The 111,473-nt window shown below is 45.9% G+C and carries 107 protein-coding genes, 2 pseudogenes and 1 riboswitch; of the genes and pseudogenes, 32 read left to right on the top strand and 77 right to left on the bottom strand.

Annotation, left to right across the window (positions count from 1 at the left end; translation table 11 throughout):
- Positions 1 to 291: 291 nt before the first annotated feature.
- The 5 genes from ACYCSE_RS13125 to ACYCSE_RS13105 form a co-directional block, all read right to left on the bottom strand.
- On the bottom strand, positions 292 to 1,662 hold the full coding sequence (locus ACYCSE_RS13125; RefSeq protein ID WP_322163533.1) for an NCS2 family permease: 1,371 nt from the start codon (positions 1,660 to 1,662) through the stop codon (positions 292 to 294).
- Positions 1,663 to 2,023: 361 nt separating this feature from the next.
- Positions 2,024 to 2,962 carry an NADP-dependent oxidoreductase gene (locus tag ACYCSE_RS13120; RefSeq protein ID WP_459702443.1) on the bottom strand — a complete coding sequence of 313 codons (939 nt, stop codon included), beginning with the start codon at positions 2,960 to 2,962 and terminating at the stop codon, positions 2,024 to 2,026.
- Between the two features lie 21 nt (positions 2,963 to 2,983).
- Complete coding sequence (locus ACYCSE_RS13115) at positions 2,984 to 3,454, bottom strand: MarR family winged helix-turn-helix transcriptional regulator (protein ID WP_250267461.1); 471 nt, start codon at positions 3,452 to 3,454, stop codon at positions 2,984 to 2,986.
- Positions 3,455 to 3,610: 156 nt separating this feature from the next.
- The gene (locus ACYCSE_RS13110) at positions 3,611 to 4,282 is read right to left on the bottom strand and encodes an SGNH/GDSL hydrolase family protein (protein ID WP_250259406.1); all 672 of its coding nucleotides are present in this window, start codon (positions 4,280 to 4,282) and stop codon (positions 3,611 to 3,613) included.
- Between the two features lie 19 nt (positions 4,283 to 4,301).
- Entirely contained in the window at positions 4,302 to 5,147 is an 846-nt protein-coding gene (locus tag ACYCSE_RS13105) for a LysR family transcriptional regulator (protein ID WP_322163540.1), read from the bottom strand.
- A gap of 131 nt (positions 5,148 to 5,278) precedes the next feature.
- On the opposite strand from ACYCSE_RS13105, the gene ACYCSE_RS13100 reads away from it, so the two are divergent.
- On the top strand, positions 5,279 to 6,409 hold the full coding sequence (locus tag ACYCSE_RS13100) for a Gfo/Idh/MocA family protein (protein WP_322163542.1): 1,131 nt from the start codon (positions 5,279 to 5,281) through the stop codon (positions 6,407 to 6,409).
- 85 nt (positions 6,410 to 6,494) lie between these two features.
- Here the strand turns inward: ACYCSE_RS13100 and ACYCSE_RS13095 are convergent, their stop codons facing one another.
- Together ACYCSE_RS13095 and guaA are read right to left on the bottom strand one after the other, a co-directional pair.
- Positions 6,495 to 7,112 carry a peptidase E gene (locus ACYCSE_RS13095; protein ID WP_061831557.1) on the bottom strand — a complete coding sequence of 206 codons (618 nt, stop codon included), beginning with the start codon at positions 7,110 to 7,112 and terminating at the stop codon, positions 6,495 to 6,497.
- 595 nt (positions 7,113 to 7,707) lie between these two features.
- Complete coding sequence (guaA, locus tag ACYCSE_RS13090; RefSeq protein WP_013308777.1) at positions 7,708 to 9,246, bottom strand: glutamine-hydrolyzing GMP synthase; 1,539 nt, start codon at positions 9,244 to 9,246, stop codon at positions 7,708 to 7,710.
- A 145-nt stretch (positions 9,247 to 9,391) separates the two neighbouring features.
- On the opposite strand from guaA, the gene ACYCSE_RS13085 reads away from it, so the two are divergent.
- Positions 9,392 to 10,048 (top strand): DedA family protein, encoded by a 657-nt coding sequence (locus ACYCSE_RS13085; protein WP_250259413.1) that lies wholly within the window; start codon positions 9,392 to 9,394, stop codon positions 10,046 to 10,048.
- On the opposite strand, the gene ACYCSE_RS13080 is transcribed toward ACYCSE_RS13085, so the two are convergent.
- Positions 10,049 to 11,242 (bottom strand): MFS transporter, encoded by a 1,194-nt coding sequence (locus ACYCSE_RS13080; RefSeq protein WP_250259414.1) that lies wholly within the window; start codon positions 11,240 to 11,242, stop codon positions 10,049 to 10,051. It abuts the gene before it with no gap.
- Positions 11,243 to 11,398: 156 nt separating this feature from the next.
- On the opposite strand from ACYCSE_RS13080, the gene ACYCSE_RS13075 reads away from it, so the two are divergent.
- Genes ACYCSE_RS13075 through ACYCSE_RS13055 form a run of 5 tightly spaced genes read left to right on the top strand, consistent with a single transcriptional unit; the run spans position 11,399 to position 16,657 of the window.
- Positions 11,399 to 12,940: a spore germination protein gene (locus tag ACYCSE_RS13075; RefSeq protein WP_322172331.1), complete on the top strand. Its 1,542-nt coding sequence runs from the start codon at positions 11,399 to 11,401 to the stop codon at positions 12,938 to 12,940.
- Positions 12,937 to 14,145 carry a Ger(x)C family spore germination protein gene (locus ACYCSE_RS13070; protein ID WP_322172333.1) on the top strand — a complete coding sequence of 403 codons (1,209 nt, stop codon included), beginning with the start codon at positions 12,937 to 12,939 and terminating at the stop codon, positions 14,143 to 14,145. Before ACYCSE_RS13075 ends, ACYCSE_RS13070 begins: the two co-directional genes overlap by 4 nt.
- Before the next feature lie 5 nt (positions 14,146 to 14,150).
- The gene (locus ACYCSE_RS13065) at positions 14,151 to 15,260 is read left to right on the top strand and encodes a GerAB/ArcD/ProY family transporter (protein WP_254351203.1); all 1,110 of its coding nucleotides are present in this window, start codon (positions 14,151 to 14,153) and stop codon (positions 15,258 to 15,260) included.
- A 29-nt stretch (positions 15,261 to 15,289) separates the two neighbouring features.
- A complete protein-coding gene (locus tag ACYCSE_RS13060) occupies positions 15,290 to 15,526 on the top strand; it encodes a hypothetical protein (RefSeq protein ID WP_039270687.1) in 237 nt (78 codons plus the stop codon).
- A 15-nt stretch (positions 15,527 to 15,541) separates the two neighbouring features.
- Positions 15,542 to 16,657: a GerAB/ArcD/ProY family transporter gene (locus ACYCSE_RS13055; protein ID WP_254351204.1), complete on the top strand. Its 1,116-nt coding sequence runs from the start codon at positions 15,542 to 15,544 to the stop codon at positions 16,655 to 16,657.
- Positions 16,658 to 16,726: 69 nt separating this feature from the next.
- On the opposite strand, the gene bcp is transcribed toward ACYCSE_RS13055, so the two are convergent.
- The 4 genes from bcp to ACYCSE_RS13035 are packed head-to-tail and all read right to left on the bottom strand — an operon-like array spanning position 16,727 to position 19,865.
- Positions 16,727 to 17,203, bottom strand: coding sequence for a thioredoxin-dependent thiol peroxidase (bcp, locus tag ACYCSE_RS13050; protein ID WP_235307248.1), 477 nt, complete (start codon positions 17,201 to 17,203; stop codon positions 16,727 to 16,729).
- A gap of 41 nt (positions 17,204 to 17,244) precedes the next feature.
- Positions 17,245 to 18,033 carry an ABC transporter permease gene (locus ACYCSE_RS13045; RefSeq protein ID WP_080710685.1) on the bottom strand — a complete coding sequence of 263 codons (789 nt, stop codon included), beginning with the start codon at positions 18,031 to 18,033 and terminating at the stop codon, positions 17,245 to 17,247.
- A gap of 4 nt (positions 18,034 to 18,037) precedes the next feature.
- Entirely contained in the window at positions 18,038 to 18,832 is a 795-nt protein-coding gene (locus ACYCSE_RS13040; RefSeq protein WP_053324641.1) for an ABC transporter permease, read from the bottom strand.
- Positions 18,825 to 19,865 (bottom strand): ABC transporter ATP-binding protein, encoded by a 1,041-nt coding sequence (locus ACYCSE_RS13035; protein WP_028540997.1) that lies wholly within the window; start codon positions 19,863 to 19,865, stop codon positions 18,825 to 18,827. Before ACYCSE_RS13035 ends, ACYCSE_RS13040 begins: the two co-directional genes overlap by 8 nt.
- 103 nt (positions 19,866 to 19,968) lie before the next feature.
- On the opposite strand from ACYCSE_RS13035, the gene ACYCSE_RS13030 reads away from it, so the two are divergent.
- From ACYCSE_RS13030 to ACYCSE_RS13020, 3 genes are all read left to right on the top strand, one after another.
- Complete coding sequence (locus ACYCSE_RS13030) at positions 19,969 to 21,090, top strand: LCP family protein (RefSeq protein WP_459702441.1); 1,122 nt, start codon at positions 19,969 to 19,971, stop codon at positions 21,088 to 21,090.
- An 82-nt stretch (positions 21,091 to 21,172) separates the two neighbouring features.
- Positions 21,173 to 22,489 (top strand): glutamate-1-semialdehyde 2,1-aminomutase, encoded by a 1,317-nt coding sequence (locus ACYCSE_RS13025; protein ID WP_302057436.1) that lies wholly within the window; start codon positions 21,173 to 21,175, stop codon positions 22,487 to 22,489.
- 206 nt (positions 22,490 to 22,695) lie between these two features.
- Positions 22,696 to 23,655, top strand: a complete 960-nt coding sequence (locus ACYCSE_RS13020; protein WP_446674942.1) for a DMT family transporter — start codon at positions 22,696 to 22,698, stop codon at positions 23,653 to 23,655.
- A 94-nt stretch (positions 23,656 to 23,749) separates the two neighbouring features.
- On the opposite strand, the gene ACYCSE_RS13015 is transcribed toward ACYCSE_RS13020, so the two are convergent.
- The 14 genes from ACYCSE_RS13015 to ACYCSE_RS12950 all read right to left on the bottom strand — a co-directional run bounded on the left by ACYCSE_RS13015 (position 23,750) and on the right by ACYCSE_RS12950 (position 38,474).
- Positions 23,750 to 24,151, bottom strand: coding sequence for a sensory rhodopsin transducer (locus ACYCSE_RS13015; protein WP_446674943.1), 402 nt, complete (start codon positions 24,149 to 24,151; stop codon positions 23,750 to 23,752).
- 51 nt (positions 24,152 to 24,202) lie between these two features.
- Entirely contained in the window at positions 24,203 to 25,237 is a 1,035-nt protein-coding gene (locus ACYCSE_RS13010; protein ID WP_452567863.1) for a glycoside hydrolase family 88/105 protein, read from the bottom strand.
- Between the two features lie 72 nt (positions 25,238 to 25,309).
- Positions 25,310 to 26,422: a rhamnogalacturonan acetylesterase gene (locus ACYCSE_RS13005; RefSeq protein ID WP_452567862.1), complete on the bottom strand. Its 1,113-nt coding sequence runs from the start codon at positions 26,420 to 26,422 to the stop codon at positions 25,310 to 25,312.
- A gap of 113 nt (positions 26,423 to 26,535) precedes the next feature.
- Positions 26,536 to 27,375: a carbohydrate ABC transporter permease gene (locus ACYCSE_RS13000; RefSeq protein WP_023987016.1), complete on the bottom strand. Its 840-nt coding sequence runs from the start codon at positions 27,373 to 27,375 to the stop codon at positions 26,536 to 26,538.
- 5 nt (positions 27,376 to 27,380) lie between these two features.
- Complete coding sequence (locus tag ACYCSE_RS12995) at positions 27,381 to 28,289, bottom strand: carbohydrate ABC transporter permease (RefSeq protein WP_023987015.1); 909 nt, start codon at positions 28,287 to 28,289, stop codon at positions 27,381 to 27,383.
- Positions 28,290 to 28,526: 237 nt separating this feature from the next.
- Positions 28,527 to 29,819, bottom strand: a complete 1,293-nt coding sequence (locus ACYCSE_RS12990; protein ID WP_459702440.1) for an ABC transporter substrate-binding protein — start codon at positions 29,817 to 29,819, stop codon at positions 28,527 to 28,529.
- Positions 29,820 to 29,993: 174 nt separating this feature from the next.
- The gene (locus ACYCSE_RS12985; protein WP_254351207.1) at positions 29,994 to 31,556 is read right to left on the bottom strand and encodes a response regulator transcription factor; all 1,563 of its coding nucleotides are present in this window, start codon (positions 31,554 to 31,556) and stop codon (positions 29,994 to 29,996) included.
- Positions 31,534 to 33,264: a sensor histidine kinase gene (locus ACYCSE_RS12980; protein ID WP_459702514.1), complete on the bottom strand. Its 1,731-nt coding sequence runs from the start codon at positions 33,262 to 33,264 to the stop codon at positions 31,534 to 31,536. Before ACYCSE_RS12980 ends, ACYCSE_RS12985 begins: the two co-directional genes overlap by 23 nt.
- Positions 33,265 to 33,430: 166 nt before the next feature.
- Positions 33,431 to 33,673 (bottom strand): hypothetical protein, encoded by a 243-nt coding sequence (locus ACYCSE_RS12975; protein ID WP_029515768.1) that lies wholly within the window; start codon positions 33,671 to 33,673, stop codon positions 33,431 to 33,433.
- Between the two features lie 37 nt (positions 33,674 to 33,710).
- Positions 33,711 to 34,577 (bottom strand): inositol monophosphatase family protein, encoded by an 867-nt coding sequence (locus ACYCSE_RS12970; RefSeq protein WP_459702439.1) that lies wholly within the window; start codon positions 34,575 to 34,577, stop codon positions 33,711 to 33,713.
- Positions 34,578 to 34,751: 174 nt separating this feature from the next.
- Positions 34,752 to 35,753, bottom strand: a complete 1,002-nt coding sequence (uvsE, locus tag ACYCSE_RS12965; protein ID WP_459702438.1) for a UV DNA damage repair endonuclease UvsE — start codon at positions 35,751 to 35,753, stop codon at positions 34,752 to 34,754.
- Positions 35,754 to 35,891: 138 nt separating this feature from the next.
- Positions 35,892 to 36,215 (bottom strand): hypothetical protein, encoded by a 324-nt coding sequence (locus ACYCSE_RS12960; RefSeq protein WP_007428793.1) that lies wholly within the window; start codon positions 36,213 to 36,215, stop codon positions 35,892 to 35,894.
- A 101-nt stretch (positions 36,216 to 36,316) separates the two neighbouring features.
- Positions 36,317 to 37,405, bottom strand: coding sequence for a D-alanine--D-alanine ligase (locus ACYCSE_RS12955; protein WP_039270664.1), 1,089 nt, complete (start codon positions 37,403 to 37,405; stop codon positions 36,317 to 36,319).
- 73 nt (positions 37,406 to 37,478) lie between these two features.
- On the bottom strand, positions 37,479 to 38,474 hold the full coding sequence (locus tag ACYCSE_RS12950; protein WP_235307243.1) for an amidase domain-containing protein: 996 nt from the start codon (positions 38,472 to 38,474) through the stop codon (positions 37,479 to 37,481).
- 420 nt (positions 38,475 to 38,894) lie between these two features.
- On the opposite strand from ACYCSE_RS12950, the gene acnA reads away from it, so the two are divergent.
- Positions 38,895 to 41,606, top strand: coding sequence for an aconitate hydratase AcnA (gene acnA / locus ACYCSE_RS12945; protein ID WP_459702437.1), 2,712 nt, complete (start codon positions 38,895 to 38,897; stop codon positions 41,604 to 41,606).
- 73 nt (positions 41,607 to 41,679) lie between these two features.
- On the opposite strand, the gene ACYCSE_RS12940 is transcribed toward acnA, so the two are convergent.
- From ACYCSE_RS12940 to ACYCSE_RS12930, 3 genes are all read right to left on the bottom strand, one after another.
- Positions 41,680 to 41,940 carry a DUF1648 domain-containing protein gene (locus ACYCSE_RS12940; RefSeq protein ID WP_254329120.1) on the bottom strand — a complete coding sequence of 87 codons (261 nt, stop codon included), beginning with the start codon at positions 41,938 to 41,940 and terminating at the stop codon, positions 41,680 to 41,682.
- 131 nt (positions 41,941 to 42,071) lie between these two features.
- Positions 42,072 to 42,716, bottom strand: coding sequence for an SdpI family protein (locus tag ACYCSE_RS12935; protein ID WP_459702436.1), 645 nt, complete (start codon positions 42,714 to 42,716; stop codon positions 42,072 to 42,074).
- A 160-nt stretch (positions 42,717 to 42,876) separates the two neighbouring features.
- Positions 42,877 to 43,713 carry a YitT family protein gene (locus tag ACYCSE_RS12930; RefSeq protein ID WP_250267444.1) on the bottom strand — a complete coding sequence of 279 codons (837 nt, stop codon included), beginning with the start codon at positions 43,711 to 43,713 and terminating at the stop codon, positions 42,877 to 42,879.
- 506 nt (positions 43,714 to 44,219) lie between these two features.
- Between ACYCSE_RS12930 and ACYCSE_RS12925 the strand changes: the two genes are divergently transcribed.
- Positions 44,220 to 44,372, top strand: coding sequence for a hypothetical protein (locus ACYCSE_RS12925; protein WP_010348453.1), 153 nt, complete (start codon positions 44,220 to 44,222; stop codon positions 44,370 to 44,372).
- A 121-nt stretch (positions 44,373 to 44,493) separates the two neighbouring features.
- Here the strand turns inward: ACYCSE_RS12925 and thiC are convergent, their stop codons facing one another.
- Together thiC and ACYCSE_RS12915 are read right to left on the bottom strand one after the other, a co-directional pair.
- Complete coding sequence (gene thiC / locus ACYCSE_RS12920; protein WP_459702435.1) at positions 44,494 to 46,293, bottom strand: phosphomethylpyrimidine synthase ThiC; 1,800 nt, start codon at positions 46,291 to 46,293, stop codon at positions 44,494 to 44,496.
- Between the two features lie 186 nt (positions 46,294 to 46,479).
- Positions 46,480 to 46,592: riboswitch (TPP riboswitch) on the bottom strand.
- A gap of 155 nt (positions 46,593 to 46,747) precedes the next feature.
- Complete coding sequence (locus ACYCSE_RS12915; protein ID WP_061831535.1) at positions 46,748 to 47,491, bottom strand: IclR family transcriptional regulator; 744 nt, start codon at positions 47,489 to 47,491, stop codon at positions 46,748 to 46,750.
- 298 nt (positions 47,492 to 47,789) lie between these two features.
- Between ACYCSE_RS12915 and ACYCSE_RS12910 the strand changes: the two genes are divergently transcribed.
- The gene (locus ACYCSE_RS12910) at positions 47,790 to 48,827 is read left to right on the top strand and encodes an alpha/beta hydrolase (RefSeq protein WP_104497336.1); all 1,038 of its coding nucleotides are present in this window, start codon (positions 47,790 to 47,792) and stop codon (positions 48,825 to 48,827) included.
- A 258-nt stretch (positions 48,828 to 49,085) separates the two neighbouring features.
- Entirely contained in the window at positions 49,086 to 50,465 is a 1,380-nt protein-coding gene (locus tag ACYCSE_RS12905) for a Fe-Mn family superoxide dismutase (protein ID WP_459702434.1), read from the top strand.
- A gap of 20 nt (positions 50,466 to 50,485) precedes the next feature.
- Here the strand turns inward: ACYCSE_RS12905 and ACYCSE_RS12900 are convergent, their stop codons facing one another.
- From ACYCSE_RS12900 to ACYCSE_RS12870, 7 genes are all read right to left on the bottom strand, one after another.
- Positions 50,486 to 51,331: a lipoate--protein ligase family protein gene (locus ACYCSE_RS12900; protein ID WP_452566238.1), complete on the bottom strand. Its 846-nt coding sequence runs from the start codon at positions 51,329 to 51,331 to the stop codon at positions 50,486 to 50,488.
- Positions 51,332 to 51,495: 164 nt separating this feature from the next.
- On the bottom strand, positions 51,496 to 52,089 hold the full coding sequence (folE, locus tag ACYCSE_RS12895; RefSeq protein WP_250267441.1) for a GTP cyclohydrolase I FolE: 594 nt from the start codon (positions 52,087 to 52,089) through the stop codon (positions 51,496 to 51,498).
- 54 nt (positions 52,090 to 52,143) lie between these two features.
- Complete coding sequence (locus ACYCSE_RS12890) at positions 52,144 to 52,398, bottom strand: YneF family protein (RefSeq protein ID WP_013308742.1); 255 nt, start codon at positions 52,396 to 52,398, stop codon at positions 52,144 to 52,146.
- 105 nt (positions 52,399 to 52,503) lie between these two features.
- Entirely contained in the window at positions 52,504 to 54,252 is a 1,749-nt protein-coding gene (gene queG, locus ACYCSE_RS12885) for a tRNA epoxyqueuosine(34) reductase QueG (RefSeq protein ID WP_459702433.1), read from the bottom strand.
- A 95-nt stretch (positions 54,253 to 54,347) separates the two neighbouring features.
- A complete protein-coding gene (gene rnhA / locus ACYCSE_RS12880; RefSeq protein WP_023986996.1) occupies positions 54,348 to 54,785 on the bottom strand; it encodes a ribonuclease HI in 438 nt (145 codons plus the stop codon).
- 93 nt (positions 54,786 to 54,878) lie between these two features.
- On the bottom strand, positions 54,879 to 55,463 hold the full coding sequence (gene lepB, locus ACYCSE_RS12875; protein ID WP_452566236.1) for a signal peptidase I: 585 nt from the start codon (positions 55,461 to 55,463) through the stop codon (positions 54,879 to 54,881).
- Positions 55,464 to 55,594: 131 nt separating this feature from the next.
- Complete coding sequence (locus tag ACYCSE_RS12870; protein WP_069291098.1) at positions 55,595 to 56,020, bottom strand: GNAT family N-acetyltransferase; 426 nt, start codon at positions 56,018 to 56,020, stop codon at positions 55,595 to 55,597.
- A gap of 521 nt (positions 56,021 to 56,541) precedes the next feature.
- On the opposite strand from ACYCSE_RS12870, the gene ACYCSE_RS12865 reads away from it, so the two are divergent.
- Together ACYCSE_RS12865 and ACYCSE_RS12860 are read left to right on the top strand one after the other, a co-directional pair.
- A complete protein-coding gene (locus ACYCSE_RS12865; protein WP_023986992.1) occupies positions 56,542 to 57,156 on the top strand; it encodes a superoxide dismutase in 615 nt (204 codons plus the stop codon).
- Positions 57,157 to 57,290: 134 nt separating this feature from the next.
- The gene (locus ACYCSE_RS12860; protein ID WP_459702432.1) at positions 57,291 to 57,782 is read left to right on the top strand and encodes a DinB family protein; all 492 of its coding nucleotides are present in this window, start codon (positions 57,291 to 57,293) and stop codon (positions 57,780 to 57,782) included.
- A 195-nt stretch (positions 57,783 to 57,977) separates the two neighbouring features.
- On the opposite strand, the gene ACYCSE_RS12855 is transcribed toward ACYCSE_RS12860, so the two are convergent.
- Both ACYCSE_RS12855 and ACYCSE_RS12850 read right to left on the bottom strand, forming a co-directional pair.
- On the bottom strand, positions 57,978 to 59,411 hold the full coding sequence (locus ACYCSE_RS12855; RefSeq protein ID WP_459702431.1) for a PTS transporter subunit EIIC: 1,434 nt from the start codon (positions 59,409 to 59,411) through the stop codon (positions 57,978 to 57,980).
- A gap of 24 nt (positions 59,412 to 59,435) precedes the next feature.
- Positions 59,436 to 61,628: an alpha-galactosidase gene (locus tag ACYCSE_RS12850; RefSeq protein ID WP_459702430.1), complete on the bottom strand. Its 2,193-nt coding sequence runs from the start codon at positions 61,626 to 61,628 to the stop codon at positions 59,436 to 59,438.
- A gap of 174 nt (positions 61,629 to 61,802) precedes the next feature.
- On the opposite strand from ACYCSE_RS12850, the gene ACYCSE_RS12845 reads away from it, so the two are divergent.
- Positions 61,803 to 62,624 (top strand): AraC family transcriptional regulator, encoded by an 822-nt coding sequence (locus ACYCSE_RS12845; protein ID WP_459702429.1) that lies wholly within the window; start codon positions 61,803 to 61,805, stop codon positions 62,622 to 62,624.
- A gap of 170 nt (positions 62,625 to 62,794) precedes the next feature.
- Here ACYCSE_RS12845 and ACYCSE_RS12840 read toward each other — a convergent pair.
- From ACYCSE_RS12840 to ACYCSE_RS12820, 5 genes and pseudogenes are all read right to left on the bottom strand, one after another.
- Positions 62,795 to 63,022: pseudogene (locus tag ACYCSE_RS12840) on the bottom strand (adenosylhomocysteinase); the annotation flags it as partial.
- 16 nt (positions 63,023 to 63,038) lie between these two features.
- Complete coding sequence (locus tag ACYCSE_RS12835; RefSeq protein ID WP_459702513.1) at positions 63,039 to 63,275, bottom strand: hypothetical protein; 237 nt, start codon at positions 63,273 to 63,275, stop codon at positions 63,039 to 63,041.
- A gap of 80 nt (positions 63,276 to 63,355) precedes the next feature.
- Positions 63,356 to 63,466, bottom strand: a pseudogene (locus tag ACYCSE_RS12830) (NAD(P)-binding protein); the annotation flags it as partial.
- 56 nt (positions 63,467 to 63,522) lie between these two features.
- A complete protein-coding gene (locus tag ACYCSE_RS12825) occupies positions 63,523 to 64,410 on the bottom strand; it encodes an NAD-dependent epimerase/dehydratase family protein (protein WP_165178988.1) in 888 nt (295 codons plus the stop codon).
- A gap of 895 nt (positions 64,411 to 65,305) precedes the next feature.
- Positions 65,306 to 66,193: an NAD(P)H-binding protein gene (locus tag ACYCSE_RS12820; protein WP_459702428.1), complete on the bottom strand. Its 888-nt coding sequence runs from the start codon at positions 66,191 to 66,193 to the stop codon at positions 65,306 to 65,308.
- A gap of 229 nt (positions 66,194 to 66,422) precedes the next feature.
- Between ACYCSE_RS12820 and ACYCSE_RS12815 the strand changes: the two genes are divergently transcribed.
- Positions 66,423 to 67,064, top strand: coding sequence for a TetR/AcrR family transcriptional regulator (locus ACYCSE_RS12815; RefSeq protein ID WP_459702427.1), 642 nt, complete (start codon positions 66,423 to 66,425; stop codon positions 67,062 to 67,064).
- Positions 67,065 to 67,361: 297 nt separating this feature from the next.
- On the opposite strand, the gene ACYCSE_RS12810 is transcribed toward ACYCSE_RS12815, so the two are convergent.
- A complete protein-coding gene (locus tag ACYCSE_RS12810) occupies positions 67,362 to 68,189 on the bottom strand; it encodes an SDR family NAD(P)-dependent oxidoreductase (protein ID WP_459702425.1) in 828 nt (275 codons plus the stop codon).
- Between the two features lie 116 nt (positions 68,190 to 68,305).
- Between ACYCSE_RS12810 and ACYCSE_RS12805 the strand changes: the two genes are divergently transcribed.
- Positions 68,306 to 68,974 carry a TetR/AcrR family transcriptional regulator gene (locus ACYCSE_RS12805; RefSeq protein WP_165178985.1) on the top strand — a complete coding sequence of 223 codons (669 nt, stop codon included), beginning with the start codon at positions 68,306 to 68,308 and terminating at the stop codon, positions 68,972 to 68,974.
- A gap of 651 nt (positions 68,975 to 69,625) precedes the next feature.
- Here the strand turns inward: ACYCSE_RS12805 and ACYCSE_RS12800 are convergent.
- A complete protein-coding gene (locus ACYCSE_RS12800; RefSeq protein ID WP_459702424.1) occupies positions 69,626 to 70,204 on the bottom strand; it encodes a hydrolase in 579 nt (192 codons plus the stop codon).
- Positions 70,205 to 70,329: 125 nt separating this feature from the next.
- Between ACYCSE_RS12800 and ACYCSE_RS12795 the strand changes: the two genes are divergently transcribed.
- Positions 70,330 to 71,223: a TetR/AcrR family transcriptional regulator gene (locus ACYCSE_RS12795; protein WP_029515796.1), complete on the top strand. Its 894-nt coding sequence runs from the start codon at positions 70,330 to 70,332 to the stop codon at positions 71,221 to 71,223.
- Positions 71,224 to 71,473: 250 nt separating this feature from the next.
- Here the strand turns inward: ACYCSE_RS12795 and mutY are convergent, their stop codons facing one another.
- Together mutY and acpS are read right to left on the bottom strand one after the other, a co-directional pair.
- A complete protein-coding gene (gene mutY, locus ACYCSE_RS12790) occupies positions 71,474 to 72,706 on the bottom strand; it encodes an A/G-specific adenine glycosylase (protein ID WP_235307221.1) in 1,233 nt (410 codons plus the stop codon).
- A gap of 4 nt (positions 72,707 to 72,710) precedes the next feature.
- Positions 72,711 to 73,115, bottom strand: a complete 405-nt coding sequence (gene acpS / locus ACYCSE_RS12785) for a holo-ACP synthase (RefSeq protein WP_069291092.1) — start codon at positions 73,113 to 73,115, stop codon at positions 72,711 to 72,713.
- 184 nt (positions 73,116 to 73,299) lie between these two features.
- Between acpS and ACYCSE_RS12780 the strand changes: the two genes are divergently transcribed.
- A complete protein-coding gene (locus ACYCSE_RS12780; protein WP_459702423.1) occupies positions 73,300 to 74,127 on the top strand; it encodes an alpha/beta hydrolase family protein in 828 nt (275 codons plus the stop codon).
- A 91-nt stretch (positions 74,128 to 74,218) separates the two neighbouring features.
- Here the strand turns inward: ACYCSE_RS12780 and nadE are convergent, their stop codons facing one another.
- The 3 genes from nadE to ACYCSE_RS12765 form a co-directional block, all read right to left on the bottom strand.
- A complete protein-coding gene (gene nadE, locus ACYCSE_RS12775) occupies positions 74,219 to 75,028 on the bottom strand; it encodes an ammonia-dependent NAD(+) synthetase (protein ID WP_459702422.1) in 810 nt (269 codons plus the stop codon).
- Positions 75,029 to 75,129: 101 nt separating this feature from the next.
- Positions 75,130 to 75,564 (bottom strand): BrxA/BrxB family bacilliredoxin, encoded by a 435-nt coding sequence (locus ACYCSE_RS12770; RefSeq protein WP_023986978.1) that lies wholly within the window; start codon positions 75,562 to 75,564, stop codon positions 75,130 to 75,132.
- A gap of 141 nt (positions 75,565 to 75,705) precedes the next feature.
- A complete protein-coding gene (locus ACYCSE_RS12765; protein ID WP_459702421.1) occupies positions 75,706 to 77,445 on the bottom strand; it encodes a two-component system sensor histidine kinase NtrB in 1,740 nt (579 codons plus the stop codon).
- A 291-nt stretch (positions 77,446 to 77,736) separates the two neighbouring features.
- On the opposite strand from ACYCSE_RS12765, the gene ACYCSE_RS12760 reads away from it, so the two are divergent.
- Entirely contained in the window at positions 77,737 to 79,002 is a 1,266-nt protein-coding gene (locus ACYCSE_RS12760; RefSeq protein ID WP_459702420.1) for a BaiN/RdsA family NAD(P)/FAD-dependent oxidoreductase, read from the top strand.
- Between the two features lie 216 nt (positions 79,003 to 79,218).
- Here the strand turns inward: ACYCSE_RS12760 and ACYCSE_RS12755 are convergent, their stop codons facing one another.
- The 6 genes from ACYCSE_RS12755 to ACYCSE_RS12730 form a co-directional block, all read right to left on the bottom strand.
- Positions 79,219 to 80,889, bottom strand: coding sequence for a ribonuclease J (locus ACYCSE_RS12755; protein WP_069291088.1), 1,671 nt, complete (start codon positions 80,887 to 80,889; stop codon positions 79,219 to 79,221).
- 112 nt (positions 80,890 to 81,001) lie between these two features.
- On the bottom strand, positions 81,002 to 82,432 hold the full coding sequence (locus tag ACYCSE_RS12750) for a YfcC family protein (protein WP_250267432.1): 1,431 nt from the start codon (positions 82,430 to 82,432) through the stop codon (positions 81,002 to 81,004).
- Between the two features lie 2 nt (positions 82,433 to 82,434).
- A complete protein-coding gene (locus tag ACYCSE_RS12745) occupies positions 82,435 to 84,018 on the bottom strand; it encodes an amidohydrolase (RefSeq protein ID WP_061831976.1) in 1,584 nt (527 codons plus the stop codon).
- 135 nt (positions 84,019 to 84,153) lie between these two features.
- Positions 84,154 to 84,867 (bottom strand): GntR family transcriptional regulator, encoded by a 714-nt coding sequence (locus ACYCSE_RS12740; protein ID WP_061831977.1) that lies wholly within the window; start codon positions 84,865 to 84,867, stop codon positions 84,154 to 84,156.
- 97 nt (positions 84,868 to 84,964) lie between these two features.
- Positions 84,965 to 85,777, bottom strand: a complete 813-nt coding sequence (locus ACYCSE_RS12735) for a PfkB family carbohydrate kinase (protein ID WP_061831978.1) — start codon at positions 85,775 to 85,777, stop codon at positions 84,965 to 84,967.
- Between the two features lie 29 nt (positions 85,778 to 85,806).
- A complete protein-coding gene (locus tag ACYCSE_RS12730) occupies positions 85,807 to 86,775 on the bottom strand; it encodes an SIS domain-containing protein (RefSeq protein WP_061831979.1) in 969 nt (322 codons plus the stop codon).
- Positions 86,776 to 87,096: 321 nt separating this feature from the next.
- Here ACYCSE_RS12730 and ACYCSE_RS12725 point away from each other — a divergent pair, with 321 nt between their 5' ends.
- Positions 87,097 to 87,729 (top strand): LysE family transporter, encoded by a 633-nt coding sequence (locus ACYCSE_RS12725; protein WP_081112522.1) that lies wholly within the window; start codon positions 87,097 to 87,099, stop codon positions 87,727 to 87,729.
- 20 nt (positions 87,730 to 87,749) lie between these two features.
- On the opposite strand, the gene ACYCSE_RS12720 is transcribed toward ACYCSE_RS12725, so the two are convergent.
- The 4 genes from ACYCSE_RS12720 to ACYCSE_RS12705 all read right to left on the bottom strand — a co-directional run bounded on the left by ACYCSE_RS12720 (position 87,750) and on the right by ACYCSE_RS12705 (position 90,491).
- Entirely contained in the window at positions 87,750 to 89,090 is a 1,341-nt protein-coding gene (locus tag ACYCSE_RS12720; protein WP_459702419.1) for an amino acid permease, read from the bottom strand.
- Positions 89,091 to 89,336: 246 nt separating this feature from the next.
- A complete protein-coding gene (locus ACYCSE_RS12715; protein ID WP_250259444.1) occupies positions 89,337 to 89,636 on the bottom strand; it encodes a spore coat protein in 300 nt (99 codons plus the stop codon).
- Positions 89,637 to 89,653: 17 nt separating this feature from the next.
- Positions 89,654 to 89,839, bottom strand: coding sequence for a hypothetical protein (locus ACYCSE_RS12710; protein ID WP_029515813.1), 186 nt, complete (start codon positions 89,837 to 89,839; stop codon positions 89,654 to 89,656).
- A gap of 217 nt (positions 89,840 to 90,056) precedes the next feature.
- Positions 90,057 to 90,491: a hypothetical protein gene (locus ACYCSE_RS12705; protein ID WP_459702418.1), complete on the bottom strand. Its 435-nt coding sequence runs from the start codon at positions 90,489 to 90,491 to the stop codon at positions 90,057 to 90,059.
- Positions 90,492 to 90,781: 290 nt separating this feature from the next.
- Between ACYCSE_RS12705 and ACYCSE_RS12700 the strand changes: the two genes are divergently transcribed.
- Positions 90,782 to 91,246 carry a MarR family winged helix-turn-helix transcriptional regulator gene (locus tag ACYCSE_RS12700; protein WP_013369372.1) on the top strand — a complete coding sequence of 155 codons (465 nt, stop codon included), beginning with the start codon at positions 90,782 to 90,784 and terminating at the stop codon, positions 91,244 to 91,246.
- A gap of 176 nt (positions 91,247 to 91,422) precedes the next feature.
- Here ACYCSE_RS12700 and ACYCSE_RS12695 read toward each other — a convergent pair whose 3' ends face one another.
- The 10 genes from ACYCSE_RS12695 to ACYCSE_RS12650 all read right to left on the bottom strand — a co-directional run bounded on the left by ACYCSE_RS12695 (position 91,423) and on the right by ACYCSE_RS12650 (position 102,346).
- Positions 91,423 to 93,015 carry a glycoside hydrolase family 32 protein gene (locus tag ACYCSE_RS12695; RefSeq protein ID WP_459702417.1) on the bottom strand — a complete coding sequence of 531 codons (1,593 nt, stop codon included), beginning with the start codon at positions 93,013 to 93,015 and terminating at the stop codon, positions 91,423 to 91,425.
- A 106-nt stretch (positions 93,016 to 93,121) separates the two neighbouring features.
- Entirely contained in the window at positions 93,122 to 94,621 is a 1,500-nt protein-coding gene (locus tag ACYCSE_RS12690) for a glycoside hydrolase family 68 protein (RefSeq protein ID WP_322172392.1), read from the bottom strand.
- A 608-nt stretch (positions 94,622 to 95,229) separates the two neighbouring features.
- Positions 95,230 to 96,744, bottom strand: coding sequence for an MDR family MFS transporter (locus ACYCSE_RS12685; protein WP_322162793.1), 1,515 nt, complete (start codon positions 96,742 to 96,744; stop codon positions 95,230 to 95,232).
- A 215-nt stretch (positions 96,745 to 96,959) separates the two neighbouring features.
- On the bottom strand, positions 96,960 to 98,477 hold the full coding sequence (locus ACYCSE_RS12680) for an ABC transporter ATP-binding protein (RefSeq protein WP_459702512.1): 1,518 nt from the start codon (positions 98,475 to 98,477) through the stop codon (positions 96,960 to 96,962).
- Positions 98,478 to 98,533: 56 nt separating this feature from the next.
- Positions 98,534 to 99,121, bottom strand: a complete 588-nt coding sequence (locus tag ACYCSE_RS12675; protein ID WP_235307211.1) for an ECF transporter S component — start codon at positions 99,119 to 99,121, stop codon at positions 98,534 to 98,536.
- 157 nt (positions 99,122 to 99,278) lie between these two features.
- On the bottom strand, positions 99,279 to 100,037 hold the full coding sequence (locus tag ACYCSE_RS12670) for an energy-coupling factor transporter transmembrane component T family protein (RefSeq protein ID WP_459702415.1): 759 nt from the start codon (positions 100,035 to 100,037) through the stop codon (positions 99,279 to 99,281).
- Positions 100,021 to 100,617 carry a GNAT family N-acetyltransferase gene (locus ACYCSE_RS12665; protein ID WP_459702414.1) on the bottom strand — a complete coding sequence of 199 codons (597 nt, stop codon included), beginning with the start codon at positions 100,615 to 100,617 and terminating at the stop codon, positions 100,021 to 100,023. The genes ACYCSE_RS12670 and ACYCSE_RS12665 overlap by 17 nt, the downstream gene beginning before the upstream one ends.
- A gap of 163 nt (positions 100,618 to 100,780) precedes the next feature.
- Positions 100,781 to 101,665 carry an IS3 family transposase gene (locus tag ACYCSE_RS12660; protein WP_459698730.1) on the bottom strand — a complete coding sequence of 295 codons (885 nt, stop codon included), beginning with the start codon at positions 101,663 to 101,665 and terminating at the stop codon, positions 100,781 to 100,783.
- Entirely contained in the window at positions 101,620 to 101,934 is a 315-nt protein-coding gene (locus tag ACYCSE_RS12655; RefSeq protein ID WP_025722639.1) for a helix-turn-helix domain-containing protein, read from the bottom strand. Before ACYCSE_RS12655 ends, ACYCSE_RS12660 begins: the two co-directional genes overlap by 46 nt.
- A 118-nt stretch (positions 101,935 to 102,052) precedes the next feature.
- The gene (locus tag ACYCSE_RS12650; RefSeq protein WP_061831300.1) at positions 102,053 to 102,346 is read right to left on the bottom strand and encodes a hypothetical protein; all 294 of its coding nucleotides are present in this window, start codon (positions 102,344 to 102,346) and stop codon (positions 102,053 to 102,055) included.
- A gap of 339 nt (positions 102,347 to 102,685) precedes the next feature.
- Between ACYCSE_RS12650 and ACYCSE_RS12645 the strand changes: the two genes are divergently transcribed.
- A complete protein-coding gene (locus ACYCSE_RS12645) occupies positions 102,686 to 103,165 on the top strand; it encodes a GAF domain-containing protein (protein WP_025719270.1) in 480 nt (159 codons plus the stop codon).
- Positions 103,166 to 103,255: 90 nt separating this feature from the next.
- Positions 103,256 to 103,729: a hypothetical protein gene (locus tag ACYCSE_RS12640; RefSeq protein WP_069291072.1), complete on the top strand. Its 474-nt coding sequence runs from the start codon at positions 103,256 to 103,258 to the stop codon at positions 103,727 to 103,729.
- A gap of 65 nt (positions 103,730 to 103,794) precedes the next feature.
- Here the strand turns inward: ACYCSE_RS12640 and ACYCSE_RS12635 are convergent, their stop codons facing one another.
- The 3 genes from ACYCSE_RS12635 to ACYCSE_RS12625 all read right to left on the bottom strand — a co-directional run bounded on the left by ACYCSE_RS12635 (position 103,795) and on the right by ACYCSE_RS12625 (position 105,484).
- Positions 103,795 to 104,559: a MerR family transcriptional regulator gene (locus ACYCSE_RS12635; RefSeq protein ID WP_459702413.1), complete on the bottom strand. Its 765-nt coding sequence runs from the start codon at positions 104,557 to 104,559 to the stop codon at positions 103,795 to 103,797.
- A gap of 263 nt (positions 104,560 to 104,822) precedes the next feature.
- Positions 104,823 to 105,194 (bottom strand): MerR family transcriptional regulator, encoded by a 372-nt coding sequence (locus ACYCSE_RS12630; RefSeq protein ID WP_069291070.1) that lies wholly within the window; start codon positions 105,192 to 105,194, stop codon positions 104,823 to 104,825.
- Between the two features lie 44 nt (positions 105,195 to 105,238).
- Positions 105,239 to 105,484 carry a hypothetical protein gene (locus ACYCSE_RS12625; RefSeq protein WP_459702412.1) on the bottom strand — a complete coding sequence of 82 codons (246 nt, stop codon included), beginning with the start codon at positions 105,482 to 105,484 and terminating at the stop codon, positions 105,239 to 105,241.
- A gap of 240 nt (positions 105,485 to 105,724) precedes the next feature.
- On the opposite strand from ACYCSE_RS12625, the gene ACYCSE_RS12620 reads away from it, so the two are divergent.
- Positions 105,725 to 106,189, top strand: coding sequence for an AbrB/MazE/SpoVT family DNA-binding domain-containing protein (locus ACYCSE_RS12620; RefSeq protein WP_061831296.1), 465 nt, complete (start codon positions 105,725 to 105,727; stop codon positions 106,187 to 106,189).
- Positions 106,190 to 106,557: 368 nt separating this feature from the next.
- Positions 106,558 to 107,079, top strand: coding sequence for a hypothetical protein (locus tag ACYCSE_RS12615; RefSeq protein WP_459702411.1), 522 nt, complete (start codon positions 106,558 to 106,560; stop codon positions 107,077 to 107,079).
- Between the two features lie 168 nt (positions 107,080 to 107,247).
- Here ACYCSE_RS12615 and ACYCSE_RS12610 read toward each other — a convergent pair whose 3' ends face one another.
- Positions 107,248 to 107,367: a hypothetical protein gene (locus ACYCSE_RS12610; RefSeq protein ID WP_196765471.1), complete on the bottom strand. Its 120-nt coding sequence runs from the start codon at positions 107,365 to 107,367 to the stop codon at positions 107,248 to 107,250.
- A 504-nt stretch (positions 107,368 to 107,871) separates the two neighbouring features.
- Positions 107,872 to 108,438, bottom strand: a complete 567-nt coding sequence (locus tag ACYCSE_RS12605) for an NAD(P)H-dependent oxidoreductase (protein ID WP_459702410.1) — start codon at positions 108,436 to 108,438, stop codon at positions 107,872 to 107,874.
- 402 nt (positions 108,439 to 108,840) lie between these two features.
- Between ACYCSE_RS12605 and ACYCSE_RS12600 the strand changes: the two genes are divergently transcribed.
- From ACYCSE_RS12600 to ACYCSE_RS12585, 4 genes are all read left to right on the top strand, one after another.
- Positions 108,841 to 109,752, top strand: coding sequence for a helix-turn-helix transcriptional regulator (locus tag ACYCSE_RS12600; RefSeq protein ID WP_165178961.1), 912 nt, complete (start codon positions 108,841 to 108,843; stop codon positions 109,750 to 109,752).
- Positions 109,753 to 109,840: 88 nt separating this feature from the next.
- Positions 109,841 to 110,191, top strand: coding sequence for a nuclear transport factor 2 family protein (locus tag ACYCSE_RS12595; protein WP_061831292.1), 351 nt, complete (start codon positions 109,841 to 109,843; stop codon positions 110,189 to 110,191).
- Positions 110,192 to 110,224: 33 nt separating this feature from the next.
- On the top strand, positions 110,225 to 110,512 hold the full coding sequence (locus ACYCSE_RS12590) for a DUF1330 domain-containing protein (RefSeq protein WP_165178959.1): 288 nt from the start codon (positions 110,225 to 110,227) through the stop codon (positions 110,510 to 110,512).
- An 84-nt stretch (positions 110,513 to 110,596) separates the two neighbouring features.
- Positions 110,597 to 111,391, top strand: a complete 795-nt coding sequence (locus tag ACYCSE_RS12585; RefSeq protein WP_336077976.1) for an SDR family oxidoreductase — start codon at positions 110,597 to 110,599, stop codon at positions 111,389 to 111,391.
- Positions 111,392 to 111,473: the final 82 nt, after the last annotated feature.

Here is a 111,473-nt window from a genome sequence, read left to right as displayed (position 1 = left end):
TCGCCTCATCAACTCTTATATCTTATCATGTCCGAACCAACTTTGCAAGCATTTTTTTGAAATCTTTTTTGTAATACTCGCTCGCAATATTGTATTTCTTGGCCGGAATTAGAATATACCATATACATATCCTTTTTGCAAGCATTTATTAGATAAGGTTTCACAATACTTTATTATTATTCGTTTTCCTTCTATATAATAGCTCCTTTGTATCTATCTGCGTCTAACTACAAAAAAAGAACCTCTTCCCTTAAGCAACAGGAAGAAGGTTCTGTGTTCTATATCTACTGATTATTCGGAGCCCATAAAGGCAAAGCGGACCACTACAATAATAGCAAGCACCCACATGAGCCAGTGAATTTTAACTTTATTGCTGGTAAACAGGTTACTAAACACAGCCAGCACAACGTAAGACAGAATACCAGCAGAGATACCATTCGCGATTCCACCTGTGAAAGGCATCAGCACGATGGTCAAAAATGCAGGAAACGCCAACAGGAAGTTATCCCAGTCGATATTGCGAACCTGACTCATCATTAGGACCCCAACGATAATCAGAGCTGGAGCAGTAGCGGCAGAAGGCACAACCAGAGCCAACGGTGCAATAAACAGGGCCAACAAGAACAGAACACCTGTCGTTACAGCAGTCAATCCGGTACGTCCACCTTCTTCTACCCCTGCGGAGCTTTCTACGAATGCTGTAATCGTACTTGTACCCAATACTGCACCAGTACTTACCCCAACTGCATCAACCAGCATCGCTTTACCGATAATTTTCTCGCCTTTTTTCTTATCTTTCATTATACCCGCGCGTGTAGCCGTACCTACCAAGGTACCGAACGTATCAAACAACTCTACAAATGTGAAAATGAAAATGATATCAAACAGACCGATATGCAAAGCTGCTTTCAAGTCTAACTGACCTACAGCCAAATTACTGAAATCAGGAATCCAGTTGCCTGTTGTCAAGCTACTCAGATTTGTTACTCCCATCGGAATACCGATTAATGTAGTAGCTACGATCCCAATCAGCAATGCACCTTTGACCCGAACGACCATCAGTGCTGCGATAATAAGCAATCCGATTAGCGCCAGCAGTGCATCCTTTTGATGTACCAGACTTCCCAGAATCAAATTAAAAGCATGACCCGGAACCGGTTGACCAACATCTGTCCCTGGAACGATGCTCACCATAACCAGATTACAAAGCTTGAAGCCGACAATCGTAATAAACAAACCGATACCCACTGTAATGGCTGTCTTTAAATTTTCCGGAACTGCAACAAGCAACATCTGTCTTACTCGTGTCACGGTTAAAATCAGAAAGACGATACCGGATATAAATACAGCGCCAAGTGCCGCTTGCCAAGTAATCATGCCATTGGAACTCAGGACTACAGTCATAAAATAAGCATTCAAGCCCATACCCGGCGCCATGCCGATCGGCACATTAACGAATAACCCCATCAGTATGGTAACCAAACCTGCACCTACCGCCGTCGCAAAAAAGACAGCTTCACTGGGCATACCTGCTCCAGTCGGACCTAAAAAGGTATTGTTGACCACCAGAATATAAGCCATGGTCATAAAAGTAGTAATCCCCGCAATAATCTCTGTGCGGACATTCGTGCCATGTTCCTTTAATTTAAAAAAACGCTCCATGAGTCGTAATTCCTCCTACGCAAAGCATACTCGTATTGTTGTCGTTCGTTTGAAGTAATATTCGCATTCATATGCGCTATATTATTACATTCGTTATTTTAGGCTCTCACCTACTGCTTGTCAACAGAAAAAGCGAATGTTACAAATTGAACACATATGTATTGTTCGGAAACAGAAAACCCGCAAGCTATTATGCAGCTGACGGGTTATCATTTAGAGGAATCAGATATTTTTGTACTTATCAAAGGCATTCGCTGAGTCCGGTATATTTTCCAGATAAACGATAGATCATAGTAGTGAAAATAATCTTCTAAAATCTTCATCGTGCAATTCCTTTCATGCTGTATATGTGTATGCGTCCTTATGAGAAGGTTATTGCAATTTTACCAACAGCGTGGTGGGTTTCGCTTAAAGCGTGTGCGTCATACAAACCTTTTTGTGAAAAAGGAAACGTAGCTCCTACTACCGATCTTACTTTCTTTTGCTCCAACAGATCGGCAATTTCCTGTAGTTGCTGTCCGTTGGGCTCCAGCCATATATTTTGGGCTGTTACGTTGTACTCCTTCACCAACTCTTCGTCAAAATTGCTGACAATGGATATGATCCGTCCGGTATCCTTTTTCACTACCTTAAAGCTGTTTTTCTGAACATCCCCACCCATCGTATCGAACACCACGTCCACATCAGATAAAACTTCCTCAAAACGAGTTGTACGATAGTCAATGATTTGGTCGGCTCCCAATGAAGCAAGCAATTCATGATTACGCTCACTGGCTGTAGTAATGACATAGGCTCCGGCTTGTTTGGCAAACTGGATAGCAAACATACCTACGCCACCTGCACCTGCGTGGATTAATACTTTTTCCCCTTTGGTCAGTTGACCATGTGTAAAGAGCGCCTGCCAAGCAGTCAACCCCGCCAAAGGTACAGAAGCGGCTTCCTCCCAAGAAATTGAGGCGGGTTTACGTGCCAGCAGATGATCATCCACCAAGGTATACTCGGCATAAGTACCGAATCGGGTGGTATCCGGGCGTGCAAACACTTCATCTCCCACTTTCCAATCGGTGACCTCGCTGCCTACTTCCGAAATAGTACCGGCTACATCCCAGCCTAAAATAATCGGGAACTCCCAATCCATCATTTGTTTTAAGTAACCTTCACGCAGCTTCCAGTCAATTGGATTGATGGAGGTAGCCGCCACTTTGACTACAACCTGGTGAGCCTGTGGTGTAGGAGTAGGCACTTCTCTTTCTTTCAATTCATCCTTGCTTCCATACTGATCTATAACGATGGCTTTCATATCCATTTCCTCCTCGCACATTTACATATTCTTTACATTGCTAGACATACGTTGTAGCACATCTGTCAAAACCACAATTTCCTCATCTGTAAACTTACATAGCAGCTTTTCCTGAAAGGCTTGTCTTTGCTCTGACAAAACTTGCAGCTCTTGAACCCCTAATTCGGTCAAACGTATATAGGTCACACGCTTGTCCTGCTCTTTTTTACTACGAAAAATCAGACCTTCCTCTTCCAGCCTTCTCAGATGTCGGGTCACTGCTGCACCATCCAGAACGAGCAGATGTTGGAGCTCCAGCTGACTTAGTTCCTGACGATGATCAATATGATACAAAATTTCAACCTTGGTAAAGCTGGTTTTTAACTGTGCTTCAAAGGCGTTATTCATTTCTTTACACAAAAGATGCATGCGATAAAACAACTGGCTTCTTTCAGAGCAATGTTCGATGACAAACCCTCCTTCTAATGCTTGACCCATCAATTGATATATCAAGTATTATACACGCTCACTAAAAATATACAAGTCCTGAGACAAGTCTATATATACAAATCCTACAATCACAAAAAAATGCAAGCTAAACAAATAGCCTGAGCATTCTAGAACTTGTAGTTAGTAGGGTCATTCAATAAAACGATGAAATGGTCCAAATTACAGTGTATTCATAAATCCGATAATACGGGCCGCCATCCGCTCGTGGCCTGCCTGATTCGGGTGCAGGCCGTCAGGAACACCATTTTCCCCTGTAAAGTACATTTGTTTATGTACAGGCAATAGTGGTTGAATTCCGGTGATATTCCACAGATCGCAGCACGGGAAAGAATAAAGTGAGGCCACTTCTCTCACAGCCTGTGCATACGCGCTATAGACTTGACCAGTAATGGCATTAGGCAGATGCTCAGGAACCGTATCACTTGATCCGTGAGGCGGAGTCAAAAAGACGATCAGCTTGTCCGGATAACGGTTAATTAATCCTTCGGCAATATGCTTGAGCGCACCATAAAACGTACGCGTTTCTGTCGATGGCGTATCCAAGCTACCGAACGGTATTTCTCCCATCGAAAAATCGTTTCTTCCCCCCATAAAAAAGATTACGTCCGCGTGAGGGTTCATTTTCTCATAACGCTCACACATCGGTTCAAAACCGCCGCTGGCTACACTGCTGCCGGATATGCCGTGATTCTCAAAGGTTAGGAATCCCAGTGCGCCGCTCACAAGGTGGGGGTAAGGCTTTTCTCCATCACGCAATTCATATCCAAACGTAATGCTATCGCCCAGAAATACAGCATGGCTGCCTTGGTATTTGCCTTGATTGATTGTCATTCGATGTCTCTCCTATCTATTAGATCGTATTGTTGATTTCGATAAATTTATGTTCAATCGCTGTCATTTCGTGATTTGGCCGGGTTATTAAATATGTATCCATGTAGCCGAAGGTTGGGGGAGCGGGCAAATAGGATGTTACTTTGAATTGCCGCGCAAGCCTTTTAGACATAAGGGTGATTCCCATTCCCATCAAGACAAATTCCACCATCGTTTCAAACACACCGACCTCCACAACCTCGCCATGGGTCAATTGCATGTCCTGATACATCTTCTTTAAATGCGTTAGGTACAGGCAGCCATCCGACAATATGATAATAGAAGCTCCTTGCAGCACCTGTTTGAGATCCGAGCCTTCATGTATGCCTTTCCCCACCAGCACCAGCTCTTCACGGCATATTTTTTGATAATGAATATACGGGTTGGTGGGATACCCTGTGACAAAAGCAATATCGAGCTCGCCGTCGAGGATCAATCGCTCCATTTCCGTGGTGGTTCCGGTTTTTAATGTAACCGAGGCCTGCGGGTATAGCTCGTATACCTTCGTAAGCGCCCTTGTTGTTTCCCCCGCAACAATGGACTGCATCGTACCGATGCGCAGCTTTTCCTCCTGCGGTCTCATCTTCATCTCCGTGTCTTGCCACAGCAACAACATTTGCTTGAACTGAGCATATAGGATTTCTCCTGAAGGTGTCAGCTCCATACCACGGGGCTTTCGGTAAAATAACGCTGCGCCGTAATGAGCCTCCAGCTTCTTTATTTTGGCCGTCATATTCGATTGCAGGTGATTCAACTTTTGAGCTGCTTCTGTCAGGCTTCTCAGCTCTGCCACCGAGACAAATGCCTGCATATTTTCAATATCCATCTCTTCACCTCCCATCAAATAAAATGATATCTATATCATAAACAAGCATTATTATTTATGAGTTAAATGTATTATATTGGCCTTGGATGCTATTTTCCACCTTCATTTTAAAAATCAGGAGGTATGGCAACATGATCAAAAAGAAGATTCGTGTAGGTATCGTAGGAGGTTCGATGAATAATAAATGGGCCAGTCAAACGCATATTCCGGCTTTGCTCAAGCACTTAAACTTAGATATCACTGCCGTCGGTACTTCTCGTATGGAGAGTGCGAGACAAAGCGCAGAAGAAGTAGGCGCGGCACTGGCTTTTGATGATGCCAAAAAGCTCGCAACTTCCGAGGATGTGGATATGGTCGTGGTGAGCATAAAAGTTCCCCATCATTACGAGGCGGTGATGGCGGCAATTCAAGAGAGAAAGCATATTTTTTGTGAATGGCCCTTGGGGGCAAACACTGCGGAAGCTGCTAAAATGACCAAGGCGGCGGAATTGGCAGGCATTCATCATACCGTCGGCTTGCAGGCACGACAGGATCTTGAAGTGCAAACGATGAAAAAACTCGTAGAGGGCGGAGAGATTGGTGAAATTATATCCTGTCATATGCAAGTAGCTACTCCCGGCAAAGGAGGACAAGTAGATCAGGACACTGCTTATTTGCTGAATAGAGCCAATGGGGCTAATCTGCTCACGATTAATGGCGGGCATTCCCTAGATGCGCTGCAATACATCGTTGGCGAATTCCGCGAGCTATCGGCCATCACATCATCCCGCTATAACGAAGCCACTATTGAGGAAACGGGTGAAGTCATTTCCAAGAATACAGCCGATCAGATTTTGATTCACGGGCTGTTGGAAAAAGGAGTACCGGTATCCGTTCACATTCAAGGTGGAGTAAATTCTAAGTTTGAGATAGAGATTCAGGGGAAAAAGGGCATTTTGCGTTTGACACAGAATTCTTCGCTTGGGCATGTTCAATTTGGGAATCTAACGCTCGAAAAACTTGTGTACGATCCAAGCAGTACGCAGAGTCATGGTCCTAATGGCGCTTTTGAACAAATAAGTATAACTAGAGAGCCTAATACAAGCCTGGATTTCCCAAAACAAGGGGTAACCCTGAATGTAGCCAAGGCTCATTATGTTTTTGCCGAGGATATTTTGACACACACCCGTCTCGCTCCCGATTTCAACCATGCCTTAAAGCTGCATCAGCTACTGGACCGCATTGAGGAATCGGCTGCAACTGGGAAAAAGATCGTATGGTAAGGTAGAATTATAAAAAAAGAACCTTCAACCCCACGATAGATGTGGAGTTAAAGGTTCTTTATATTGTGCTGCCTTTTTAATGAAGTCATGTGTTCTCCACTTTTATCCTGTCACCTTCAACCAAAATAACTTCCGCGTTGCTGATTGGATATAAATTTAATTGGCTGCCATATTCCTCAATGATGTTCTCCACCGCTTTTTTAAACGGAATGTTGGTATGATGGGGGACTGGATAGAATTCAATGACCCCTAGCGCAGCAAAGGAATCTAAAGCAGGCGCCTCCTGCACATCATCCATAAGTTGAACATATTCGATATTCGGTGATAAAATCAACGAACCTGCAGATTCGCCTATATACAATTTCCCTGCATTAACTTCTTCAGCAATGATTTTGTCAGCCCCAGTTCTTTTTAACTCTTGAAGTAAATAAAATGTGTTGCCTCCGGTAATATAAATATAGTCATTCCCTCTAATTTTACTCGCTATTTCATCCCAGGTTGCTGTGCTTATTTCGATTTCATCCACGACTAATCCTAAACTCTCTAATGCTTTTTTTCCTGATTCCACATAAAACTTAACTTTCTCTGGAATACTTGCGGTTGGGATGAAGGTGACTTTTTTTCCTTCCAAGTTTTCACCGGCGAAATGGACTAACCATGGTGCAACATCCTTAAATGAGGACGACAAAAATAATTTTTTCATCTCTTTATTCTCCTTAGAACAGCATTTAATGAAACGGGATATGTAACACTTTATTCTAGGTATATTATAAAATATATTAGTATCAAAACATGACACCATTGGAGGATAACATAAAAAAGCTTGAAGCTGATAAAGTCATATAAAAAAGGAGACATTATTATTGAATAATATCTCCAGAGTGTCGAGAAAGTCCAGAGGACTTTTCGACACTTCTATTTTTATATGGGGAGACGCATCTTTTAAAACAAAAATCGATTTAAAACGATCTGAGGACCCTAGTTTTTAGACCACTAAGACAGTTTTAAACCCCCTGCAAAAAAACAGGGGGTTTCTCGACAATCTGGAGACATTATTATTGAATAATATCTCCTTTTTTTCAACCTCATATCCGTTGAAAATAACTGGGGTTCCTTGATTTTGACCCATAAAATACTCTCTTCCCCGCTCTCATTTTGGAGTGGGAGCAGATGTTCGACCTTGAATCCGTAAAAAAGACTCCTGCCGCACAGCGATATTTCGGCCGATGCGGAGGAGTCCTGATGTTGTATTGGTGAATCTCAAAAGGTTCGTGATTACAGGGCGGGAGTTCCCGCGTTTATTCCCACTCAATCGTTGCTGGTGGTTTGGAGGTGATATCGTACACGATGCGATTCACGTTGTCCACTTCGTTTACGATACGTACCGAAATTTTCTCCAGCACATCCCAAGGGATACGTGCCCAGTCGGCGGTCATACCGTCGATGGAGGTTACTGCACGAATACCTACAGTGTAAGAATACGTACGAGCATCGCCCATAACGCCAACACTCTTCATATTCGGCAAAGCGGTGAAGTATTGCCAGATTTCCCGGTCCAGACCGGCTTTAGCAATCTCCTCGCGCAAAATGTAATCCGACTCACGAACAATCGTTAGCTTGTCCTCTGTCACTTCACCCAGCACACGAATGGCAAGACCCGGACCTGGGAATGGTTGACGCCATACAATCTCAGCTGGCAGTCCACATTCTTCGCCGACTTTACGCACTTCGTCCTTGAAGAGGGCATTCAACGGCTCGATCAGCTTGAACTTCATGTTCTCTGGCAAACCACCCACATTATGATGGGATTTAATGGTCTGTGCCGTTGCTGTTCCGCTCTCTACAATATCCGTATACAGCGTACCTTGTGCCAGGAAAGTAAAATCGTCAAATTGAGAAGATTCTTCCTCGAACACATAGATAAACTCGTTACCGATGATTTTACGTTTTTGTTCTGGATCATCGACTCCTGCCAGCTTGGACAAGAAGCGCTCACGTGCGTCAATTTTGACAACTTTCATATCAAATTTACCAACGAACGTCTCCATTACACTTTCGGCTTCACCTTTGCGCAGCAATCCATGGTCAATGAACATACACGTCAGTTGGTCACCGATCGCTTTGTGAATGAGCATCGCTACAACGGAAGAATCCACGCCACCGCTTAAGGCACACAATACTTTCTTGTCGCCTACCTGTTGACGAATCTCACGAATCTGATCTTCAATGAACGACTCCATGGTCCAGTTGCCTTCACAACCGCACACTTCATAAAGGAAGTTGCTGATCATCTCGTTACCTTGAACGGAATGACGCACCTCTGGATGAAATTGCACCGCATACAGATTCCGCTCCAGGTTACTCATCGCGGCAATCGGCGCACTCTCTGTTCCTGCATCCAGTGTAAAGCCAGTCGGCAGATCTGTAACGTGATCCCCATGACTCATCCATACGGTTTGACGAGAATCCAATCCTTTAGCCAAGCGGGCATCCTGATTGAATTGCACGTCTGCTTTGCCATACTCACGCTTGCCCGCACGTTCTACCTTACCATCCAGTTGGTGAGCCATCAGTTGCATGCCATAACAAATACCAAAGATAGGGATGCCAAGATCATAAATTGCCCGATCCACCTGAGGAGCATTGTCTGTATATACGCTGGAAGGTCCGCCTGAGAAAACAATCCCTTTTGGCGCCAGCTCTCTCAGCTTCTCCGCAGGCGTATTGTATGGAAGGAGCTCGCTATATACGCCGAGATCCCGAATTCTTCTTGCGATTAACTGGTTGTATTGTCCTCCAAAATCAAGAACTACAACGATTTCATTAGGCTTATTCATTACCGTGCCTCCCTCAATTGTTCGTTTCATTATACGCAACGATAAAACAAGACGTCAAGAAATCAACCGGAGTTGAGTGGGCATGAAAAGATTGTTAAAATGAATTGATTCTAAAATAATCAATCTGTTCGTAGGAGTGTAAACGATGGATGTGCTGAAGTGGATCGCGCAATTGTTCGAAGAATACGGCTACGGCGTCCTTTTTTTCGGCTTGCTGCTTGAGTTTATTGCTTTACCATTTCCCGGGGAAACCACAATGGCTTATGCGGGATATCTCTCCTATGCCGGTACCTTGGATTTCGGTAAACTGGTGCTACTAGCTTTTCTGGGCACAACCCTCGGTATGACTATTACCTACTTTATTGGAAGATGGGCTGGACTCCCCTTTATTCAGAAATACGGTAAATGGGTTTTGTTATCGCCGGACAAGCTTCAGAAAACACAAAAATGGTTCCAACGATATGGATACTGGCTTATCTTCCTTGGATATTTTATCCCCGGTGTCAGGCATTTTACCGGTTATTTTGCCGGGATTATTGCTCTTTCTTTCCGTAAATTTGTCTTGTATGCTTACAGCGGCGCTTTATTCTGGGTCATCCTCTTTCTAAGCATCGGCAAGCTATTTGGTCCCCAATGGGATGCCATTTTCCATTTGGTAGAGCTGTATGCGCTGCGAATTGCGGGAGTCGTCGGGTTCATAATCCTGCTGTATATTATTTACCGGTGGAGAAGCTCCCTGTTTAGCTCGCTACGCAAATCTGAAAAATCGGTGAAAACCAGCAACAAGGATGACTTGAAGTAGTCAAACTCCTGCTGCCTTACGGCTACGAATCCTTGCATAATACATCGAAATCACGATAGATATCACCACAAATCCCGCGCCTCCAACCCAACCCAACATACGCGGCTCCATCATTTCAATCGCCACCCCTGCTCCAAACATAGACAATCCGATGGTACCTTGGCTCCACGCCGTCAGCATGCCCAACAATGGACCCTGTAAATACAATGGGGTCTCCCGCATTAATAATGTATCCAGACAAATGGCCCCTACCCCGCCAGCCAACGAAATTAAGAAGTAAATAGCAACCGCCGCCCATGCGTGATAAATACCGCTTAAACCCATAAGTAAAATCCCCTCCAACAAAAGGCATACCAGTCCTCCCTTCAACAAAGAACCACTGAATAAATATCCTATTGCATAGCTGGCAACCAGACCCGCGCCCAAAGCGGCGTAAAACAATCCGATTCCGGCATCGCCCAGCCTGAATTCCTGCACTGCATATACACTAATCAGAACATTATCAATGCCATTGAGCATGGGAACCAGCAACTCAAATGCAACAACAACTTGGAGAGGAACGGATGCACGAATACAGTCCAACATTCGCGATCTGCTCCGGTTTGGATGATCCTCCCTGCTTATTTTCTCCTTCATGACAGGTGGAAATGCAATATTGCGAACGATCAAACCTGCGGCAAAAAAACTTGCTGCGTTCAATATAAATGCAGCTTGTGGTCCAAAGAGAGCAGATATGATGCCTCCGGCAGCAGCACCAACGACCAGCACCAGCCCGCTCATCACCTGCTCAAGACTGTTCACCTTCAATAATTTGGAGGGACGAACAAGCAGCGGAATGGATGATTTACGAGCAGGAGCATACAAAGCTTCTCCGCAGGCTAGCAGGGTACTGACTCCATAAATGATCCATATGTCCTCAGGACTATGAACACCTAAAAAGGCAAGGGCTGCCAAGCCTCTGAAAAGATCCGTGGTCATCATAAGCATACGCCGGGATATGCGGGTAATAAGCACGCCCGCCGCAGGTGACAGGACTAAAAAAGGAATCACCCGCAATCCCAGCAGGATACCCACACTGAATCCCGAACCGGTAAGCCGATAAATTAAAGCCAACAAAGCGATCTGACAGAATCGGTCTCCCATTCCGTTAATGATACCTGCGGCAAATAACTTCCTGTATTGTCTATCTACCATTTTAATCAACTCCGATACTTAGGGTTCATTCATTATACATAAATCTAATTAGTTATATATCTAATTTATAAAAATCGCTCTATAATCGTCAAGGCATAAATTCATATATTCAGAGCATACTAAGCCAACAAACTCCAATATCGGAGGATTTTACGTATGCCAAATCAGAATAAAAGTTGTCCACTTACTCATGTGTCCTCTAACTTGAGGGATAATGTAAACCATATCGAAAGCTCCTTTGGAAACAGCGGAGATGTAATCATTAAAGAGCTATTATGGATGCAAAAATGGCCAGCAGCTTTGTTTTATATCGATGGTCTGATTAACACTCAATTGCTCCATGATTCCGTTCTACGTTCATTAATGCGGGTAAACGAGCATCATGTACCGGAGGGTGCGGAACCGTTCGACTATTTAAAGGATCAAGTTTTGATTGCAGGTAACTCAGGTAGTGTGGACGAAATGGATGCCTTATTCAACCAGATGCTATCTGGCGGTATTATCATTTTGCTGGACGGATACGCAAAGGGCATATGGATTGATGCGGTCGGTTGGGAGGATCGCAGTGTCAGCGAACCCCAATCCCAAAGTGTCGTACGGGGTCCAATGGAGGCTTTTACCGAAAATTTACGTACCAATACCGCCCTAATTCGTAGGCGAATCCGCGATCCGCGTCTCTGGATGGAAACAAGACAGATTGGTCAAGTGACTCATACCAATGTGGCCGTGATGTATGTCAAAGGGATTGCTGACGAAGGAGTTATTCAGGAGCTGAGAGAACGTCTGGACCGAATTGATATTGACGGGATTTTGGAAGGGGGTTACATCGAGGAGGAAATTCAGGATGAAACCTTCACCCCGTTTCCCACCATTTATAACAGCGAGCGCCCGGATTCGGTCGCTGCCAGCCTACTGGAGGGCCGAATCGCTATCTTGGTGGACGGGACCCCCTTTGTACTGTTGATACCCGCATTGTTCGTTCAATTTTTCCAGTCGGCGGAGGACTATTACCAGCGTGCTGACATCAGCACTTTGCTGCGTTTGCTGCGTTTCTTTTCCTTTTTTATCGCTTTGCTTGCACCAGCAGTTTATATTGCGGTAACTACCTTTCATCAAGAGATGATTCCTACAAACTTATTGGTCAGTCTCGCAGCACAAAGGGAAGGCGTACCGTTTCCAGCCTTTATCGAGGCGATGCTCATGGAAATTACTTATGAAATTTTGCGTGAAGCAGGAGTCAGAATTCCGAGGACAGTCGGACAGGCTGTATCTATTGTAGGCACACTGGTCATTGGGCAAGCAGCCGTGGATGCGGGGGTTGTCTCGGCGGCTATGGTCATTATCGTGTCAATCACCGCCATCTCCAGCTATGTTATTCCAGAAAACGGCCTGTCGATAGCGGTTCGTATTATACGCTTCGCCTTAATGATGCTAGCCGCAGCCTTCGGGCTTCTTGGAATATTGATGGGTTTAATCGTGCTTTTACTGCACTTAACCAGTCTGCGATCGTTTGGAGTATCTTATATGAGCCCGTTTGGTCCCTATGTGGAAAGCGATATGAAAGATACACTGTTTCGCCTACCTTGGCCTCGCATGACGACACGGTCTCAATCCATTTCTATCCAAAATACGATGCGCCAAAAAACGAAAAAAAGACGGATTGGCCATAAATCAAAAACCAGAAGGGATCAACCATGAAGCAGACCATACATTTGTTCTTCGTCTGGGGACTGATTGCATTACTATTAGGTGGTTGCTGGGATCGCAAAGAATTAAACGAGCTGGGCATCGCTATTGGGATCGGAGTGGATATGGAAGGTGACCAGTATCAGGTGACGGCTCAGGTGGTTATTCCTTCGGCAGTAGCTTCCAAATCTTCACCAAGTGCAGGCTCGCCCGTCGTTACTTATGAGGCCACTGCGCCCACAATTCAAGAGGCTATTCAAAAAATGACGGATACAAGCCCGCGAATCATCTATTTATCTCATATTCGTATGCTGATTTTAGGTGAAGAGTATGCGAGAAGAGGAATTTCTGATGCGATTGAAGCCTTGATGCGAGAGCCTTTTACTAGAAGTGACTTTTATATTGCGATAGCCAAAGATAACAAGGCTTCCACGATGCTAAAGATCCCCACTCCACTTGAAAAGTTACCGGCCAATAAAATGTTTGCTTCATTGGATACGTTAACCAAAACATGGGCTCCTGCCACCAAAGTAACCATGGATCAACTGCTGAGCGACTTGGCTAATCCTGACATCCAGTCCACTCTGCCCGCTTTGGAAGCTTTGGGAGATATAGAATCGTCTAATGAAAAAGGTATAGATGACACCAAAAGCATATCTCCTGGAACCATACTGAGGTTCTCCGGTATCGGTGTCTTAAAAAAAGACCGCTTGCTGGGCTGGATCAATGAACAAGACAGCAAAGGGTTTAATTACATTCGGAATACAGTGGAATCAACTACAGGACACGTCGACTGTCAGGGAGGGGGGAATATCGCCTTATTAACCTTGAACAGCGAAACCCAAAAAAAAGTGATCATTCGCGATGGAGAACCTGTTATCTCCATATCCGTTACCAACGACAGCACTGTACGAGAGGTCAATTGTAAGCATATGAAGTTAAGCAGTATGGCTGATATTAAAGAAATTGAGGCCGCAAGCAATGAAAAAATCGTTGAAATTTTGAAGCATTCCGTAGAGACTGTTCGTCGTGAGTTTAAATCAGACATTTTCGGCTTTGGTCAGCTGATCCACCAGTCCAAACCAGAGCTTTGGAAAAGACTAAAAGAAGAAAAAGAAAATCCATTTATGGACTTACAGATTGAATATAAGGCAAAGACGACGATCAAAAAAATTGGTTCTTTGTTTGAATCGTTCCAAAAAGAAATGAAGGAGTGAGCTGGGTGGAGGAGAAAGGGCGTATCAGCATTACAAATATAGCCGTACTCGTATTTTTGAGTATTATCGGAGACTGCGTATTGGTGTATCCCTCCCTCATTACTAGCATATCCAAGCAGGATGCCTGGATCAGCTCATTTCTAAGCATCCCCGCAGGACTAGCTGTACTGCTGCTGCTCCTGCGGGTACACCAGCTATACCCTGAACTTACCTTTATTCAGCTCTGCCAGCGAATTTTGGGTCCGTGGCTAGGCGCCCTCATCTCAATATGGTATTTGTTCCATTTAATGATGAATTCAGCGATTTATTTAAGAGAAGTTGGAGATTTTATGAACAGCCAGACCTATGTGATGACACCTCTTCCCGTTATCAATTTACTCTTAATCCTTGTGCTGATGTGGGGGATGTATATGGGATTGGAGCCTATTGCCCGTACGGCTCAAATCTTATTTCCATTGTGCTTGGCTTTCGCTTTGTTTTTAATCCTGTGCTTGCTTCCCCAATGTGAAAGTCAGCAGCTTAAGCCTATTATGGAGCAAGGTATTCCTAAGATTATGGAAGGCAGCATATTTGCGCTCTCCTACCCCTTCGGAGAATTAGCTTTTTTACTCATGATTTTCCCCTATGTAAGCAAAAAACCGGGTCTAAAAAAATCAGTTTTACTAGCCGGCCTTACTGCCAGCGTTCTGTTAAGCGTACTACTCCTGGTTTCTCTCATGGTTCTGGGCCCTTTTGTAACCGAACACAGCGTGTATACCTCTTATACGCTATCTAAAAAAATTAACATAGGGAACTTCTTACAGAGGGTTGAATCCCTGATGAGCACAGCCTGGATTATCACTACTTTTGTTAAAACCATCTTACACTTTTATGCCTTTACCTTAGGGATGACTCAGCTACTGCGTTTAGACAATGTACGGACTTTTCTGGGCCCTAGCTTCATGATCCTGTTTGGTCTGATTATCGTGTCGGCACCCAACATTACTTATTATCTGGATACGATCGTTCACGCCTGGATTTATTGGGATTTGACTGATTCCGTGGTCCTTCCCTTGCTGCTGCTTGTCGTATACAAGTTTAGATCGAAAGGCCGTCACAGCCTGGGACCTGGTTGACCCTCACCCTTAACGGAAGGAGCCTTAACATGCTGATCACCATTGTCATTATCTGTATCGGTCTAGCCATTGCTGCCAAAGATTTACCAGGCTTGTACCGAAAGCATCGCTTTAAGGATATGTTCGTGTATATCATTATGCTCGGATTAGGCACATGGCTTAGTATTCTTGCTGCAAAATTAGAGGTTACGCCAAGCCCGCTGATTCTGATTGAAACCATCTATAACCCTGTTAACGCTTTTGTGTCAAATATATTTGGTTTTTAGAAAGGAGGCAGCCACATGTTAAAAAAAGCACGTATTAGCGTTCGGCAAGTGACTGTCCTGATGTTCCTGAGTTTAATCGGGGATATGCTCTTAATCTATCCGACTATCATTACACATATTGCTCAGCAGGATGCCTGGATCAGCTCTATATTATCTATCCCGTTGGGCTTAGTTATCATTTATGTACTTATTCGCGTTCATGAGCTCTACCCGAATCTTTCGCTTATTGAAGCCATCCGCAAAATTTTGGGACCTGTGTTCGGATCTATTGTTTCCTGCTGGTATCTGTTTTATTTTTTTATGGGTACCGCCCTTAATGCGAGAGAGGTAGGAGATTTTCTGAGTACACAATTATTTGAAGAAACCCCTTTGAGCGTTCTACTGGCGATGGAAGTTTCACTACTGGTGCTTACTGCGCTAGCGGGAATTGAAGCCTTTAGTCGGGTTAGCGAGATTTTGCTACCTGTGTATGTACTCATCTTCTGTGGTCTGATCTTGGCACTCCTGCCACAAATTCAGCTTTCTAATGTACGGCCTGTTTTGGAAAACGGGCTCGCTCCTGTTGCTAAAGGGATGGTTCCAGGCGCGGGAATGCCTTTTGCCAGCATGTCTATCATGCTCATGGTATTTCCTTTTGTAAACAAAAGAGGCCACTTTAAAAGAGATATGCTGCTGGCGTCGCTCATAGGCGGAGTGCTGATTACCCTCTTTTTACTGCTCTCCCTCCTTATCATTGGGCCCTTTGTGACCAACTACAGTCCATACATTTCTTCTGCACTTACAACAAAAATCAATGAACTGAATTATATTACACGCATTGAGTCGCTTGTCTCATTAACCTGGGCACTGGCCGCTTTTTTCAAGGGAGTCATTTTCTTTTACGCGTTTACCTTCGGAACAACCCAACTATTCCGAATTTCTAATATCCGTCCCTTTGTCATCCCCGCAGGAGGGCTTGTGTTTGGCATGACCATTTCGATAACCCCAAATGTGATTTATTATGTAAGAACTCTGGTTTATCCCATGTCTACTTGGCATTATACCAACGGCTTGATCATTCCGCTTGTTTTATGGGGTGTTTATCTCTGCAAGCAAAAGTGGAAGCATCGACAAAACGCATCTAAAAATTAACAAAAACCTTTTGAAACCGATGCTTAAAAAAGCATAATCCGATTTCAAAAGGTTTTCTTTGTTCTTCACTTACGCCATATCCTGAATGTATGCCAGCGCAGCATCAATATGCCCTTTCACTCTTAAACCACGCCATTCATGAACTAAAATGCCATTTTCATCAATAAGGAACGTAGACCGAACAATACCCATGTACTGCTTGCCGTACATCTGTTTTTGCTGCCATACACCATACGTCTCAGCGACCTGATGCTCTTCATCAGATAACAACTGAAAAGGGAGTCCGTACTTTGCAATAAACTTGTCATGCTGCTTGAGTGGATCTGGGCTTATCCCCAAAATCACCGTGTTCAAGCCTTCAAACTCCGTATGTTTATCCCGAAAATCACAAGCCTGGGTCGAGCAGCTAGAGGTCAAATCCTTGGGATAGAAATACAGCAACACCCTATTGCCTCGATAATCAGACAGCTTGACACGCTTTCCTTCACTCCCAGGCAATTCAAAATCCGGTGCCTCTTGCCCAATAACGGTAGTTATCGTGGACATCTTATCATCTCCTATCTTGTGGGGGGCTTATGTGATCTGACCTACGAGCCTGCCCCTCTGTAGCGGCGAATTCCCCAGTTCCATGCCAGTAAGCCCAAGGTCAGAAAGACAATCCCCATCACAGGAGTTAAGAGAGCCATATGGCGCATGTCCTCTCGGTGGAGGAATAGGGAGGCTGGATATACACCAACAAAAGCAAAAGGTAGTATCCAAGTCAGCACAACCTGAATGGCACGGTTATAGATGGTCACCGGATAACGTCCGTAGCCCTGAATATTGTACATGAGCGGAATAATTCCAGTGGGGGCATCCGAAAAGAATGAAAGAGAAGTCAATATGGTGTAAATGCCTGTATAGATTGCTACGGCACTTAGGCTCAAAACGATCAGCGCTGGTACGAACCACCACTCCATAGCCAAGTCCATCTGTGCCCCGCTGATCCCCATAATAATCAGACCGATCACTGAGCCCACCAACGCTGGCGGGTCCACATTTTCAAGGAAAATCTGGAACAGATTATATGCAGGACGAGTCATTACCCGATCGAGCTCACCTTTCACAATATAACGTTCGCTAAAGTTCCAAAGGTTGACAAAACAGCTGAATAGTCCGTAAGGAACCATGAAAAATCCATAAACGAACACGACTTCATTTTCACTCCAGCCCCCCAAACTGTCTGTATGCATAAAAATAACCAGGATAAAAATAAGATTCGTGGCCTGAAACAGCAGGTCTGAAATCACTTCTACCCAAAAGTCAGCCCGATAGGTGAGCCGTGACTTCATGTAATTTTTCAAATATTCGCTAATGAGACCCAAATAGTACATCATCGGCTTACCCTCCCTGCACGAACAGACGTCTGCGCGCCAGTCGCCAAATGATGATCATCGGCACGAGCAGAACGACCAGCCAAATGATTTGGATACCCAGTACATTCCAGATGCCCACGCCTTTTACACGTCCCGTAAATACAGAACCCGGCAAATAGGTAATCGCCTGAAACGGCATCCATTGGGCGATCGTCGCCAGCCAGCCGGGAAACAAACTGATTGGCAAAATCAACCCAGAAAACAGATCTACAACTACGCGCTTCATACGCATCATGCCCTCATTATTTTCGATAAAAAAGGCCGTTAATCCCGTAATAATATTAATCTGAGTGTTGATCATAAAGCTAAAAAACAGCATGACCAGAAAACCAACCCAGGCTACCGGATCCGTGGGAAGCTTTACCGGAAATAACAGCATCGCAATCGCCATGCCTGGAATCATAAACAGCAGAAAACGGAACATTCCCTCGCCGAGTCCTTGCATAAATTTAACAAGTACATAGTTATAAGGTCGGATCATCTGAATTGCAATGCTTCCATCACGTATATCCGTCGAAATCTCACGATCCAGATTGTTAAAATAAAAGGCTCTCGCCATCCACGATACTGCTACATACGTCGTCATCTGAGCAGCGGTAAAGCCTCCAATGCTACCCGCATCGCCATATATCGCTTTGTATGTGAAATAATACACGCCAATATTCATGCAATAAATAAGGATTCCTGAATAATAGTTCACACGATACGCAAGCATCGTGAGAAATCGGATACGAATAAAATCGGTGTATACGCTAAGCATGAACTTTGGCCTCCACTATCGGATTGCCCTGGCGTTCAGCCGAACCAGACTGATAGATACTGCGGACGATATCATCCGTGTTGGTTTCAATGATTTTGATATCCGTAATGTCCGTGCGACCGACTACGCAAGCGAGCACATCCGATACATTAATATGAAGAGGAATCCAAACTTTGGCAGCCAAATCATTATCCATCGTCCAAGCCAGTGGCATATCAGCAGTCCATGCCTGTAATTGCTCCAATTGGGTCGATGTGCCAAACTGGAACCGTACTTCTCGACCTGTCCCCCAACGCGCCTTCAGATCCTCCAGACCACCATCATAAATGATATTTCCATCATCCAGCATAATGACGCGCGAGCACAGCGCTTCAATATCCTGCAAATCATGGGTCGTCAGCAAAATAGTCGTACCGTGATCCCGGTTCATGTCCTTCAGAAACTCACGAATTTCGGATTTCACCATAATATCAAGCCCAATGGTCGGCTCGTCCAGAAAAACAATAGACGGATTGTGCAGCAAGGCAGCTACCAACTCACAGCGCATCCTTTGCCCGAGACTAAGCTTGCGTACCGGGCGGCTTAGCAGATCCTGCAATTGCAGCCTCTCTACCAGCTCATCCAGCCTGCGTTTGAAGTCCGTAGCCGGAACCTGATATACTTTCCGCAGTAGTTGAAAAGACTCGATCACACCGATGTCCCACCAAAGCTGACTGCGCTGACCGAAAACAACGCCAATGTTGCCTACAAATTTCTCGCGTTCCTCATAAGGGACATAACCGCCCACCTTGAGATGTCCCGATGTCGGCACGAGAATGCCTGTCAGCATCTTAATCGTGGTGGACTTTCCGGCGCCGTTCTCACCGATATAACCGCATATTTCTCCTTGCGGAATACGGAAAGATATATCTTTGACCGCGGCTACCTCGTTGTATTCGCGGGCGAATAAATCAAGGAAGGCACCCTTTAAGCCCTCGCGATTTTTTTGAACCTTAAATGTTTTGCGCAGATCCTGCACATCAATTGCCAGCATGTTATACCTCTCAATCAGGATTTGTAAAATCCATAGTTAAATTGATTGTGCTCCAAAAAGAAATTATAATGTAATGAACTGAAAAGCGAAAGGGAGAGCATCCATGACAAGCAGAACCAAAAGGACGATATGGTCGGTTCTAGCCGTGGTAATCGTCGCGATTGTCGGCTTTGCCGTGTACTATTTTACATCCATTTATAATCAGCTGGATAATCTGCATAAAGAGGGCGCTAACTCCCCCTTCAAAAATGTAAAGCAGGTCGATCAGGTTCGTACGCCAGAACCACCCAAGTGGGAAGGTACCGATATGGTTAACATTTTACTGATGGGTGTCGATGGGCGCGGTATCCAGAAAGGGGAAGTCCCCCGATCAGACAGCATGATGGTTGTATCACTGGACCCCGTTAAGAAAAAAATCCACCTGTTCTCTATTTTGCGTGATACGTACGTGGATATTCCCGGCTACGGAAAAAATCGAATTAACACTGCCATTACTCACGGACCCAACACGGCCATGAAGACGGCTGGCGACCTGTTAGGCATCCCGGTGCAATATTATGTCTACACGGATTTCCAGGGCTTTATCAAACTGGTGGATGCCGTAGGCGGGATTGATTTTGAAGTGGAAAAGGATATGCATTATACAAGTAATGCGGATAAACATCAGTACGATATTGATTTGAAAAAGGGCATGCAGCATCTAGATGGCAACACGGCGCTTCAATATGTGCGGTTCCGCCACGATGCAATGTCCGACTTCTCCCGATCAGGACGGCAACGGGCATTCTTGGAAGCCGTATCCCAGAAAATGCAGACCACGACTTCCATCGCTAACTTGCCGAATATTTTAGAGCAGGTTAACCCGTACATCGACACGAATCTCAGTGTTAACGATATGTGGAAGCTGGCAAATGTGGGGTACCAAAGCAACTTTGCAGGCAGCGAGCAGGTCCCACCGATGAAGATGCTCGGAGAAGAGAATGTGGGCGGCGCGGCAGTTCTTACTGTCCGCGATCCGGAAGAACTGAAAACGTATGTGCAGGATATATTTAATAATCCACCCTCACAAACACAGGAACAAAATAAGGATCAGAACGAAACGAAACAGCCAGACAGTGCATCGTCTACCAAGAAGGATAAAGCTTCTTTTACAGGGGGCAGTAAAACCAGTAATGAGGATGCTTCCACACAATCAACAACAAAGACAGGTCAAAAAGAGCTATAATGATGTATGCAGGGGCAGCCGTGAACGCTGCCCTTTGGCGTGTGTATACCCTATTTTAATGAACGGAAAGGAAGTTTTGATGATGAAACGGGAAAACTCCGAAGCACTATATAAAGAAGCCCTGGAGCATATTGTCGGGGGCGTTAACAGCCCTTCACGCTCCTTTAAAGCTGTAGGCGGCGGCGCTCCAGTATTCATGAAACGCGCCCAAGGCGCTCATTTCTGGGATGCGGATGATAATCGATATATCGACTATTTGGCGGCCTACGGCCCAATTATTACCGGACATGCTCACCCCCATATTACTAAGGCCATCAGCGAAGCGGCAGCGAATGGCGTATTGTATGGAACCTCGACGGCATTGGAAATCAAATTGGCGAAGATGCTAAAAGAGGCCATTCCTTCTATGGACAAGGTCCGGTTTGTGAATTCTGGCACAGAAGCGGTTATGACGACGATTCGTGTGGCACGGGCCTATACTGGGCGGAACAAGATCATCAAATTCGCCGGGTGCTACCACGGTCACTCGGATCTGGTACTTGTAGCCGCAGGCTCAGGCCCTTCTACGCTGGGCATACCTGACAGTGCAGGCATTACGACCAACATTGCGAGCGAGGTTATTACCGTGCCATTCAATGATCTCGACGCGTTGCGCCAAGCCTTGGAGCGTTGGAGCGACGATGTAGCGGCAGTCATGGTCGAGCCGATTGTTGGTAATTTCGGCATGGTCATGCCGCAGCCAGGCTATCTGGAAGGGCTCTGCTCCATGGCGCGTGCGAACGGCTCACTCGTCATTTATGACGAGGTCATTACCGCATTCCGATTCCACTTCGGTTCCACCCAAACGTATGCAGGTTTGGACAACCATGATGCGATTCAGCCAGATTTGACCGCGTTGGGCAAAATCATGGGTGGTGGTCTGCCGATTGGTGCCTACGGCGGCAGCAAGCACATCATGGAGCAGGTTGCCCCACTCGGCCCGGCTTATCAGGCGGGTACGATGGCCGGCAACCCGGCTTCCATCTCGTCAGGCATCGCCTGCCTTGAAGTCCTTCAAGGGGAAGGCGTGTACGAAGAGATGGAACGTCTGGCCGTGAGACTGACGGACGGTATTCAGTCCTCTGCTGAACGCTACGGCGTGCCATTGACGATCAACCGTATTCGTGGAGCGTTCTCGACGCATTTCTGTGATCATCCGATCACGAATTACGCACAGGCGCAGGATACGGATAGCGAAGCATTCGCATCCTTCTTCCGTCACATGCTGGATCGCGGTATTCATCTGGCACCATCCAAGTACGAAGCCTGGTTCCTCACAACAGCGCATACGGACGAAGATGTGGATGCTACGCTGGAAGCGGCGGACGATTCGTTCCGGGCGATGTCACAAGGTAAGTAAACTAAGCAGTAAGTGATAGAATATGAATAGGATAAGAGCTGGAAGTAGTCTTAGGGATGGGTATCCGACCTCTAGGACTTCGTTTCGGCTTTTTTTATTTGACAACTGTACCCGTACAGTTGCAGATTTTATGGATTGTATCAGATGATGCCATCCGGGTATATTGAGAGAACAACAGGTTAAGGTCATGATTACGGAGGTTTATTATGCACAGTCGTTCCAGAAATGGAGCCGCCTATCTGGCAGCTCTCAGCTATGCAGCTATACTTGGATTTTCATTTTTATTTGTAAAATTGACAGTCACTGAAGCGAGCCCGCTGGATGTGATTGCCCATCGCTTTGCGCTGTCATTTATCGCTTTGACCATTCCCGTGTTGCTCGGTTGGATCAAGATCAACATCAAGATGCGTGACATTCTGCGCATTTTACCACTGGCGCTGCTCTCGCCATTAGTGTATTTTCCACTGCAAGCCTTCGGGCTGATGAGCACTTCTTCATCGGAAGGTGGAATTATTCAAGCAACCGTTCCTATTTTTACGTTGCTGTTAGCTTCCTATTTTATTAAAGAGCGTACAACGGTAGTCCAAAAAATTTCCTTACTGCTCTCTGTCTTTGGCGTGGTTTTTATATTTGTGATGAAAAGCGGAGCACCGCTAGCATCCAATAGCTATGGCGGTATTCTTCTGCTCGTGCTTTCTGCGATATGCCTATCCGGCTATAATGTGCTGGCACGACCATTAACACAAAAGTACAACCCCATGGAATTGACCTACGTTACCTCTATTTTGGGATGTATCGTTTTTAACGTGGTGGCACTGGGATATCATGCTATAGACGGCTCCATGAGCGCCTATATCGCTCCACTGGTGAAGCCTGGTTATTGGATGGCACTGATTTATCTGGGCATTCTGTCTACCCTCGTCACCTCGCTGTTATCGAGCTTTGCCTTGAAGTGGATCGAAGCCTCCAAAATGAGTGTGATCGGCAATTTATCCACCCTCATTTCCATGATTGCCGGTGCTTACATTTTGAAGGAGCAGCTCGCCTACTATCACATTGTTGGGGCTGTGATGATCATTATCGGCGTGCTGGGTACCAATTTCGGAGGGCGAAAAAACTTCACGCCGATCAAAACAACTTCGGCAAAATCACAAAAAACGGGCTAAAAATAAACACTACATTGCCTGCAAAAAAAGAAATCTCCCAGCTGCGCAATTCCAGCCGAGAGATTTCTTTTTTCATTTCTTAGTCTTCGTCGGATTAAATCGGGTACGCCATGACACTCATTAACGCCAATTCCGGCTGTGTCGTGTCCAATCTGCTATATTGTACGATGATGGGCACATCGCTGGTGACCGTAATTGCGTAAGGAATACCTACCGGAATCCGTTCGCCGGATTTCTCCAACGAGGCTGTTCGGATATGACGGGTTCGTCTTCCTTCCACCACCTCGATCAATCCCTCTAATGGCTCGCGGTCTTCAAAATAGATGTCTATACTTAGATTTGCCACACGGCTCCCACAATTCAGCACGCATATACTCTCATGACTGAGCAGCTCTCCCCGGCTTTCCGGTGGAATATACCCATCGGGGATGACCCAGAATAGACTGCCTCGCGGCTGATTAGCCACCTTTTCCTGAGAAAGTTCAGCATTTCCCATACTATTGGCCTCCTTTACCCATCATACTTTTTGGCGCTTATGCCCCTTCTTCTAGCCGTACGGATTCTCCTTGGTACGCAACAGTTGAGCCAGAAAAGCAAGCGCCAATCCCTGCCCCCAGCCCTGAAGGCGTTTGTACGGAACGTTTCGATAGCCGTCAATATCGTTCATCACAGCAGTTCCAGCGGATACCCCCGTTACTGTGCCGTCGTCCTTAATGCGGCAAAGAATACCGTCGATCGCCTTTTGGGTGTATTTGTTAAACAATCTTCCTTGCATAAGCAAGGCAGTCGCAATTCCTGCCGAGCCCGAGGTTTCCAGATAAGAGGTATCATCGTTCAGCACCGTATGCCACAGCCCTTCCGGGGATTGCAGCCGCACCAGCGCATTGAGCTGGTCACGCAGCGAGCCGTCGATGATCATATAAGATGGATGCTGCACCTCCACCAATTTCAGCGCTTTTGCCATCGTGAGGGCTGCCCATGAATTGCCGCGCGCCCAATATATTCCTGACATCCGGCTTTGATTCGCATGATCCCATCCGTGATAATACAGATTCGTATCCGGGTCCTGCAAAAATTCTTCATGCCCGTGATATTGACGAACCCCATCCTCCCAATACTCCTTGTTGCCCAACAGATGACCGATACGAAGCAAATAATAACCGGCCATAAACATCGTATCCACCCATGCTTGCTGCGGAAATACATCATGAAGTGAATTCACCGTATGCTGGAAAATGCCGTCGGCAAACCGCTCCGCTTTTTGGGCCAAAAATTCTGCCATCTCGATGGCAATATCAAGGTATTTTTGCTCACCTGTGGCCTGATAAAGCGTCAACAAACAGTGCCCGACAGAAACGCCGTTCACCGAGAGAGATGGAAGTCCATCCTCGATATTTTCGTCAACCCATTCTTTCAGCTTGGTCAGATACTTTTCGTTTCCTGTCGCTTCATACGCTTCGCATACTCCGTAAAAGGCGACTCCACCCGGCCAATCCCAGCTGTAGTGCATTTGAAAGGTGCGTTCTACGACCCGGTCGATCACCTGCTTAACTTGTTCTTCATCAAAAATCAATGCAGGCATTTCCACGTCTCCCCCTTTGGTAAGTTTCACGTGAGTTACCTCCTTGACGCCCGTACATGAAAAGGTCGTCCTTCAACGTAAATACATGCGCAGCGGTTGCAAATCCAGTTCCTTCACAGCATCCACCACCATGTCTGCAATACGAACCGCGCCATTCTCATGAAAATGTGTGTTATCCTCTAAGCCGCCGGAAAAGTTCATGTATTCACCAGGCAGCAGCCACATAAAAAGCTCTTTACTCTCTTCGGGACCCAGCTGCTCATATAACTCCTGCGTGCGAGCAGACAAATCAATCAGCGGTACATTCGCTTCTTCCGCCAGCTCACGAACCGCTATTACATAGTCACCATGTGTGTCAGATAGCGTACCATCTGCGTTAAAATAGCGACGATGTACGGGCGTGACCAGTACCGGGGTGGCCCCATGGCTTTTCGCTCCGTCGATGTAGAGGCGCAGATTCTCCTTGTAGGTTGTAAAAGGCTCCGTAGCCCGCTCTGGATCAGGCTTCTGATCATTATGGCCGAATTGAATGAACAGGAAGTCTCCTGCCTTTATTTCGCCCAAAATAGCGTCCAGCCGTCCCTCGTCCACAAAGCTTTTGGAGCTTCGTCCCGATACGGCATGATTATCCACGCAGACATCATGCTTGAACAGGGCGGGCAAAGCCTGGCCCCAGCCAGTATACGGATAGCCGGATGCGTCCTGATCCGTAACCGTGGAATCTCCGGCTAGGAATAGCCGGAGGGTCTGTGGCGCTGGCGCAATCTCCAGCGCATTGAGCCGTGGCGCGGTGCCTGATACGGTGAGGCGTAGTTTGCCACCCCGGACAGGCACCGTAAATAGGGCTTCAGTGAACTGGCCCGGCAGCGTGTGTACTGGAGGCAGCATATGCTTACCTTCACCAGCCTTGAATCGCGTGAGCGTTTCCGCCTGCGAATCGCCGACCAGTATAGTGACGAGATATATCCCGTCTGGCACATCTGCAACAAATGCAGCGTTCAGTGGAATACAAAAGCTGCTTCGTAGCCGCGTGCGTGCATCCTTGGCTGCACTCTGCCTTTTTCGACCGTACACATGCTCCGTAGCCTCGAAGCCATAGCCCTGTTCAGTTGTATATAAGCAATCCGGAGACACTCCCTTGTAGCCATCCGCAGGCTCTCCCGGACCAAAATCAAACTTCCACAATGTACTCACCTCTCAGCCATCGCCCTCAAATCCCGTCCATTCAATCGTACAAACCCGGATGCCTTCCATTTCCACTCGTAAGCTTCATATCCTCACGTTATGGATTTTGGATCTTACCCCTTCAAACCACTCGTACTCATTCCTTCTACAATTTGCTTCTGGAATGCGAAGAATACAGCGATAACTGGAAGCAGGCTTAGGATAGACATCGCGAACATTCCTCCCCAGTTGGAAGCCGACTCGCTGTCGAGGAACATCTTGAGTGCAATAGATACGGTATATTTCTCCGGCGAATTCAGATACAGTACCGGACCAAGCAAATCCTCCCACTTCCAGTAGAAAGAGAAGATTGCCGCTGTAGCCAACGACGATTTGAGTAAGGGTAAAATAATTCTGAAATACAGCCGGAACTTGCCGCATCCGTCAATCGTCGCCGCTTCATCCAACTCTGCTGGAATCGTCCGTATAAACTGCACCATCAGGAAGATGAAGAACGGCATCCCGAAAAAGGAGGGTACCACCAACGGTAAGATCGTATTGATCCAACCGAGCTTGGTGAAAATAATATATTGCGGTACCAGTACCACATCCCCTGGTAGCATAAGTGTCACCATCATCAAAGCAAACCACAAGTTACGCCCTTTGAATTTCAAGCGTGCAAAGCCAAATGCGATCAAAGAGGAGGAAAGCACAGCTCCAATCGTTGAAATTACCACGATCGTGAGCGAGTTTAGAATGTACGTGCCAAAGTTGTAGCCAGTTGTCCCTTTCCAGCCTGTTACATAGTTTTGCCAGATCCATTCAGTAGGGAAAAGCGAGGATGCCGTGACGAATATCGTCCGACTTTCTTTAAACGAGCTGAACAGCATCCAAAAAACGGGATACAGCATCAGGAGCGCCAGTGCAGCAACCAGTATGTGATAAATTGGCCATTTGACCGTTTTCCATGCCATCGGCATCAGCGCCCCTTTTCCGTTTCATAAAATACCCAGTATCTGGAGGTTATAAATAAAATCGCTGTCAGTATCCCAATCATAATGAGCATGACCCAAGCCATGGCTGCCGCATATCCCATGTTGCTGAACATAAACGCCTGCCGGAACAGATACAGTGAATGCAGCATCGTTCCATCCATCGGGCCTCCTTCACCCTTAGAAATAACATAAGCCGGGACGAAGGTCATAAAAGCGCTGATCGTCTGCATAATCAGATTAAATAGAATAATAGGGCTAAGCAACGGTAGCGTAATACTGAAAAATTTTCGTACTGGCTTAGCGCCATCTACACTGGACGCCTCGTACAATTCAACAGGAATGTTCTTTAAACCTGCCAGAAAAATCAGCATGGAGGAGCCAAATTGCCATACGGACAGGGTGATTAGCATTGTAAGCGAAGCATCCGGATCACCAAACCATTTCACCGGAGTCGCCCCTAAGGTCGAAAGCAGGCTGTTCACTATGCCGTTATTACTGAAAATGTTCCGCCACATAATGGATACCGCAACGCTACCTCCGATAATCGACGGCAGATAGTACATTGTCCGATAGGTGCCGACCATGCGCGATTTGGTATTCAAAATCATAGCCACAAACAACGCGAAAATCAGTCGCAACGGTACACCGACCAGCACATACGTAAACGTGACCCTGATCGAATTCCAGTATTTCGGGTCGCCTGTGAACATTTTTTCGAAGTTACCCAGACCAATCCATTTGGGCGGGGTGAACAGGTTGTAGGTGGTAAAGGACAGATACAGCGAAATAAACATTGGAATTAACGTAAACGCCAGAAAGCCCACAATAAACGGGCTGATAAACGCATATCCGGTCATATTGGCTTTCAAGCTCTGATGATTTCGCAAGCTCATCAAGCCTCCCTTCTGTTGCATTTAAAGAAATAGAAAAACTTTATGTTGTTAATAATTCGTTGTTATATGAATATTATTGTGATGTCTGCAAAGGGTGCTTATGCAGTTGGTTCGTCGAATCAACCGTGCGCAATCATGCTTTGGACTACGCACGGTTAACTTAACGAAACGTTCCTTCGATCTTGTCGTTCTTATGCTAAAACGATGTCAGATACCCTAAAGGTCTCATTGCGCTCATTATTGCTTGTTATTCGCAAGGATAGTATTCGCATCAGCCCGGAACTTGGCCGCTGCGTCTTCAGCCGTCATCTGTCCGAAATTGACCTGCTCAATATAATCGGTCAGAGTCGCAATCACTTCCGGCGATCCGACTGGTGGCGGCGGGCTCATTGGAGAAGCCTTCGGCTCCATGGAAGCTACAAATTCAAACACCTGCTTCGTAGGCTCGCTTAACTCTGGCGCAACAGCCTCCTTGATTTTGGAGGAAATCGGCACGCCCCGTTCGCCTTTAATCAATTTATTCGCTTCTACATCATTCATCCAGAAATCAATAAACTTTGCGGCCTCATCCTTCACCTGTGAACGGGAAGCAACCGTCCAGTACATCGTAGGCTGCATGTATACGCCTTTTTCCATATTCGGCCCAAACATTGGAGCCAGTGCCATTGGGCGGTTAACAACCTGCTGTAAGCCCACATACTGATTGGACCACTGCCAAATACCGATGCCTGTTCCTTTTACAATATCGGATTCCTCAAGAATCCCCTTGGTCTGGTTCATAATTTCAGGAGGCGGGGTCGCTCCCTTTTTAATCAGATTAGCCAATCCGCTGAAGAAGTCAACAAACAGCTTATCATCGTCATACCCCAATCCTGTTCCTTCCGCATTGTAGAGAGTCTTTCCTTGCGTACGCAAATAGTAGTGGAAGAAAATATCAGCCGCCATCGAGCTGTCAAAGTATACTTTGTTGGAACCCGCTTTTAAAGCCAGTTCTTTGTATTGATCCCATGTCCAGTTGTCAGGGATTTTGTCTATACCCGCTTTTTTGAGCAACGCCGGGTCATACTGGAAACCCAGAACATTGACACCGGTTGGAATACCATATTGCTTTCCAGCAATTACGCCGGTTTTGAGTACATTTTCGGTCACATCAGCGACCTGAATTTTTTGATTCAAGTAAGGCGCGAGATCCTCCAGTTGACCATTTTTCGCATATTGGCTAATATACGAAATGTCCATTTGCACGATATCAGGCAACTGATTAGCCGCAGCCTGCGGGGCGAGCTTTTTCCAATAGTCATCAAAAGAGGCATATTCCACATCAATCGTTACATTTGGATTTTTCTGCTTATACAAATCAACGACCTTTTGCGTGTATTCATGACGCGTATCCGATCCCCACCAAGCGATCCGTAATTTTACTTTCCCGTCTGCACTTGTGCCCGAATTGCTGCCGCCGTCCGCTCCGCTACATGCCGTCGTCAAAACGAGCAGCATCGCTATGATCAGAAACCATCCCTTTTTGCCCACCTATCTCTCCCCTTTTCGCTGTTCTAGAAAGGAGCCAAATCACGAGTGACAACGCATTTACGCAATTTTGATAGCGTTTACATTAGCTCCTGTTGTTATTTTCCCAAAAGCAGAGAAACATTGGAATACACAAATCAGGTTTCCTGGGTTTAAAAAACAGTGGGGGCCATCAGCTCATCCCCGTTCATGTGATTTAATATACTCGGAAGGCGTCATACCCGCCCATTTTTTGAACACCTGGCTAAAATATTGCGCGTTCCCACCGAAGCCGAACCATTCGGCCAGCTCAAACACCTTCACGTCTCCGGTCTCTCGAATATGCTCAGCCGCACGTTCGATCCGATAACGATTGACGTAGTGTGAAAAGTTTTCGCCTGTCACTTTTTTGAAAATTTTTCCTAAGTAGTCGGAATTCATATACAGCATTTGACCTGCCACTCCGTTCAGCGACAGATCGGATTTTCTGTAGTTTTGCTCAATAATAGTGATCATTTTATCAACGGTGGAAGATTGGCGATACACATTACTTTTATAATAGATTGCGGTCATTCGTTCGGCAGCTTCCTGTACAAAAGATTTGAGACATGCCAGCGTTTTTTGCTCTGCCAGCACCACCATTCGGCTCGTAAACGCCGCACGCTCTTCTTCAGGGCATATACGGATCATAGCGGCATAGAGCTGAAGCACATAGGAGCGGGTCACGGAGATTTCCAGCTTCATCCGGGACAGAATACCGAACAACCGATCCACTTCCTGTGCAACCTCCACCGTATTTCCAGCCTTGATTAGCAGACCGAACTTCTCCTCGTCCAGTTCCAAATCTGCCATCTCCCGGGTATCCTCAGCCGCTAAATCCTCCTTCGTAATCAAACTGCCCTCCCCGGTGTAAAAACGGTGATTCATACAATGCAGTGTCTCCCGGTACATCCCCCGTGAATGCTGCATACTATCCGACTCACTAACTGCGATTGTTACCTCCAGCTTGTAAAAGCGATGAAATGTCGCACGTACCGCTTCAATCTGTTTCATAAACCGTGACGTGTCATCCTCCTCACTTTCCAGCACGATGAGCAATTGCCCCTGCATGGTCGTACTGAGCAAGACATCATCCATCAAATCTGCCGCTATATTTTGCAATGCAAACAAATGCTCCGGCTCATGGGATTCCTCCACCCGCAGCAGCAGCATTCGAACCTGCTTATCTTGCAATTCAATTCCGAATAACCGCTCATAAAATGCGATATCACGGCTACCGTAAGTTTTATAGGAAATAAACTCCTTCAAAAAGTGTTCCTTCACATGAGGCAGCATACGCTGAAAATCTAGCTTCATCCGGTTTACAAACTGCTTGCGTTCTTCCTGCTCCTCCCGCTCCTGCCCCAACTCGGTCAGAGCCTCATGAATTTGCCGCTCATTGCATGGCTTCAACAAGTAGTGCTTCACCCCGTATTGCATGGCCCGACAGGCATAATCAAAATCTTTGTAACCAGACAACAGAATGAAACGGACGTCTGGAAAATGCTCCGTCGTTTTGGCAACCAGTCCGATACCGTCCAATCCAGGCATAGAGATGTCGCTAATCACAAAATCAGGTGGGCTGGCCTGAATCTGATCATAAGCCTCAATCCCGTTACGTGCCGTACCAACCAATCTCGTTCCCGCTTTCCCCCAATCAACCACCTGTGATATGCCTTCCAAAATCATACGCTCATCATCAACCAGTAGCACCTTGTACACGACCCTGATCCCCTTTCACATATGGAATACAGACATGAATCGACGTTCCTGTTCCTGACTCGCTATGCAGCTCTATCCCCCAAGGTGTACCAAATGTCAGGTTAATCCGTTCCTGAATATTCGTAAGTCCAATGCCCTGCCCACGAGTCATGACCTGCCCGCTCCGCAGCTTTTCCAAGAAATCCGGCGTCATTCCCGGTCCGTCATCTTCAACTCGCAGAAATAGAGCCCCCTCGCTTTCTCTCGCAATAATAGCAATCCGACAGGGTTCAATTCGCGGCTCCAGCGCATAATGAATGGCATTCTCCACCAAGGGCTGAAGCGTTAGCTTCGGAATTTGTGCATCCATCAGTTCTTCCGGGACATCCAGATGGAAAACGAGACGTTCATCAAAACGTGTTTTTTGGATCGTTACGTAGCTCCTTACAATATCCAGTTCTTTTCGAAGCGGAATCAGCTGCTCTTCAAAACTGACCGCACTACGCAATAGAAAAGCAAGTGCTTCCACCATCTCTGAAATCCGATCCTGCTTATTGGCCTTGGCGAGCCAGTTCACGGATTCCAGCGTGTTGTATAAAAAGTGTGGATTAATCTGTGCCTGTAATGCCTTTAGCTCTGTTTCCCGCAGTAATAGCTGCTTGCCAACATTCTCATTAATGAGCTCACGAATGCGGCGAATCATTTTCTTATATGTCCGATGTAACAAGCCTACCTCATCCTGTGTGGAAAGGGGGACCGCGCCAAGTGCTTCTTCTTCCAAACGGTCGAGATCGCCTTTTTCTATTTTACGCATGTTCTGGATTAATTGAACAATCGGTTTGGTAATGCTCCCTGACAACCTAGCCCCCAGTGCCAATGCGATAAGAAGCATAATTACAAAAATAGCGCTTACAACTTCTTTAATGATCGTAATACTGCGAAACATATCATCGAAGGGGGTCATATGCAAATACGTCCACCCCGTATAAGAGGATTTGATTTGAGCAGCGAAAAAGGTTCCTCCTGAGTAGGTCGCAATCCCGTAAGGCTGCTTTCGGCCAAGCTCCGCCTGGATATCACTCTCACTCAAAAGTGGTGTTTCGGGATAAATCATCCGTCTTCCATCTGTAATCATCAGTTGTCCGTCACGGCCGGAGGTCTGCACACGATCCGCTACAATCCGGTCAATTCGCACACGAATCGCAAGCGTTCCGAGCCCATTCAGTGTAAAATTGGAATCGGTAAAGGATTTGAACTGCCGAGCGGCCAGCAAGGAGGAATGACCTGCCGCATACCATGCATTGGAACCATCATGTTCGTCTGCCAGCTCCGACAGGGTGGATCGAAGCTCCTGGGGAATACCTTCGCGGTTGCCCGCGCTCATGACCTGTCCCTCTTTGTCGATTACTATCATAGAATAGACATAGGTCTCAGAGCCGGCAAAGGCGACGAGCCTATTCGTTATTTTTTTACGCAGCACCATTTTGGTATAAGGTGACTTTTCCTTTTCCAATTGCAGCAAATAACGTTGAAGCTGCTCGTCCGTTGTTACCTTGAAAGTAACTTTTTCCACATCCTTCAGCTCATTTTCTATGCCGATTGAAGAAATATTGAGTACTTCGGATGTTTTTTTGTACATTTGATTATCATAAATATGAAATACGTACTTAAGTATGACTGCAACAACTGCAAAATTAACCAGCATAAGCACCGTAATCAGCAGTACCATTTTATGATGGATTCCAGCATTTTTGTAAGCGCTTTTAAAGTAGGTAATCAGTGAATGTCGCCTCCTTCGCTCATCCTGGCCGGTCCAGCCCAAAATGGATAAAACTTTATATATCATACAAAATACCCCATGCCTTGGTCATTCGGCAAGAGGTATTTGTATTTGCTTAGCGTTGATCGGTTGGTTTCGATTTGTCCGCCTTGCTCATATATTCGTCGTATCGGTCATCAAGTTCCCGTGCCATACTTCGGTATTTACGCGTCTCCTCAACAATGGGATCGATATGAGTCTGAACCCGCACCTCATATTTAGGACTGAGTCTTTCCCGCTTCTGGGCCTCATTCTCACGAATTTCGCCTTCCGTCAGCAGTTCACTGAGCTGGCGCTCCAATTCTTCGGATTGGCTCATCGCGATTTCCTCCTTCAGGATGATGTTCTACGTAGAATTATAACCCGGTTGCGTCTGCTTCTTTCAGCACTTGAATAAGTTGAGAATGAATAGCTGTATTCGTCGCTGCAATATGCCGTACACTCAGGTCATAAGGTCTGCCCAATGTATCGGTAATGGTGCCGCCTGATTCCTGTATCAGCAAAGCGCCCGCTGCCACATCCCACGCATTCAAACCAATTTCGCAATAAGCCGACAGCCGTCCTGATGCTACATAAGCCAGATGTAATGCTGCCGAGCCCAGCGCCCGAATGCCGCGTACCTGAGGTGTAAGAACCTGCGTAATTTTCATATTTAGCGGTTGTGCATACGTACGATCCGGCGGGAAGCCGATGCACACCAGACTATCTCCCAGTGTTTCTTCTCTCGATGCTTGCATGCGATTGCCATGTACATAAGCGCCTTTTCCTTTTTCCGCTACAAACATTTCATCACGGGACGGATCATAAATAACCCCGACAATCACCTCTCCACGATGGGCCAATGCAATAGACACACTGTAATACGGCAGACTGTGTACAAAATTGGTAGTCCCATCTACCGGATCAATAATCCATAGATATTCCTCTTCACGGGCAGCCTCTAATGCGCGGGCCGAAGCTTCGGCTCCCGGCTCTACACCCTCTTCACCCAAAATAGCATGATCGGGAAAATGGGTCAGAATCAGTCTGCGAATCATTTGCTCTGCACCTTTATCTACCTCGGTCACTAGATCCGTAGGAGACTGTTTGGTATTCAAATGTTCAACAGTTCCCAGCCTGCTTTTAATCCATTCCCCGGCTTTGGATGCCGCGTTAATAGCCACGGCAGTATAGCTTTTTCCTGATACGATATAGGGAACCTTTTCGTTTTCATTTTCGTTCAACGTGTTCACTCTACTTTCTATATCATTGTTACGTGGTTTACGAAGCTGCTCTACAACACAGTCTCTTAACCATCTCTGTTTCAGTACAAGTTTGCTAGTTTACACATTCTAGTATACACAATAATCTGCATAAAGTTTCTCTAAATGGGAGCATTATCCGCAAAATGCTACTTTCTAAGGCATAATTTCTACGGAAGCTCCATCCAGCACTTTAACCCCATTAGCTTCCTGAAGGCGCAGTTCATTCATCAACCCGAATAACGCTTCATCCTTAAGTTTGGCTTCAAGCATGACATCAATCCGATCCGTATATCCGGCAATATTGCGCAAAAAGGTAAGCAACGGCTCCATTAGAACACCGTCCGCATGACCCCGAGGATCTTTTTCACTTTTGGGGCTGGACGCATGGATTTTGGGCGGCAATGGATGATCCACAGAAGATCCGGCTTGGGCCAATTCCCCTTTCCAGGTATCCAAAATATCCGGCCATAGCTCCCACGGCTTCTCCCCCTCATTATTCACCCATTGATGATGAATATCGAGAACCATCGGTAACCCCGTCAATTTGCAAGCATCCAGCGTTTCCAACGCATTGAACGTTTTATCATCATTTTCCAGCGTTAACCGTTCTCTTAATGAAAGATCCAGAGCACTAACCTGCTCTACAAAACGCTGGCCTGAGGTCACCTTATCTCCGTATGCACCACCAATATGAATGTTGTTCTTGGCTTCGGCACCCAGTCCCATGGCCTCCAGCATCGCTTTGTGGTACTTCAGATCATTAATGGAGCTTTGCAACACCTCAGGACGGGGAGTGCTTAACACTGTAAAATGATCGGGGTGAAACGATACCCTCATCTTATTCGCCCTGACATAGTTCCCAACCTCTGCAAAGTCAGCAGCAAGCGCCTGAAAAGGATCCCAATCCCGCAGATCCTGATGGGTCGCGAGCGGAATCAGCTTGGATGAGAAACGATAGACCTGGATATCACTCGCGCGATTATGGCGCAGCAGCCTCAAAGTATTATGGAGATTTTCGGCTGCTATCCGTTCTAGCTTGCGGATTGCAGCTTCTCGGTCTCCAATCTTGTTAAAGCTGCTCAATGTCATGGTTTTAGAGGGGGATGCATTTTGAACGGTAACCGACATGGCTACATAACCGAACCTTACGATCATAGAGTGTCTTCCTTTCAGCAGTCGCAGTAGATGGTAAGGCCGCTTTCGTTCTGTGACCTAAACCCCTTTTCTACTGATCATACCCGGAAATGCACCTGCTGATTCGGTGTTATCGCACAAATTGCAAGAAGAAAACAGCTAGGATTGCTGCTGTGCTCCAAAAAACATTTCATCCGCCAATGCGGTCTGAATTCTTGATTCCTCTTCATTCAGCTTACGAATGAGGATCATTTCAACTTCGGTCACTTCATCGCCCTGGAAATTAATTTCGGCGATACAGCCCACAATCTGCACGATGGCTACTGCCACGTTGTCCACGCTGTAAGCGATGACCTTCTGGCCTGTCGGAAACACGCGCAGCCCGGATTTAACCATTTTGCCACGTCCGTATTCCAGCAGTTCGTAAAGTTCTTGCTCGCTCTTGAATTTGCACACGGAGTTAAATTCAGTTTGAAAGCCCATGTGTAACCGCCACCTTTCATCATTAAGGGTTTAGTGTAGTGCTCAAAGATATGCCATATATATGAACAAAAAGGAGAGTGATCAGCTCCCCTTTGTTTCGTTTATGAGTTCTCGTAGTGCAGTGCCGACCTGCGCTCATAACGCTCCAGTGCAAGGGCAATCATGCGGTCCAGCAGACTTGCATAGGATACGCCAGTTTCTCTCCACAGCAATGGATACATACTGAACGGTGTAAAACCAGGCATTGTATTCACTTCATTAATAAGGATATGTCCGTCCGAGCGTCTGACGAAGAAATCGGCACGGGAAATCCCGCAGCCTTCCAGAGCGCGGAATGCTTGCAATGCGGCTTCACGAATACGATCTGCCACTTCCTCATCCAACGGTGCCGGAATGAGCATTTCCGATTGACCATCCGTATATTTGGCAGCGTAATCGTAATAATCACTCGACGATACAATTTCACCCGGTACCGAGGCAATCGGCTCATCATTGCCCAGTACACTGACCTCAATCTCACGGGCATCGACGTACTCCTCGACAATCACCTTTAGGTCAAATTGCAAAGCCAGGTCTACAGCCTTTTCCAGCTCTTCACGGTTACTGGCTTTGGAAATACCGACACTTGATCCCAGATTGGCCGGTTTGACAAAGCAAGGATAACCTAGCTCGGTTTCCATGTTACGTACCAGATCATGACTGGTTTGGGCCCACTGTGTACTATTAAAATAACAGTATTTCACTTGCGGCAATCCTGCATGCTCAAACAGCTTCTTCATGACGCCTTTATCCATACCTGCTGCCGAAGCCAGCACTCCTGCCCCGACATAGGGCATATCCGCCATTTCGAACAGACCCTGAATCGTTCCGTCCTCGCCAAAGGTACCGTGCAGCAACGGAAACAGCACATCCAGCGTCTGCTCTCCGTACAGCTTGCCGAACAATGTATCTAATGCCGCCTTGGTGCCGCCCTCTGCGCGTTCCAGCTTCAATTGCTCTACAGAAGCCAGAGGAGCGCTTAATAGCGCCCCTCTACGCCAATCGCCAGCCTTCGTAATATAAAAAGGAATAATCTCGTATTTCTCATAGTTAAAAGCGTTCATTACCGCATACGCCGTTTGCAGCGAAACCTCATGTTCGCCCGATTTGCCACCGTACACTAGCCCTACGGTCAATTTTTGATTTGCCATGCCTATCCTCCGCTTTCCTGCTTTCGTCATTGTGACTGATTTGCATCACTGTACCTGTTATCCATCATCTCATTTAAAAATAGTCGGCGATGTGATAAAAGCGATATACCGTGTTGTCCGTCCACGCATACGAATTTTTATAGTCCCAATAACGATGTCTGGAGCTTACCGTATGTGCATTGACTAGCGGCATGCCGCCCGCATCAAAGGCCGTGACCACCGTGCTGTGCTGGAAGGTTCCGTCACCATCCCAATCGTAAAAAATGACGTCCCCCAACATGAGCTGCTCTGGGCGACTCACCTGCTCAGCGGTCAACCCCCATGAGCTGGAGCCCAAATACCGCTCCAGACTGTTGGAAACTGCCCAACTGTAGCTCCACAGCTCATTTCCGGCGACCCGTCCTTTATACCACCAGCCCGATTCTCTTTTACCAGTATAGTGGATCGGTGCTCCCCCTGCAAAGAGGCATTGCGAGATATAATTGGTGCAATCCACATCAAAACCTTCAAACTCCGGATTGAAGCTATCCCACCACTGATCTGCATAGGCCGCTGCTTCTTCGCGGCGATATCGGCTGGGACGTGCTGATGAGCCGAAGCCCAGCACACCGCGATTCAGCAGCGGCAGATTTCCTCCTTGATTAAACGAAGCCTGTTCAAAAGGAACCTCTCCCCCCGCTGGCTTCCTTTCTGCCGGATCGCGCTCAATTCTCGCTACCTGCCAGGCTTCACCCTCGCGTGTGAACGTCAGACGCTCCCGTTCGATCCGATCCTCCCGGTGAGTCATCCCACCCTTCTCATAAAAGAGTCGGACATGCAGTTGTACATCTACCACAGCCTCATCCGGGGTATCCTGCACCATTCGTAGCGGCTTGGCGCGTGTCTCGCTGCGTAGGGGAACAGCATCCCGTTCGTTGTACCACTGCTCCAATCTGGCCGCACGTGCTGCCCGTTCCATCCGCTGACCCACCTCCAGATACTCATCCGGCTGCGGTACACCATTCACTTCACTGCGATTGTATTGATTCACGTAAGCAAAAAGGGCCTGTTTCCATTCCCGCTCCCCCATCCCAATCCCTCCATATTCGTCCCGCTATCCTTTTCCGGGGATAACCGGAATGATGAATAACTTCCTTTCTTGCCTCTCTGGTCTGAAATGCTCTCTATCTATAAGTATGAATCTCTAAAGCTTGGTATGAACATCGAAACGCGAGGGAGCGGAACGTTTTATTTTCCAATCTGCAACGCATCATTTAGGCCAAAAAAACTTTACGGAACCGTCTGAAAACGGTATACTTAATCCAAAAGCAATCATTTTGAAATCATGTTTCATCTAATGAAACAAATTACATTCATCTCAACCTCTAACACGTTATGAAGCACTGAAGATGTAATTGAGAACGCAACCAATTTAAACCAACTGTGAAAGACGTCGAAAAAACGACATCCCTATTTTCCCCCAAGCATCCACTTCAAGGAGGTAATACTTATGTCAGGAAAAGATCAATTCTCCATCGCCCGTAGTCTGGAAGTTAACGGGAAGCCTTATCGCTACTACAGTCTTAAGGCACTGGAGGAACAAGGAAAAAGCGGTATCGCCAAGCTGCCTTTCTCCATTAAAGTATTGCTGGAAGCCGCTGTTCGACAGTTTGACGGTCGCGCCATTACGGAAGAACATGTGCAACAGCTGACAGGCTGGGCTGAAGATCGGGACACCAACAAGGAGATTCCGTTCATTCCTGCACGCATCGTGCTACAGGATTTTACCGGTGTCCCGGTGGTTGTCGATTTGGCAGCTATGCGTGATACGGTGAAAAAAGCAGGCGGGGACCCGAAGCAAATCAATCCGCTCGTTCCCGTCGATCTCGTTATCGATCACTCGGTCATGGTCGATGCTTTTGGTACCAGTGATGCGCTGGATTACAATATTAATGTAGAGTTTGAACGGAACGAGGAGCGGTACCGTTTTCTGCGTTGGGCGCAAACGGCGTTCAACAACTTCCGGGCCGTTCCGCCATCCACCGGTATCGTCCATCAGGTCAATCTGGAGTATCTCGCCTCCGTTGCCGCTACCAAAACCATTGACGGTGAAACGGTCGTCTTTCCAGATTCCCTCGTAGGAACAGACTCCCATACCACGATGATTAACGGGCTGGGTGTTGTAGGCTGGGGTGTCGGCGGGATTGAAGCAGAGGCGGGTATGCTGGGGCAGCCGCTGTATTTTGTCACTCCCGATGTGATCGGCTTCAAACTGACAGGCAGCCTGTCGGAAGGCTCTACTGCCACCGATCTGGCGCTCACTGTTACGCAAATGCTGCGTAAAAAAGGCGTAGTCGGCAAATTCGTGGAATTTTACGGGCCTGGTCTGGCAAACATCAGCTTGGCTGACCGTGCGACGGTTGCCAACATGGCACCGGAATACGGCGCAACGATTGGCTTCTTCCCGGTCGATGCGGAAACGCTAGCCTACCTGCGCAGCACCGGACGTTCTGATGAGCAAGTAAGCCTCGTAGAGGAATATTACAAAGCCCAAGGCATGTTCCGCACATCCGATACACCGGACCCTGTGTTCAGCGATACGATTGAGCTTGATCTGGCATCGGTAGTACCGAGTCTCGCCGGACCCAAACGTCCGCAGGACCGTGTTGAGCTTAGTCGCATGAAGGAAACGTTTGAAGGCATTATCCGTACCCCGGTGGACAAGGGCGGCTATGGACTGAGCGATGAAAAAATCGCAAAGAAAATTCCGCTGACCCATCCGGACGGCTCCACCAGCGAGTTGGGTACAGGAGCAGTCGTTATTGCGGCGATCACAAGCTGCACGAATACCTCCAATCCAAGCGTTATGCTCGGTGCAGGCTTGCTGGCCAAAAAAGCAGTACAGCGCGGGCTCAAAAAGCCAGGCTATGTTAAAACAAGCTTGACACCAGGCTCCCTCGTCGTGACGGAATACCTGCAAAAAGCCGGATTAATCGGACCGCTCGAAGCCCTCGGTTTCCATGTAGCTGGCTACGGCTGCGCAACCTGTATTGGTAACTCCGGCCCACTTCCTGACGAAGTGAGTCAAGCCATCACAGACCATGATTTGACGGTTGGCGCAGTTATTTCCGGCAACCGGAACTTTGAAGGCCGTGTGCACGCGCAGGTCAAAGCCAACTATCTCGGCTCACCGCCACTGGTTGTCGCTTATGCGCTGGCAGGCACAGTGAACATTGATTTGGTGAATGATCCGCTCGGTTACGATCAGGACAATCAACCAGTCTACCTGAAAGACATCTGGCCTACTTCCGAGGAAATCAAGGAAGCCATCAGCCTGTCTCTCAGCCCGGATATGTTCCGTCGCAAATACGAAAATGTATTTACTGCCAACGAAAAATGGAATTCCATTCCGGTTCCTGAAGGCGAACTGTATGAATGGGATGAAAACTCAACTTATATTCAAAATCCGCCGTTCTTTGAAGGACTTCAGGATGGCGTACAAGATATCAAGGAAATCCGTAATGCCCGTGTGCTTGCCCTGTTGAATGATTCGGTCACGACGGACCATATCTCACCAGCAGGCAACATTGCCCCTGCCAGCCCGGCAGGACTGTATTTGAAGGAGCATGGCGTGGAACGCAAGGACTTCAACTCCTACGGCTCACGTCGCGGTAACCACGAGGTCATGATGCGCGGTACATTCGCCAACATCCGTATCCGCAACAATGTGGCTCCAGGCACCGAGGGCGGCGTGACCAAATACTTGCCAACGGATGAGGAAATGTCCATCTATGATGCATCCATGAAATATCAGGCAGCCGATCAGAACCTGATCGTCATTGCTGGTAAGGAATACGGCACAGGCAGCTCTCGTGACTGGGCGGCCAAAGGTACGCTACTGCTGGGCGTTAAGGCTGTCATTGCCGAAAGCTTCGAGCGGATTCACCGCAGTAACCTAGTCGGCATGGGTGTACTGCCTCTGCAATTCCAGGAGGGCTATGGCTGGTCTAGCCTGGGTCTGAACGGTCGTGAAACGTTTGACATTCTTGGCATCGACAATGACGTGAAGCCTGGTCAAGAGCTTACAGTGGTGGCTAAACGCGAGGATGGCACAAAGTTCGAATTCCCGGTAATTGCCCGTCTAGACAGCACCGTCGATATCGACTACTACCACAACGGTGGTATTCTGCAAACCGTATTGCGTCAGATGATTCAAGAGTAGAGAGCGTATAAATAACGAAATCCCCTCCAAATGCAGTGGAAACTGCGAATTGAGAGGGGATTTTTTATATGCTTTAAGCTTTTAAAAGGAAACATATGCCGAGAACTGAGAACACTAGGGTTATAAGGAGTGTGAAGAGACCAGGCAGGCTTTCCATGATTACAGAGCCTTCTTCGCTCTTGAACTGACGACTGAGATAGGGTTGAAGCATTAGCATAATTATAAAAGATATGAGACTAATTCCACACAACAACCATACCTCAGGGGAGGATTTGTCAACAAAACGGTCAGCCACATCATTGAAATTGTAGTGGATTGCTACATTCCTAGGCATTCTCGGATACATGAAAAGGTAGATAATGAAAGGCAAAACAGAAATAAGAAAAGACAATACATTAGAAAAATTTAACTTACTTCTCATGGAAATCCCCCTAATATGCTAAATCGATCTGCATTATACAGATATCAGCAGTCTATATTTTTATACCTATGACTTAGAAAGAGAGAAGTAATAAAACTAATCATCGTCGGTAAACAAGATGCGAGCACCATATACACATTAACTTCTTGTCCTAATCCTATAGCGATCCCGATTAAGCCAAAGGCTATCCAAATATAAGCAGAGATACGATGCGTCTTCTTCCATCCCATTTCATTCGAAAGTAGCCAAGGGAACTTCAAACCAATTAGACGGTTAGGTGTTATTGTAGCAAAAGACATTCCTACTGCTAAATGCAAAATAGCCGATAAAAATAAAGCTAATTTCAGCGTGCTGAACAGAAATCCGCCCGAATATTTGAACATGAGTGCAAGGAAAATCAAATCAAGTACAATAAATACACTTGCACAAATCTTACGATAGGAAGCTAACATATGCTCAGAAAAGGATTCTCTATGCTTAGAATACCTTGGATTCAATACTACGATTGCTAATGTAATAATCATAGTAACTAATGGAAAATATAACAATGCTATACGATCCTTAGTGGAATGAAGTGAGGAGGAAAATAAAGCAAAATTCATAACATGCAACATGATAAAAAAAATAGACACATGCGTCCACGGCTTCTTGAATTCTTCTTTTACATCATAATTACCCTTATTCTCCATCCCGCCAAACCCTCCATATAACAGGAATTGAGTGACTCCTCTTTATTATGCATATTTTCCAATACCAAAAATGGAAGAAACATCACAAAAACAAAAAGCCGATCCCTCAGGACCGACTTCCAACTATGTTCTCTTATAACCTTACCTTCGCGCATGCGAGTTACTTCGAAATATCCAGAAAACCCTCTCCGAACACGTCTCGCACGTCATGAATGGTGATAAACGCTGCTGTGTCGATGGCTTTCACTATCTTTTTAAGCGCTGACACCTCTTGTTTACTAATGACGATATACAGCACTTCTTTTGGATTTTTAGTGTAATAGCCGTGGCCTGACAGGACGGTAACTCCACGATCCATTTTCGTAATAACCATCTCGGCAATTTTATCTTGGTGCTCCGAAATGATCATGACTGCTTTTTTCGGGTTCAGTCCTTCGATCATGAAGTCCATCACCTTTGTACCAACGTACAAAATAACGATAGTTAGCATCAATTTTTCCGGACCAATAATAAAATAGGAAGAGAATGCGACAATCAAATCAAAAAACAGCAAGCCATAGCTGATATTCCAATCCAGATACTTGTTGGCAATCCGGGCTAAAATGACCGTTCCTGCCGTTGTGCCACCTACCCGTACGATTAAGCCAATGCCGACCCCCACCAAAACTCCGGCAAATACAGCATTAATCGTCGGTTCATGCGAATCAATCCGCCAGTTGACCGTTAAATGTAAAAACAGCGAGTTAAAAGCGACCGCAATTATAGTGTACAGGGTCGTTCTCTTGTCCAAAAATTTATATCCGATAATCAGCAGCAAGCCATTAATCACCAGATTGACGATCGAGGGAGACCACTGAAACAGGTAGTACAGGATGATCGTGACGCCTGTAACGCCCCCCTCGCCAAATTCATTCGGGATCACAAACAGATTAACAGCTAGCGCGAAAAAAAACGCACCCAGAATAATAAATGCAATGTCTGCAATACTTTTTTTCATATATGCTCTAATCCTCTCTCTAACATTTCAAAGGATGAATCGCCAGATGGATTGGCTGACTCTTGTTGTCAAAATACGCTGACAACCAGTTCATGGTATCTACTACCAAACATAAAGTCAATACAACTTTGACACTTTAATTCGCCACCAGACTGCCTCAATCCTGACTTGGATTCCGCAAAATTCTCCTTTTACAAGGTTATTCGACAAAATAACACAATCCCGACTACTAAACTAAGAAAACGGGCCTCTAGCCCTTGTTTTAGACCTAGGCACATTTTCCTCTAAAACGACCATCCTCCTAATCGACATTTTGGACACATATGACCATCTTCCTGTTTTATGTCAAAAGCGTTTTACTTTGAAAAAATGTGGGTATAATGATTGAAACATTACCAAGCAACCTACATAGCATTACGACATCAAGTACATACAAATAGTCCTATACAGACGTCCTAAGCAACTCAATCTGAATTTGACAATATGGAATTGGAGGAATGACCTACATGAATACAATGAACTTAACCGTCCACACCCTGATGCCCTTTCACCACCAATACCAACGTGCCAACGCGGTGAGTATGCAGAAGAAAGAAGATAGCTCGGAAAAGAAGCTCAGCTTTCAGGATATTTTAAATGAAAAAATGGGTAAAAAATAAGGCGCCGTTTATCCGGTTGCATGATCCGCTTTACATAAGCTAAAAAGCCGTAGTTTCCTACATCGACTGTAGAGAACCACGGCTTTTTTAATTCATTTGTCCCTAAACTCCCACGTTCGTTTTACTGACCTCCATCCCGATACTGCTCTGCCTTCTCGCGCATTCCGGCAGCTACTGCTTCTTGAGTGTTCAGCCCCTTATCCGCTGCATAGGCGCGAATGTCCTGAGTGATACGCATACTACAAAATTTAGGGCCGCACATTGAGCAAAAATGTGCTTCCTTGGCGCCCTCTGCGGGTAGCGTTTCATCATGGTAGGATAAGGCACGCTCGGGATCAAGCGACAGATTGAACTGATCCCGCCAGCGGAACTCAAAGCGTGCCTTGGACAAAGCATCATCCCGCTGCTGCGCCCGTGGATGCCCCTTGGCCAGATCGGCAGCATGTGCCGCAATTTTGTAGGTAATGACACCCTCACGGACATCATCCTTATTGGGTAGACCCAAATGCTCCTTAGGCGTAACATAACACAGCATGGACGTCCCGAACCAACCGATCATCGCCGCCCCGATGGCTGAGGTAATATGATCATATCCGGGGGCAATATCCGTCGTGAGCGGTCCCAAGGTATAGAAAGGAGCTTCCTTACAAATCTCCATTTGTAAATCCACATTCTCTTTGATTTTATGCATAGGGACATGTCCCGGCCCTTCAATCATGACCTGAACATCATGCTTCCATGCGATTTGCGTTAGCTCGCCCAACGTTTCCAGCTCTGCAAACTGTGCTTCATCATTCGCATCATAGATACTACCTGGACGTAGACCATCCCCGAGAGAAAAGGCCACATCATAGGCTTTCATAATTTCGCAAATTTCTTCAAAATGTGTATACAAAAAATTCTCCTGATGGTGCGCAAGGCACCAGGCTGCCATGATTGACCCGCCCCGGGACACAATTCCCGTCATTCTATTCGCCGTCATCGGAATATACCGCAGCAATACACCCGCATGAATTGTAAAATAGTCCACTCCCTGCTCCGCCTGCTCAATCAGCGTATCGCGATACAACTCCCATGTCAGCGCCTCTGCTTCACCGTTCACCTTTTCAAGTGCCTGATACAGCGGCACAGTCCCAATCGGTACAGGAGAATTCCGAATGATCCATTCACGTGTTGTATGGATATTACGGCCTGTGGACAGGTCCATAACCGTATCCGAGCCCCAACGCACAGCCCAAGTCATTTTCTCCACTTCCTCCTCGATGGAGGAGGTAACCGCAGAATTACCAATGTTCGCATTGATCTTCACGTGAAAATGACGCCCAATGACCATTGGCTCACTTTCCGGGTGATTGATATTCGAAGGCAAAATGGCTCGTCCAGCCGCCAACTCCTGCCGTACAAACTCAGGCTCCACCCCTTCGCGGATCGCCGCAAATTCCATTTCGGGCGTAATGATCCCTTGCCGCGCATAATGCATTTGCGTCACTGTACGCCCTTGCGAAGCACGAAGCGGACGATTGGTCACGCCGGGAAATTCCACTGTCTCCCGTTTGGAGCCAGGTTTCAGTCCATTATCCTCCGGCTGGACGGCGCGTCCCTCGTAAGCCTCCACATCGCCCCGTTCCAGTGCCCAAGCTCGCCGTAATGGAGGCAGGCCCTGACGGATATCGACCTGATAGGCTTCGTCGGTCATGGGACCGCTTGTATCATATACACGCAATGGCTCATGATGCTCCGTGCCCTGCGGCGTATGTGTAGGATGAAGAGCAATTTCGCGCTCTGGCACGGCAATGTCCGGCCGCGAGCCTTGAATATATACCTTACGGCTTCCTGGAAAGGGCGTTACCCCACTGGCTTGCTCCCCGCTTGTCTTCTCTACCTCAACTTTTTTTGTTCCTTCTGCTTCTGTCGACTTCATTGTCCATTCCTCCCGTTTCGATGAAATGACACACCGATCCGGAACCATTCCCAGGGTGGCGCTGATCTATGCAAAAAAGCCGGTTCCCCAGGGAACCGGCTAATCTAACGAGGCAGCTATCCAGACAATGCGCATATGGAATAATCCATTCCAATGCGCCACTGAAGACAGCAGCCGCGTATACATTTCAATGGCCGATTACTTCCCTACGCTGGTATGATCCAGATCAGGTGCAAAGGGTCCGGAATCTTGCACGATTCCATCTCAGCCCGGCATTACAGGCTCCCCCAGTAACTGTGATACTTCTATTCACATGAGGCGGATATAACAGACATCCCACCTTCCTTACCAGACTACTTCAAATTTATGGCTTTGGCAACCCCTTTAGGTTCCCTTTACCAAGGAGACGTTCCCCATCAAATCACTCTGCTTGCTTCAACTGTGTTCATTCTTGTTACGGGAGCATAAGCCCCATTTCCTTCGCCGCTTCGATCAAAATCGGAGCAAAGTCATGTAGCGTCTCGGGTGCAAGTCGACTGACCGGGCCGGATACAGATAAAGCCGCAGTGACCTGTCCCTTCCGGTTCACAATTGGCGCTGCCACAGCAGCAGCCCCTGGCTCCCGTTCTTCATAGCTGGTCGCATAGCCCTTCTCGCGAATGTCCTGCAGCTGGGCTTTATAGACCTCCGGGTCTACTGAGGGCGGCCATTCATCCCCGCTTAGCAGGGCTTCCAGCTCCTGCGGCGGCATAAAGGCCGCCAGCACCTTGCTGGAGGCCCCTACAGCCAGCGGCATACGCGCACCTACAGGCGCGACCCTGCGGATCGCCTGATTGCTCTGCACGGCTTGTATGCGAATACGCATGCTGCCGTCTCGTAAGTACAAGCTGACCGTCTCCCCCAGACGGTCACGTAGTCCTTCCATTGCAGGTTGTAACAGCACCGCCGGCTCGTCACTTTGGGACAAATGCGTGGATAGCTCCCAAATGCGGAAGCCAAGTCGATATTTTTCCGTTTCGGCATTCCGAACGACAAAGCCCCGATCCTCCAACGTAGTCAACAGCCGATGAACCGTGCTTTTATGTAGACCAATTTTGGAGGCAATCTCCGTCAGGCCAAGATCCGAATTTGCGGTAAAACACAGCAGTATATCAAGTGCACGCTCTACAGCGCGAACGGTTAATTTACGGTCTTCCATCGTGAACCGCTCCTCTTGTATCCATATTCGTTTCACACTATGAAACATGGTTACATAAATTATATAGAATAGTCGCGGCTACTGTAAACCGATGTTTTTGTGACAACCATATTACAGAACGAGAACAAACATCGACAATTCTTTGCATCATTTTTACTTTTCCGGTTCAGGCGTTGACTTTGGATAATCCCCATCATACGATAATAGGTATCTATACGGATCTACACTACTATTTTCAAGTGGAATTATACCTATATTCTATGAAACGAAGATCAATTTTATATAAGGAGGCTCTTACATGATTTCGACATCCCAGCGCAACGCTCAGCTACAGACCGCTGTTCAGGAGCCGTCCACCCCACTCTTTAATCCCCGTCTGCTGCGGTTCAAGCACGTTGTGATTGCTCTGCTGCTGTCGGTCGTCTTTTTTCTGTTGTTTTGTTTTATTGCCTTGCATGCTTACATCGCATGGGTACTTACGAATCCCACCGTTGCACCACTGTACTCTAATCCGATGCAGGCCAAAAGCATGCCTTATGAGGAAGTCAGCTTCCCTGCCAAGGATGGTAGTCGCATGGTACAAGGCTGGTATATCCCGGCGGATCAATCGCGGAAAACGATTATTTTCAGCCATGGTTATGGAGCTAACCGCGAAGAAAGCTGGATTCCCATGTATGATCTGGCACATTATGCCCACAGTTTGAACTTTAATGTGGTCATGTTCGATTATGGATTTGCGTCACAAAACAGCAAAGCAGTCGCAACCGGAGGCAAAGCAGAATCCCAACAGCTCCTCGGAGCAATTCAGCTTGCGAAGCAACGCGGCTCGTCGGAGATTATCGTATGGGGCTTCTCCATGGGGGCAGGAACCGCTCTTCAGGCGGGCTTGCAAACCAAGGATGTGGACGCAATGATTTTGGACAGCACCTTCCTGCTGGAACCGGATACGCTGTACCATAACATTCACAATCAAATTAATCTGCCAAGACATCCGTCTTTGGAAATTCTGGAGTTGTTGTTTCCAGTTTTGAACGGCACCAGCTTGCACCAGATTCCATATCAGGAGGTTAAAAAGGAAAACTACCCGTTCCCGATCATGTTTGTGCATGGTACACAGGATGAAAAAGCTCCTTATCCTATTGCGGAAAAGCTCGCTGCCAATCAAACCAACCCGCTTTCCAGTGTATGGATTGTTAAAAACGGGATACATGAGCTTATTTTCAGAGAGCACCCTCGTGAATATTTGCGACGGGTATCGACGTTTCTAAGCAGTGTACAGGAGCTGGAGGACAAGAAAACCACCGCTGATGCCCACAAACAAACGAATACGAAGTAAAAAATTTTTTTTCGAAGAACTATATTCTATTCTTCCCCTTGAAGAAGCCTGTCTATGGACACTTAACCCGTGCCGTAGCTGGGCTTCTTTTTCGTGTTCCATGGGTATTCATTGTTTTACCTAACAGATATGACCCGATTAAGGGAGTTCATAGACATATTCCTGATGAGACAGTGAATATACTGGGTACGTATGCGTCCAGGGCAGATCTGCCAGATCGGCCGGATAGCCATAGTGGGATACGGGAGGTAAAAAACGATGCTGAGTACTTATGGGTCTTTCCTGCCCTTACGTGTGCTGGAGGAAATTCGGCATTGGAAGCAGCAGGAAAGTTGGCATGTGGAAGTGATTAAATCCGCTACCGAGGGACTAGAGCCTACTTATGTACGGCTGCTGGATGATTGGCGGACTGTATTCGAACAGACGGAACGCACCGCCATAGAGCTGCTTGAAGAGCAACGGAGCGCACTCGATCCGGCAGATCAGGCGTGGCATCAGGAGTGGAAACAGATGTCGGCTGCTCCACAAGCACATACACACGAATTCACTGAACATTCAAAACAGTCAAGAGGATTAGACGCATCATCATCTATAAAGATGCCATTATCAGAGTCAGCCTCAAACTCTCAGCTTAACTCACAAGAATTAAATCGTCGATTAGACGATTTGCTGCAAACCGCAAACCGTCAGTCACAGGAGTATGTACGGCAGCTCGGGCTGCTAAGCGAGCACAGTCATGCATTGCGTCAGCAACCAAAATCCGCCGGAGTTGTATTACACGCGGCACATGAAAGCCAATATTTCCTGATCTCGACAACCCCCTTTCAGGAACCTGGCTCCATCGCAAGGGCTGCTAGGTTGTATCATGTAGCTACAGAGGGTGAGAATTACCCAGAGGAAGAACTTCGAGAACGGCAGGCAGACATAAGGGGAGAAGGCGCATGGACGACTAAAGGCGTCAAGTCCAGCCAGGCGCAACCTTCGGCAACGGAAAAAACCACAATCGGCCGGTCGGTTCCTATTGGGGGACATCGGCTACCGCCGCTCCCTTACCCCTATAATGCGCTTGAACCGTATATTGATGAGAAAACAATGCGTATTCACCATAACAAGCATCATTTGAGCTATGTGAATGACCTGAATAAAGCGGAAAAGAAGCTGGAAGAAGCCCGAAAAACAGGTGATTTTGACCTCGTAAAGCATTGGGAACGGGAACTGGCATTCAACGGCGCAGGCCATTATCTGCATACTCTTTTTTGGACGATCATGAGTCCTCAAGGTGGTGGAAACCCAAGCGGACCGCTGGCTGAACAGATTAAAAAGGATTTTGGCAGCTACGATGCATTCAAAAAGCAATTCAGTTCAGCAGCCGAAAAGGTCGAGGGTGGCGGCTGGGCTATCCTGGTATGGAGTCCACGCGCGGGACGACTTGAAATTTTGCAGGCCGAAAAGCACCAGAATCTGACTCAATGGGAGTCCATTCCGCTGCTAGCGCTAGATGTATGGGAACATGCATATTACTTAAAGCATCAGGCCGAACGCAACAAATACATTGAAGATTGGTGGCATGTCGTTAACTGGCCAGAGGTTGCAGAGCGCTATACCCAAGCCTCCAAACTGAGATGGCAACCCTTCTAAGCTTCTAAGCTAAAGAAAAACTACACCTGCAAATCGTATCGCTCTCTGAGTGCTGCCATTTGTTCGGTCAATCCTTCCGGTTGTACCAGCCAGCCAGCGGCAGGTAAAACGGCTGTCCGGCTCTCAACGACACGGCGCAGAGATGCCGTGTACGCCTCAACAGACGGCACTCCAGCCAGCTCTGCCAGGCTACCCATCGTTGCTGGATTCACCCGGGGGTAATCCTGCTGCTGCACGCCCGCCGGCGTGTCTCCGGCTGCCTCTGTATAAAACTGCTGCACCGCCTGCGCACGCTCTACACCACTGCCCTCAATCATCACGAAGGCTGTGATGATATACGCCTTGGCTTGGCGCCGCTGTGCAATGCCGCAAAACTTGCGGCCTCGGACGCTGACATCGTAATCCCCGGGACAGAAGGACCCGGGGATTTCTCCGGTCTTCGCCTCGCCAGACCACGGAACCAGCGCATCGGCAATTAGCGCTGCCATGAGCCGAAAATCCTCATGCAGGCTGATGGCCCGCTGTGGATTCGGCAGGATCAAGGACAGGTTCAGCACCCCCCTGTCCAGCATGACGGCTGCTCCACCCGAGGGGCGTACGCATACCGAGGTTCCCGCACTGCGCACTCGCTCCATCGCCTGTGGGGCGTAGGGAAGCCTGCGGTCCCGGTGACCGATCACAAGCGCTGACGGATGCCGCCATAGATGCAAAATGGGTGCAGCTCCTTTCCCTACTTGCCGACAGGCCAGCTCCTCCCAAGCCAGCGGAGACAAAACGTCCTCCTGAGTGGCCGCGAGTGGCGCTTCAAACCACTGTAACTCAGGCAAAGCTGTTGTTTTTTCTGTTGATCTATGTACATTCTCCATACGTTATCCCCTATCTATAAAAATAACTGTTATCCATAGGCTATCGTAATTTTAAGGCGGCTATCCCGTCGTCTCTATTTCTGATGTTAACAAAAAAAGGTGGCTACGCCTATGCGTAAACCACCCTTTTTTTGTTCATCACATAAACGTCTTGCGATGTTCGATCAATCCTTGAGCAGCGACAGAAATTCTGCGCGCTGCGCTGCATCATCACGAAACGTACCACGTACCGCAGACGTTACCGTTTTGCTACCAGGCTTTTTGACACCTCTTGCACACATGCACAGGTGCTCGCCTTCCACGACCACCATAACCCCGTGAGCGGAGACTGCTTCATTTAAAATATCAGCGATCTGTGATGTAATACGCTCCTGTACCTGCAATCGGCGGGTCACTGCCTCTACCAGACGTGCAAGCTTGCTCAGTCCTACAATTTTGCCGCTGGGTACATAGCCGATATGCACTTTTCCGAAGAAAGGAGCCATATGGTGCTCACACTGGCTGTAATAAACGATGTCCTTCACGATGACAAGCTCCTCGTGATTCTCGTCAAATGTCACACCCAGCGCATCCCGGGGATCAACCTCATAACCCGCAAATATTTCCTCATACATGCGCGCAACGCGTGCCGGTGTTTCCAACAACCCTTCACGCTTGGGGTCCTCACCGATCAGTTCTAAAATCTGCTCCACATGGTACTCGATTTTATCCCGGTTATCCGCAGCTTTGCGGTTAATATAATCTTTTACGCCAGCCACAGTAATCCTCCTCTATGCAGCAACCTCATGCGGCATCCGTGCTCACGTTGCTCATTATTTCCGACGGCCCTGATTTTTACGCGGACCAGGCTGATTTTTGGAGAACTGTTGGTTCTTCATCATCTGCTGGGCTTTTTGCATTTGTTTCCCATTCAGGTTGTAACCCATCTGTTTGGCCATTTTTTGCAGCGTTTCAGGGTCGTTTTGCATCTTTTCAAGCTGTTTACGAAGATAATAAGCACCGATGAAAAATCCCCCAACCAAACCAGCAATCAGGGTAATAATCGGAATGACAATATTCCACACCACGAAGTCGTCACCTCTGTATATTTATATGAAACATCTTGAATTGCACGAACCTATCATAGCAAAACATGGGACAGCTAGCAAATCACTTTTTGCAAACATATGTCCTTATTGTTTCTCCAAATCCAGCAGCTTCATCTTGACTGGCAAGCCTCCAGCATAACCGACCAAACTTCCGTTTTCACCCGATACCCGATGACATGGAAACAGGATGGGTAACGGATTTTTATTATTTGCTTCCCCAACAGCACGTACCGCCTTGGCTCGGCCGATCGATTCCGCAATATCTTTGTAGGACACACTTTGCCCGTACGGAATATTTTGCAGTGCACGCCATACCTGTTCTTGAAAAGGAGTCCCTCTCAAATCATAGGCTATACTAAATTCCCGTCGTTCTCCCGCAAAATATTCACGCAGTTGATCTGCGGCTTCGCGCAGTTTGTCAGGTTCCTGCACATAGACATATTCCCCAATCCATGTCCGGGCCCATTGCTGAAGCAGTGCTTCCCTCGCATGAAAAACGCCATAGTCTATTCGGCACAGCCCCCGATCTGTAGCGCACAGCGTCAACGTGCCCACAGGTGTCTCCATCTCATCATAATAAATGGTGGTTGGACTCTGCGAATCCCCGGCCGTTACTTCTGATTTTGATAATTCAGACGCCTTTTGCTGTTCTGTCTGCTCTTGTTCCTCTAGTTTGGAATGCGCTTGCGCGATCATTTCGCGTACTTGCTCATGTTGTTCCTTCTCTGATGCTTGCTTGATCGCTGTCATAGCGTTTTCCCCTCCTATTCGACTCAAAGCCCACGCCGCCGTGCCTCGCAGCTCGGGACGCGGATCATCCAATAAAACCTCCGTTAATTTGGGCACCGCACTGATATCCTTGAAATTGCCCAGTCCAATGACCGCATTGCGTTGAATGGGCTTCTTCCCCCGCCAAGCCGCCGCACTTTGACCAAATCGGTCTTTGAATTCACGATTGCTCAAATCCAGTAACGGCAGCAGCAACGGCTTCACAATTTCAGGATCGGGTGTAAGCTCGGGATGGTGATCCCAGTTGAGACCCCGATTTTTGGGGCATACCATTTGGCAGGTATCACATCCGTACAGCCGATTCCCTATCTTCCGCATAAACTCCTCATCCAGAAAGCCCTTCGTTTGCGTCAAAAAGGACACACACCGCTGGGCATTCAGCTGCCCAGGACCCACAAGCGCGCCCGTAGGACAGGCATCCAAACATTTGGTACACTCGCCGCAACCATCCGTTACCGGTTCATCTGGCTGGAAAGGAATGTTCGTCAACAGCTCACCTAGATAAATCCATGATCCCAGCGTCGGTGAAATCATCATCGTATTTTTGCCGCTAAAACCAATCCCTGCGCGCTCCGCAACAGCTCGATCCGACAGTTCTCCGGTATCCACCATGTTTTTCAATATGGCATCAGGCACCCGCTCACTTATAAAAGCCTCAAGCTTTTCCATCGCTTCGCGTAGTACCAGATGATAATCTTTCCCCCAGGCTGAACGCGCCAAAATACCACGGTACTTCCCCTTGTCCGACTTCGGCGGGTCCTTCATTTTAGAAGGGTACGCCACCGCAATAGCAATCAGAGATGCAGGCTGTGAGCCATACAGCTCCGGGTAGATCCGCTTATCAATATCTGGCTCCTCAAAGCCGGATTCATAGCCTTTCGCACGATGCTCTTCCAATATAGCTTTCAGAGACAGAAAGGGGTCGGCGGATGCGAACCCGATGGAGTCGATACCCAGCCCTGGAGCTGCCTCAATAATTTCCTGCTTGAGCGCAGCCCAAGTCGAAGCGGTTCCGGCAGCCGCCTGAGTCAATCCGCGTTGCATCCGATACTCACCTCTCTTCCACTTTTTATCATTACAGATATGAGGATTTGCAAAATTCCCATATCTCAAATTTCAACAGAAAATAGCAGCAGATGCTACCGTAAATTTTTAACAGCACTGGTCGCCAGAAAATCACAGCGATTATTCAGTTCGTTGTCACTGTGCCCTTTAACCTTCACATATTCAACCTCATGCTTACCCATCAGTTCCCACAGTTCTTCCCATAGTTCCTTGTTCTCCACTGGCTGATTTTTACTGTTGCGCCAGCCATTACGAAGCCAATTCTTAATCCAGCCCTGTTTAAAGCAATTGACGACATAGGCAGAGTCACTGTGTACTTTCACATGGCAAGGCTCCTTGAGCAGCTTTAGCGCTTCAATCACGGACTTGATCTCCATACGGTTGTTTGTCGTCATTTTCTCGGCACCTGACAGCTCCTTACGATGCTCCCCATACAGCAAAACGATCCCCCAGCCCCCAGGGCCCGGATTTCCCGAACAAGCACCGTCGGTATATACCATCACTTCTTTCATCATCCTCTTCCTTTCCTCATCGGTAACCGCCTGATCCGTCATGGTCCTGATCGGTTTGGACGTGTTCCGCATTGATTTCAGACTATAGTTGCTCTATAGCCATTTCCACTCAGATATCGGCCAAAATATAAATTCTGCACGTCCCAGTAAATCTTGAGATTTAATGCTGCCAAAATAGCGGCTATCCTTGCTTGCTGCAATATGGCGATTATCCCCCATGACAAAAAAGTGCTCCGGCTCCACCGTAAAAGGACCATAATCACCATCCTCCACGTCAGAGTTGGTGTAAGGTTCATTTAGTAGTTCACCGTTCACATACAATTGATTATGTTCAACTCGGATGACATCTCCGGGAATACCTATGACTCTCTTCACTAAAAATCTTGGGCTCGACAGCTTGGAATCGGGATCTTTTAAAATCACAATGTCCCCCCTGCCCGGATCATGAAAATTATAAATCAGCTTGTTAACGAACAAATGCTGGCTTTCCATTAGCGTCGGCTGCATCGAATGTCCTCTGACCGTGGACAAGTTAAATACGAACAGGTTTAGAAGCAGCAAGACGACCATGGCGATCAGCAGAGTGACTAACCAATCGCGTATGTAACCAGAGCGGCCTGCTTGTTTGGACGTTTCCGGCGAGGGAAGCGGGCCTGACGAAGGAGCCAAAGCGTCCATAATTAAACCTCCTCAACCCTGTTATAAATAGAAAAGCATATCCCGTACCCGATTGCAACGGTTACTCAGATATGCTCTAAATGTAAATATTATACTTAATGTTATTCAATTCTCTTTATTTCGATTCCCGATTAATGAGGCGCCAAAATACTCAGCTTCTGAAAAGCCTGTAAAATCTGGCTTGCTCCATAGCCCATCGCTTCGTACAAAGGCATGGCCGCACTGTTATGCTTGTCCCCTGCTACCCAAATACGGCTAACCTTACGTTGCTGAAAACGCTGCTCCATGGACTCCACAAGCGATTTGCCGATTCCCATCCGACGACGATCCGGGTGAATAGCGATACGATAGTAACAACCATCATTCTGATCCATCGTGCCGATCAAAGCACCAACGATCTCTCCCTCTTCTTCTGCAACGATGATCAAACCGGAATCCCACGAAAGCTGACGGGCAAACGCACTCACCGTCTCTTTGTAGCACTCCTCTGACAAGGCAATTTGCATGAGTTCCGTTACTGAGTTCACATCACTTAATTGAAAGGAACGAACGTGCATAAGTAATATCTCCCTTTTCGTAAGCATAATAAAAAAATTGAGACAGCACCGTCATTTTTACATAAATCCTTAAATTTCTTATCATGGTGTTAATCACAAGGCATTATGATAAAAATGCATACGATCTGCTATATATGAAATGAAGAACAGGAAAAGGGTGTATGCCCTCAAGTTCGTCATGTCATAGACATGACAGATTATAGCAGACGACAAAAAAGCCGAAATTTCTGCTTCCTTGACCATTAAACCATACTTTTTGACGGAATACATCCCTTTTTCTCATGTAAGCGCTGCATATAAAGCGTTTACATTTTAAAGTTCACAATTTACCTCTTATTACCTATGTATTGTGTATTCCAATCGGGTTTTTGGACATGCTAGCTACCAGGCCGTATTGCCCAGTTTGCTATTTTACAAACAAAAATGTTGATAAAATAGGCTGAATGCGGTTTAATATAACTATCGAGGGTATTATTACATAGGAACACTTACCCAACCATATAACCAGGAGGGATTTTACTATGGCATTTCAATTACCAGAACTTCCTTACGCAAAAGACGCACTGGAACCGCACATTGATGCACTGACAGTAGAAATTCACCATGATCGTCACCATAACACATATGTAACGAACTTAAACGCAGCGCTGGAGAGCGCTCCTGAACTGCAAAGCAAAAGCCTTGAGGATCTGATCTCCAATCTGGACAGCGTTCCTGAAAGCATCCGCACTGCGGTTCGCAACAACGGTGGTGGACACCACAACCACAGCCTGTTCTGGGAAGTTATCGGTCCTAACGGCGGCGGACAACCGACTGGTGCTATTGCTGAAGCAATCAGCAACGAGCTGGGCGGCTACGACAAATTTAAAGAAGACTTCACTAAAGCAGCTACAACACGTTTTGGTAGCGGTTGGGCTTGGTTGGTTGTCGGCAAAGACGGCAAACTGGCGATCACTAGCACTCCAAATCAGGATAGCCCGCTGTCTGAAGGTCTGACTCCGGTACTTGGACTGGACGTTTGGGAGCATGCTTACTACCTGAAATATCAAAACAAACGCCCAGACTACATTGCAGCATTCTACAATGTAATCAACTGGGATGAAGTAAACAAACGTTACGCGGCTGCAAAGAAATAAGCCAGTAACAACATCTCTATCCTATAATAAAGGGCTGTCTCAAAAGTAGATTTTCTACGAATGAGACAGCCCTTTTGGCATTCCATGGTAAACTGGTGGAGATGATTCTCAAATACAGCTCTGGAGGTTGATGAATGCAGACTTTTTTTCGTTACAACTGGATGATTCGGGAACAATGGTACCGCTGGTGTGAAGAGGTGTCGCAGGAGGAATTACTGAAACAACGCGTCGGGGGAGTCGGCGGCATTCTAAAGACACTCTTTCATATCGTTGATGTAGAGTGGAGCTGGATTCAAACGATTCAGGGCAAACCCGACTTTCAAGAGGACTTCTCTCTCTATGATACGCTCGACAAAGTCCGTGAGCTGGATTCAAAGTTTCGACTCGATGTCGAGCCGTTCGTGCTCGCCTGGCATGATGGTCTGGAACGGAAAAGGTTCGAAGATCACCTCCCGGACGGCAGGATTGTAATTGATGCGTGGGGCGAGGTGATGCGGCATGTCATTGCCCACCAGATTCATCATATCGGGCAACTGTCCGTATGGTCTCGGGAGCTAGGCAAGCCTCCGGTCTCGGCCAATGTAATCGGCAAAGGGCTGATTGAAAGCGATAGTGGAATCGATTAGCTTTAACGAACATACAAGTATATTCATGTGACTCAGAGCCGTCCCCTGTCATTTTTAACGACTGAGGACGGCACTTTTACTTTTTCATCTATACTCTCTTGTCTATTCCACGAATGTTCTATTATTTTTAACCGTTTTCATAAAAACTTGATGGTACCTTACTAATTTTGTCCAACCTGCTCATATTCTCTTGGTTCAGACTGTTGACCTCTTACTCTTGAAAGCACCGTAAGCCAATGTAAATAATGCTCCACATAACAGGGCAATAAGATGAGCGATCAGATAATTCATATGACCATGGTTCTCTGACGCTGCAATTGCAAAGCCGGGAAGAGCCGTGGTTCCGAATCCTATGGCTGTCAGCTTGCTTAAATATACATATGCTCCCGCAATCATTCCTCCGAGGCATCCAGCAACCAAGGGGAACTTATACTTTAAAGTGACCCCAAAGATCGCTGGTTCCGAGATTCCAAAAAGTACAGACCCGAATGCAGAGTAACCCATTTCTTTAACCTTGGTGTCTTTGCGATTCAAAAGAATATACCCCAAAACGGCGCCCCCTTGAGCCATCAAAGCTACTGATGCCAACGGGTTGATAAAATTTCTGCCTGTATCGGTTAACAGCTGCGCTTCTACCGCACCCATAACATGATGTAAGCCTGTAATAACAATGATCTGCTGAATGCCTGCAAAAAACATAAAACCGAATATCCCAAGGTTTTGCGTCATCCAAAGCAGCGAAACGGTGACCAGACTAGCCAACTCTCGCCCAAGAGGGCCGATAATGGTAAACAATAGCAAGGAAGAAACAAAGACCGTCAGCAACGGAGCCAAAAATAGTTTAATCATGTCTGGAATCTTTTTGTTAAAAAACTGATCCAACTTGGCTACCACATATCCCATCATTAGAGCAATAATAATACCACCCTGAAATCCAACCAACTGTACGGGAAGGCCGAAAAGACTGATCGATTCCGGATTTTGACTTCCTTTAGCTACCTCAAAGGCATCCGCCAGTGCTGGATGAAGCATAATCGCACCCAGCACAAGCCCCAGAATCGGACGACCGCCGTATCTCTTGGTTGCAGAATAAACAACAAGCAGCGGCAGGATGGTGAAAATACCCGTAGAAACGATTTGAACGAAACGATTGATCCCTTGAAAAATTGGATACATCTCCACAATCGATTTAGGACCGAATAACCCCTTCTGACCTAATAGCCCGGTTATCCCCATTAACAATGCGGCGGCAAGAATTCCCGGCATGATCTCAATGAAGACATCTGACAGCGATTTAATGGCTTTTTGAAAAGGATTTTGCCTTTGTGCGGACTTCGTTTTGACATCACTTAATGACATATCTTCCGTTCCGGTCAGTTTGGAAAATACGGCATAGATATTATTGACCAACCCTGCTCCAAAAATGATCTGTAGTTGATCCCCCGCTATGAAAACGCCTTTAACCAGATCAATATCTTCAATCTTTTTTAATTCCGCTTTTTCATTGTCCTCAAGTACAATTCTTAATCTGGTGGCACAATGGGCCACACCGATAATGTTGCCTTCACCACCGATATATTTTAAAATTTCTTGAGAAATTTGCTTATACTGCTTTTCTTTTGCTTCCATCTAGTAAAACCCCCTCTAGCTGAATCAGATGTCTTCTTTAACAAATCTCCAGAACATGCCTAAAAAGTCCTGCTTTACCCTGGCAAGCGTTATGCCGACATGCATTAATTCATCACCGCCGAACAGCTCACCGGTTTCTACATTTCTATAAATGTAGTCTGGATTCAAACCTTTGAATTTTAACGTTTTAATCGCGGCTGCGGGTTGGGATAAAACCTTGAAATAGCTGGCCGCCATTTCCGTTTGATCTTCCGACACAAAGTTCCATGCGGCTTCATTTTCATCAAACGGATTAATTATTCTATAAAACTTCCCAAATTGAATGAGCGATCTAATTTCTTTATATAGAGCTATCTGTTTTTTTACTATTTCTTTTTCCTCAACGGTTAATGTCGTCAGATCCAGCTCATATCCAAAATTCCCGGCCATGGCGACATAACCTCTTGTCTCCAAGGGAGTTATTCTGCCCACTTGATGGTTGGGTACCGTGGAGACGTGTGCCCCCATAGTAATCGGAGGATAGACAAGACTTGTTCCCCATTGAATTTTCAGTCGGCAAATGGCATCTGTATTGTCACTCGTCCAGGTCTGAGGCATGTAATAGAGCATGCCGGCATCAAAACGGCCTCCTCCACTAGAACAGCTCTCGAATAAGACATGGGGAAATCTTGATGTAAGCTCTTCCATAACACTATAGAGTCCCAGTATATAACGATGCGCAGTCTCCCTCTGTCTCTCAGGTGGCAAGGCTGCCGAACCCACATCCGTCATGTGACGATTCATGTCCCATTTTACATAAGTAATTGGAACGTCCGATAAAATATCGGAAACCGACTTAATAATGTACTCACACACTTCCTTCCTCGATAAATCCAACATCAGTTGATTTCTTCCCAACGTATACGGACGATCAGGGACATGGATACACCAATCGGGATGCTTTCTGTATAAATCGCTGTCTATGGATACCATTTCAGGTTCAAACCACAAACCAAACTCCATACCCAGATTTCGTATGCGGTGTGCAAGATCCAGCAATCCATCTGGAAGTTTGCGACGATCCACCACCCAATCGCCTAATGAAGTATTGTCATCATCCCGTTTTCCAAACCACCCATCATCCAATACAAACAGTTCCACTCCTACACTTTGAGCTTCCTTCGCCAACTGCTCAATCTTGTCGGCATCAAAGTTAAAGTAAGTGGCTTCCCAGTTATTAATCAGGATCGGCCGCTCTTTGTCACGATAAGGCCCACGACATAATCTGTTCCTGTATAATTCATGATAAATTCTCGACATGCCGCCCAAGCCGTTTTCGGTGTATACCATGACCACTTCAGGCGTTTGGAACGATTCCTCAGGTTCAAGCAGCCATGTAAAATCAAAAGGATTAATCCCCATCGTGACTCTTGTGTTCCGATAGGAATCTACCTGAGCCTGGGCCGTAAAGTTCCCGCTGTACACCAGATTAAAGGCGTACACTTCACCCTGTTCTTCATCTGTTCCTTCTCTTACAAGTGCCATAAAGGGTGCCTGTTGAGGGCTGCTGGCTCCACGGCAGCTATCTACCATTTGAATTCCAGGTAAAATTTTTCGCCTTGCTATATTTTTTTCATTATTATGCGCACCGTACAAGGTAATTAGTTCATATTCATCATCACGAAAATCCACACTAGCACTTAACGCTTTAAGCAGTTTTAGCTGCTGCCGACCTTCATTATCGAAACGGACTGAACGGGTAATGACATCCCGCTTTTGATAAAGGCTATAGGATAGTACAACCTTTACATTAATTAATGGGTCTTCAAGGACGATTTCCAGAGTTTCTACTTCGCCAGCATCTTCTGCATAAGTAGAAGGAAGCCCTTTCAATTTGGGTTTGCCTTGGTAAACCCGATGTTCTTTATAGCGAAAATCTGTCACTGTAGAACCATTCTCCAATTGAAGCTGATACGCAGGAATCCTGAAATCACTATTTCCAAATGACGGATATTCTTGCGGGATAGTATCCAGTGAAAAGGCTCGATCCGAGCCATCGGGATTGGGTGAAAATCCTCTATCCATAAAGATGATTTTATTGCTTCCCCGATAGTTCTGAATTTTCTTCCCCCAATACAGATGGGCTAAATAACCATCTCGTATAACCTGCATGACATAACTCGTATTGCTGCCTTGTAAATGGAATAAAAGCTTCTCTTTATCGATGTATATAGCCATAGTAACCCCCTTGTAGCGCCAATAGTAATATTTTCAAAAAATATAAATTATGTTGTTTCCTTGTTTCTTACACCCTAATAATAATTGAATAGTTTTAATAATTATATGGAATAATGTAGACTCTATATGAAACGGTGTGATAATATGCAGAGATGAATTAAGGGGTGAAACCAAATGAGTTCGCATTTTTCCAATCATTCCTATAACAACCTGGATCTCAATTTATACACATGTGGCAAAGAAAGCTGTACCAGCAAGCACTCTTATGGTCCAGCCATTCGAAGCGGGTATATGGTGCATTATATTTTAAAAGGAAAAGGGATCTTTAAAGTCAACGATAAAATCTATCATTTGGAGAAAAACGATGCTTTCTTTATTGAGCCGAAGGTTTTAATTTACTACGAAGCGGATGAAATCGACCCATGGGAATATGCCTGGATTGGTTTTAATGGGGTGCAAGCAAAAGAATATCTAAGCCGGACCTGTATCAATAGGGACAATCCCATTTTCCGGTTTGAAGCAGAGGGCAGCCTTGCCCGCTGTATGGAGAGTATCGTCGTTTCTTCTATACTGAAATCCAACAAAGACCTACTGCTTGCATCCAAGCTGTACGAATTTCTGTATCTGATGTTTGAACATTACCCTAATCAGGAAGTCAACCCTGAGGTAAGACAGCAGCGGTATATTAAAGAAGCGCTTCTCTTCATTCAACAAAACTATTCACACTTCATTACCGTAAGCGACATTGCCAAGTACATTTCAATTGACCGTTCGTATTTGCATCGTTTATTTAAACAGCAACTAAATAAGTCACCACAGGAATTTTTATTACATTTGAGGATTGAAAAATCGTGCTCCCTATTAAGAAATACTTCCCTTAAAATCGGGGATATTGCTCGGTCTGTAGGGTATAAGGATGTACTCCTATTCTCCAAAATGTTCAAAACGGTCAACAAGGTGACTCCATCCGAATACCGAAAAAACCCCCAAAAATAACACACTTCGTTCGCAACTAAATTAGGCATATTCATTCCAAAAACAGAAAAATAGCGGCAGCATGGATCAACCTCATGTCCATACTGCCGCTATTGTCAAAAGAAAATAAAGTTCTAGACTGAAAAATAAAGTATTAGACTGACATCCAAAAAAACACATAAACAAGAATGATATTTCAGCGACATAGCCTGAAGTACAAAAGTCATTTTCATAATTTCCGTCGGATGTCGTCGCCTGCTGCTAACGAGGCGGCCTTCCGCCAACATGTATAATTTGCGGCCGTCCACCAATTAATACTCTTTGATGTTGCGGCGCATGGTTCTTTTCGAAGCCGATATCGCTTCTAACTCCAATTTGTTTACTTCCATAACGAAATAACCCGCGTTAGAAAGAAACGTATTCATTTTGAAACTCTCAAATCGATCCAGCCGCATTCCACTCTTCGTCCAATAAATCCAATTGAATAGCAGCAGCTGCTGTTGCACCACTCGATGCGGCTGATATCAATTGGAATGGACTGCCTGATGCATCGCCTGCCAAATATACTCCGGGGACATTCGTCCTTCCCATTGCATCCGTATCCACCTTCATAACGGGGCCATTATCAGACATCCCACACCCCATTATTTCTGGAATATTTGTACTTTGCACCAGGGTTGGAGCAAAGAAAATCCCTTCACATTCAATAGATCGGTCATTGTTAAACGTAATTCGACTCACATATCATTGATGTTTCTTCGCATCTCCTTATCGATTACCAGTACCCGTCTGCGTGAACGAGCCAGCACCAAGGCGGCGTTCAGTCCAGCAGGGCCACCGCCAACAATCGCAACACCATATATTTCGGCCTCAGTCTCCGGTCATCTTCCTTCTACCTCCCTGATCAACATCGCAATCTTCAAAAGCTATTGGCAAGCCAAGTTTGCACGGATTCGGCTTCAGGCTTCCAGCCAAGCAAGTTTCGAGCATGCACAGAGCGAATTCGGCAATTCGTCGCAAGTGTATATTGAGCAAGAAGGCCAAATTCAGCAACCGCTTCTTCCAGAGACCAGCTCATCGTGCGTCCCTCATATCCAAGCGCCTCACTCACGTAACGGCTTAGATCACGGAACGATTCCTCGCCATTTTCTGCGAAAAAGTAAGAGGAGGATGGCGCTTTGTCTAGCGCAAGAAGATACAATTGGGCCAAGTCACGGATATGGACGTTCGACCATCTGTTCAGACCTTTGCTAATATAGACTCCGGCCTTCATTTCTTTCGATTTCTGTACAATCATTGGAAGCTGAATGCTGTCTCTTGGAAGTCCGAGAGACGTTCCATATACCATGGAAGGTACGATGACAATGCCTCGCACTCCTTGATCAACCCCTGCTTTACGCACCAGCTCATTGACTCGAATCGATTCCAAGTCCCTTGTTACAGGTGTTTCTTCGTTATAGATTTGCTCGCTCTGGAATTCGCCCTTGGCATCATCCCCAACGTTGCCTGAACCGGATGTGTGAATCAACGGCTTTCCTGTACCGCGCAAAGCGCTAATAAACGTCTCAATAGCCTTGCGGTGAGCAACGTCAGCTGTATGAATCACTCCATCGCTCCGTTTTGCGTAATCAGCCAGTATTTCCGTATCTCCAAGTGTGCCCACGACAGGCTCCACTCCAAGCTCTTTCAGCTCGTTTATTTGGCTGGTGCTCCGGGTCAGACCATAGATAGAATGCCCTGCATCGAGCAATACTTTAGCCACAGAACTTCCAATATATCCGGTAACGCCTGTCATAAATATTTTCATCGTTCGTCATCTCCCTAATCTAAGTTCTTAAAAGTAAAGTGATACGATCTGTCATTGCCTCCTATACTTAAATTAATAATAAGATATTATAGACCCACTATGTCTATAATGTAGCGAAAAAAAGGTGCGCGATTCAGCTTGCATTCATACAAAGAACCAGCTCCTTTGATCGCATGGACACGAAGTGCATAGTCGAGTTAAGAATAATTCATTTGCGCTCCAATTATCGACTCATCGAGTCCATAATCGACTGACTTAGCTCATTTTAGGGCTACGGATTACATATGTCAAGTACCTGGCTCGCCTAAAAAAACAATTATTCAAAGCTGTTCGCAATTTCTTTGTTAGCTTTATGTCGTTCTCGTGCCAAATGTTTTTAACAACGAGCATCCGGTTTTTCGTTCCGCAATTATCTCAGCTCGGCCGATGAAGCTATCAACATTAGGATATCTTCTGCATATTATTTCAATAAATTGGCTTTTACCACGCCATATTTAATGCCAAAGAGAGCCTATCCCTTTATTAATTGGAAATGATTTAACTCCAAATCAAAGTGATGGGCTTATTTTCTTTCTCCTAAGCACTACACTACATTAGACTGACGCTATTTCATTAAGCTAACGAGCAGATTAGTTTAAAGTCAATCGATATGAACCTTATCACAGGTAAGGTTATTTTTTTGTGCGCATTCATCAATAAAGAACAAAGCTCGCTATCACTTCAGCGAGCTCTGTTCTTTATAGTCAAAACCAAGTCAGAGTAAAACCCTGTTCGAGGTCTGAGATTAGAGCAGGATGAACAGGCTGCCATCTCAAGATTCTCCAGGTCAAGTCATCGAAAGAAATAGCGCACTTAGGCGCGTTCTCATCCGCAGGTTAAACAGTATTCTCGCTGTTTAAACAGATTTAATATACACATCTGCAAAAACTTTTGCAAAGTCTTCGACCTTGACTTTACCGAGGTGGTAGTCGGTTGCACGGAGGCTGGCGTAGAACTCGTCGGCGTTCTCGCAGGCGCGGTTCATTTGGGCAAAGCCGTTGGCAGTGTTTTCGTGGAAGCCGATTTTTTTCATATTCTCAGCAAGAGCTTCAACGGGAATCTGTTGGTATTTGGCTTCGATACCTTTCTCAGCAAGGGCGTTGAGCCAGTCGTTACCTGTGGCCCAGTCACTAACTATGAACTTCGCACTTTTACCCGCTGGGGTGTGAGAAATCATGGCGTAAGCGACATCCGCGATATCAACGGGGCTGACCCAGCCTTGTGGGATGTCAACTGAAATTGGGCTGAAGATGGTCTGCTGGGTTTTGAGGCTTTGCATGTCGGCAAAAAGATTGCTGTAAAAGCCGACAGGGCGGATGTGGACAACGTTCACGTCTTCAAGCGAGTTTAGCGCTTCTTCTGCAAAATGATAGCTGTAGAGAATGCCGGCGTTTGGGTTGTCGGCGCCGACTGAGCTGAGGTTGACGACGTTTTTTACGCCTGATTTTAGCACAGCGGCCTTATAATTTTCAGCAAGACCAATAGCGGTCTGCCACATGTCGGTGCCAGAGGCATAATTGATACCTGAAATCATGAGGTAGACGACGTCGCTACCTGCAAAAGCCTGCGCGAGGAATTCGACGTCGAGGTTTGAGCCGACCGCTGGTTTGGCACCGAGCGCTTTGATGTCGGCGATACGATCTTTGGAGCTTGTGATGACGGTGACATCGTGGCCGTCTGCGATTAGGGATGGCAGGTAGTTGCGGTTGATATTGCCGAGTGAGCCGAGAACTGTGATTTTCATTGTGTTTTCTCCTTTTAATAATGTGATTTCGAGAAATGGATATCGCTTTTGAGACCGTTATCCCTTCCTCGATTGGCTATTCATTACAAGAGAGATTATACAACGACAAATTAACTAAGTAAACTAAATTAACGAAATTAGTTAATTTAATATATTTATTAAATATGGTTTATTGATACCTCTATTTTGATATAATATGATTTGATGAGCATTAGAGGAGGCTTTAATCGTGAGAAAACCCGTGAGCGCAGATCAATATCTCAATAAAATCAAACCTGTAATTAGAAGAACCAGATTCAGCCAACTGAAAATTGACGATATCGCAAAACATATGGATATTAGTAAAGTGACGCTTTACAAGCACTTTTCATCCAAACATGAAATCATCGAACAGGTTGTAGAGTATGGAATTCAGTATTTGCAGCAGGCTGACACCGTTGTATATGATGATTCCGTTTCATATATTGATCGATTTCAAAAAACGTTTCTGGAATCGTTAATAGGTGTTATTTATTTATCCGATTTGTTCCTGCAAGACCTCAAGGAGTTTTATCCACGACTTTTTGAAAATATTTCCGTTGCTCAACAAAATAGAATTAAAAATTTACAATCTTTTTTTCAATCCGGTATGGATAAGAAGATTTTTAACAGAATGCACGTTGCGCTGTCCTTAGTTCAAGATGATGCTACGCTTCGGCGCATTATGGAACCGACCTTTAGTATTCAATGGTATGATCTCACCTTGAAACAAGCCGTTATGGAATTTTATAAGATGAAACAGTATCAAGTGATTAGTCCTGAGTATCTGGATACTGTTGACGATTCCGTTATCGAAAAAGAAATCATTCGTATTTTACAAACCATTTCGTGAACGCATTCGCTTCTCCCGACTTGCTCTTAGTGATGCTGTCGTCCGTTATCTGAGTAATCGTTGTAAAGTTTGTAGCTTATTACGCTAAGAAGGCCATCCTTGTAGATGACCATTAAACTTGCCGGTTAGAGACAGCGCAGTGAACCGTATCACAAGTAGGGCAAAATTTATGGTTATAACAAGGAACCTCTTCGAAAAAGTCGGAGAGGTTCCTTGCTAAAATAGAAAGCCGGTTGGTTATCTGATATATATTCTGCTAAGTGATGTTGACGTCCGCTCCAGTCCAATTGCAACGGCTTATTGCATAGGGTCGCCTTGCGCTGCATTCGAGACAGTCTCCCAGGCTTCCCAGGTAGCTAGACGGTCAGCATAGATGCCGCGTGCCATAGGCAAGACTTCCGAGCCGAGCGCAAATCGTAGTGGGGGTTCCGCTGCGTCCACGATCTTGAGAACGGCTTCTGCAGTCGCTTGAGGGTTGCCGCGTTTTTCGTTTGATAGACGCGTGAACACCTGCTTCCGTACATCGGCATAGACGTCCATTTCCGGTACTCGCTTACCTGAAGCGCCAAACTCGGTCGCATAGGCACCGGGTTCGAGCAGCGTCACCTTAATACCAAAGTCCTTGACCTCTTGCACCAGGCTTTCGTGGAGTCCTTCGACCGCCCATTTGGAGGAGCAATAGAAGCCGATGAGCGGCCTTGCCTCGATCCCAAGGGAGCTTGAAACGCTGAGCAAATGCCCGCTGCCCTGCTTCCTCAGCAATGGCAAGGCGGCTTGGATGACTCGAAGATAACCAAAGTAGTTCGCGTCAAACAGAGCGCGAACATCGGCTTCGCTTGCCTCCTCGACCATTCCGACCAAGGTGTAACCGGCATTATTGAGGACAACGTCCAGCTTGCCGAAATGGGAATGAGCCTGCTGAACGACCTGGCGAACCTGCTCAGCATCCGTTACGTCGAGCGCCATGGGAAGAACGAGATCTCCGAAACGTTCCTTCAAATCGGAAACGTCTTCCAATTTGCGGGCGGTAGCCGCAACCTCATCTCCACGCGCGAGCGCGGCCTCTGTCCATATGCGTCCTAAACCGCGAGAGGCTCCCGTGATGAACCAGACTTTTTTGTCCATGGTATACTCCTCCTTTAAATTCCCTGTCTGTGTGGGATACTTAAATTAAAGCACCCAAATACGGAACTGTCAAGTTCCGGAACTATAAAGTATCGAAAGAAAGGGGGTTAAATTTTATGAATAAGATTAAAAATGAAGAGTCAGTCGGATCCAAATTAGCTGACAAAGTAGCGGAAAAACCAGCGAAAACATTAGGCCGTAAACGAGATCACACGCGGGATGCTAAAATCCTGGAAGCGACAATCGACATCCTCGCCGAAGCCGGTTTTGATGGAATGACAATGGACATGGTCGCAGCTAGAGCGAAGGCCGGGAAGGCGACAATGTATCGCCGCTGGTCCTCCAAGGCAGAGTTAGTCCGAGATGCCTTGACCTGGATGAATCGAAATCATCTTGAGCTTGACCTCTTGCCCGATACGGGAACCTTGCGCAATGATCTGCTCGCGCTATTGAAGCCGCAATCGATCGAAGAAGGTGAACGCAAACTTCGAGTACTCGCAGGCCTGGGCTCCTTTTTTTCGCAGAATCCGGAATCGGTTAACGGAGGGATTTTCGAACCGTGGGCTGTAGTGAATCGTGAGCTCATGCACCGGGCCGTCGGCCGCGGTGAAATCTCCACCCACGCGGACATTGAGATGGCTTGCCAGGTTATTACTTCAATGGCTTCTTATCGCGGACTCGTACAGCGCAAAACATTCGACAAGCATTTCTACACTTCGCTAATCGACGTTGTCCTACTCCCTGCCCTCAAAAATCCGTTAACGTCTCCAAATGAAATGGAATAAGGAAGGCGACCTTTTGCTTGTGGAAAGAAAATCCTCCCACGAATTGGTCATGATGGAAGGGTCATCCCAAAAGGATGGCCTTAAAACTTGCCGTTACAGACAGCACGGTGAACCGTATCACAGTAAGTCATTATGCTAACGGAAAACGATAGCTCATAAAAGACAAGAAGGCAGCCGATCATAGTGATCGGCTGCCTTTGTTTAACTAACGGGCAGGATAGTTTAAAGCTTTCGATAAATCGTATGGCCTTACGAAAGACAATAAAAGCGCAGCTCATGATTGGAAAAGACCGTTTAAAAGAGCACCACCAATTCCACTGGCAATTATGCAAATTTATTAGCATTAGCGCTGCGCCACTAGGCGTACTCGTCCCATTGGGCACTGCGGAACTATGCTGGTTGCTATACAAGAAGCGCGTGCCAATTGCGACGAGCCGTTCGCTCTATATCATTCAGCGGTTACTTTGTATATTGGGTGCAGCAGGTCGTATCCCATGCCTTCAGCCCATATGTGCACCCTGAGAACACATAATCGTCCTTTAAGTATGGCCAGACGAGATTCCCAGCAAACGCAAAGCGAGTTTCAAGCTGTGGCGTTCTTCGTGTATTCGGTCAAATAATACACGGGGAATGGGAAAGTCATTTTTTCAACTATAAACAGTTGCCTGAAAGGGCAGAGAGGATTTCCTGTGTTGTCCGGGTACGCCCGATGCGTGGAAAAATGAAATTTTTTACGTAATCATGCCCGGTTTCGGAAAATCCAGTCATCGCATCAATCGCCAAAATCAGCTGATACCCATGCATAAACGCTTCCCGCGCAGTCGTATCAACGCCCAACTCAGTAGCGATGCCGCATAAGACGATGGTATCAATTCCCCGGCGGCGCAACTGAAGGTCGAGCTCCGTTCCGTAAAAAGCCCCCCATTGCTTCTTCGTGATGATATGGTCTGTCTCGATGACCCGCATTTCCGGGACGATTTGATCCCATCCTTCAGGCAGATTCAGGGGTGGTGCAGGCGAATCCAACTTAGGACGCGGGATATCCTTCAAATCTTTACTAGACACCCGGACCAGTGCAACCATTGAGCCTTGCTCACGGAAAGTATCTGCCAAGGCTGCGGCGTTAGACACTACCTGCTCAGCAGAATAAGGGGCGTATTGATTTCCTATCCACTTTTGCAAGTCAATAACAACCAACGCTGTTTTTTGTGGATCCCATAATCGTTCCATTCTGTATGTTCTCCTCATCTCTTCGATTTGACCGTATGTTTAATTATGTGAACATATAGTCATTTGACTTCATGTTTCGTATTTTGTACTATCATTCATGAATAGTCAAGGGGGAGATTTTTCTTATGAGTGTGACAAGGGAAGAGGTTTTAAAATCGGCGATGAAGCTTTTTAAGGAACATGGGTTTCTTTCGACGACGATACAGGATATTGCCGAGGATTGCGGTATTGCCAAAGGATCAGTCTATAAATATTTCCCTTCCAAGGAAGACCTCTTCAGCGAGGTGTTTGATCAATGCCATAACGCCTATTTTGATCAAGTCGATGAACTGAAACGCTTTCCCGAACTCTCGCCAGAAGAGCAGTTTCTGCAGCAGATCATTCTGCGATTCCGTTATTTTATGGAATACAAGCATATTCTGGTCGAATTCACGGAGCTCCCCATCCAACAGGATCCCAAGTTCCAGCCGCTTAGACACAAGGTTAGAGGGCGGCTCATCCGATGGCATAAAGAGTGCTTGATACAGGTTTATGGCGAAGAAATTTATCCGTTCCTGTGGGATTTGGTTTCCATCTATCGTGCGATTCTGAAGGAGTACTTATTTTGGATCGTTTATGAAGAAAAGTCTCTATCGCTTGAGGAAACGGCAAGGTTCATTTTGGATAAGCTCAATGTGCTCGTTAAGCATATGATGGCCTCTAACCTGAAGCCTCTGCTGAAACAGGCTTCGTTCGAGAGGTATTTAAGCTGGGGGCTCGAGGACCGCCAAGGGGAGAGAGAGCAGTTCCTTACCGAGCTGTTCCGGGAGATGGATTCGGCCCTTAATGTTCTTCCATCCGGCGCAAAACATCGTTCGGAGTTGAAAGAGGTTTACCATTTTATCCAGAACGAAACTCGTAAAGCGGAACCGAACTTCCCGTTGCTGCAAGCTTCGCTCTACTTTTTGGAGAGAGAGAAAGAGCTTAAAAGTCAGGTCATCCAGTTAAGGAATATTATTTATTCAGGTAGGGGTAGGTAGCTTGTTATGTGAAATCAAATCTAACCCCATCGGGGACAAGAGTGAAGACTCTAGGGGTGGAGAGAACAATACGCGAAAAAGGTACGTCTAATGTTGTTACGGTTAGCGATCATTCCGCTAACGGGAAACGTTAGTTCAAGGGAAACAGCGACAGTCTAGGACTTTATTTTCTCGTCCTTGGTTGTCGCTGTTTCCATTTTCTAGGCTCAGTCTAATACTTTATTTTTTGCTGACAGCTATTCAACTAACATCAGTTCTCTTTTTGCTTCGCATAATACTCGGTGATCAGATCGAGGAACACCTTGGGAAACGCCAAGGTGGCCATATCCGCTTCGCTGATCCAGCGGTACCCCGCTGGCAGCGCATTATGCGCGTGCTCCGCCTGCTCAGCCAGCGCAATCAACGCACCCGGCTTTGCTTCGGTGCTGTAGCTGGCCCGCTGTTCGGCAGCCAGCGGATGTCCTCCCGCCTCCCCGGCAGGGACGGCGACCTCTTCACACTGGAACACACGCAGGTTCCAGTGAATGTGGCTGAACGTGTGCTCGGCCTCACGTACAAACCGCACCGGGCGCGCAAGCACGCCCTCTGCCAGCAAATGAGCCGCCAAATGGTCCATGGCGGGCTCATCCGGCACCGGGCCGTTGTAGCCCTCCGGCCCGGCAAGCTCATGCGGCAGCTCCCACATGCGGGCCAACAGGCCCTTGGCCGGGCGCTGCCGTACGAGCAGGCGGCCTGCGTTCGCTCCGCTGCCCTCGATGAGGGCTACGGAACGCGGCTCCAGCCGCGGCGGCTTCGCCTTGGTCTTGACCGGCAGCGTCTCCTCGCGACCTGCCAACCTGCCCGAGCAATGCTCCATGACCGGGCAGGTCAGACAATGAGGCGACTTCGGCGTGCAGACCAGCGCCCCCAGCTCCATCAGAGCCTGATTAAAATCAGAGGCCCTTCCTTCGGGAATCAGCTCCCGTACCAGACTTTCCATATGCGCCCGCGTGCTGCCCTTCATAATATCCTCTTCAATGAGAAAATAACGCGACAGCACACGCATTACATTTCCGTCCACAGCAGGCTCTGGTCGATTGAAAGCAATACTCATAATCGCCCCCGTCGTATACGGGCCTACTCCTTTCAGTGCAGCGACAGCCTGTGTATCATCCGGCACCTGCCCGCCGTGAAGCTCAACTACTTGTTTTGCCGCAGTTTGCAAATTCCGGGCCCGCGAATAATAACCCAGCCCTTCCCACAGCTTAAGCACATCCTCCTCGGGTGCTTCCGCCAACGCTTCAATTGTAGGAAAACGTGCAATAAAGCGATTAAAATACGGAATGACCGTATCGACACGCGTCTGCTGAAGCATAATTTCCGAGATCCAGATATAAAAAGGATTCCGATGGCGGCGCCACGGCAAATCACGTTTGTTACGTGTATACCAATTCAACAGTTCAAAGCTGAAATAACGCTTTTGTTCCAATGTATTTGTAGTCATCACATCACATCTCCTTATATTCGACAATCACAAAAGCAGAGGCAATGTTAGGCTGATGTGTAATACTCAAGTGAATGCTGTAATTCGAGTCACCTGTAGACGGCAATCTCAGTCTATCCCATGCGGATGAAGACAAATAAACGGCTGGCTTCCCCCCAGGTTCCGGTAAAATATCCATATCGCCGAACCCGATGATTTGCCCAATTCCGCAACCGAAGGCTTTCGTTATCGCTTCCTTGGCGGCAAAGCGCCCTGCTACGAACTCCGTTAGTCTACCCTTGCGTTCCACAGCAAGCTCACGTTCTGCCGGGGTCAGCACCCGATTCAAAAACGCATCTGCATATTTACCTGCTAAAATATGAGCCATACGGCTTATTTCCAGCACATCATGTCCAATTCCGTAGATCATTTGGGTATTCCCCGTCCTTTTTACTTTACTGGATCTATTGTAACAGTGCGTCCACACCCTGGCGAGTCATAAAGGCGTAAAAACGACACCAAAATATGTTAAAATGAGAAAGGCTATAGGTGAATGTTTTGAAATTCAGCTCATATGCCCATTTAAAAAAATTCCCGTAGAAAGGAAGGATAGGATGTCAGAAACCATTATTGTTGAAGCAGGTACCGAAGCAGGAACAGATGCGGTGATCCGGGCTTCCTGGTTTCCTGCTAAAAATACAGCCAAAAGCCTGCTCATCATCGCTCACGGCTACAAAGGATTTAAGGATTGGGGCATGTTCCCCTATATAGCAGAAGCATTGAGTAAGGATAACCATGTTGTGACCTTCAACTTTTCACATAATGGCATTGGTGAGGATTTAGAGAATTTTACCGAGCTGGAAAAGTTCGCACGCAACACCTATAGCCGCGAACAAGAGGATTTGGAACTATTGCTGTCCAATCTGAGAGCACGTCATGAGTTCAGAGAATTGCCGTTGTTTCTGTTAGGACATAGCCGAGGCGCGGGAAGCTGCTTTGTATATGCTCTAGATCATCCCGGCGAGATTGCTGGCGTCATTTCATGGAATGGCGTGACAGATCTTGATTTGTTTACTTTACCGCAAAAAGAAGAAATGCGCGCCAAGGGGCGCAGCTATGTGGAGAACGCTAGAACAGGACAACAGCTTCCGCTGGATGCTGTCATTCTGGAAGACCTGGAACAAAATCGCCAGCGTTTTGCCATTGTAGACAGACTTGCCAACAGCCAGCTCCCAGCTGTATTGATCCAGGGAACCGAAGATTCCAAACGTCTACGGGAAGGCTCTGCCCTGCTCACATCCGTTCGTCCCGACATCGAATGGGTACAAATTCAAGGCGGCAATCATACCTTTAATACCGTTCATCCATTCCAGGGAGGTAGCCTTCCACTGGATCAAGCGATTACTGAAACCCGCCGCTTCATTGAGTGGATCACCAATTAAATTATTGCCCCTTCAATACAAACGGCGATCCGCCGGGCGGATCGCCGCATTTATTTACTTCAGGATTTTACAATTCCATAATGATTAATGCTTAAACCCCTGGGATGCTTGTCCGCTTATGCGCTGTACGTGTAAAGAAGCTTTCCAGCTTTTCACGTGCCGCCGGGTCAATTTCCTTACCTTCCAGGTAGTCGCTGTTTGCTTCGTAGGAGATCCCCAGTTCTTTTTCATCCGTCTGGCCTTCCCACAATCCTGCTGTAGGCGCTTTGTCCAAAATGGCCTGCGGAACTCCAAGATAGCTGGCCAGCAAGCGCACCTGACGTTTGTTAAGCGTGCTAAGTGGCGTAATATCAACCGCACCATCGCCCCATTTGGTATAAAAGCCTGTGATAGCTTCTGAAGCGTGATCTGTGCCAACGACGAGCAGATTCAGCTCATTCGCGAGTGCGTACTGCACCACCATACGTGTTCTTGCCTTTACATTCCCTCTCACTTGCGGAGTAATGGAACGCTCCAGACCGATATCCTTTAACGTATGCTCTACTTCCACGGCAACCTTGTCCACGGCTTCCTTAATGTTCGTTTCCCCAGCATATTTCAGGTCGAACGCTTTAGCTACCGCGTAGCTATGCTCGATATCTTCCTGTTGGCCGTATGGCTGGAATACACCCAGCGTTTTGTATTCGTCCCCTTGTTCCAGCGTCAATTCATCTGTAGCCCGCTTGCACAAAGCGGCTGCTACGGCACTATCAATCCCGCCACTGATGGCGATTAACAGCCCTTTGCTTCCCGTTTTCGTTACATACGACTTGAGGAAATCCACACGCTTACGGACCTCCGCCTCTACATTAATCGTAGGCTGTACTCCCAATTCAGCAATAATCTGTTCCTGCAAACTCATCAGATAAGCACCTCTTTTTTAGGAATTTCCTTCACAAGCCAACATGCAAAAGCCCCGGCAAGTTTCGCAGGCGAAAAATGCGGGGCATAGCTTGAGCAGTCTTACCGGCAAAAACGATCAAATGCACTGGTCAAATCAGCAGCGATCTGATCTGCCGAACGATCCTCCACCTGATGACGCTCGATGAAGTGAACCAGTTCGCCGTCTTTCAACAGCGCGATAGAAGGGGATGACGGTGGGTAAGGTGCGAAAAATTCGCGAGCCTTTGCCGTTGCTTCCTTGTCCTGTCCGGCAAAAACCGAATACAGATGATCTGGCGTAAGATCATGCTTCAACGCTTCAGCCACACCCGGGCGGCATTGGCCTGCGGCACAACCACATACCGAGTTCACAACAACCAACACTGTCCCTTTAGCATTAGGAAGCTTGGCCTCCACATCTTCAGAAGTACGCAGTTCCTGAATCCCAAGATTCGTCAGTTCATCGCGCATTGGCTGAACTGAATCTCTCATATATTGATCGAAAGACATAGACATATTCTTTCACTCCTTTTCCAAAAATCATGTATACTACGTTTCTAATTTCATCCTTTGCCGTAGTAAAGGCATGGACATCTAAACTTCATTATACAATCTTTTTCACGTAATTTGCAAAAATCCGGCTATATATTTGCACGATTATTTCTGTATCGAATTTATGACAGAAGGTTCAGCGTGATCCCGGTAAGTCGGGACGGTTCTGCGCAATCGGACTTTAAACTGCGTGCCCATTCCCTCCACCGAGTCTACGGCAATCGTACCGTGATGACGCTCCACTATACTTTGACATAAGGCCAGCCCCAAACCTGTACCTTTCGTTTTGGTGGTGTAAAAAGGTTGGAACAGCTTTTCAAGCTGTTTTTGCGGAATTCCCGGACCTGTGTCCTTTACTTCGAGTTCCACGAAATCCCCTTCCTCATGAGTCGAAATGGTCAACACCCCCTTTTCTCCCATAGCTTCCATCGCATTACGTGATAAATTAAGCAGCAACTGCTTCATTTCCTTAGGGTTCAAATGCAGCATCGTCACATGCTCCTCCAGCTTTAGCTCAATCGTCTGCCCCCTCAGATTCGCATCTGCCCACAATAAAGGCGTCAGTTCGCGAATAATATCATGCAGATGACATTGCTCCTTCTCGACAATCCGATTCTGGGCCAGTGAAAGGAAATCGTTAATAATTCCGTTCGCCCGATCGAGTTCCTCCATCACAATGCGGTAGTAATGGTTGAGAGACTCTGGACTTTTCTCACGCATAAGCTGTAAAAAACCACGCACAACCGCCATCGGATTACGTATTTCATGAGTAATGCCCGCTGCCATCTGTCCGACCAGACTGAGCCTCTCGAAATTGCCTAGCTCACTGCGCAGCGTCTCCAGCTCTGTAATATCTTGCAAGGCGATAATGACGCCTGTCGTTTGGTTTACGTGTTTATCCCGAATAGGAAGGAAACTTGAGAAGAATACTTTGGGAGTAACATTTATAAAATCAGCACCCGCCTCTCCTTGCAACGCTTTTGCAACTCGTTCGTTAACCACAGGCAAAGCGCTAAAACCATATAACGAGGTCAATGGACGGCCTACTACCTCAGGCAGTGTAATGTAGGGATCGAAGTCCTGGTAGAGTTCCAGCATCGTTTTGTTCATATGTATAACTCGTTCTTCGCTGTCCAGAGTAACAAGAGATAACGGCATCAAATCCATAACTTGACGCAGCTTATCCACTTCAATTAAGTATTTGCTCGTAAATTCAGTCACATCACGCCGCAGCGCCAGCTTCTCAAAGGCATTATGCATCAGACTCACGACCGTAAAACTTGCCAGCACACCTGCACCAATATTCCAGAACGTTGTAAGTAAGTCAGGAATGTATACCGAAATATCCTGTTTGCCCCACAGTAGCGGAAATATCGCCTTAAACAGCATATCAGCCACAACATATGCGGAGATTAGGAGTTTTTTGTCCAACAAGGTTCCTCTTTGAAAAAACTTGACATGCAGCAGCATAAAAGGAAAAAGGATAAAACCCGTGCCCACATACATCGGGGACATTTCTGTCGACTGGGCTATAATCAGGACACCCATTAGTGCGGAAGCGGCGAGCACGAAGGCAGTGCGACGTCTACCGTACATGATGCCAACAGCAAGGGGAATAATACCGAGATTGGAAGGTAGACCATACGGAGACTGATATTGAAAGAGTGTACATAGCAATATGGCTGGCAAGCAACACAGATACAGTATTCCTTGATTGGGTCCAGGAAGCAGATTGCCGCCCCAAACCTTTTTCTTATCCCCATAATCCGTTAATATAGAGAAAAAACCCGCCGATATAACGGCAAGGAGAACTTGGAGCACACTTTCCTTCAACGCAATTAACAAGGACTTCTCCCCCTCATCATCTTTCCTTGACGCCGTTAGTTGAATTAAAGCACAGGCTACAATATATTACAATATATGTGTTAAAATCCCGGTGTAGAACGACAAAATCTGCTAAATACCAGATGTATATAAGAGGAACGTTTTTACGCGTTTTAAATTCTTTAAAATTGAAATATATACGTGTTTGCTGTGCTCTAAGGCTATCTAAAGCGACGGTATTACGATATGATGGAAAATCGGTTACATCATTCTGAATTTTTTGAAAATTTGTCGACGAAAAGGAAGAGGTTTATGACTTACGACGTTATTGTAATCGGAGGCGGCTCAGCCGGATTAATGGCTGCTGCCGCTGCCAGCGGTGAGGGCGCCAAGGTGCTTTTGCTTGAAAAAGGAAATAAGCTCGGGCGAAAGCTGGGGATCTCTGGTGGAGGCCGTTGCAATGTCACGAATGCCAAAGAGCTGGACGAACTCATTCGACACATTCCCGGTAATGGCCGTTTTCTGCACAGTGCACTGGCGGCTTTCGGCAATCGGGATATCATCGCCTTTTTTGAACAGCTGGGTATAGCCTTAAAGGAAGAAGACAATGGGCGTATGTTTCCAGTGACGGACAAAGCCAAAACAGTTGTCGATGCTTTGATCAACAAGGTACGCTCTCAAGGAGTCGAGATTCGGACAAGCTGTCCTGTTCAAGAGGTTATTTACAATGAAGGTCATACGGCTGGGGTGCGGCTGCGTTCCGGTGAAATCCTACATAGCCGTAATGTCATTGTAGCCGTTGGCGGCAAATCCGTCCCGCATACAGGCTCGGAAGGTGACGGCTATGCATGGGCAGAACAAGCAGGGCATACGATTACGGAACTGTACCCAACAGAGGTGCCGTTGACCTCAGGCGAGACGTTCATCCAGACGAAAGAGCTTCAGGGACTATCCTTACGCGATATCAGTCTGACCGTATGGAATGCGAAGCAAAAAAAAGTTGTCGTCCATGAAGGAGATATGATTTTTACACATTTCGGTCTATCTGGCCCAACTGCTTTGCGGTGCAGTCAGTTTGTCGTCAAGGGAATGAAAAAGGATAAGGTAAACACGGTGTTGTTGACTCTGGATTTACAGCCTCACAAACATGCCGATGAAGTCTACCGTGAGACGCTGGAATTGGCATCGGTCGATGCTAAAAAAGCGATCAAAAATGTGCTTAAGCCTTATTTACCGGAACGCTTGATTCCATTGTTGCTCCAGCAAGCCGAACTGCGTGAGGATTTGACCTATGATCATATTCCCAAGCAGCAATGGCAAGAACTTGCTCATCACATTAAGGCGTTTCCAATCCGTGTGAACGGTACGCTCTCTCTGAAGGAAGCATTTGTTACCGGGGGCGGTGTGAATTTGAAGGAAATTAATCCGAAAACGATGGAGTCCAAGCTGATGCCTGGATTGTTCTTCTGCGGTGAGATTCTCGATATTCACGGTTACACAGGTGGTTATAATATTACAGCGGCGTTTACGACAGGGCATACAGCAGGAACCCAATCGGCTTTAAACGTGATGCTGTAGGAGTGGGAGGCACTACGCGTAGGCTTTGATCTTACGATCGCTGTCGCTTCTCCAGATTCAAATCCTCCGCTTCGCTAGAAACCGCCATTACAACCGCATTTTTAGGGAAAACAGGAAATCAAAAAGACTTAAATCAGTTGTATTGCTGATTTAAGTCTTTTTTTGAGTAATCGCGTATTGAACAAGCTCTATCTTGTTTTGACATTTGCCGCTATTCTATACCTCAATAATGATAGGTAAAATCATGGGTCTTCTCTTCGTCTGACTGTAAATAAACCGGCCAACATCATCTTTTAACATCTGCTTAATCAGTCCCCACTGACTCATTTCGATTTCGGTTAACTCGTTCACTGTGGACATAATCGTGTCGTGGATCTGACTCATGAGCTCTTCGGAATCCTTAACATATACAAAGCCTCTTGAAATGACCTCTGGCGTTGCGAGCATTTGCTTCTCGTTTTTGCTCAACGTCATCACAATAATCAGCATTCCGTCTGAAGAAAGCTTTTTACGGTCTCGTAGTACAATATTACCTACGTCCCCTGTTACCAACCCGTCTACCAAGCTATTGCCGGCTGATACTTTGGGCCCCAGGGATGCTCTTCCCTCTTCGATTTGAACAGTGTCACCGTTATGGACGATAAATACATTCTCCATCGGAATCCCCACAGACTCCGCTAGCTGACGATGCTGATACAACATCCTGAATTCACCGTGTATGGGAATCAAATACTCAGGTTTCATCAGGGTCATCATTAATTTTAATTCTTCCTGGCTGCCATGACCGGATACGTGCATTCCCGTGGAGCTGCCTGATCCATAAATAACCTGGGCACCCAGCACATACAAATTATCAATGACCTGGGAAAGGTTTCGCTCATTCCCCGGTATGGCTCCCGCAGCAATGATGACCGTATCACCAGGCAAAATTTCGATTTTGGGATGCAGGGAATTGGCTAAACGTGACAATGCGGCCATCGGCTCTCCCTGACTTCCGGTACATAAAACTGCAATTTCTTCTGCGGGGAACCGCTCTGTTTCCCCCGGCTCAATCAACAAATCCTCAGGCATATGCAAGAAGCCCAGCTCCTTCGCCACCGAAACCACATTTACCATACTGCGTCCGAGTAAAACCAGTTTGCGACCTGTTTCCACAGCCGCGTCAATGACTTGTTGAACACGGTTCACATTAGAAGCGAACGTGGAGATAAATACCTGCTGCTTGGCTCTGGCAAATGCATCTAGAATATGCCCGCCAACCAAACGTTCTGAAGGGGTAAATCCCGGTCTTTCCGCATTTGTACTTTCGGAGAGCAGCACTTTTACCCCCTTCTTTCCTATTTCAGCCATTCGATGAAGATCGGGAAAAGGTCCGCTTACGGGAGACATATCGAATTTGAAATCCCCGGTATGGACCACATTGCCTTCCGGTGTCTGAAAAAAGACACCCAGGCAATCCGGGATACTGTGGACCGTGGTGAAAAAAGAGGCCTGAATCGTTCCCGCTTGAACGGTTGAATCTGCATCTATAAGATGAAGCTCAGCATCACGTAAAAGATTGTGCTCCCTTAACTTAATCTTAATTAATTCGATGGTGAGCTTTGTGCCAAAAACGGGCATATTAATCTGTTTCAGCAGATAGGGAATACCTCCGATGTGATCCTCATGCCCATGAGTCACAATGAGCGCTCTGACTTTATCCTGATTTTCCAGCAGATAGGTGACATCGGGCACAATAAGGTCAATACCAGGCAAGTTCTCATCAGGAAACTTGGAGCCACAATCGATAACGACAATATCCTGATCGTATTGGATGAAATACATGTTTTTCCCGATTTCATTAACACCGCCTAGAGCAGCAACGAGTAATCTATTATCAGCATGCATCAATTTTATTTCCTCCTTAGGAAAATGCTATCCATATTATTCATTTTTCACGTAAACTTATGCACAAAAAGAAACCCTTGTCTCTAAAAGACAGGGGCTCTCACTTGATTTATTAGATACCCACTGCAGCCGAAATCGCAGCAAAAATAGCAGCAACTAACCACAGAATGGGGAATAGCTTGAAGATTACCTTCAGCCACTGTCCAAAGCTGATCCGGGCAATGGCCAATCCCGCCAGCAGTACTCCGCCTGTCGGTGAAATGAGATTGGTTAACCCGTTACCGAATTGGTACGCTGTGACTACTGCTTCACGATTGATACCTACAAGATCGCCAAGCGGTGCAAGTACAGGCATTGTTAGTGCTGCTTCCCCCGAAGAAGATGGGACCAGGAAAGTAATAATATTGTGTGCAACCAACATAATGGTGGTGAACAAGTAACTTGGCAATCCTTCCAGAATGCTTGCGAGTGCATTCAATACGGTATCGATGATCATACCCTGCTCGGCGATGATCAGAATTCCCCGGGCGAGACCTATGATCACTGCAGCGTAGATGAATTCTCCACACCCTTTTACAAAATTCTCAGCTATTTCCTTCTGGCTCATTTTAGTAACTACTCCGACAAAAAGACCGAGTGCGAAGAAAAGGGCGCCGATTTCAGTCATATACCAGCCTTTGGCCAAAATTCCCCAGACAATTGCTCCAAGCGTTACAATAAATCCACCTATAATTAATTTGTCCCGAAACGTGAAGACGACGTCCTCACCTGTATTTTCTTTTATAAACTGCTCGCGATTTATAATATCACTCTGAAAAACAATGGATTTCTCCGGATTTCTCTTAACCCGGTGCGCATACCACATCGTAAAGGCAATAGAAATCATAGTAAATACAAGCCATTCGATAAATCTCAGCCAGAGCTGGGGATTCCCCTCCAATCCTGCGATCCCCTGGGCAATCAATACTGAAAATGGATTAACAGTCGAACCAACATAGCCAATTTGCGTTCCCAGAAATAGAATGAGAATAGCAGTCATAGAATCGAAGCCTAGGGCAAACATTAATGGAATAAAAATCGCATAAAGCGGAATAATTTCTTCGCTCATTCCAAAGGTAGAGCCTCCGAGACTGAATATAACCATGGCAATTGGAATAAGCAGAATCCCCTTATTCTTCAGCCGTCTGGCAAGAGCTGTCAGGGCACGGTCAATGGCTCCCGTCTGCAGTATAATCCCGAAGGAGCCGCCCACAATAAGGACAAAAGAGACCACATCGGCGGCATTGATAATCCCCTCAATAGGAGCGCTTAGGATTTGGGGGAGTCCTTGTCTTAAATCACCGTTCTCACCCGTTTTGGGTACAGTGTGATAGGTTCCCGAAACGATCGCGGTTTTGGTCACACCGTTCACTGTCACTTCATGCCGGTCAAATTGTCCGCTGGGTACAATCCATGTCAATGCGGCGACTGTAATAATAATCAAAAATATTAAGGTATAGCTATGGGGCAAGGATAATTTCCATTTCTTTTTCTCGATGTTCATGTTTATCCCTCATTCCAAGAATGGTTATAAGTAACCTTCCCTCCCATAATGGTCAGTATCACTTGGGCATCCCTGATATCACTAGCGGATGCATTAAGAAGGTTGCGGTCAAAAACGGCGATGTCAGCATATTTTCCAGCCTCCAGCGTGCCTGTGACCTCTTCCATATAACAATGTCTGGCTCCATTAATGGTCCATGCTTTTAAAACTTCGGATGGCGGCATCCCATGATCGGGATACCAGCCTCCAGCAGGTGATCCGTCCGGAAATAACCGATGAGAAGCTGAGTACAGTGAATCAGGGACACTTGTGATAAATAAAGGTAGATCAGTCCCAATGGTTATTGGCACGTTAGCCTCCAGCATAGATTTATAATTATAAAATCGGTTCTCATTACCTTTGCCTACCACAACAGGCATATAGGCCTCTTCATAGGTTGGATTCAGTAGCAGGATTTGGGCGTAGACTTCGGCAAAAATTTCGTTTTCGCCCATTCTGATCAAATCATCTGGATGAGGATACTCTAGATCACTGATAGAATGTCTGATAAGGTTATTACCTTGTTGTTCGCGGCATTTTTCAATCATGGATACCGCTTGGCGAATCGCAGCATCACCTTCTGCAGTTAGGCAGCATTTGATACCTTGGCTGTCCGCTTCCAGCACAGAGGCTTCAATTTTTTCGTAATCAACCGTCCTCAAATTCGTGACTTCAGGCATATCTGCGTACGGTTCCAGCATGTCCCCCGTATGATCTGCTACGACGCCGTCAAGCATCAGCTTGTATCCTTGGAAACGAATAAGGTCCCCATTATAAAGTGCTTTATACTTCATACCGGTGCCAATATCCAACGGTTCAACAACGGGTTCAAGTGAGAAATGAAATCGGAGCGGCAGTTCTCCTGTTTCTTTCAATTCTTCTAGAATCGGCAGCAGCTCGCTATGCCGGTCAAAGCCAATATCTTTTATGGAGGTAACTCCTCGTGCAGCTAGTATGCGGCAAAACTCCATAAACTCTTGTTTGACAAGGCTGTGATCCTTCATCATAGCTTGGAGCAGCAAAGCGCGTGCCTCAGCACTGCATTGATCCGGCAAAAATTGATATTTCTCCTGAGCCAGTCGGTTCATCCAGCAGTAGCTTTTATTTAGGTTAATGGCAATCACCGCCCGATCAGGGAACAGCTCGTCCAACAAGCTTTGCTCAGGCAGCTTGCCCCAACCTTCCTCGCTCCAGCCGTAAGCGGTTACATCTTTCCCTGGCGGAAGGTTGTTTGCCGCTTGTAGCATGGATTCCATTGCTTCTTCAATAGAGGCTGCATGAGTCAAATCCACGCCCCGATGCATCGACATATATCCGGTAAAAAATACATGGTTGTCATGAACTCCTGGCATGATAAAAGCATCGCCCAAATCACAGACAACCGTTCCCGCTCCTATCCAAGCTTGTGCCTCCTCGGGACGCCCCACTGCTGCAATACATTCTCCTCGCAGTGCAATAAACCCCGGCGAGGCTTCATTTTCTAAGCCATTAAAAATAGCATTTGACAGTAAAACTTTGTCCGCTAATGTATCATTCTTCCCTTGCACAATTTCACCCCCTCATTATTCATCCGCCTCACTACATAACGTAATATAACGTTATAATATAGCTTCTGCTTCTCTTATAGAGTGGAAGCAGAAGCTGCGCCGTACCTGAATACATTTACATAACAGGCAACGGATTTATATTGAGAATTGATAACGATCTCCAATGATGTACTGTTTACCTACATGAACGGGGCCTCCATGCTGATCATAAATAATCGTGTGCATGTAGAACAACGCCTGTCCGATGGCCGTCTCCAGCAGCTTTGCCTGGTATTCATCCGCCAAAGCGATTTGTAATATCGTCTCTCCCGGTTGGTTAGGATCAATGCTGTATTTATGACGTAACAGTTCGTATACAGAGTCCACCAACTGCTCTTCCATTAGAAAAGAAAATCGGTCATAAGGATAAAAATTATTCTCCAGCATTAGCGGTCGATCACCGGCGTATCTTTTGCGCTGAATATATAACACCTTTTCTCCTTGTTGCAGCTGCAACTGATGTGCAATTTCCTCATCTGCTTCTATGATTTCACGTTCTGTGACCACACTGTGTGAAGATAGGCCGTTGGATTTGCAGGCAGCCGTAAAGCTGATGACATGTTCAATCTTCCGCCCAATTTTGGGTACATTGACAAAGGTACCTTTTCCTTGACGTTTGGTCAGATAACCTTCATGAACCAATTCGGCAATGGCTTTTCTTACGGTAATTCGACTTACATTGTAGGTCTCGCTTAGCTCAGTTTCGGTCGGTATACGGCTTCCCTGCGTAAATGTTCCATTATGAATAGCCGTTTTGACCGCTTTTTGTAATTGAATATATAATGGCTCTGCTTGGTCCGAATTCAACATAATGTGCCCTCACTTGTCATATAACGTTATATTACTCCCACTTAGAGTATCAAATGTTACATATTCTTACAAGTGAAGATATTTGAACATAATTTTTTTAGTAGCGGACGCCGTATCCGAAAGAACCTTCTACCAGACAGCTCTGAGCAGCAACCCTCGAGCCTTCTACCATAGCGTCCTGAATGTTTCCATTTTTCAAAAAGCTCAGTAAAAAGGCGGTTATATAAGAGTCTCCTGCCCCCATCGTATCCACAGCGTCCACGGAATCAGGCATTTGAAAATAGAACTTAGTACCATCATAGGCAATAGATCTATCTCCGCCGCGTGTGGCTACCAGAATTTGCCCCTCTTTTTTTCGATTGGAGCGGATATAGTTCTGTGTCTCTTCATCCGTCATATGGCTACAAGAGAAGAAAGCGAAATCGGCGTACGCAATATATTTCTCCACCTGTGCATCTATGAAATCATCCGAAAAGTCAAAAGAAAGAGGGATTCCCAGCATCTTCAATTCAGGCAGCAAGTGCCCTGTATGACTGTACAAGCCGGTGTGAATAAGGTCGAATCCGCCAACATAGGCCTTGTCATCTTCACTCAGCTTCAGCGGATGGAGACGTGTAACTCCTCCCTCATTGCTGCCCAGAAATACTCTGTCTCCGTCTTCCAGGGTTACACGTGCGCAGCCATTCTCCCCGCTGTGATATCTGCACCGTGAAATGTCGATTTCCAGCTCACGGAGAATGTGTTCTACATGCTGTGCTTCGTTATCATCTCCGAATACTCCGATAAAGGCTGCATCTACTCCCGCTTTTTTGGCAAACACACTGAAATTAAGCGCATTGCCGCCAGGATACATCATGCGCAGATGAACATATTTATCTACCACATTATCGCCAATGCCTAGAACTTTCATGATGGTTTTCCTCCTGTTGGTAAGTGCGCTTAGTAAGCTACTTTGCCCATATAACGACGAGTTTCCAGTGGGTGATTGCGTACATTTGCGAGTGCTTCACGATAAACACATACAATGCTGTAAAATAAAACCGGGTTAAAAAACTCGACGACCTCGTCGGCAATAGTTCCAATTCCAAGCTCCTTTGCATCGATCACTTCCACTTTCTCGGCATATTGATTCAAGAAAGTCTGTGCCCGCTCATCCAATGCCCGTGTGCGTCCTTCGTTGATCATCAGAATAAATGGAGTTTCTTTATCCGTTACTTCAAACGGTCCGTGGAAAAATTCACCCGAATGGATTGAAGCCGCATGAAGCCATTGCATTTCCATTAGAGAGCAGATAGCAAATCCGTACGCATGTCCATAAGAAGCTCCGCTGGTCAGGATATAGAAGAGGTCTTCATTGCGATATTTGTCAGCGAATACACTGGCACGCGGTTCAACTTGTATTTTTGCCCGGTTAATAATTCCATTGATTGCTCCCAAGCCGTTCTGGAAAGCTTGATAATGCACATAGCCTTCAGCGATTTGAAGCAGCTCAACAGTAAGCTCCAAAATAATAGCCATCGGGTTATTTTTGACATCGCTCTCATCTCCCCACTCGTAGAGGAATGAATAATCAGAATAATTGAGCAGTGCCGCTTCACTATTGTGGGTTAAGCCGATGGTGTAAGCGCCTTTCTCTTTGGCTGATTTAGCAGCTGCAACCGATTCCGGCGTGTTTCCTCCATGGGAACACACGATGACTACAGCGTTTTTACCTAATCGTTTTGGCAGTGCGTGCACAAACTCATTCGCCGTATACATCCCTGCTACCAACTTCTTTGCTTCACTATCCAGAAAATATTTCGAAGGATACATATCGACTAGTGAGCCCCCGCAGGCTACTAAATACACCTCAGAAATCTCTCCGCTTGCTTGTTCATAAATCGTCTGAACCGTCTGTTGTACATTCATTTTTATCTCTCCTTTTTATATAACGTTATATAACGTATTGTTTACGAGATAAATATAAGCGCTTTCAATAAAAGTGTCAACCCCAATTATTCGATCAAATAAACTTTTTTTATAACCTGTCATTAAAAAAGCTCTAATCCTTGTGTGAACGGAATTAGAGCTCCTTTTTTAGATTTAATTCATTGATAGGTTGGTTGGCAATAACGAGGCTACTCCTACAATATACGCACAAAAAATATGGTCTTATAAATGGGTTTGTCCGAATAAACTTAAATAGACAAAATACATAACATCCAATAAAAAATCAAGGAGGGAGTCACCATTAATACTTTTATCAGTTATATTTTTCTTGGTCTGTCACTTTCGGCCCCTATTGGACCGATTAATGCCGCACAGTTGGATCGGGGTATCAAGAATGGTTTTTGGCACGCCTGGTTTATTGGGCTTGGTGCAATAACCGCAGACATTATCTATATGCTGCTTGTTTATTTGGGAATGATTCACCTTCTTAATGCTCCGTTTGTCAAAGCTTTTTTATGGCTGTTTGGTTTTTTCGTACTTGTGTATACAGGTATTGAAAGCATCAAAAATGCAGGTGTGATTTCAGAATCCGAATTAAGGGGAAATGGTAATACATTAAGTAACTCATTTATGTCCGGTTTTCTAATGTCATTATTTAATCCTCTCTCCATCCTTTTTTGGCTTGGCATTTACGGATCCATACTCGCAAACGTCGCTAATACATATCCAGTACAACAGCTAATGATCTATAGCGGAGCGATTGTATTAGGCGTGTTACTATGGGATGTGACCATGGCAGCCGCTTCAAGTATTTTCCGGCGGTTCTTAAAAACCGGATTGCTTAAAACCATCTCTTGGATGTCCGGATTATCTCTTATCGGTTTTGGCTTTTATTTTGGCGTACAAGCATTTCAATTACTTTTTTTACGCTAACGCTTAACTCACTGACAACGTTAACGAGATTCCTTGGCGTGCTTTCGGCGAACCCATTGTACAATGAGGTCACATATTGCAATTAACAAGACAAGCAATAAGCTGATGTACACTCCCGGACGGCTAAGTTTATGAAAAAATGATCCGACCACGGCCATAGCTATCAACAATAATCCAATCCAACGTTTAATATTGTTTGATTTGCTCGATTCCAGTAGCTTACCTGAAGACAGCAAAATAAAGCACCAATTATACAACAGCATTAAACCCGCTGCTGTAGTGATATATTCATATACTTTTCCCGGTAGCAGCAACGACATTACGATGGCTGATATTAATCCAACGGAGATCAAACTAAGTGCATAAAGGGGATATTTGCCCTTCCACTTCCGTGAAAATAATTTGGGCGCATCTCCTTCCTGTGCAAGCGTAAGCATCATAGATGTCTCTGCGTATAGGGATGCTGTCATTGTGGAGAACCCTGCAATAATAAGCACTCCATTAAATAAATGAGGCACAAAAACCAGGTGATCACTGCTAAGCGCAAGCACAAAAGGACTTTCTTTCGGGTTAAAGGCACTTAATGGCACCATAGACACAGCCAGACCAATTGAAAGCACATACACTGCAACCAGTGTAATCAGCATTACCTTGCCTGCTTTAGGTGCATCCTCCGGTTTTTGAAGCCGATTAGACATAATTCCGAGCACTTCAATACCTCCGTATGCATAAAAGGCAAAAATAAAAGATGACCACAATCCTATGCCCCCAGTCGGAAAAAATTCTTTGTAACTGATGGGGAACTTCGGATTATATTTTCCTCCTCCGATCCAGCCTGCCAAAAGAGCAACGGCCAAAACCAGAAACATAACAATAGCTGCCATCTTGATGATGGCCAGTACATTTTCAACTCGATCAAAACCCTTATTGCCAAAAAAAACAATCACAAGCCCTAAAATCCCGAAGCCTGCTGCAAATATCCACATCGGTACCTGAGGAAACCAAAAGCGTGAGAATATAGATAGCGCGGTTAGTTGGCTCCCATTGATAAGCAATTCTGAGAACCAATACACCCATCCACTGCCGAATCCTGCCCAACTTCCAAATGCTTTTTGGGCATAGGAACGGAAAGAACCCTGTTCAGGATGATCTGCCGTCATGCGCGAAAGGGCATCAAACACCACATATGTTCCCACTGCTGCAAAAAAGTATGCAATCAGTACGGCTGGACCACCTATGGAGATCGCTAAGCCAGACCCGAGGAAATATCCTGTACCAATGGTACCTGCAACGCCTAATAAACTAAGTTGCCACCATTTTAGTTTTTGATCTTTTTGCTTAACAGCTGAAGACTTGCCCATAATGAAAATCACCCTATTCCTGATATTGAGACCTAGTTCTCCGATATTATGATTGCCTTCTTCACCATATTTCATGTGGACAGCAATTCATTTCGTTATTTGTGATTTCTGGATTAGAAGTGTGACTATTTATGTAATAAAAAAGCACCAGCAAACTCGTTTAAGGTTTGCTGATGCTTTTTCTATATAAAACCAGAGACTTCAGTTGGGACTAAATAGATCTTTTGTTGCGTTAATTATTAATTATCAAAATTTAGACATAGAAAGTGCCTTGTCCGCATTTTGAATATCCATTTGTATTTGCTGATCCGGCTCATAAGCGTTATAGTAACCATTGTTCTTCATATAATTAAAAATTTGTTCATGAAGATTAACAGCTTTGCTCAATTGGTCGCAAAGAACATTGCGAACTTCCGAGCTGGTTGACTCTGTCAGGGCAATTGCATAGCTTTTAATTCCACTTTTAGCCGAAATCAACAGGTCTGAAGCGATCACCTGATCCGTCATTCCGCCCATTCCAGTCATGTTCTGAACAATAGAATTCACGTTAATCCTCCTTTAAATTACACGAGCAGATTTCTAAGCTGTTGAATATCTTGTGTGCCACCGTTAACATCCTGCTGCAAAATGTTTTTTAAATTTGTGTCTGATACTAAAGGAATCATGGTTTGGGCTTTTGTCAGGCAAGTTGTTTTAAACGTAAGTAGCTCATGCAATTCCAATTTTTCGTGAACTCCTAATTTTTGCAAGGTCAAGACCTCCTTTCTGAAATTGTTATTCCCTGCTGTCGTTGCTATTTATGCATATCCTACAGAATTTCAATTCTGGTGAAAGCTCTAACTGAGTTTTTCCCACACAAAAAAAGCTCCTTCAAAGCCACAATAATTAATGGTCTTATAGGAGCTTTATCCTAATATGAGCTGAACAGTGAAGACTCAAATTCTAATCATGACTTTTAGGACAAAATCAGATATGGATGCTTCCAGAAAATCCATCCACTTCGTCTTCAGGTTGTTGATCAGAGCTGACGTTGTGCTCCTCCATCGTATTAGTGTACGTTTGAGAGGAGCCATTTTTATAAGCTTCGCTCCAGTCTTCGTTGATCGTGTGTGCCGGGATAATCCAATCTTCCGGGCTATAACCTGGATGTTGTACACCTGTATTTCCTTGCAAACCGGGATATTGATCCGGTTTAGAGAAAAGAGTCCCTACCTCAATCATGCTTCCTTCATAGGCTTGGCAAATTTCCAATGCAGACAGCACATCCTGGTTCTCAATATGAACACTGAGACCTGTGTCACCATTTGTGCTGGCAGAGTATCCAATTTCCTTTAATGTTTCACAGGCTTGGACGGCTTGCTGCGGATCACGAAATTGAAAACGGAAAGAACCTGTATCCATGTGTTTCATCTCCTCTGAAGTAGCTTATTTGGTTAATTGGGGTTCATCAAGCTAGGTATGTTATTTTTAATATAACCAACCGGAACAGTATTTTTACATTCAAAACCTTTATTTTTCAAAAATTTACTTTAAAGCTTTGAAATTAAATAGTTAAAAAAGCAGCTACTGTGACAAATCGCATGTTTTCGCTACGTAAATCCCTTTATGCTAGTAACAAGGGTATGGTTGCCCGGTCATCCGAGCCGAGCGGTCAAAGGATGCCCAAATCCATACATAAAGGCGGAATGAAGATGATAGATTACCGAACATTGGTGACACAGCAATCCATGCATTTGTATAGCGTGTTTGCCAAGTCATTCAAAAGTGTAAACGAACATGCGGTTGCTGGCATCAAAACGGTGGGCTTCAACCCAACGGCCTTCGCCGTGATGGAAGTTTTATATCACAAGGGCGCACAGCCAATCCAACAAATTGGAGCAAAGTTGCTTCTTCAAAGCGGAAATGTCACTTATGTTATCGACAAACTGGAAAGCCGCGGTTATTTGCACCGTCACCCGTGCGACCAAGATCGTCGGATTATATATGCAGAATTGACGGACGAAGGACAACGTGTCATGGACGAAATTTATCCTGATTATACACGTCAGATTGAACGTGCCTTTAGCGGAATCAGTGAAACCGAAAGAGATCAACTCATCGGCTTGCTCAAAAAATTGGGCCGTAGCGCTGATAACTTGTCACCTTATCACAAATAGAATGAATAGTAATTTTAGCAACTAATCGTTTGTGAATAAACGAACAATCTTATAGCTGTGCTAAAACGAAAATTTAGATTTACACAGAAAAGTCCACCCTTATATTCATGGGTGGACTTTTTATATACCAGAATAGAGCGAAATATGCCTAAGCTTACGAATAGCATAAGTACCTGCTATCGGCTAAAATGTTTGACCACTACATTGTTAAACACTGCCGGACCGCCATCGGAAAAAAGAGTAATTTTCTGATCCTCTAATCGTGGGAATATTAAGGAGGAATAAGCTACTTCTCCACCATCTACAAACACTTCAATGCTGGTTTTATCGACGAGAATGTTCAGGTGGACCTTTTTCTTATTAGCATCAAAAGGCGCCTTGCTCTCTACATATTTTCCACTCTGATCCGGCTGCCCGGTGTTGGCTCTATTTACGTAGGAGTATTGACCGTCCACTGAGACACCCACATCGACATGACGCTTGCCATCCGTCGACTCTCGAAGCCTCAATCCTACATTTTTAATCGTGGACCAAGATACATCCGCCTCTAACTGATAGGCATCGCCTGCTACCGGAAGACGGTGAGCACCCTCTACTTTAATCGTTCCTAATGATTTTTTGGATGTTTGGAATCGCTCCAAATGGGGTACCGGCTGTGAAACCAAACGATATCCAGCATCTGCCGTAACTTTTAGTCGAATTTGGCGAACAATCGAATCCATTCCATTAAAGCCTTCCTTTAGGGTAGGCGTGTTATTGGCATAATCCCAATTATTCATCCAGGCCAGAGCATAACGGTGGCTATATTTATCTTTATCTTTTCCTTCCTCGAACGTAACTGCACCATACCAGTCAAACCCATAATCCAACCACTCAGGTTCACTGTGATTAGGGAGAAATGCTTCTCCATTAAAATCTCCCGTCCAATAGGCATACGTGTTGGGTCCGCCTGTTGATTTGCTATTGGCGCTCACACCCAGAATCCATTGATAGGTTCCATTATCCGCACGCATCCGGTAAAGGTCAGGACATTCCACAAGCCCAATATTTTCCGTTTGAAAGCCGCTCGTATACCGCCAATTCTTTAAATTATCAGACTCATAAAAGCCAATCTTCGTTCCCTCTGCCATGACCATCACCCATTGATTACGTTGAGGATCTCGGATGATTTTGGGATCTCTGAAGTCCTTTGTACCGGGGTTGGACATCACAGGCTTGTTGCGGTAAGAAGTAAACGTCTTGCCTTTGTCCTTACTGTACCACAAAAATTGTTCCTGCTTTCCGCCATCTGCGGAGGGCTGTGTCACAATGGCTACCAGCGTGCCTTTTCCAAAACCTGCGGTATTATTATCATCGATCACGACCGAACCGGACCAAGGATCTCCATTCGGGTTCGTATATTTTGGAATCGCCACCCCTTCATCTTTCCAATGAACCAGATCGGTGGATGTGGCATGTCGCCATTCTGTACCGTTCTTTTTGGGATAATCACGATTATATAAATAGTAATAATGATATTTTCCATCCATATAAATAGGCCGTTGAGGATCATTCTTCCACTTATCCGGAACGGTAAAATGATAGGCTGACCGGTAGGTCGGTGTTGTTTGCTTACTTTGATTCGCTTGATTTTTTGGAGTTGCAGCAGATTTTTGGGGTTTGCCTGCATCCTGTTGGTACATACTCCAACCCATAGCTATAAATATAGTTAAGCCTGTGATGATTACAACGGATCGTATCCAAATATTCTTGGGAGCTTTTTTTCTCATTATGACGATCCTCCTTACCTCTCATTGCATCGTTATGTATCGTCCGATGGACGACAGATCGGGTTGCTACCAAGCTGCCGCCTTCGGACATACTGCTTATACCTACTTATTTCTTGCCATACTCATTTTGGGGTTCTTTTTTGTCCTTTTCTGGATCAATCGTGATTTGCCCTTGTTCCAGAATACCGTTTTTCACAACAGAGGTTTTCGAACCTTTAATATTCAGCAGGAAGCTTGGCGCGAAAGTAGATTTGTGATCCGGGAAAAGCCCTCGATTGGTCATATAACTCGACACAACTACGTTATTGCCTTTGCCTTGCGGGATAGCAAAATGGGCATACGTCCAGGTAATATCATCACGATCCAGATCCTGATGAAGAACGAGACCGGTTCCATTCAACGGTTTATAAGGCCCTGTCAAGGAAGTAGAAACATAACCCAGCATGTAAATATCATCGTCACCGATCGCATCTACAGTCACCTTGGAACCTCTTGTACTCGTAAATAAATACCACAAACCGTTCATTTTAAACACATTCGCCCGTTCAATTTCATCTGTTACCAGATTGGATGCAATCAAAGGAGGCATTACATTTTTCAACGTATAATCATCATTCAATTCAACGATACCCAGTGCGCCGTTCGCCAACTCAGCTCCCTTTTTCTTAGGACTTTGCAGCAGGTTTTGTTGCTCTTCCGTGAAGAATTTCTTATTGCCGCCATAATAAGCTGGGTTTTGAATCGAATCTTCGCCCTGATAGCCTGTTTCTGTCCCTGTGTTGGCTTCAAATATAATATATTTGTGGCCTTGATCCTCGACATAGTGAGGGTCTCTAAAGGTATGATTATCCATATCCACTCCGACGCTTTGCTGTACATTTTGATAGATTTTCCCATCTCCACCGTCATAGATCGATTTCAAATCCTCGACTCCATCTATTTTCAGTGTCTTATCATCAGGCTGAGAGACATTAATTTGAGCTGTGCTCAAGGTTTGCTTGCCGTATAAATTGTTATTCGGATCATATGGCTGTCTGCTGGTATAGAATAAACGTACTTGTCCATCAGAGGTTAAGGTAGCTGAACCTGACCATTCTTCTGACTGATTTTTTAGAATTGGATCGTTGGCAAGCAGTTTATCATTGTCTTTAAATACTCTGCCAGCGTTTTTCCAGCCGCTCAGTGAAGTATTGCCCGCTTTTTGATAGAACAGGTATATGAATGTATCCTCGCCTCTTTTAGGATCGCCTGCCAGTCCAAAAACGATATTGTACCCCTTGTAATTGGCTACTGTGCCATCGGCATTTTGTAAAGGCCAAGAGTCCCAGACATCGAAATCAATCAGCTTGCCAGAGCTGTCGCGACCCATAGCAGAAGGAATATTCTTAATTGTAGACGCATCGAAGGACGGAACCTCATATTTCTCTTTGCCTTGCTGTTTGAAAATATTCAGCATGTCATCACGCGTAATTTGCGTAAATGCATTGTCTGTTTTGAGATCAGATGCATCATTTTCCTCGGCAAAAGCCTGAACGCCGCCTCCTAACAGCAAGGTAGTTGCTACTGTTGCAGTGGCTGCTTTACTGAACCATTTGTTAAACTTCAAGTACTCCATCTCCCTTAATCTAATTATGCTTCTAGACTTGAAACCCAACTTTTTGGTTGGTAGGGCCATTTTATATGGTATGTCAAACGATTGATATAGACTAAAAAGCCCTATTATGTGAGGTGAGAAAACAGGTTTCTCTATGAATTTCATCCTCATATTTTCCTAGTAATTTTCTGAAAATTCCTTTTTTTTCATTCCTATTACATTCAGAAATATTTGCTACTTGATTTTTTTCCGTGACCCATTTTGCTAGGTTGGTTGCTTCATTCACATGCAAAATCGTTCTAAAATAAATCATACAAAGCCCGATTTGTAAGCGGGTTCAAAAAAATGGTTCCTTAGTACCCTACAGCTCAATGCAGAAACATATTTTTTGTTACAATTTCTTAAGACTTTTTTACCATTTTGTAACCTATACCTATGAATATGTAGCAACTCTAGGGGGTTTTTATCTCCTTTTTGTATACTGGGGAATTTATCGGTCCTATACGAGGTGGCTATTTTGCTGAATCAGTAGGAGGAGAGACCATTGCATAAAGAGACAGCCCGGACCCTTATTTGGTGTACCGGACTGTCTCTTTATCATGAAAGATTTATATTATTTTTTATGCGTGTTCTCTTTGTGGTGTCTTTACGCGCTGATCTGCCTCTTCTTCCGTACCTGGTGGACGGTTCCGCAGTCCGAGGACGACAAACCAGCTAATAACTGCAATAACGACCATGATAACGAACAGGGAATGCAGACTGTTTTCCAGTACAGAACGAAGTAATCCGGCAACCTTGTCACTTAGACTCTGTGAAGCATGCGGGGCCAGCAGACCATTAATATCCTCCTGCGTAACCCCTTGCTGAGTTAGCTGTCCATCGGCTGTCTGGGCAGCGATGCGATAGTTCAGCCATGAACCGAAGGCTGCAACCCCAATCGTTTGCCCCAACGTGCGCAGGAATGTATTCAAAGCTGTAGAGGCGCCACGCAGCTGGAACCCGACCGAGGACTGGGCAATAATCGTAAACACAGTTATCGAAAAGCCAAATCCCAGTCCATACAACAATGTAGACAGGAACAGCAGCCAGATCGGAGCCGTTTGGCCCATCAAGGTCATGACGAAGGCACCCAATACAATCAGGGTCAGCCCGATCAAAGAGGTTCGACGCGAGCCCAGGGTCAGCAAAATGCGTCCTCCGATCATGGAGCCAAATAGCCAACCTACGGACATTGGAGCCAAGGCGAGACCAGATGAAGCGGCATCTCCACCGTGTATACCTTGAATCCATAGTGGAAGATAGCTAGTCAGGCCGATCAATAGAGTGCTGACTAACAGGGCTGCGGCACAGGAAAAAGCAATATCCCGTATCCGAAATAGCTTTAGTGGCACCATCGGTTCCTGAGCGCGTTTTTCGATAACCAAAAACAGAATCAGGAACAAAATGGCTACGGCAGCCAAGGCCAGCAATTCAGGAGAAGCCCAGCCGATATACTGCCCACCCAGTGCCAATACGAGCAAGAGGGCCGTCATCCCGATGGTAAAGGTAACCGCTCCCGGCACGTCAATACGTGCGGTACGCTTGCTTACCTGTTCACGCAAGTAACGGGCGATGAAGAACATAGCCAGCAATCCAAAGGGGACGTTAAAGCCGAAAATCCACTCCCAGCCAAAATAGGTAACCACATAACCACCCAAGAGAGGCCCGATCAGGGAAGAAATTCCCCATACGGAGCTGATCATGCCTTGGACTTTGCCGCGTTCCTCCATTTTGTATATATCACCGATGATGGTAAAGGTAACGGGAATGACACCACCCGCACCAATCCCTTGTATAGCCCGGTAGATAATAAGCTGCTCCATACTACCAGCCATCATACAAAGCAACGAGCCAAGTACAAACAACGAACAGCCGATTAAAAAAATGGGTTTTCGGCCAAACAAATCGCTAAGCTTGCCGAAAATGGGCGTGGTCACAGCCATCGTCAGCAAATATGCCGTGAAAATCCAACTGAGCAAATTCACGCTACCCAGCTCGCTAACAATCGTCGGTCCCGCTGGACCGATAACCGTTCCTTCAATTGCGGCCAGAAAAGTGGCCAATAGAACACCTGTCAGCACGAGTCCGCGCTTCATGGGTTTATCGTTTCCCAAGCAAATCACAAATCCTTCCCTTATAAAAACTGTGTTGTATCTGTGCGGTTTGCCTTTCCAGAATGGATTATTACCCGCACCGCATAATCGTAAACAGGCGGCCTATATAGGCCGCCTGTTTTGTACGATGTATATATATTATTGTCTACATATCGTTAATTTTTGTCAACTATAATCGTATGATAAATCCCACTATTTTACATTTTATAGAGATGGCCCTCTTCCATGCACAGAACATCGCTGGCAAAGCTTTCAGCTACCTGCATATCGTGGGTGATGACCAGAAAAGCCGCACCTTCGGCAGACTGCTCTGTGCACATACGGAGCAGAATATTCGCTCCTTCGTAATCCGTTCCTGCGGTAGGCTCATCCAAAATGTATAGCTTTTTGGGCAAGATGAACTGTGCTGCAACGCTCAAGAGCCTTTTTTCGCCTCCACTTAGCAGGTACGGGGAGGCATCCAGTCTGTGCTCCAGCCTGGCGGAAGCCAGTAAGCGCTGTGCCCGTTCCACATATGCGGCGGGAACCGGCTCCCCGGTCCGTAAACCAAGCTTGGCGCGCACGCTGTACAAGCATTCCTCCCACACCGTTGCAGCTGCAAACTGATGCTCTGGTTGCTGGAACACATAGCCGATTCCGGCAGCCAGCTGGTGAATTGGCAGCTTCGCCATATCCTGCCCCTCCCACCGCATGCACCCCTTCGGTGCTGGGAGTAGACCCATGAGCAGCTTGCCGAGCGTGGTTTTACCCGAGCCGTTCTCACCCAGCAGCACGGCTCGTTCACCGGGCGCAAGAGCTAGGCTCACGCCCTTTAGCGCTGCCCGTTGGCTGCCAGGATAGGTGAAGGTCAATCCCTTCACCTCCAACAACGGCTGCCCAGCGCGGTCCGCTGCTGAGCCGGGATTCACCCCCGGCTCACGCGGCATGTCTCCCCTCCCTGCGGGAGAGGGGAGCAGCCCCAAGGCGGTCAGCTGCGCACCATGTTCGCGCAGCAGCGTTTCGGGCGGACCCTGCATCTGCACAGTCCCGCCCTTCAAGACGATGACGCGCTGTGCTGCCCGCGCGCCATCGTCTATGCGGCCGGACGCGGTAACTACCGTCCGGCCCTCGGCATGGAGCCGCCGACATAGCAGGGCAAAGTCGCGTACAGCCGGCGGGTCCAACTGCGCCGCTGCGTCGTCGAACACGACCAGCGGCGTTTCCAACGCCAGTACCGCAGCAATCGCGGTGCGTTGGCGCTGGCCTCCCGAGAGGCGCCGCACGAAGGAGTCGCGCTCGGGAGCTAGGCCGACGGCCTCCAGCGCAGCGGCAATGCGCTGCGCTATTTCTGCCGGAGGCACGCACAGGTTCTCCGGCCCAAAAGCAATCTCATCTTCGACGATTCCCTGCACCAGCTGGGCATCCGGGTCCTGTAGCACCACGCCGACAGTGGTGGCGACAGTAGCCAAATCAGCGGTATCGGGGTCCATCCCGTACACGGTCAGCTCCCCCGTCCGTTCGCCTTCCCCGGAACGGGACAACCCGCCATGAAGCAGTTGACATAGCGTAGACTTTCCACTTCCGCTGGCTCCGACAATGGCTACATGCTCGCCCACCGCAATGTCCAGTGTCAGACCATGTAAAGCTGGCTCCACCTGGTCATCATACCGATAGCCAAAATTCTTCAAGGATACGGCTATTTTACTGCTAGACTTATAATCGCTATGTTCATTCATAATTGAAATATCCTCGATCCCCATTGTTGAAGATATAACCACATGTATAGCCACGGCTATGCACGTGAAGCGCGTCCCAGTTCAAAACGTTTTAACAGTCCCGTACGATTTAAGGCATCGCCCAGCACTTTCGTTAGCAGACCGCACAGGACAATGCCGCTCAGGATACGAACGACCAGTGCAATCGTCAGCACCTTCCACCCCCAATGCATATAACCAAACATATTGGCTGCGACAATAAACCACAGCGGAACCATAGCCCCACCCACTAGCATCAGCGAAACTGCGTTCCAGCGTCGATACCGCAACAAGGCAAATACCAACTCAGCCGCAATCATATAACAGACAGCCGCCGCGATAATAGAAGCAATTCCATAGGCAGAGCCCATAAAGGATTGCACCACCGCGCCAAATGCATAAGCAATAACCGCCGTACCCGGCTTACGAATAATATAATAAGCCAACAAGCCGTATATCATGTACAGCCCGACAATTGAGGAAGTAGCGATAGGCCCTCCCAGACTGTTTAATGTTTTGTTAATGAGCGACAAATACACGGTCATGACGCCGTTCAACGTGGCCAGCATCGCCATGAGTACGATATCCAGCGTTGTAAACTTTGCAAACATACGAGATTCCTTCATATGTATTTCTTGACTCCTCTCCCTATCTAATCTATAAGATTACAGCTCTGTTCCTTGTACAAGCTGCTACTGTATAAATGTATTCATCTGCGGCCTTATTGTCAACCTAATTATATTCAACAGGTTGACAATAAGGCCAAAAATAAGAGGCTTCACTTTATAAGCTCCACCATAAAACAGCTGTAGTTAATACAGCAGTCACCGCACATAAGTTGCCTAAACGCCCATTGTTCAGTGTACGAAGATATGTCCGTTCTGCATAAGCACCGAAACCTTTGCCCTCCATAGCCAGCGCCGTCTGCTGAACCCGTCTTACAGCATTCACCAACACGGCAGCCGCATACCCGCTCCACCATGATAACCGATTGCTCCACCCTCGTGGTGGTTCCTGTCCACGAACACGCCGTGCTGCCATAATTGTTCTCCCTTCTTCTTCCAATAAGGGGAGAAACGTCAGTGCCACCGAAATACCGAACGCAAACCGATAAGGAACACGCAAGCGCAGATTCAATGCCTGCACAAAATCTCGGGGATCGGTCGTCGAGAGATAGATATAAGATGCCAAAAACAACACAAAAATCCGCAACGTTAACGCCCCTGCGATGTCCAGCCCCTCTGCTGTAATGACAATGGGTCCCCATACAGCCACGGTATGTCCTTCTCGAATCGCTAGGATAGACAATATAAAATACGGAATACCTAAACCAATCAGGAACGACATAGCCCGAAGTTGGCGTGATAATGGCAAACGTGCGCCCAAGCCAGCCACAGCAATCAGCACAGCCAAGAGTGCTGCTTCCCGCAGCGTCGAATCCCAAGCCATCGACAGGAGGCTAAAACATCCCACCCATATTAGCTTACTTAACGGCCCTAACCTGTGCAGCGGCGACGAACCGCCGTTATACTGAAACAGCATTTCGTTGTGCCTCCAGTCTGAGCCATTCTTCATGCAGTAAAGAATACATCAGCATATCCTTAAAACCTGTAGATGTATGCTGTACCTGCCGCAACAGTCCTTCCTGTGTCCAGGACATCGAGGAAAGCAGGGCTTGCGAGCCTGTATTGCGCGGGTCCACCAGCGCTTCGATCCGATTCAACCGAATCGTGTTATACCCGAATGACAGCACCAAGCGTAGCGCCTCGGTCATGTAACCCTGTCGCCAATAAGGCTTGGCTATTTCATAACCAATCTCGGCTTTATAAGCTCCCTCCGTCTGCCAATAATTAAAACCACAGCTTCCAATCAACTTCCCATTCTCCTTCAGCTCTATTCCCCAGCGCAGCGCATCCTCCGTCTTCGCCAGCTCATTCAACAGCTCAATCATATCCTCTGCGTCCTCACGTCCTGACATACCAGAAAGGTTCATATAACGGTGAACCTCCGGGTCAGACCAGCAAGCGAACATTGTAGCCGCATCCCCGCTTTCCATCCTTCGCAGCCGAAGACGCGCACTTTCCAGCAGTGGTATATGCCCCTTACATGCATATGCACACATGTTCAATCATCCTTCCAGCATTAAAATGACAATAAATATACGCTACATTTAAGCATACACCTCCAACAAACACAACCTTCTTTAAAGCTGAGAAGCTTTTATATATAAATAGCCCTCCTGTTCCTTGGTCAAGCCCCCATTTTATAGACACTGAAAAAAGCCCCTAGGCTATAAGCTGCTTCCGATACTCTTTCGGAGGCAGCTTATTTAACTTTCGTTGTGGTCGACTTTGGTTGTAAAATCGAATATATTCTTCTATTCTCCTTTGTGCCTCGTCCATATTTCGGATATCATAGGGGTAGAGCCCTTCCGTTTTGAGATGCGAGAAGAAGCTCTCCATCGAGGCATTATCATAACAATTGCCTCGGCGAGACATGCTGATTCGGGCGCCAACCTTTGGCAGCATGTCATGGTACGCATGGGACGTGTACTGGAATCCCTGGTCGCTGTGAACGATGAGGCCAGTCACGTCTTTTTGCTGTTTAAAGGCTTGTCGAAACGTCTGTAAAACCAGTTCGTTATCATTTCTATGGCTCATCTGGTACGCGATAATTTCGTTATTGAACAAGTCTTTAATCGCAGACAGATATAGCCAGCAATCCCCCACACGATATTGCGTGATATCTGTGACCCATTTTTGGTTAGGTTTGTCCGCCTTGAAATCCTGTTTTAGCAGATTTTTCGCCACACGACCTTTCGTAGAGGAAGCATAGTTGCAGCGATGTTTCCGGCGAATTTGTGAGCGGATTCCCAAGAACTGCATGAGCCGGAGTACCTTTTTATGGTTCATCCAGACTCCGTGATCGTGCTGCAAAAATAGTTGAATTTGGCGATAGCCGTAGACCCCGTTATACTGCTCATACACTTTCTTCACAAGTGCTTTCGCGTCCCGATCTCGATCTGCTCCTCTACGCTTTAAGAAGGCGTAATATCCACTTCTGGAGACTTTGAAAAGCGTACACAGTTTGCTAATAGGATAGTCTTTCGCAGCTTTCTCAATGGTTATATATTTGTGTGCTTCATCTCCTGTATCCAGATTTCCAAACACTTTTTTAGCATGTCATTTTCCCGTCTCAGCTTCTGTACATACCTATCCTGGTCGATATACTCCTTACGCCGTCCTCGCTGGTCCATTAGCCCGAATTCACCGAGTTGCTTGTATTTGCGCATCCATTCTTTTAATCGATGTCGATCTGCGATCCCAAACTTCTCCATGAGTCTACGATACGTCCAACCTTCTTCAATATGGAGTCGTATGGCCTCTACCTTGGTTTCAAACGTATACTCGTTAAACTTTGTTCCCTTTTTCGCCGGCATAAAAATGCACCCCTTAGATTTCATCGGATAAACCAGGGGTTTATTCCAATGTCTATTCTAAGGGGTGCACTTCACCTAGGATTAGGAATTAGAAGGGCATCTTCTATATTATAAGAGATTAAACTGTGGTGCGCGTCGGTTTCTTCACAACATCCTTGTACAGTACGCCCAGCATCGACTGAATTTCCTGTAATTCATCGATCCCTGCGCCGGTAATGCTGAACATATCATCATGCGGTGTCAGAAAGTTTTCCTGCGTCAGGTTTTCAAGCTCCTGCTTGACCTCACGTTCTCCTACACGGTAACCGCGCTCTTCCAACACAGGTTGAATATCTCTTACCGTGAGATCGTTCTGATGTGCATAAGAAAGCATCTGTATACGGATAAACAAGTTCTGAACATCTGCATGCATAATTGTAACTCCTCCCTGGCCTAGGCCACCATGTTACACTGTTTTTACCCATAGAGGATAAGCTGGAAACAGATGAGGACAACCCTCGCTGAATTGCTTTCTATATTGTTTGCCCCGCTAAAACGTATAGCTTTCCCTTCCCAAAATGATTCTGTACAGAGGTTAGAGTACGGAGAGTACGAAAAGGTTACAGAGTGATTTTCCACTTGACTGAATATATACAATCGTTATATCTTGAATTAATTAACCAATGGTAAAAGCGAATTGGATAATTACCTATTTTTTACGATATATACAACACTTAATGTAAAAATTTAATGTTAGGAGCGTGAACCCTACATGTTTCAAGCTATTCCTTACGAAGGCACACGTCATGAACAATTCGAATCGGTTCTCGGACAACTCCGGGCACTTATTCATGATGAATCCAATACCATTGCCAATCTGGCAAATGCTTCAGCACTACTTGGTCATTTCCTTCCAGATATTAATTGGAGCGGTTTCTATCTTTATGATGGCACTGAGCTTGTACTTGGTCCTTTCCAGGGCTTACCTGCATGTATACGGATTCCATTAGGACGTGGCGTATGCGGTACCGCAGCAGCAGAACAACGAACGCTTGTTATAGATGATGTACATGCGTTTCCAGGACATATTGCCTGTGATGCTGCTTCCAATAGTGAAATCGTTATTCCGCTTGTCAAGAATGGGGAACTGATTGGAGTGCTGGACATTGACAGCCCGCTAAAAGGCCGCTTTGATCACGAAGATCGCGTATTCCTAGAGGAATTTACGGCTATTCTGGTAGCCAGCCTATAACCAAAAATAGCGCATATATATCGTCTTCCTTCGCCACAATATAGGAGGGTCTGAAACCCAAAACTATCCGGCGAAGGAGATTGATGATTCATGTACAACAACATGGCTCCACAACAACAACTTCATCAATGTGAACAAATCATGCAGCAATTGGTACAACAAACACAGCAAGGAACTGCTATGTATCAGCAGTTGCTGCAACAGGAACAACAAAATGCATCCAGTCTTGAAAGCCTGGTGCAACGTGAACGAAGCGCAGCTCAAATGATCCAAACTGCAATTCAGCATCACCAGCAGGCTATGCAACAATACCAGCAAGTGATTCAACTGTGTAGTCAGTTGGAAAACTCCATCCGTTCCAGCAACCAAATGACTCAGCCTGGATTTGGCGATAGCTTTGCTTCCCGCAGTATGCAACCAACCTCCTTTAATACAGGTAGCCACATGAATAACAGCTTTCCGCAACATATGGGAACGACTGGACAACATTTCGCAAGCAGTGGCATGCAACATTACGGAAACAGCAGTCAGCAAGGCATGAGAACAGCACAAAGCAGCATGTAAGCTGCTTTACACACAAAAAGGGTGAACAGCAGGCCATCGGAATCGGCTTGTTGTTCACCCCTTTGTTAATTTAATTCCCGTTCGGCTAGAACCTTCATCCCGTCTCGCAAATATTCAGCCAGTCCGGGGCGATAGCCTTCATACATTTTATTGAAATCCTCATGCTCCACATACAAGTCTCCCAGCCCGCTATAAATTTCTGCTGTAGGGGTATAGAATCGGCTTACCCATTGAAGATGACGGCGGATTAGCGCCTGTACCTCTTCACTGTTATGCTTCAATCCTTTATTCATGGCTTCTGCCAGCCGCCGATGAATCTGATCAGCCTCTGCCTGCGAATCCAAATAATCCTCTTTGCTCCAGTTCTTCGTCGCCGTCTTGCTCTCCTGAATTGTTTCCTGAGCCTCTTGACCATAACGGTCTGTCAAATCACGTTCATACATTTCCTGCTTTTCCCGATTAAATCCTTGGTACATGTGCTCTGGTTTCATTGCTTTTTCCCCTTTCAAATGAGCCACCGTTTCGTCGATGGTCTGTAGGAGAGTATGCAAGCGGAAGACTTTGGCCTCGACCTTGGCTCGATGCTCCTGCAGAACCTCGGTCTTTTGTTCCTTGGTTTGCTCCAGCACATTTCCAATTTCAGATAAAGGCAAATCCAGTTCCCTGTACATCATGATTTGCTGAAGCCTCAACAGTTGTTCCTGCTCGTAATAGCGATATCCATTATTTCCAATATGATGCGGTTTCAGCAATCCGATTTCATCATAATAATGCAAAGTTCGTACGCTGATTCCCGACAGATTAGATACTTCCTTCACCGTATAAGCCATTCCGCTTCACCTCCCTTGTTTGACAGTCTACAGTCTCACGTGGCGTGAGAGTCAACGCCCCCACTCGCCCACCTTGGTACTACACTTTTACCCTGTCAGCGAGTTGTGAACCGCCCATTTGCCAACCATTTTCCATACTTACGACCTAGAATCTGCATCTTTAGAAATCTATGCAAAAAAGCCCTCCAGCACGTATTCTCAAATATGCTGGGGGCTCCATATATTCGATTTGACTTTACCACTATTTACAGATCATACGATACCTAAGAGAGGCTTTTCCCCATAACCACATGATCATAAAAAGCTATCTTTTGAATAATTTTCTCCAAATTGTGCTGCGTTTGTGCCACATGTTCTTCTACTTTCTTTTTGTGGGCTACAAGGAAGTCTCTTCTCTCTTGGATTGTGGCTTCTCCTTTTACATTTAGCTCAAGGTATGCCTTAATTTCTTCAATGGTCATCCCTGTATCTTTCATAGCCATAAGGAACCTAATCCAATCGATTTGTTTTTCGGTATATACCCTTCTTCCACCTTCATCCCGACCCACATCAGGTAATATGCCTTCTTTTTCATAGTAACGAAGAGTAGATGCGGGCAATCCGCTCTTCATTTGAACTTCTTTAATGGAGTACATAGTTATTCCCCTCCTCGTTCTTTTATTTTCTCTTCAAGTCAGCTTTAACGATAAGTATAAGTTTTCATAGTAAAGAGTGCAAAATTAAGATTCCTACTACCTTGCAGCAGCGAGGCAACCTTCTTATGGCCCGTTAGTCCGGATAGAAAATAGAACGTAGGCATTTGTACCTCATAACGAAAATCGTTGACATGACTGATAATATCGTCCACAATCTGGTCGGTCTGGAGACCTTCACGTGCTAATCGAGTTAATACCCGCATCGCCTTATACTGCGTCCAATCGTACACACCAAACGCCACCTCATACAGCATGGGAATCAATTGCCAACTAGAATAATCTTTATGAATATATATCGGAAATTTTTTATAATCTCCTCAACACGTTTCTCTCAATAACAAAACATATTTTGGAAATTACTTGTATACTTTTCAACAGTTTACTAAATATATGCGATTGCTTCTCTAAGCCTATTCTTTTTTATCATAACTATTTAGTATTATAAGGATATAAAAAAAGGAGGTTATCATTTGAAAAGTACAGGTATGACACGTCCCCTAGATGCGTTAGGCCGCATCGTTATTCCCAAAGAAATGCGAATTTCCATGGATTATAATGTGGGTGATCCTGTTGAGATTTTTGCAGATGAGGAAACTGGTATTCTCGCCTTTCGAAAGTACACTGGGGTGACGTGTAAAATGTGTGGTTCAACAGAACAGTTAACTTATTTTAGAGACAGCTTTATTTGCGGGGAATGTATTGAAAGTTTAAAGAAGGGGATAAATTTCAGCCCTATCCTAAGACCAGCCAAATCAGCTTTATCCAACTCACAACGATCTAATAAAGAGTCCAAACGTCTGCGGCGATCGACACAACAGATGATCGAAAGTCTAAAAGAATTAATGCAAAAACACCCCAATGCAGCACAACACGAATATGCCAAAATACTTGAGGTTTCCCAAGCCCGTATATCCCAGCTCAAAAAAATGCTCTAACTACAGCTTGATACCCTACATAGATATACACCAGTGATTTCATCATGTGCAGCTACTTTTGAACCGTGATACGCAGCATCATAGCTAACCGACAAAACGCATGAACGTCCATGCGAAAATTCCACACTAGGTATAAAGAACCACTGCATGACTTGCAAGCGATAACGCCTATAAGCAGAAGGCTGTGCTACATTTAATAATGATTCCTGAATTAAAAAATGACCTTCTTTAATCTGAGAAGGTCATTTCATTTATTTATTCATTTTTCTACGGTAGACCACCCCATACTTTTCCATTTCGTCAGCTTTTCGTAATTTCATTACATCTCCTCCTCATAAAAAATAGTATTCGTTATAGGAAGAGAAAGGATGCGTGAATCTAATATGAACAAACCTGCTCAAATTATTTCAATACTTCTACTTTCCGTAAGTGTAAGTGCGTTTGCTGGTTGTGGAAAGCAGGAAACAACGGATACATCTACCAATGAAACAGTACCAACAACCTCAGAAACGGTAGTAAAAGAAGGAATAGATCAATCAGCCGACCTGCAAAGCTTAGACGAGATCAAATGGAATGATGTTAAAGACCCTCTTATTGAGGATGCCATGATAACAAAACTCAAAGTAGCAGTAGCTGCCTTCGTGTCAAAAGATTTGGATCAATTCCATGCTGTGCTAGGTGCAGACGTTGGAACAGGTCACGATTACCTCTTCGATCATCCGGTGAAGTTTACTAGTATTGCCGAAGCTGTAAAAGAAAATAATCGGATATTGATACCTGTTGTAGGGGAACGACTGAATAATGAAGAAGGATTTTCACCCGATATACGATATATCTTCTATTTTGAAAAAGATAAAGATGGCGCATGGCAAATTGTTTCAATTGATTAACATGCTAGGACTTATAAGAATGAATCCACTGTTGAAGGAGGATAAAAATGTATAATTTTATAGTCCCCCCAGTAGAACCACAACAGTAGGATCTACTGTGAAGGTATCTACATGAAGTTTGATGTTCCTTTTCCATAGATTCTACTGTATGCAAGGGCAGACTTTATCTTATATTTCTAATTTCTCTTGAGTAATAAAAAGAACAGGAATCAAGAATATCGATGATAATAATAGTTGTACAATCGTGATTTCCAGTCCATTCATATTCCTAATGAATTTGTTGATCAAAGTCAGGATTGCATAAAAAGTTGCTGCAATAAGTCCATATACGATACCAATCAAATGATTGCCTTCTTCTCCGTTACTCGCGCTCTGTAAAATTAAAATCAACCCGAAAAGGGCAGCACAGGCGCATATAGAACTACAAATGAGTAACCTCTCATTTTATTGAAGTCAACTTCAAAAATAATTAAAGGCAGCCGTTCAGAAGGGATGGGCTGCCTTTTTTAATTAACGGGCTGACAATAGGGATCGTTGCAAAATTCAATTTAAAGGAGAGATACACACCTTGTCTAAACATTCTTCTCATCGTTCGATGGGGTCGTTACAACCACATTTTGCAACCACTACTGAAGTGAGTAATGTTGTTAATCTATGGGGAATATTTACTGTGAATGGTAAACAGATCGTTGCTTAAAGGCATCGCCTGTAGATGCACGCGATGCCTTTTGGGTTAGCCACTGGCTACTTCGATTCACCTAATGCATAATCCTCTGGCTCTGAACATAAATATTAGGCTTTGCTGGCCATGTCTGCAATCTGGCGAAGCCACTTCTTACGCGTATCTTCATCAGATTGGGGTACCGACTCGAAAAATAGATGATACATGATATCAAGTCCACAATATTCAAATATGCCTTTGTCAGACGTCAAGCGAAGAGCTTGATCCATACCATTGCTGGCATATTCCGCATGTGATTTTCCTTGTGTATTGAGGATAATGGCTTTCTTACCCTTGAGTAATCCCATCTGCACTCCATTTACATATTTATAAGCAAATCCGTAAGAGAATACGCGGTCTATATACCCTTTCATAATGGCTGGCATCCCCGTCCACCAAATCGGATAAATAAGGGTGATTACCTCTGCCCATTGCAAAAATTCCTGTTCCCGTACAACATCTTCTCCGATTCCTTCAATGACCTCCCTGCTGCTAATCACAGGTTGAAAGTTGATTGCATATAGATCACGAACAACCACATCATGTCCTTTTTGCTTCAGCCCCTCGACTGCTGTGGTCAAAATTGCATGATTAAAGCTTCCCTCGGATGGATGTGCGTAAATAATAAGATGCTTCATGTTCTCTCCTCCATTTACTTTAAAATAAGTGATTGATCAATTACTTAACTTCGTACTCCTTCAATTAACTGAATATGCTCAATCCATAGTTCCGATAAAGATACGTTCAGTAAACTTGAGCGGTATCCTGCTCATGAATATCACCTCCGTTGCTTGTTACTACAGTTAGTGATTGATCAATTACTAATGATTGGCCTCAGTATAGTTTATTCCTTTTTACTTTGCAAGTGCTTTTTGTTCAACTTGTCAAAAAGATTATTTAAAGATCTGATCCCAAGGCAGTGTTATTATCGCTGTTCAAAGAAAATAAAGTCTCCCAGTTGATGTCTATTAAGGTGTGATGTCAATAATCACTTAATATGACATGTTATAAGGTGTATGCTACCGAGAGAGGTGAAGCGTATGCCGTTAAGCAGACATTTTGAAATCGTTTATATGTTACTCCATAAGAAAAAAGTGACTGCTGATGAATTGGCAGAGCATTTTGAGGTTTCCACACGAACGATTTATCGGGACATAGATACCTTAAGCGCAGCTGGGATTCCCATCTACAGCAGTAGAGGCAAGGGGGGCGGAATATCATTGATGGAGGGTTATGTCTTTAACACCTCTTTACTGTCCGAGCAGGAACAAGATGATATCTTAATGGCCCTTCAGAGTGTGGCTACAGCTACCATCCCACAGGTAGAAGTAGTGCTAAACAAGTTGAGTAGGCTTTTTAAAAAAGACATGGGAAACTGGATCGAAGTAGATTTTTCGCCATGGGGAAGCCAAAACAGCCAGAGACAGCTATTCACTCTTATACGCAACGCAATAATCACAAACCGTGTTATAAAGTTCCGCTATTATAACGTCGCCGGGGAACAGAGTTATCGTAGCGTCGAACCTGCCAAGCTCTTGTTTAAAGATAAATCCTGGTATGTGGAAGGTTACTGTTTAAATACCGAAAGTCATCGTGTATTTAAGATTAGCCGAATGAAAGAGATTGCAGTTACCGAAACTAGTTATGAGCCAAGAACAGTCGTAGCATCTACAGATACAAAGATGAACGACTTGCTTCATACCATTGAAGTAACTCTTCACATTTCTGCTCAAGGAGCTTACCGCGTATACGATGAATTTGCCGAGAAAACAATTACTCAGAAGGAAGACGGCTCTTATACCGTCACAGCACAATTTCCTGTAGGCAATTGGCTGGACAGTTATCTGCTGTCCTTTGGTCCCCTCCTTATAGAGGTTAGCCCCGAACAAGTACGTACAAGAATATTGTCTCATTTAGAAACGATGAAAAGAAATTTAAATGATCCTCTATAATATGACACCATGTAGTCATATTATTACTGCTATGATGAGTTTGAAGTTATCGCTCACAACATACTCACCATAGGAGGTTGAAGGATCAATGAATCCACATAGAACCCTGCCACCGGCAGTAGAAACTTATTTTACATCAGCGAACAAATCCCAGCTTGAAGTACTTACTTCCGCTTTCGATAAAGATGCGTTGATCTTGGATAATCATCGCGAAATCAAAGGTATGGAAGCCATAAAATCATGGTGTGAATCAGAAATATTGGGGCCGAATGTCACCTTTGAGATCGTGGATATGGATGACAGTAATAATACCATCGTCGTAATTGCGAAAGTAGACGGAGACTTTGATAAATCAAATCTCCCCGATCCACTCCTACTTAAACATCAATTTCTAGTAAACAACAATAAAATTAAAGAACTGATTATTACACTTCCATAAAGGTATTAAAAAAATAAGAAAGGGACAACGAATATGCCCGCTTATGTTGTTTTTATACGTGAACAGAGTACCGATCAAACTGAACTCCAACTCTATTCTGAGTTGGCACCGGCAGGTTTGGCGGGACATTCCGTCAACCCCCTAGCAATGTATGGCGCATACCAAGTTCTCGAAGGACCCGCTATTGAAGGGCTGGCCATCTTGGAATTTCCCACTTTTGAGGAAGCACAAGCTTGGTACTTTAGTCCAGCCTATCAAAAAGCCCTAAAACATCGACTGCGCGGAGGGCGGTACCGGGGTGTCATTGTCGATAGTTTGTAAGGTTCGCAAGACAAGTGAACTCGAAGTGGAGATACCTAGAGGTATCTCTCAACCACATTGTAGAATTTAGGAGGAATTATTCGCATGAGTTTTCAATTAGAAAGCATTTTAAGTGAGTTTAAAGGCAAAAGGGCCTTGGTCACAGGCGGTACCAAAGGAATGGGAGAGGCTATTGCTAAGAGACTTACAGCTGCAGGTGCTACCGTAATAACTACGGCTCGAACTACTCCAGCTAATTTAGAAAATCCAGACCTGTTTATTCCAGCCGATATTAGTACGCCTGAAGGTGTAGATAAAGTAGTAAACAGTGTTCTTGAGCGCCTAAGCGGTGTAGATATTCTTGTCAACAATGTTGGAGGCTCGTCAGCCCCATCCGGGGGAGCTCTTATCTTGACAGACGAGCATTGGCAGCAAACTTTTAACGCCAATCTGTTTGCTGCCGTCCGTTTAGACCGTGGACTGCTGCCGGCTATGGTGGAAAAGGGTTCCGGTGTTATAATTCATATTTCATCTATTCAACGTCGCTTGCCGCTATATGATGCAACATTGGCCTATGCTGCAGCCAAAGCAGCTTTAACTACTTACAGCAAAGGGTTATCCAAGCAGTTTTCGCCTCAAGGCATTCGTATTAATACAGTTGCGCCAGGCTTTATCGAAACGAAGGCAGCACAAAGTTTGATTGATCGGATTGCTGAAACGACAGGTGACCGAGAAAGTGCATTAAAGCAACTGATGGACTCGTTGGGAGGAATTCCAATTGGTCGTCCAGGACTACCAGAAGAAGTCGCTGAGCTTGTTGCTTTTCTGGTATCCGACCGGGCCGCTTCAATTACAGGAAGTGAATATAATATTGACGGTGGAACAGTTCCAACGGTCTAAAACTTTATTTTCATCTGAAAATCGCGCAAAAGGTGAAAAAAAGCCCATCTAATGAGCAGACATACGCAAAACGTATTATCTA

The sequence above is a fragment of the Paenibacillus sp. SEL1 genome (assembly GCF_054602535.1).
Note: the sequence above shows the minus strand (reverse complement) of the source record. Positions and strands in the feature narration are given on the sequence as shown.

Excerpts from the sequence above, each read along its gene's own strand:
- ACYCSE_RS13125 (WP_322163533.1), bottom strand. The coding sequence starts at position 1,662 with ATGGAGCGTTTTTTTAAATTAAAGGAACATGGCACGAATGTCCGCACA.
- ACYCSE_RS13120 (WP_459702443.1), bottom strand. The coding sequence starts at position 2,962 with ATGAAAGCCATCGTTATAGATCAGTATGGAAGCAAGGATGAATTGAAA.
- ACYCSE_RS13110 (WP_250259406.1), bottom strand. The coding sequence starts at position 4,282 with ATGACAATCAATCAAGGCAAATACCAAGGCAGCCATGCTGTATTTCTG.
- ACYCSE_RS13105 (WP_322163540.1), bottom strand. The coding sequence starts at position 5,147 with ATGGATATTGAAAATATGCAGGCATTTGTCTCGGTGGCAGAGCTGAGA.
- ACYCSE_RS13100 (WP_322163542.1), top strand. The coding sequence starts at position 5,279 with ATGATCAAAAAGAAGATTCGTGTAGGTATCGTAGGAGGTTCGATGAAT.
- ACYCSE_RS13095 (WP_061831557.1), bottom strand. The coding sequence starts at position 7,112 with ATGAAAAAATTATTTTTGTCGTCCTCATTTAAGGATGTTGCACCATGG.
- guaA (WP_013308777.1), bottom strand. The coding sequence starts at position 9,246 with ATGAATAAGCCTAATGAAATCGTTGTAGTTCTTGATTTTGGAGGACAA.
- ACYCSE_RS13085 (WP_250259413.1), top strand. The coding sequence starts at position 9,392 with ATGGATGTGCTGAAGTGGATCGCGCAATTGTTCGAAGAATACGGCTAC.
- ACYCSE_RS13080 (WP_250259414.1), bottom strand. The coding sequence starts at position 11,242 with ATGGTAGATAGACAATACAGGAAGTTATTTGCCGCAGGTATCATTAAC.
- ACYCSE_RS13075 (WP_322172331.1), top strand. The coding sequence starts at position 11,399 with ATGCCAAATCAGAATAAAAGTTGTCCACTTACTCATGTGTCCTCTAAC.
- ACYCSE_RS13070 (WP_322172333.1), top strand. The coding sequence starts at position 12,937 with ATGAAGCAGACCATACATTTGTTCTTCGTCTGGGGACTGATTGCATTA.
- ACYCSE_RS13060 (WP_039270687.1), top strand. The coding sequence starts at position 15,290 with ATGCTGATCACCATTGTCATTATCTGTATCGGTCTAGCCATTGCTGCC.
- ACYCSE_RS13055 (WP_254351204.1), top strand. The coding sequence starts at position 15,542 with ATGTTAAAAAAAGCACGTATTAGCGTTCGGCAAGTGACTGTCCTGATG.
- bcp (WP_235307248.1), bottom strand. The coding sequence starts at position 17,203 with ATGTCCACGATAACTACCGTTATTGGGCAAGAGGCACCGGATTTTGAA.
- ACYCSE_RS13045 (WP_080710685.1), bottom strand. The coding sequence starts at position 18,033 with ATGATGTACTATTTGGGTCTCATTAGCGAATATTTGAAAAATTACATG.
- ACYCSE_RS13040 (WP_053324641.1), bottom strand. The coding sequence starts at position 18,832 with ATGCTTAGCGTATACACCGATTTTATTCGTATCCGATTTCTCACGATG.
- ACYCSE_RS13035 (WP_028540997.1), bottom strand. The coding sequence starts at position 19,865 with ATGCTGGCAATTGATGTGCAGGATCTGCGCAAAACATTTAAGGTTCAA.
- ACYCSE_RS13030 (WP_459702441.1), top strand. The coding sequence starts at position 19,969 with ATGACAAGCAGAACCAAAAGGACGATATGGTCGGTTCTAGCCGTGGTA.
- ACYCSE_RS13025 (WP_302057436.1), top strand. The coding sequence starts at position 21,173 with ATGAAACGGGAAAACTCCGAAGCACTATATAAAGAAGCCCTGGAGCAT.
- ACYCSE_RS13020 (WP_446674942.1), top strand. The coding sequence starts at position 22,696 with ATGCACAGTCGTTCCAGAAATGGAGCCGCCTATCTGGCAGCTCTCAGC.
- ACYCSE_RS13015 (WP_446674943.1), bottom strand. The coding sequence starts at position 24,151 with ATGGGAAATGCTGAACTTTCTCAGGAAAAGGTGGCTAATCAGCCGCGA.
- ACYCSE_RS13010 (WP_452567863.1), bottom strand. The coding sequence starts at position 25,237 with ATGCCTGCATTGATTTTTGATGAAGAACAAGTTAAGCAGGTGATCGAC.
- ACYCSE_RS13000 (WP_023987016.1), bottom strand. The coding sequence starts at position 27,375 with ATGGCATGGAAAACGGTCAAATGGCCAATTTATCACATACTGGTTGCT.
- ACYCSE_RS12995 (WP_023987015.1), bottom strand. The coding sequence starts at position 28,289 with ATGAGCTTGCGAAATCATCAGAGCTTGAAAGCCAATATGACCGGATAT.
- ACYCSE_RS12980 (WP_459702514.1), bottom strand. The coding sequence starts at position 33,264 with ATGGTACTGCTGATTACGGTGCTTATGCTGGTTAATTTTGCAGTTGTT.
- ACYCSE_RS12975 (WP_029515768.1), bottom strand. The coding sequence starts at position 33,673 with ATGAGCCAATCCGAAGAATTGGAGCGCCAGCTCAGTGAACTGCTGACG.
- uvsE (WP_459702438.1), bottom strand. The coding sequence starts at position 35,753 with ATGATCGTAAGGTTCGGTTATGTAGCCATGTCGGTTACCGTTCAAAAT.
- ACYCSE_RS12960 (WP_007428793.1), bottom strand. The coding sequence starts at position 36,215 with ATGGGCTTTCAAACTGAATTTAACTCCGTGTGCAAATTCAAGAGCGAG.
- ACYCSE_RS12955 (WP_039270664.1), bottom strand. The coding sequence starts at position 37,405 with ATGGCAAATCAAAAATTGACCGTAGGGCTAGTGTACGGTGGCAAATCG.
- ACYCSE_RS12950 (WP_235307243.1), bottom strand. The coding sequence starts at position 38,474 with ATGGGGGAGCGGGAATGGAAACAGGCCCTTTTTGCTTACGTGAATCAA.
- acnA (WP_459702437.1), top strand. The coding sequence starts at position 38,895 with ATGTCAGGAAAAGATCAATTCTCCATCGCCCGTAGTCTGGAAGTTAAC.
- ACYCSE_RS12940 (WP_254329120.1), bottom strand. The coding sequence starts at position 41,940 with ATGCCTAGGAATGTAGCAATCCACTACAATTTCAATGATGTGGCTGAC.
- ACYCSE_RS12935 (WP_459702436.1), bottom strand. The coding sequence starts at position 42,716 with ATGGAGAATAAGGGTAATTATGATGTAAAAGAAGAATTCAAGAAGCCG.
- ACYCSE_RS12930 (WP_250267444.1), bottom strand. The coding sequence starts at position 43,713 with ATGAAAAAAAGTATTGCAGACATTGCATTTATTATTCTGGGTGCGTTT.
- ACYCSE_RS12925 (WP_010348453.1), top strand. The coding sequence starts at position 44,220 with ATGAATACAATGAACTTAACCGTCCACACCCTGATGCCCTTTCACCAC.
- thiC (WP_459702435.1), bottom strand. The coding sequence starts at position 46,293 with ATGAAGTCGACAGAAGCAGAAGGAACAAAAAAAGTTGAGGTAGAGAAG.
- ACYCSE_RS12915 (WP_061831535.1), bottom strand. The coding sequence starts at position 47,491 with ATGGAAGACCGTAAATTAACCGTTCGCGCTGTAGAGCGTGCACTTGAT.
- ACYCSE_RS12910 (WP_104497336.1), top strand. The coding sequence starts at position 47,790 with ATGATTTCGACATCCCAGCGCAACGCTCAGCTACAGACCGCTGTTCAG.
- ACYCSE_RS12905 (WP_459702434.1), top strand. The coding sequence starts at position 49,086 with ATGCTGAGTACTTATGGGTCTTTCCTGCCCTTACGTGTGCTGGAGGAA.
- ACYCSE_RS12900 (WP_452566238.1), bottom strand. The coding sequence starts at position 51,331 with ATGGAGAATGTACATAGATCAACAGAAAAAACAACAGCTTTGCCTGAG.
- queG (WP_459702433.1), bottom strand. The coding sequence starts at position 54,252 with ATGCAACGCGGATTGACTCAGGCGGCTGCCGGAACCGCTTCGACTTGG.
- rnhA (WP_023986996.1), bottom strand. The coding sequence starts at position 54,785 with ATGAAAGAAGTGATGGTATATACCGACGGTGCTTGTTCGGGAAATCCG.
- lepB (WP_452566236.1), bottom strand. The coding sequence starts at position 55,463 with ATGGACGCTTTGGCTCCTTCGTCAGGCCCGCTTCCCTCGCCGGAAACG.
- ACYCSE_RS12870 (WP_069291098.1), bottom strand. The coding sequence starts at position 56,020 with ATGCACGTTCGTTCCTTTCAATTAAGTGATGTGAACTCAGTAACGGAA.
- ACYCSE_RS12865 (WP_023986992.1), top strand. The coding sequence starts at position 56,542 with ATGGCATTTCAATTACCAGAACTTCCTTACGCAAAAGACGCACTGGAA.
- ACYCSE_RS12860 (WP_459702432.1), top strand. The coding sequence starts at position 57,291 with ATGCAGACTTTTTTTCGTTACAACTGGATGATTCGGGAACAATGGTAC.
- ACYCSE_RS12855 (WP_459702431.1), bottom strand. The coding sequence starts at position 59,411 with ATGGAAGCAAAAGAAAAGCAGTATAAGCAAATTTCTCAAGAAATTTTA.
- ACYCSE_RS12850 (WP_459702430.1), bottom strand. The coding sequence starts at position 61,628 with ATGGCTATATACATCGATAAAGAGAAGCTTTTATTCCATTTACAAGGC.
- ACYCSE_RS12845 (WP_459702429.1), top strand. The coding sequence starts at position 61,803 with ATGAGTTCGCATTTTTCCAATCATTCCTATAACAACCTGGATCTCAAT.
- ACYCSE_RS12825 (WP_165178988.1), bottom strand. The coding sequence starts at position 64,410 with ATGAAAATATTTATGACAGGCGTTACCGGATATATTGGAAGTTCTGTG.
- ACYCSE_RS12820 (WP_459702428.1), bottom strand. The coding sequence starts at position 66,193 with ATGAAAATCACAGTTCTCGGCTCACTCGGCAATATCAACCGCAACTAC.
- ACYCSE_RS12810 (WP_459702425.1), bottom strand. The coding sequence starts at position 68,189 with ATGGACAAAAAAGTCTGGTTCATCACGGGAGCCTCTCGCGGTTTAGGA.
- ACYCSE_RS12805 (WP_165178985.1), top strand. The coding sequence starts at position 68,306 with ATGAATAAGATTAAAAATGAAGAGTCAGTCGGATCCAAATTAGCTGAC.
- ACYCSE_RS12800 (WP_459702424.1), bottom strand. The coding sequence starts at position 70,204 with ATGGAACGATTATGGGATCCACAAAAAACAGCGTTGGTTGTTATTGAC.
- ACYCSE_RS12795 (WP_029515796.1), top strand. The coding sequence starts at position 70,330 with ATGAGTGTGACAAGGGAAGAGGTTTTAAAATCGGCGATGAAGCTTTTT.
- mutY (WP_235307221.1), bottom strand. The coding sequence starts at position 72,706 with ATGACTACAAATACATTGGAACAAAAGCGTTATTTCAGCTTTGAACTG.
- acpS (WP_069291092.1), bottom strand. The coding sequence starts at position 73,115 with ATGATCTACGGAATTGGACATGATGTGCTGGAAATAAGCCGTATGGCT.
- ACYCSE_RS12780 (WP_459702423.1), top strand. The coding sequence starts at position 73,300 with ATGTCAGAAACCATTATTGTTGAAGCAGGTACCGAAGCAGGAACAGAT.
- nadE (WP_459702422.1), bottom strand. The coding sequence starts at position 75,028 with ATGAGTTTGCAGGAACAGATTATTGCTGAATTGGGAGTACAGCCTACG.
- ACYCSE_RS12770 (WP_023986978.1), bottom strand. The coding sequence starts at position 75,564 with ATGTCTATGTCTTTCGATCAATATATGAGAGATTCAGTTCAGCCAATG.
- ACYCSE_RS12760 (WP_459702420.1), top strand. The coding sequence starts at position 77,737 with ATGACTTACGACGTTATTGTAATCGGAGGCGGCTCAGCCGGATTAATG.
- ACYCSE_RS12755 (WP_069291088.1), bottom strand. The coding sequence starts at position 80,889 with ATGCATGCTGATAATAGATTACTCGTTGCTGCTCTAGGCGGTGTTAAT.
- ACYCSE_RS12750 (WP_250267432.1), bottom strand. The coding sequence starts at position 82,432 with ATGAACATCGAGAAAAAGAAATGGAAATTATCCTTGCCCCATAGCTAT.
- ACYCSE_RS12740 (WP_061831977.1), bottom strand. The coding sequence starts at position 84,867 with ATGTTGAATTCGGACCAAGCAGAGCCATTATATATTCAATTACAAAAA.
- ACYCSE_RS12735 (WP_061831978.1), bottom strand. The coding sequence starts at position 85,777 with ATGAAAGTTCTAGGCATTGGCGATAATGTGGTAGATAAATATGTTCAT.
- ACYCSE_RS12730 (WP_061831979.1), bottom strand. The coding sequence starts at position 86,775 with ATGAATGTACAACAGACGGTTCAGACGATTTATGAACAAGCAAGCGGA.
- ACYCSE_RS12720 (WP_459702419.1), bottom strand. The coding sequence starts at position 89,090 with ATGGGCAAGTCTTCAGCTGTTAAGCAAAAAGATCAAAAACTAAAATGG.
- ACYCSE_RS12705 (WP_459702418.1), bottom strand. The coding sequence starts at position 90,491 with ATGGATACAGGTTCTTTCCGTTTTCAATTTCGTGATCCGCAGCAAGCC.
- ACYCSE_RS12700 (WP_013369372.1), top strand. The coding sequence starts at position 90,782 with ATGATAGATTACCGAACATTGGTGACACAGCAATCCATGCATTTGTAT.
- ACYCSE_RS12695 (WP_459702417.1), bottom strand. The coding sequence starts at position 93,015 with ATGAGAAAAAAAGCTCCCAAGAATATTTGGATACGATCCGTTGTAATC.
- ACYCSE_RS12685 (WP_322162793.1), bottom strand. The coding sequence starts at position 96,744 with ATGAAGCGCGGACTCGTGCTGACAGGTGTTCTATTGGCCACTTTTCTG.
- ACYCSE_RS12680 (WP_459702512.1), bottom strand. The coding sequence starts at position 98,477 with ATGAATGAACATAGCGATTATAAGTCTAGCAGTAAAATAGCCGTATCC.
- ACYCSE_RS12675 (WP_235307211.1), bottom strand. The coding sequence starts at position 99,121 with ATGAAGGAATCTCGTATGTTTGCAAAGTTTACAACGCTGGATATCGTA.
- ACYCSE_RS12670 (WP_459702415.1), bottom strand. The coding sequence starts at position 100,037 with ATGCTGTTTCAGTATAACGGCGGTTCGTCGCCGCTGCACAGGTTAGGG.
- ACYCSE_RS12665 (WP_459702414.1), bottom strand. The coding sequence starts at position 100,617 with ATGTGTGCATATGCATGTAAGGGGCATATACCACTGCTGGAAAGTGCG.
- ACYCSE_RS12655 (WP_025722639.1), bottom strand. The coding sequence starts at position 101,934 with ATGCCGGCGAAAAAGGGAACAAAGTTTAACGAGTATACGTTTGAAACC.
- ACYCSE_RS12650 (WP_061831300.1), bottom strand. The coding sequence starts at position 102,346 with ATGCATGCAGATGTTCAGAACTTGTTTATCCGTATACAGATGCTTTCT.
- ACYCSE_RS12645 (WP_025719270.1), top strand. The coding sequence starts at position 102,686 with ATGTTTCAAGCTATTCCTTACGAAGGCACACGTCATGAACAATTCGAA.
- ACYCSE_RS12640 (WP_069291072.1), top strand. The coding sequence starts at position 103,256 with ATGTACAACAACATGGCTCCACAACAACAACTTCATCAATGTGAACAA.
- ACYCSE_RS12635 (WP_459702413.1), bottom strand. The coding sequence starts at position 104,559 with ATGGCTTATACGGTGAAGGAAGTATCTAATCTGTCGGGAATCAGCGTA.
- ACYCSE_RS12630 (WP_069291070.1), bottom strand. The coding sequence starts at position 105,194 with ATGTACTCCATTAAAGAAGTTCAAATGAAGAGCGGATTGCCCGCATCT.
- ACYCSE_RS12615 (WP_459702411.1), top strand. The coding sequence starts at position 106,558 with ATGCGTGAATCTAATATGAACAAACCTGCTCAAATTATTTCAATACTT.
- ACYCSE_RS12605 (WP_459702410.1), bottom strand. The coding sequence starts at position 108,438 with ATGAAGCATCTTATTATTTACGCACATCCATCCGAGGGAAGCTTTAAT.
- ACYCSE_RS12600 (WP_165178961.1), top strand. The coding sequence starts at position 108,841 with ATGCCGTTAAGCAGACATTTTGAAATCGTTTATATGTTACTCCATAAG.
- ACYCSE_RS12595 (WP_061831292.1), top strand. The coding sequence starts at position 109,841 with ATGAATCCACATAGAACCCTGCCACCGGCAGTAGAAACTTATTTTACA.
- ACYCSE_RS12590 (WP_165178959.1), top strand. The coding sequence starts at position 110,225 with ATGCCCGCTTATGTTGTTTTTATACGTGAACAGAGTACCGATCAAACT.
- ACYCSE_RS12585 (WP_336077976.1), top strand. The coding sequence starts at position 110,597 with ATGAGTTTTCAATTAGAAAGCATTTTAAGTGAGTTTAAAGGCAAAAGG.